General features: G+C 74.2%; 107 protein-coding genes, 1 tRNA gene and 1 pseudogene (2 of these 109 running past the window's edge). 58 read left to right on the forward strand and 51 right to left on the reverse strand.

The window, feature by feature from the left end; translation table 11 throughout:
- The 3 genes in view from AB2U05_RS31110 to AB2U05_RS31120 are tightly spaced (at most 13 nt apart) and all read left to right on the forward strand, a layout consistent with a single transcriptional unit that may run on beyond the window.
- On the forward strand, window positions 1–307 hold the end of the coding sequence (locus AB2U05_RS31110; RefSeq protein ID WP_045709929.1) for an acyl-CoA carboxylase subunit beta. The gene continues 1,292 nt to the left of window position 1, outside the view; the window shows 307 of its 1,599 coding nt (coding positions 1,293–1,599); its start codon lies off the left edge, out of view; the stop codon is at window positions 305–307.
- An 11-nt stretch (window positions 308–318) separates the two neighbouring features.
- Complete coding sequence (locus AB2U05_RS31115; RefSeq protein WP_369184952.1) at window positions 319–2,286, forward strand: biotin carboxylase N-terminal domain-containing protein; 1,968 nt, start codon at window positions 319–321, stop codon at window positions 2,284–2,286.
- A 13-nt stretch (window positions 2,287–2,299) separates the two neighbouring features.
- Window positions 2,300–3,472: an acyl-CoA dehydrogenase family protein gene (locus tag AB2U05_RS31120; protein WP_045691888.1), complete on the forward strand. Its 1,173-nt coding sequence runs from the start codon at window positions 2,300–2,302 to the stop codon at window positions 3,470–3,472.
- A gap of 39 nt (window positions 3,473–3,511) precedes the next feature.
- On the opposite strand, the gene AB2U05_RS31125 is transcribed toward AB2U05_RS31120, so the two are convergent.
- Complete coding sequence (locus AB2U05_RS31125; protein WP_369184953.1) at window positions 3,512–4,222, reverse strand: class F sortase; 711 nt, start codon at window positions 4,220–4,222, stop codon at window positions 3,512–3,514.
- Window positions 4,209–4,913 (reverse strand): hypothetical protein, encoded by a 705-nt coding sequence (locus AB2U05_RS31130; RefSeq protein WP_369184954.1) that lies wholly within the window; start codon window positions 4,911–4,913, stop codon window positions 4,209–4,211. Before AB2U05_RS31130 ends, AB2U05_RS31125 begins: the two co-directional genes overlap by 14 nt.
- A gap of 236 nt (window positions 4,914–5,149) precedes the next feature.
- Between AB2U05_RS31130 and AB2U05_RS31135 the strand changes: the two genes are divergently transcribed.
- The 3 genes from AB2U05_RS31135 to AB2U05_RS31145 all read left to right on the forward strand — a co-directional run bounded on the left by AB2U05_RS31135 (window position 5,150) and on the right by AB2U05_RS31145 (window position 10,074).
- Window positions 5,150–6,751: a 4-coumarate--CoA ligase family protein gene (locus tag AB2U05_RS31135; RefSeq protein ID WP_369184955.1), complete on the forward strand. Its 1,602-nt coding sequence runs from the start codon at window positions 5,150–5,152 to the stop codon at window positions 6,749–6,751.
- Window positions 6,752–6,840: 89 nt separating this feature from the next.
- Complete coding sequence (locus tag AB2U05_RS31140) at window positions 6,841–7,461, forward strand: TetR/AcrR family transcriptional regulator (RefSeq protein ID WP_045691885.1); 621 nt, start codon at window positions 6,841–6,843, stop codon at window positions 7,459–7,461.
- A gap of 147 nt (window positions 7,462–7,608) precedes the next feature.
- Window positions 7,609–10,074 (forward strand): SpoIIE family protein phosphatase, encoded by a 2,466-nt coding sequence (locus AB2U05_RS31145; protein WP_078859486.1) that lies wholly within the window; start codon window positions 7,609–7,611, stop codon window positions 10,072–10,074.
- A gap of 48 nt (window positions 10,075–10,122) precedes the next feature.
- Here the strand turns inward: AB2U05_RS31145 and AB2U05_RS31150 are convergent, their stop codons facing one another.
- The 6 genes from AB2U05_RS31150 to AB2U05_RS31175 all read right to left on the reverse strand — a co-directional run bounded on the left by AB2U05_RS31150 (window position 10,123) and on the right by AB2U05_RS31175 (window position 15,808).
- Window positions 10,123–11,682, reverse strand: a complete 1,560-nt coding sequence (locus AB2U05_RS31150; protein WP_369184956.1) for an MFS transporter — start codon at window positions 11,680–11,682, stop codon at window positions 10,123–10,125.
- Window positions 11,679–12,308, reverse strand: a complete 630-nt coding sequence (locus tag AB2U05_RS31155; protein ID WP_078859485.1) for a TetR/AcrR family transcriptional regulator — start codon at window positions 12,306–12,308, stop codon at window positions 11,679–11,681. Before AB2U05_RS31155 ends, AB2U05_RS31150 begins: the two co-directional genes overlap by 4 nt.
- A gap of 154 nt (window positions 12,309–12,462) precedes the next feature.
- Complete coding sequence (locus tag AB2U05_RS31160) at window positions 12,463–12,855, reverse strand: cell division protein SepF (RefSeq protein WP_052706523.1); 393 nt, start codon at window positions 12,853–12,855, stop codon at window positions 12,463–12,465.
- Window positions 12,856–13,147: 292 nt separating this feature from the next.
- A complete protein-coding gene (locus tag AB2U05_RS31165; RefSeq protein ID WP_369184957.1) occupies window positions 13,148–13,663 on the reverse strand; it encodes a DinB family protein in 516 nt (171 codons plus the stop codon).
- A 75-nt stretch (window positions 13,664–13,738) separates the two neighbouring features.
- A complete protein-coding gene (locus AB2U05_RS31170) occupies window positions 13,739–14,473 on the reverse strand; it encodes a TVP38/TMEM64 family protein (protein WP_369184958.1) in 735 nt (244 codons plus the stop codon).
- 81 nt (window positions 14,474–14,554) lie between these two features.
- A complete protein-coding gene (locus AB2U05_RS31175) occupies window positions 14,555–15,808 on the reverse strand; it encodes an MFS transporter (protein WP_369184959.1) in 1,254 nt (417 codons plus the stop codon).
- 122 nt (window positions 15,809–15,930) lie between these two features.
- Between AB2U05_RS31175 and AB2U05_RS31180 the strand changes: the two genes are divergently transcribed.
- The 15 genes from AB2U05_RS31180 (at window position 15,931) to AB2U05_RS31250 (ending at window position 29,493) form a co-directional block, all read left to right on the forward strand.
- Window positions 15,931–17,124, forward strand: a complete 1,194-nt coding sequence (locus AB2U05_RS31180; protein ID WP_369184960.1) for an ROK family transcriptional regulator — start codon at window positions 15,931–15,933, stop codon at window positions 17,122–17,124.
- 119 nt (window positions 17,125–17,243) lie between these two features.
- The gene (locus tag AB2U05_RS31185; RefSeq protein ID WP_369184961.1) at window positions 17,244–17,660 is read left to right on the forward strand and encodes a molybdopterin-binding protein; all 417 of its coding nucleotides are present in this window, start codon (window positions 17,244–17,246) and stop codon (window positions 17,658–17,660) included.
- 59 nt (window positions 17,661–17,719) lie between these two features.
- Window positions 17,720–18,163 carry a hypothetical protein gene (locus AB2U05_RS31190; protein WP_045691879.1) on the forward strand — a complete coding sequence of 148 codons (444 nt, stop codon included), beginning with the start codon at window positions 17,720–17,722 and terminating at the stop codon, window positions 18,161–18,163.
- Window positions 18,160–18,900, forward strand: coding sequence for a glycerophosphodiester phosphodiesterase family protein (locus tag AB2U05_RS31195; protein WP_045691878.1), 741 nt, complete (start codon window positions 18,160–18,162; stop codon window positions 18,898–18,900). Before AB2U05_RS31190 ends, AB2U05_RS31195 begins: the two co-directional genes overlap by 4 nt.
- A gap of 23 nt (window positions 18,901–18,923) precedes the next feature.
- Complete coding sequence (locus AB2U05_RS31200; protein ID WP_369184962.1) at window positions 18,924–20,003, forward strand: winged helix DNA-binding domain-containing protein; 1,080 nt, start codon at window positions 18,924–18,926, stop codon at window positions 20,001–20,003.
- Between the two features lie 100 nt (window positions 20,004–20,103).
- The gene (locus AB2U05_RS31205) at window positions 20,104–20,988 is read left to right on the forward strand and encodes a virginiamycin B lyase (protein ID WP_369184963.1); all 885 of its coding nucleotides are present in this window, start codon (window positions 20,104–20,106) and stop codon (window positions 20,986–20,988) included.
- Between the two features lie 303 nt (window positions 20,989–21,291).
- Window positions 21,292–23,007, forward strand: a complete 1,716-nt coding sequence (gene ctaD, locus AB2U05_RS31210) for a cytochrome c oxidase subunit I (RefSeq protein ID WP_369186021.1) — start codon at window positions 21,292–21,294, stop codon at window positions 23,005–23,007.
- Between the two features lie 121 nt (window positions 23,008–23,128).
- Window positions 23,129–23,662: a hypothetical protein gene (locus tag AB2U05_RS31215; protein WP_369184964.1), complete on the forward strand. Its 534-nt coding sequence runs from the start codon at window positions 23,129–23,131 to the stop codon at window positions 23,660–23,662.
- Between the two features lie 120 nt (window positions 23,663–23,782).
- Window positions 23,783–24,499 carry a response regulator transcription factor gene (locus AB2U05_RS31220; protein ID WP_045691874.1) on the forward strand — a complete coding sequence of 239 codons (717 nt, stop codon included), beginning with the start codon at window positions 23,783–23,785 and terminating at the stop codon, window positions 24,497–24,499.
- Between the two features lie 92 nt (window positions 24,500–24,591).
- Entirely contained in the window at window positions 24,592–25,080 is a 489-nt protein-coding gene (locus AB2U05_RS31225) for a pyridoxamine 5'-phosphate oxidase family protein (RefSeq protein ID WP_369184965.1), read from the forward strand.
- Complete coding sequence (locus AB2U05_RS31230; RefSeq protein WP_369184966.1) at window positions 25,077–25,808, forward strand: class I SAM-dependent methyltransferase; 732 nt, start codon at window positions 25,077–25,079, stop codon at window positions 25,806–25,808. The genes AB2U05_RS31225 and AB2U05_RS31230 overlap by 4 nt, the downstream gene beginning before the upstream one ends.
- A 105-nt stretch (window positions 25,809–25,913) precedes the next feature.
- A complete protein-coding gene (locus tag AB2U05_RS31235; protein ID WP_369184967.1) occupies window positions 25,914–26,882 on the forward strand; it encodes an ankyrin repeat domain-containing protein in 969 nt (322 codons plus the stop codon).
- Window positions 26,883–26,998: 116 nt separating this feature from the next.
- Window positions 26,999–27,538, forward strand: coding sequence for a GNAT family N-acetyltransferase (locus AB2U05_RS31240; protein WP_369184968.1), 540 nt, complete (start codon window positions 26,999–27,001; stop codon window positions 27,536–27,538).
- Between the two features lie 323 nt (window positions 27,539–27,861).
- Window positions 27,862–28,302: a hypothetical protein gene (locus AB2U05_RS31245; RefSeq protein WP_369184969.1), complete on the forward strand. Its 441-nt coding sequence runs from the start codon at window positions 27,862–27,864 to the stop codon at window positions 28,300–28,302.
- Window positions 28,303–28,623: 321 nt separating this feature from the next.
- On the forward strand, window positions 28,624–29,493 hold the full coding sequence (locus AB2U05_RS31250) for a universal stress protein (protein ID WP_369184970.1): 870 nt from the start codon (window positions 28,624–28,626) through the stop codon (window positions 29,491–29,493).
- Between the two features lie 177 nt (window positions 29,494–29,670).
- On the opposite strand, the gene AB2U05_RS31255 is transcribed toward AB2U05_RS31250, so the two are convergent.
- Window positions 29,671–30,204, reverse strand: coding sequence for a cupin domain-containing protein (locus AB2U05_RS31255; protein ID WP_369184971.1), 534 nt, complete (start codon window positions 30,202–30,204; stop codon window positions 29,671–29,673).
- A 62-nt stretch (window positions 30,205–30,266) separates the two neighbouring features.
- Window positions 30,267–31,184, reverse strand: coding sequence for a LysR family transcriptional regulator (locus AB2U05_RS31260; RefSeq protein ID WP_369184972.1), 918 nt, complete (start codon window positions 31,182–31,184; stop codon window positions 30,267–30,269).
- 65 nt (window positions 31,185–31,249) lie between these two features.
- Between AB2U05_RS31260 and AB2U05_RS31265 the strand changes: the two genes are divergently transcribed.
- Window positions 31,250–32,032: an NAD(P)-dependent oxidoreductase gene (locus tag AB2U05_RS31265; RefSeq protein ID WP_369184973.1), complete on the forward strand. Its 783-nt coding sequence runs from the start codon at window positions 31,250–31,252 to the stop codon at window positions 32,030–32,032.
- A 103-nt stretch (window positions 32,033–32,135) separates the two neighbouring features.
- Here the strand turns inward: AB2U05_RS31265 and AB2U05_RS31270 are convergent, their stop codons facing one another.
- From AB2U05_RS31270 to AB2U05_RS31285, 4 genes are all read right to left on the reverse strand, one after another.
- Window positions 32,136–32,624 (reverse strand): copper chaperone PCu(A)C, encoded by a 489-nt coding sequence (locus AB2U05_RS31270; RefSeq protein WP_052706323.1) that lies wholly within the window; start codon window positions 32,622–32,624, stop codon window positions 32,136–32,138.
- Complete coding sequence (locus AB2U05_RS31275; RefSeq protein WP_369184974.1) at window positions 32,621–34,996, reverse strand: heavy metal translocating P-type ATPase; 2,376 nt, start codon at window positions 34,994–34,996, stop codon at window positions 32,621–32,623. The genes AB2U05_RS31270 and AB2U05_RS31275 overlap by 4 nt, the downstream gene beginning before the upstream one ends.
- Window positions 34,993–35,145 carry a hypothetical protein gene (locus tag AB2U05_RS31280; protein WP_369184975.1) on the reverse strand — a complete coding sequence of 51 codons (153 nt, stop codon included), beginning with the start codon at window positions 35,143–35,145 and terminating at the stop codon, window positions 34,993–34,995. The genes AB2U05_RS31275 and AB2U05_RS31280 overlap by 4 nt, the downstream gene beginning before the upstream one ends.
- A 102-nt stretch (window positions 35,146–35,247) precedes the next feature.
- On the reverse strand, window positions 35,248–35,655 hold the full coding sequence (locus tag AB2U05_RS31285; protein ID WP_045709038.1) for a hypothetical protein: 408 nt from the start codon (window positions 35,653–35,655) through the stop codon (window positions 35,248–35,250).
- A gap of 104 nt (window positions 35,656–35,759) precedes the next feature.
- Here AB2U05_RS31285 and AB2U05_RS31290 point away from each other — a divergent pair, with 104 nt between their 5' ends.
- A complete protein-coding gene (locus AB2U05_RS31290) occupies window positions 35,760–36,011 on the forward strand; it encodes a ribosomal protein L7/L12 (RefSeq protein WP_369184976.1) in 252 nt (83 codons plus the stop codon).
- 7 nt (window positions 36,012–36,018) lie between these two features.
- A complete protein-coding gene (locus AB2U05_RS31295; protein ID WP_078859483.1) occupies window positions 36,019–36,417 on the forward strand; it encodes a GNAT family N-acetyltransferase in 399 nt (132 codons plus the stop codon).
- A gap of 27 nt (window positions 36,418–36,444) precedes the next feature.
- Here the strand turns inward: AB2U05_RS31295 and AB2U05_RS31300 are convergent, their stop codons facing one another.
- From AB2U05_RS31300 to AB2U05_RS31310, 3 genes are all read right to left on the reverse strand, one after another.
- Complete coding sequence (locus tag AB2U05_RS31300; protein ID WP_369184977.1) at window positions 36,445–37,452, reverse strand: hypothetical protein; 1,008 nt, start codon at window positions 37,450–37,452, stop codon at window positions 36,445–36,447.
- Window positions 37,453–37,535: 83 nt separating this feature from the next.
- Window positions 37,536–39,029: an FAD-dependent monooxygenase gene (locus AB2U05_RS31305; RefSeq protein WP_369184978.1), complete on the reverse strand. Its 1,494-nt coding sequence runs from the start codon at window positions 39,027–39,029 to the stop codon at window positions 37,536–37,538.
- Window positions 39,026–39,655, reverse strand: coding sequence for a PadR family transcriptional regulator (locus AB2U05_RS31310; RefSeq protein WP_045691865.1), 630 nt, complete (start codon window positions 39,653–39,655; stop codon window positions 39,026–39,028). Before AB2U05_RS31310 ends, AB2U05_RS31305 begins: the two co-directional genes overlap by 4 nt.
- Before the next feature lie 186 nt (window positions 39,656–39,841).
- Here AB2U05_RS31310 and AB2U05_RS31315 point away from each other — a divergent pair, with 186 nt between their 5' ends.
- The gene (locus tag AB2U05_RS31315) at window positions 39,842–40,621 is read left to right on the forward strand and encodes an MBL fold metallo-hydrolase (protein WP_369184979.1); all 780 of its coding nucleotides are present in this window, start codon (window positions 39,842–39,844) and stop codon (window positions 40,619–40,621) included.
- Between the two features lie 28 nt (window positions 40,622–40,649).
- On the opposite strand, the gene AB2U05_RS31320 is transcribed toward AB2U05_RS31315, so the two are convergent.
- Both AB2U05_RS31320 and AB2U05_RS31325 read right to left on the reverse strand, forming a co-directional pair.
- Entirely contained in the window at window positions 40,650–41,075 is a 426-nt protein-coding gene (locus tag AB2U05_RS31320; protein ID WP_045691864.1) for a PPOX class F420-dependent oxidoreductase, read from the reverse strand.
- A gap of 27 nt (window positions 41,076–41,102) precedes the next feature.
- The gene (locus AB2U05_RS31325) at window positions 41,103–42,332 is read right to left on the reverse strand and encodes a D-alanyl-D-alanine carboxypeptidase family protein (RefSeq protein WP_369186022.1); all 1,230 of its coding nucleotides are present in this window, start codon (window positions 42,330–42,332) and stop codon (window positions 41,103–41,105) included.
- A 254-nt stretch (window positions 42,333–42,586) separates the two neighbouring features.
- Between AB2U05_RS31325 and AB2U05_RS31330 the strand changes: the two genes are divergently transcribed.
- Window positions 42,587–42,784: a hypothetical protein gene (locus AB2U05_RS31330; protein WP_045691863.1), complete on the forward strand. Its 198-nt coding sequence runs from the start codon at window positions 42,587–42,589 to the stop codon at window positions 42,782–42,784.
- Window positions 42,785–42,788: 4 nt separating this feature from the next.
- Here the strand turns inward: AB2U05_RS31330 and AB2U05_RS31335 are convergent, their stop codons facing one another.
- Window positions 42,789–43,511, reverse strand: a complete 723-nt coding sequence (locus tag AB2U05_RS31335) for a TetR/AcrR family transcriptional regulator (RefSeq protein WP_369184980.1) — start codon at window positions 43,509–43,511, stop codon at window positions 42,789–42,791.
- Between the two features lie 578 nt (window positions 43,512–44,089).
- Here AB2U05_RS31335 and AB2U05_RS31340 point away from each other — a divergent pair.
- Both AB2U05_RS31340 and AB2U05_RS31345 read left to right on the forward strand, forming a co-directional pair.
- On the forward strand, window positions 44,090–47,584 hold the full coding sequence (locus tag AB2U05_RS31340; RefSeq protein ID WP_107072816.1) for a S8 family serine peptidase: 3,495 nt from the start codon (window positions 44,090–44,092) through the stop codon (window positions 47,582–47,584).
- A 141-nt stretch (window positions 47,585–47,725) separates the two neighbouring features.
- Window positions 47,726–48,694 (forward strand): alpha/beta fold hydrolase, encoded by a 969-nt coding sequence (locus AB2U05_RS31345; RefSeq protein ID WP_045691860.1) that lies wholly within the window; start codon window positions 47,726–47,728, stop codon window positions 48,692–48,694.
- A gap of 56 nt (window positions 48,695–48,750) precedes the next feature.
- Here AB2U05_RS31345 and AB2U05_RS31350 read toward each other — a convergent pair whose 3' ends face one another.
- On the reverse strand, window positions 48,751–49,035 hold the full coding sequence (locus tag AB2U05_RS31350; protein WP_369184981.1) for a nuclear transport factor 2 family protein: 285 nt from the start codon (window positions 49,033–49,035) through the stop codon (window positions 48,751–48,753).
- Window positions 49,036–49,213: 178 nt separating this feature from the next.
- On the opposite strand from AB2U05_RS31350, the gene AB2U05_RS31355 reads away from it, so the two are divergent.
- Window positions 49,214–49,780, forward strand: coding sequence for a Uma2 family endonuclease (locus AB2U05_RS31355; RefSeq protein ID WP_369184982.1), 567 nt, complete (start codon window positions 49,214–49,216; stop codon window positions 49,778–49,780).
- A gap of 45 nt (window positions 49,781–49,825) precedes the next feature.
- On the opposite strand, the gene AB2U05_RS31360 is transcribed toward AB2U05_RS31355, so the two are convergent.
- The 3 genes from AB2U05_RS31360 to AB2U05_RS31370 form a co-directional block, all read right to left on the reverse strand.
- Window positions 49,826–51,334 (reverse strand): VWA domain-containing protein, encoded by a 1,509-nt coding sequence (locus AB2U05_RS31360; RefSeq protein WP_369184983.1) that lies wholly within the window; start codon window positions 51,332–51,334, stop codon window positions 49,826–49,828.
- Window positions 51,331–52,215, reverse strand: a complete 885-nt coding sequence (locus AB2U05_RS31365; protein ID WP_045709014.1) for a MoxR family ATPase — start codon at window positions 52,213–52,215, stop codon at window positions 51,331–51,333. Before AB2U05_RS31365 ends, AB2U05_RS31360 begins: the two co-directional genes overlap by 4 nt.
- 182 nt (window positions 52,216–52,397) lie before the next feature.
- Window positions 52,398–53,069, reverse strand: a complete 672-nt coding sequence (locus AB2U05_RS31370; RefSeq protein WP_369184984.1) for a Tat pathway signal sequence domain protein — start codon at window positions 53,067–53,069, stop codon at window positions 52,398–52,400.
- A 473-nt stretch (window positions 53,070–53,542) separates the two neighbouring features.
- On the opposite strand from AB2U05_RS31370, the gene AB2U05_RS31375 reads away from it, so the two are divergent.
- From AB2U05_RS31375 to AB2U05_RS31385, 3 genes and pseudogenes are all read left to right on the forward strand, one after another.
- Window positions 53,543–54,310 (forward strand): TetR/AcrR family transcriptional regulator, encoded by a 768-nt coding sequence (locus AB2U05_RS31375; RefSeq protein WP_369184985.1) that lies wholly within the window; start codon window positions 53,543–53,545, stop codon window positions 54,308–54,310.
- A 140-nt stretch (window positions 54,311–54,450) separates the two neighbouring features.
- The gene (locus tag AB2U05_RS31380; protein WP_045691856.1) at window positions 54,451–55,107 is read left to right on the forward strand and encodes a DUF6230 family protein; all 657 of its coding nucleotides are present in this window, start codon (window positions 54,451–54,453) and stop codon (window positions 55,105–55,107) included.
- A gap of 212 nt (window positions 55,108–55,319) precedes the next feature.
- A pseudogene (locus AB2U05_RS31385) lies at window positions 55,320–55,724 on the forward strand (DUF6114 domain-containing protein); the annotation flags it as partial.
- A gap of 108 nt (window positions 55,725–55,832) precedes the next feature.
- On the opposite strand, the gene AB2U05_RS31390 reads toward AB2U05_RS31385, so the two are convergent.
- Window positions 55,833–56,942 carry an NAD(P)-dependent alcohol dehydrogenase gene (locus AB2U05_RS31390; protein ID WP_078859478.1) on the reverse strand — a complete coding sequence of 370 codons (1,110 nt, stop codon included), beginning with the start codon at window positions 56,940–56,942 and terminating at the stop codon, window positions 55,833–55,835.
- A 143-nt stretch (window positions 56,943–57,085) separates the two neighbouring features.
- On the opposite strand from AB2U05_RS31390, the gene AB2U05_RS31395 reads away from it, so the two are divergent.
- A complete protein-coding gene (locus AB2U05_RS31395) occupies window positions 57,086–57,985 on the forward strand; it encodes a helix-turn-helix domain-containing protein (RefSeq protein WP_052707073.1) in 900 nt (299 codons plus the stop codon).
- 122 nt (window positions 57,986–58,107) lie between these two features.
- Window positions 58,108–59,316 carry a globin domain-containing protein gene (locus AB2U05_RS31400; protein WP_369184986.1) on the forward strand — a complete coding sequence of 403 codons (1,209 nt, stop codon included), beginning with the start codon at window positions 58,108–58,110 and terminating at the stop codon, window positions 59,314–59,316.
- A 7-nt stretch (window positions 59,317–59,323) separates the two neighbouring features.
- Here the strand turns inward: AB2U05_RS31400 and AB2U05_RS31405 are convergent, their stop codons facing one another.
- Complete coding sequence (locus AB2U05_RS31405) at window positions 59,324–60,727, reverse strand: selenium-binding protein SBP56-related protein (protein WP_369184987.1); 1,404 nt, start codon at window positions 60,725–60,727, stop codon at window positions 59,324–59,326.
- Window positions 60,728–60,959: 232 nt separating this feature from the next.
- Here AB2U05_RS31405 and AB2U05_RS31410 point away from each other — a divergent pair, with 232 nt between their 5' ends.
- The 7 genes from AB2U05_RS31410 (at window position 60,960) to AB2U05_RS31440 (ending at window position 67,113) form a co-directional block, all read left to right on the forward strand.
- Window positions 60,960–61,937: an alpha/beta hydrolase gene (locus AB2U05_RS31410; RefSeq protein ID WP_052707056.1), complete on the forward strand. Its 978-nt coding sequence runs from the start codon at window positions 60,960–60,962 to the stop codon at window positions 61,935–61,937.
- Window positions 61,938–62,002: 65 nt separating this feature from the next.
- A complete protein-coding gene (locus tag AB2U05_RS31415; protein WP_369186023.1) occupies window positions 62,003–62,809 on the forward strand; it encodes a spermidine synthase in 807 nt (268 codons plus the stop codon).
- 141 nt (window positions 62,810–62,950) lie between these two features.
- Window positions 62,951–63,763 carry a class I SAM-dependent methyltransferase gene (locus AB2U05_RS31420; RefSeq protein WP_369184988.1) on the forward strand — a complete coding sequence of 271 codons (813 nt, stop codon included), beginning with the start codon at window positions 62,951–62,953 and terminating at the stop codon, window positions 63,761–63,763.
- Between the two features lie 205 nt (window positions 63,764–63,968).
- Window positions 63,969–64,622 carry a DedA family protein gene (locus AB2U05_RS31425; protein ID WP_369184989.1) on the forward strand — a complete coding sequence of 218 codons (654 nt, stop codon included), beginning with the start codon at window positions 63,969–63,971 and terminating at the stop codon, window positions 64,620–64,622.
- Window positions 64,623–64,722: 100 nt separating this feature from the next.
- Complete coding sequence (locus tag AB2U05_RS31430) at window positions 64,723–65,448, forward strand: O-methyltransferase (RefSeq protein ID WP_369184990.1); 726 nt, start codon at window positions 64,723–64,725, stop codon at window positions 65,446–65,448.
- Between the two features lie 41 nt (window positions 65,449–65,489).
- Window positions 65,490–66,389, forward strand: a complete 900-nt coding sequence (locus AB2U05_RS31435; protein WP_045691851.1) for a Gfo/Idh/MocA family protein — start codon at window positions 65,490–65,492, stop codon at window positions 66,387–66,389.
- A gap of 79 nt (window positions 66,390–66,468) precedes the next feature.
- On the forward strand, window positions 66,469–67,113 hold the full coding sequence (locus AB2U05_RS31440; protein WP_045691850.1) for a hypothetical protein: 645 nt from the start codon (window positions 66,469–66,471) through the stop codon (window positions 67,111–67,113).
- Between the two features lie 18 nt (window positions 67,114–67,131).
- On the opposite strand, the gene AB2U05_RS31445 is transcribed toward AB2U05_RS31440, so the two are convergent.
- The 7 genes from AB2U05_RS31445 to AB2U05_RS31475 all read right to left on the reverse strand — a co-directional run bounded on the left by AB2U05_RS31445 (window position 67,132) and on the right by AB2U05_RS31475 (window position 73,969).
- The gene (locus AB2U05_RS31445) at window positions 67,132–68,241 is read right to left on the reverse strand and encodes a hypothetical protein (protein ID WP_369184991.1); all 1,110 of its coding nucleotides are present in this window, start codon (window positions 68,239–68,241) and stop codon (window positions 67,132–67,134) included.
- 88 nt (window positions 68,242–68,329) lie between these two features.
- Entirely contained in the window at window positions 68,330–69,538 is a 1,209-nt protein-coding gene (locus AB2U05_RS31450; RefSeq protein ID WP_045709008.1) for an aminotransferase class V-fold PLP-dependent enzyme, read from the reverse strand.
- Between the two features lie 12 nt (window positions 69,539–69,550).
- On the reverse strand, window positions 69,551–70,879 hold the full coding sequence (locus tag AB2U05_RS31455; protein WP_369184992.1) for a pyridoxal-phosphate dependent enzyme: 1,329 nt from the start codon (window positions 70,877–70,879) through the stop codon (window positions 69,551–69,553).
- The gene (locus AB2U05_RS31460) at window positions 70,876–72,363 is read right to left on the reverse strand and encodes a Y4yA family PLP-dependent enzyme (protein WP_369184993.1); all 1,488 of its coding nucleotides are present in this window, start codon (window positions 72,361–72,363) and stop codon (window positions 70,876–70,878) included. The genes AB2U05_RS31455 and AB2U05_RS31460 overlap by 4 nt, the downstream gene beginning before the upstream one ends.
- 182 nt (window positions 72,364–72,545) lie before the next feature.
- Window positions 72,546–72,953, reverse strand: a complete 408-nt coding sequence (locus tag AB2U05_RS31465) for a hypothetical protein (RefSeq protein ID WP_369184994.1) — start codon at window positions 72,951–72,953, stop codon at window positions 72,546–72,548.
- 53 nt (window positions 72,954–73,006) lie between these two features.
- Complete coding sequence (locus AB2U05_RS31470; protein WP_369184995.1) at window positions 73,007–73,303, reverse strand: trans-aconitate 2-methyltransferase; 297 nt, start codon at window positions 73,301–73,303, stop codon at window positions 73,007–73,009.
- 174 nt (window positions 73,304–73,477) lie between these two features.
- Window positions 73,478–73,969 (reverse strand): hypothetical protein, encoded by a 492-nt coding sequence (locus tag AB2U05_RS31475; protein WP_369184996.1) that lies wholly within the window; start codon window positions 73,967–73,969, stop codon window positions 73,478–73,480.
- Window positions 73,970–74,083: 114 nt separating this feature from the next.
- Here AB2U05_RS31475 and AB2U05_RS31480 point away from each other — a divergent pair, with 114 nt between their 5' ends.
- Entirely contained in the window at window positions 74,084–75,340 is a 1,257-nt protein-coding gene (locus AB2U05_RS31480; RefSeq protein WP_244178555.1) for a cytochrome P450, read from the forward strand.
- A 49-nt stretch (window positions 75,341–75,389) separates the two neighbouring features.
- Here AB2U05_RS31480 and argJ read toward each other — a convergent pair whose 3' ends face one another.
- Both argJ and AB2U05_RS31490 read right to left on the reverse strand, forming a co-directional pair.
- Complete coding sequence (argJ, locus tag AB2U05_RS31485) at window positions 75,390–76,544, reverse strand: bifunctional glutamate N-acetyltransferase/amino-acid acetyltransferase ArgJ (protein WP_369184997.1); 1,155 nt, start codon at window positions 76,542–76,544, stop codon at window positions 75,390–75,392.
- A 190-nt stretch (window positions 76,545–76,734) separates the two neighbouring features.
- On the reverse strand, window positions 76,735–82,146 hold the full coding sequence (locus AB2U05_RS31490; protein ID WP_369184998.1) for a glycosyl hydrolase family 18 protein: 5,412 nt from the start codon (window positions 82,144–82,146) through the stop codon (window positions 76,735–76,737).
- Between the two features lie 315 nt (window positions 82,147–82,461).
- Here AB2U05_RS31490 and AB2U05_RS31495 point away from each other — a divergent pair, with 315 nt between their 5' ends.
- Complete coding sequence (locus AB2U05_RS31495; protein WP_369184999.1) at window positions 82,462–84,288, forward strand: serine/threonine protein kinase; 1,827 nt, start codon at window positions 82,462–82,464, stop codon at window positions 84,286–84,288.
- 54 nt (window positions 84,289–84,342) lie between these two features.
- Here AB2U05_RS31495 and AB2U05_RS31500 read toward each other — a convergent pair whose 3' ends face one another.
- Both AB2U05_RS31500 and AB2U05_RS31505 read right to left on the reverse strand, forming a co-directional pair.
- Window positions 84,343–87,525 (reverse strand): BTAD domain-containing putative transcriptional regulator, encoded by a 3,183-nt coding sequence (locus tag AB2U05_RS31500; protein ID WP_369185000.1) that lies wholly within the window; start codon window positions 87,523–87,525, stop codon window positions 84,343–84,345.
- Window positions 87,526–87,802: 277 nt separating this feature from the next.
- Window positions 87,803–89,554 (reverse strand): hypothetical protein, encoded by a 1,752-nt coding sequence (locus AB2U05_RS31505; protein WP_369185001.1) that lies wholly within the window; start codon window positions 89,552–89,554, stop codon window positions 87,803–87,805.
- 207 nt (window positions 89,555–89,761) lie between these two features.
- On the opposite strand from AB2U05_RS31505, the gene AB2U05_RS31510 reads away from it, so the two are divergent.
- Both AB2U05_RS31510 and AB2U05_RS31515 read left to right on the forward strand, forming a co-directional pair.
- The gene (locus AB2U05_RS31510; RefSeq protein ID WP_369185002.1) at window positions 89,762–90,079 is read left to right on the forward strand and encodes an ArsR/SmtB family transcription factor; all 318 of its coding nucleotides are present in this window, start codon (window positions 89,762–89,764) and stop codon (window positions 90,077–90,079) included.
- Window positions 90,076–90,480, forward strand: coding sequence for an SRPBCC domain-containing protein (locus AB2U05_RS31515; protein WP_369185003.1), 405 nt, complete (start codon window positions 90,076–90,078; stop codon window positions 90,478–90,480). The genes AB2U05_RS31510 and AB2U05_RS31515 overlap by 4 nt, the downstream gene beginning before the upstream one ends.
- 24 nt (window positions 90,481–90,504) lie before the next feature.
- Here the strand turns inward: AB2U05_RS31515 and AB2U05_RS31520 are convergent, their stop codons facing one another.
- On the reverse strand, window positions 90,505–90,855 hold the full coding sequence (locus tag AB2U05_RS31520; protein ID WP_369185004.1) for a hypothetical protein: 351 nt from the start codon (window positions 90,853–90,855) through the stop codon (window positions 90,505–90,507).
- Between the two features lie 58 nt (window positions 90,856–90,913).
- Window positions 90,914–91,459: an MOSC domain-containing protein gene (locus AB2U05_RS31525; RefSeq protein WP_369185005.1), complete on the reverse strand. Its 546-nt coding sequence runs from the start codon at window positions 91,457–91,459 to the stop codon at window positions 90,914–90,916.
- Window positions 91,460–91,616: 157 nt separating this feature from the next.
- On the opposite strand from AB2U05_RS31525, the gene AB2U05_RS31530 reads away from it, so the two are divergent.
- Together AB2U05_RS31530 and AB2U05_RS31535 are read left to right on the forward strand one after the other, a co-directional pair.
- Complete coding sequence (locus AB2U05_RS31530) at window positions 91,617–92,594, forward strand: GlxA family transcriptional regulator (RefSeq protein ID WP_369185006.1); 978 nt, start codon at window positions 91,617–91,619, stop codon at window positions 92,592–92,594.
- A 1-nt stretch (window position 92,595) separates the two neighbouring features.
- Window positions 92,596–93,330: an SDR family NAD(P)-dependent oxidoreductase gene (locus tag AB2U05_RS31535; protein ID WP_369185007.1), complete on the forward strand. Its 735-nt coding sequence runs from the start codon at window positions 92,596–92,598 to the stop codon at window positions 93,328–93,330.
- Between the two features lie 18 nt (window positions 93,331–93,348).
- Here AB2U05_RS31535 and AB2U05_RS31540 read toward each other — a convergent pair whose 3' ends face one another.
- Both AB2U05_RS31540 and AB2U05_RS31545 read right to left on the reverse strand, forming a co-directional pair.
- The gene (locus tag AB2U05_RS31540; RefSeq protein ID WP_369185008.1) at window positions 93,349–93,732 is read right to left on the reverse strand and encodes an antibiotic biosynthesis monooxygenase; all 384 of its coding nucleotides are present in this window, start codon (window positions 93,730–93,732) and stop codon (window positions 93,349–93,351) included.
- A 141-nt stretch (window positions 93,733–93,873) separates the two neighbouring features.
- Window positions 93,874–95,316: a hypothetical protein gene (locus AB2U05_RS31545; RefSeq protein WP_369185009.1), complete on the reverse strand. Its 1,443-nt coding sequence runs from the start codon at window positions 95,314–95,316 to the stop codon at window positions 93,874–93,876.
- Between the two features lie 445 nt (window positions 95,317–95,761).
- On the opposite strand from AB2U05_RS31545, the gene AB2U05_RS31550 reads away from it, so the two are divergent.
- Window positions 95,762–96,178, forward strand: a complete 417-nt coding sequence (locus AB2U05_RS31550) for a hypothetical protein (protein WP_369185010.1) — start codon at window positions 95,762–95,764, stop codon at window positions 96,176–96,178.
- Complete coding sequence (locus tag AB2U05_RS31555; protein WP_369185011.1) at window positions 96,175–98,205, forward strand: hypothetical protein; 2,031 nt, start codon at window positions 96,175–96,177, stop codon at window positions 98,203–98,205. Before AB2U05_RS31550 ends, AB2U05_RS31555 begins: the two co-directional genes overlap by 4 nt.
- 10 nt (window positions 98,206–98,215) lie before the next feature.
- On the opposite strand, the gene AB2U05_RS31560 is transcribed toward AB2U05_RS31555, so the two are convergent.
- The 7 genes from AB2U05_RS31560 to AB2U05_RS31590 all read right to left on the reverse strand — a co-directional run bounded on the left by AB2U05_RS31560 (window position 98,216) and on the right by AB2U05_RS31590 (window position 101,939).
- Window positions 98,216–99,331, reverse strand: a complete 1,116-nt coding sequence (locus AB2U05_RS31560; protein ID WP_369185012.1) for a low specificity L-threonine aldolase — start codon at window positions 99,329–99,331, stop codon at window positions 98,216–98,218.
- 132 nt (window positions 99,332–99,463) lie between these two features.
- Window positions 99,464–99,811 (reverse strand): hypothetical protein, encoded by a 348-nt coding sequence (locus AB2U05_RS31565; RefSeq protein ID WP_045691830.1) that lies wholly within the window; start codon window positions 99,809–99,811, stop codon window positions 99,464–99,466.
- 119 nt (window positions 99,812–99,930) lie between these two features.
- Window positions 99,931–100,392, reverse strand: coding sequence for an I66 family serine proteinase inhibitor (locus AB2U05_RS31570; protein ID WP_045691829.1), 462 nt, complete (start codon window positions 100,390–100,392; stop codon window positions 99,931–99,933).
- 103 nt (window positions 100,393–100,495) lie between these two features.
- Window positions 100,496–100,957, reverse strand: coding sequence for an I66 family serine proteinase inhibitor (locus tag AB2U05_RS31575; RefSeq protein ID WP_369185013.1), 462 nt, complete (start codon window positions 100,955–100,957; stop codon window positions 100,496–100,498).
- Between the two features lie 210 nt (window positions 100,958–101,167).
- Entirely contained in the window at window positions 101,168–101,374 is a 207-nt protein-coding gene (locus tag AB2U05_RS31580; RefSeq protein ID WP_369185014.1) for a hypothetical protein, read from the reverse strand.
- A complete protein-coding gene (locus AB2U05_RS31585; protein WP_045712568.1) occupies window positions 101,371–101,571 on the reverse strand; it encodes a hypothetical protein in 201 nt (66 codons plus the stop codon). Before AB2U05_RS31585 ends, AB2U05_RS31580 begins: the two co-directional genes overlap by 4 nt.
- Window positions 101,568–101,939, reverse strand: a complete 372-nt coding sequence (locus AB2U05_RS31590; RefSeq protein WP_369185015.1) for a recombinase family protein — start codon at window positions 101,937–101,939, stop codon at window positions 101,568–101,570. The genes AB2U05_RS31585 and AB2U05_RS31590 overlap by 4 nt, the downstream gene beginning before the upstream one ends.
- 107 nt (window positions 101,940–102,046) lie before the next feature.
- Here AB2U05_RS31590 and AB2U05_RS31595 point away from each other — a divergent pair, with 107 nt between their 5' ends.
- The 4 genes from AB2U05_RS31595 to AB2U05_RS31610 are packed head-to-tail and all read left to right on the forward strand — an operon-like array spanning window position 102,047 to window position 103,573.
- Window positions 102,047–102,871, forward strand: coding sequence for a Scr1 family TA system antitoxin-like transcriptional regulator (locus AB2U05_RS31595; RefSeq protein ID WP_369185016.1), 825 nt, complete (start codon window positions 102,047–102,049; stop codon window positions 102,869–102,871).
- Between the two features lie 3 nt (window positions 102,872–102,874).
- Window positions 102,875–103,084: a DUF397 domain-containing protein gene (locus tag AB2U05_RS31600; protein ID WP_369185017.1), complete on the forward strand. Its 210-nt coding sequence runs from the start codon at window positions 102,875–102,877 to the stop codon at window positions 103,082–103,084.
- A gap of 46 nt (window positions 103,085–103,130) precedes the next feature.
- Entirely contained in the window at window positions 103,131–103,337 is a 207-nt protein-coding gene (locus tag AB2U05_RS31605) for a DUF397 domain-containing protein (RefSeq protein ID WP_078860440.1), read from the forward strand.
- 29 nt (window positions 103,338–103,366) lie between these two features.
- Window positions 103,367–103,573: a DUF397 domain-containing protein gene (locus tag AB2U05_RS31610; RefSeq protein ID WP_369185018.1), complete on the forward strand. Its 207-nt coding sequence runs from the start codon at window positions 103,367–103,369 to the stop codon at window positions 103,571–103,573.
- Between the two features lie 54 nt (window positions 103,574–103,627).
- On the opposite strand, the gene AB2U05_RS31615 is transcribed toward AB2U05_RS31610, so the two are convergent.
- Window positions 103,628–103,792 carry a hypothetical protein gene (locus AB2U05_RS31615; protein WP_167352951.1) on the reverse strand — a complete coding sequence of 55 codons (165 nt, stop codon included), beginning with the start codon at window positions 103,790–103,792 and terminating at the stop codon, window positions 103,628–103,630.
- Window positions 103,793–103,888: 96 nt separating this feature from the next.
- Between AB2U05_RS31615 and AB2U05_RS31620 the strand changes: the two genes are divergently transcribed.
- The 5 genes from AB2U05_RS31620 (at window position 103,889) to AB2U05_RS31640 (ending at window position 108,788) form a co-directional block, all read left to right on the forward strand.
- Entirely contained in the window at window positions 103,889–104,911 is a 1,023-nt protein-coding gene (locus tag AB2U05_RS31620; RefSeq protein ID WP_369185019.1) for a phosphotransferase family protein, read from the forward strand.
- Window positions 104,912–104,914: 3 nt separating this feature from the next.
- Window positions 104,915–106,126, forward strand: coding sequence for an acyl-CoA dehydrogenase family protein (locus tag AB2U05_RS31625; protein WP_045700112.1), 1,212 nt, complete (start codon window positions 104,915–104,917; stop codon window positions 106,124–106,126).
- A 166-nt stretch (window positions 106,127–106,292) separates the two neighbouring features.
- Complete coding sequence (locus AB2U05_RS31630) at window positions 106,293–107,189, forward strand: hypothetical protein (RefSeq protein WP_052707529.1); 897 nt, start codon at window positions 106,293–106,295, stop codon at window positions 107,187–107,189.
- A gap of 141 nt (window positions 107,190–107,330) precedes the next feature.
- Entirely contained in the window at window positions 107,331–108,638 is a 1,308-nt protein-coding gene (locus tag AB2U05_RS31635) for an alpha/beta hydrolase family protein (RefSeq protein WP_369185020.1), read from the forward strand.
- Window positions 108,639–108,714: 76 nt separating this feature from the next.
- A tRNA-Met gene (locus tag AB2U05_RS31640) sits at window positions 108,715–108,788 on the forward strand.
- Between the two features lie 90 nt (window positions 108,789–108,878).
- Here the strand turns inward: AB2U05_RS31640 and AB2U05_RS31645 are convergent.
- Together AB2U05_RS31645 and AB2U05_RS31650 are read right to left on the reverse strand one after the other, a co-directional pair.
- Window positions 108,879–110,090: a serine hydrolase domain-containing protein gene (locus tag AB2U05_RS31645; protein ID WP_369185021.1), complete on the reverse strand. Its 1,212-nt coding sequence runs from the start codon at window positions 110,088–110,090 to the stop codon at window positions 108,879–108,881.
- Between the two features lie 138 nt (window positions 110,091–110,228).
- Window positions 110,229–110,509, reverse strand: the final stretch of a protein-coding gene (locus tag AB2U05_RS31650) for a hypothetical protein (RefSeq protein WP_369185022.1). It continues 283 nt past the right edge of the window; 281 of the gene's 564 nt are visible here — the last part of the coding sequence; its start codon lies beyond the right edge, outside the window; it ends in the stop codon at window positions 110,229–110,231.

Genomic DNA, 110,509 nt, shown 5'->3' on the forward strand with positions numbered 1-110,509 from the left:
CTCCTGGCCGAGCGCCAAGTCCGCCGTGATGGGCCCGCAGCAGCTCGCCGGGGTGCTCTCGATCGTGGCCCGCCAGTCGGCGGCGGCCAAGGGCCGGCCGTACGACGAGGACGCCGACGCGGCGATCCGGGCGATGGTCGAGCAGCAGATCGAGGCCGAGTCGCTGCCGGTGTTCCTGTCCGGCCGGCTCTACGACGACGGCGTGATCGACCCGCGCGACACCCGAACGGTGCTCGGCCTGTGCCTGTCCGCGATCCACAACGCGCCGGTCGAGGGCGCGCGCGGCTACGGCGTCTTCCGGATGTGAGGGACCACCACATGATCACTAACCTGCTGGTCGCCAACCGGGGCGAGATCGCCCGCCGGGTCTTCCGGACCTGCCGCGACCTCGGCATCGCCACCACCGCCGTGCACTCGGACCCGGACGCCGCCGCCCCGCACGTGCGCGAGGCCGACGCCGCCGTCCGGCTGCCCGGCGCCGCGCCCGCCGACACCTACCTGCGGGCCGACCTGATCGTCGCCGCCGCGCTCGCCGCCGGGGCCGACGCCGTCCACCCGGGGTACGGATTCCTGTCCGAGAGCGCCGAGTTCGCCCGCGCCGTGCTGGACGCGGGCCTCACCTGGGTCGGCCCGCCGCCGGAGGCGATCGCCGCGATGGGTTCCAAGACCGCCGCCAAGCGCCTGATGGCCGAGGCCGGGGTGCCCGTCCTCGGCGCGCTGACCGAGCCGACCGAGGCCGACCTGCCGCTGCTGGTCAAGGCGGCGGCGGGCGGCGGCGGGCGCGGCATGCGGGTCGTGCGCACCCTCGCCGAGCTGCCGGAGGCGCTGGCGGCCGCCGGCGCCGAGGCGGCGAGCGCCTTCGGCTCGGCGGAGGTGTTCTGCGAGCGCTACCTGCCGAGCGGCCGGCACGTCGAGGTGCAGCTGCTGGCCGACGCGCACGGCACGGTCTGGGCGGTCGGCGACCGCGACTGCTCGCTGCAGCGGCGCCACCAGAAGGTGGTCGAGGAGGCGCCCGCGCCCGGCCTGTCGCCCGCCGTGCGCGCCGGGCTGCACACGGCGGCCGCCGACGCGGCCAAGGCGATCGGTTACGTCGGCGCCGGCACCGCCGAGTTCCTGCTCGGCGAGGACGGCCGGTTCTGGTTCCTGGAGATGAACACCCGCCTCCAGGTCGAGCACCCGGTCACCGAGGCGGTCACCGGGCTCGACCTGGTCGCGCTCCAACTCGCCGTCGCCGAGGGCGAGCTGCTGCCCGGCCCGACCCCGCCGCCGAGCACCGGCCACGCGATCGAGGCCCGGCTCTACGCGGAGGACCCGGCGAACGGCTGGCGGCCCGCCACCGGCACCCTGCACCGGCTCGAACTCGCCCATCCGTACCAGGAGTTCGGCGGATCCGGTGCGGCAGGGCTGCGGCTGGACGCCGGTGTCGAGGCCGACAGCGTGATCACCCCGCACTACGACCCGATGCTCGCCAAGGTGATCGCCTGGGCGCCGACCCGGGCCGCCGCCGCCCGCCGGCTGGCCGACGCGCTCGCCCGCGCCCGCGTCCACGGCCCGGCCACCAACCGGGAGTTGCTGGTCCGCGCGGTGCGGCACCCGGCCTTCCTGGCCGGCCGTCTGCACACCGGCTTCCTGGCCGAGCACGCCGCCGAGCTCACCGCCCCGGACGGCGCGGGCGCCGAGCGGGCCGCGCTGGCCGCCGCGCTCGCCGACGCCGCCGCCCGGAGCGCCGGGCCGCGGGGCGCCGTCCACCGCGCCCTGCCGTCCGGCTGGCGCAACCTGCCCTCCCAGCCCCAGGTCAAGCGCTACCGCACCGACGCCGGCGCCGAGGTGGAGGCCCGCTACCGGCTCACCCGGGACGGCCTGCGGGCCGAGGCCCACCCCGGCGCCGAGCTGGTCGAGGCCGCCCCCGACCGGGTCGTACTGCGCGAGGACGGCATCCGGCGCACCTACCGGGTCGCCCGCCACGGCGACCGGGTGTACGTCGACACCCCGGCCGGCGGCCTCGCGCTCACCGCCCTGCCCCGCTTCCCCGACCCCACGGAACAGGCCGACCCCGGCGCCCTGCTCGCCCCGATGCCCGGCACCGTGGTGCGCGTCACCGCCGCCGTGGGCGACACCGTCACCGCCGGGCAGCCGCTGCTCGTGCTGGAGGCGATGAAGATGGAGCACCGCGTCGCCGCCCCGGCGGACGGCGTGCTGACCGAACTGCGCGCCGCCCCCGGCCGCCAGGTCGAGCTGGGCGCCCTGCTCGCCGTCGTCAAAACCACAACCTCCGAAGAAGCCTGAGGAAGGACCGCACATGCCCGCCACCGGCAGCCAGCTCCTCGAAACCCCCGAACGCCGCGCCCTGCGCCAGGCCGTGGCCGACCTCGCCCGCCGCTACGGCTCCGACTACTTCCTCGCCAAGTCCCGCGCCGGCGAGCCCGTCGACGAACTGTGGGCGGAGGCCGGCAAGGCCGGATACCTGGGCGTCAACCTGCCCGTCGAGTACGGCGGCGGAGGCGGCGGCATCACCGATCTGGCCATCGTGCTGGAGGAGTTGGGCGCGGCGGGCTGCCCGCTGCTGCTCATGGTGGTCTCCCCGGCGATCTCCGGCACGGTGATAGCCCGCTTCGGCACCGAGGAGCAGAAGCGCCGCTGGCTGCCCGGACTGGCGGACGGCAGCCGCAGGTTCGCGTTCGGCATCACCGAGCCGGACGCCGGCTCCAACTCGCACCGGATCACCACCGTCGCCCGCCGGGACGGCGAGGACTGGCTGCTGACCGGCCGGAAGGTGTTCATCTCGGGCATCGACCAGTGCGACGCCGTGCTGTTCGTGGCCCGCACCGAGGACTCTCGCACGGGCAAGCTCAAGCCCTGCCTGTTCGTCGTCCCGCGTGACACCCCCGGCTTCGAGTACCGGCCGATCCCGATGGAGATCGTCGCCCCCGAGCGGCAGTTCCAGGTGTTCCTGGACGACGTCCGGCTGCCCGCCGACGCCCTGGTCGGCGACGAGAACGCCGGCCTGCTCCAGCTCTTCGCCGGCCTCAACCCCGAGCGGATCCTCACCGCCGCCTTCGCGCTCGGCCTGGCCCGGCACGCCCTCGGCCGGGCCGTCGACTACGCCAAGGAGCGCACCGTCTGGTCCACCCCGATCGGCGCCCACCAGGGCCTGGCGCACCCGCTCGCCCAGTGCGCGGTGGAGATCGAGCTGGCCCGGCTGATGGCCCAGAAGGCCGGGCTGCTCTACGACGCGGGCGAGGACGTCGCCGCCGGGGAGGCCGCCAACATGGCCAAGTACGCGGCGGGCGAGGCCGCCGCCCACGCCGTCGACCAGGCGGTGCAGACCCTCGGCGGCAACGGCCTCACCCAGGAGTACGGGCTGGGTGCGCTGCTGGTCGCCTCCCGGGTGGCCCGGGTCGCGCCGGTCAGCCGCGAGATGGTGCTCAACTACGTCGCCCAGCACACCCTCGGCCTGCCGAAGTCGTACTGACCGACCGAACTGACCGCCGGGCGGAGCTACCGAACCGAGCTACCGGACCGAGCTGAGGTGCGCGAACACCACCGTGTTGGCCTCGTACCCGGTGTGCCGGTCGAACTTCCCGCCGCAGGTGATCAGCCGCAGCTCGGCCCGCGCGGCGGAGCCGTACACCAGGGCGTCCGGGAAGTCCTTCTTCGGGAACACCTGGACGGAGTCCACGGTGAACACCGCGGTGCGCCGGTCCTTGCGGGCCACCTCCACGGTGTCGCCGGGCCGTAGCAGCCCGAGCCGGTAGAACACCGCCGGCCCGCTGCGGTTGTCGGCGTGCCCGACCACGAGCGCGCCGCCGGCGGCCCCGGGCGTTGTGCCGTCCCGGTACCAGCCGACCAGGTTGCGCTGGTCCATCGGCGGGGTGGCCAGCTGGTGGGAGGCGGTCAGCCCGAGGCCGGTGACCGGGGCGTCGACCTTGATCGAGGGGATCCGGATCCGGGTCGGCGCCGAGGCCGGCAGCGGCGGCACCTCGGGTACCGGCGGCGGGGTCGGCGCCGCCGCGGAGGGGACGGCGGCGGGCTTCGCGGCCGGTGCGGGGGCTGACGGCGCGGCGGACGGCGGCGGGGCGGGCAGCGGCGGCCCGTCCCGGCCGCTGGTGCCGTCGCGGACCAGCCAGACGCCGCCCGCCGCCAGGGCCAGCGCGACGACCCCGGCCGTCAACGGGCCGGGGCCGACGCGCGGGGCGCGGGTGGGACGGTCAGGACTCGGCATTGCGCCCGGAGCGGCGGCGCAGCGCGCGCACGGCGATCCCGCCGGCACCGACGATCAGGACGGCGCCGCCGAGCACCTCGGTGGTGTCCGGCCCGGAGGTGCCGCCGCCGCCGGTGCCCACCCCGCCGTGCGGGCCGGTCGGCGAGGCGCTCGGCGAGGCGCCGGGGGAGTGCGAGGGGCTGGGGGAGACGCCCGGCGAGGGCGACGGGGAGGAGGACGGCGACGGCGAGGAGGAGGGCGAGGGTGAGGAGGACGGCGAGGGCGACGGGGAGGGCGACACGCAGGACACGTCGAAGACCTTCTGCTTCGCGTTGCCGTTCTCGCCGACGAACGTCCATTCGAGCTTGTAGTGCCCGTCCGGAAGGGTGAGGTTGCCGGTGTGCCCGGTCCCGTTGGTCAGGGTGATCGATCCGGCGAGCACCTGGGCGGTGCCGGTCGGCGGCTGCTGCTCGATCGTCCAGTTGACCTGCTGGATGGTGTCGAAGTTGAAGGCGTCCAGGTAGAAGACGCAGACCTTGGGCTCGTCGCGGGTGTCGTCGACGGGCGTGGTGCTCTGGTGGATCTTCACGTCGCCGTTGTCGCCCGGCGCGGCGAAGGCCGCCGGGGCGGCGCCGAGGGCGAGGAGGGTCGCCGCGGCGGCGGTGGCGAGCAGACGGCGGGCGGCGGGCAGGGGAGGGGCGAGGGGTCGCACGGCAGGGCGCTCCAGGGGTCGGGGGCCGCACCCGGGGCGGGCGGCCATGGTGCACCACCGTCCTGTCGGGCGCCCCGCGCGGCAACGCGCCACGCACAGTCTCGGCCGGGTTCCCCACAATGGCCCAGCGGCGGCCCCGGGGATCCGTATGCTCCTGAACGCGCCCCGGGCCGGTGGTCGTCCCGACCCTCCGCCGGCTCTCGTTTCAGCTTCAACTTCCGTAGTGGAGGCTTACCTTGGTGTTCCGAAGCGAGTTCCCCGACGTCGAGACGATCGACCTGCCGATCCATCAGGCGGTCCTCGGCGACGCCGCCCGGTACGGCGACCGCCCGGCCCTGGTCGACGGCATCACGGGCGAGCGCACCAGCTACGCACGGCTCGCCGCCGCCGTCGAGCGGATCGCCGCCGGACTGGCCGGGGCCGGGGTGCGCCAGGGCGACGTGCTGGCCCTGTTCAGCCCGAACAGCACCGCCTACCCGATGGCCTTCTACGGCGCCACCCGGGCCGGCGCCACCGTCACCACCGTCTCCTCCCTCGCCACCCCCGGCGAACTCGCCGGCCAGCTCGCCGACGCCGGCACCCGCTGGCTGGTCACCGTCTCCCCGTTCCTGCCGACCGCCCTGCGGGCGGCCGAACTACTGGTCGAACGGGGCCGGCCGCTGGCCGAGGTCATCGTCCTGGACGGCGCCGAGGGCCACCGCTCACTCGCCGACCTGCTGGCCGCCACCGGCCCCGCCCCCGAGGTCGCCATCGACCCCGGCCGGGACATCGCCGTCCTGCCCTACTCCAGCGGCACCACCGGCCTGCCCAAGGGCGTGATGCTCACCCACCGCTCGGTCTCCACCAACCTCGCCCAGTGCGACCCCCTCTTCCGCCCCGAGGAGGGCGAGCGGATGCTCGCCGTGCTGCCCTTCTTCCACATCTACGGCCTCACCGCGCTGATGAACCAGCCGCTGCGCTGCGGCGCCACCGTCGTCGTGCTGCCCCGCTTCGACCTGGAGCAGTTCTGCCGCACCATCGAGGAGCAGCGCGTCCAGGGCCTGGTGATCGCCCCGCCGATCGCCCTCGCCCTGGCCAAGCACCCGGTCGTCGACCGCTACGACCTCTCCTCCGTCGAGTACCTGCTGTGCGCGGCCGCCCCGCTCGACCCGGAGCTCGCCGACGCCTGCGCCCGCCGCCTCGGCCTGCCGCACCTGCTCCAGGGCTACGGCATGACCGAGCTGTCCCCGACCACCCACGTCGTCTGCCCCAAGGAGACCGACCCCTCGCCCGGCTCGGTCGGCCGGATGGTCCCCTCCACCGAACTGCGCGTCGCCGCCCTCGACGGCAGCGACGACGACCTCGGCCCCGGCGAGCGCGGCGAGCTGCTGATCCGCGGCCCGCAGGTGATGAAGGGCTACTTCGGCCGCCCCTCCGACACCGCCGCGATGATCGACGCCGAGGGCTGGCTGCACACCGGCGACGTCGGCTACGTCGACGAGCGCGGCTACCTGTACATCGTCGACCGGGTCAAGGAACTGATCAAGTACAAGGGCTACCAGGTCGCCCCCGCCGAGCTGGAGGCCGTCCTGCTCGCCCACCCGCAGATCGCCGACGCCGCCGTGATCGGCGTCCCGGACGCGGACGGCACCGAGTGCCCCAAGGCCTTCGTGGTGCGCACCCCCGGCAGCTCGCTGACCGAGCAGGAGGTCACCTGGTACGTCGCCGGCCAGGTCGCCCCCTACAAGAAGATCCGTGCCGTGGAGTTCGTCGACGCCGTCCCCAAGTCCGCCGCCGGCAAGATCCTGCGCCGCGAACTGCGCGCCCGGGAGGCCCAGCGCGCCGGGGCGACGACCTGACCACCCCCGCCCCCGGCGGCCGGAGCCCGCGGCCCGTCTGTGAGGATCGACCCGCCGCACCTCGACCGGAACGGGAACCAGCACCAGCCATGACCAGCCACCCCGCCGCCAGAACCCCCCAGCAGGACCGCAGCCGCGCCACCCGGGCCCGGCTGCTCGCGGCGGCCGTCGAGTGCCTGGCCGAACTCGGCTGGCAGGGCTCCACCGTCACCGTGGTCGCCGAGCGGGCCGGCGTCTCCCGGGGCGCCGCCCAGCACCACTTCCCGACCCGCGAGGACCTGTTCACCGCGGCCGTCGAGCACGTCACCGCCGAGCGGCTGGCAGCCGTCCGCGCCCACGCGGGCCGACTGCCGGCCGCCGGCCCCGACCGCACCCTGGCCGTCGTCGACATGATCGTCCGGCTCTACACCGGCCCGCTGTTCCGCGCCGCCCTGCACCTGTGGACGGCCGCCGCCACCGAGGACGCGCTGCGCGAGCGGATCGTCGCCCTGGAGGGCCGCGTCGGCCGGGAGGCCCACCGGGCCGCCGTCGAGTTCCTGGACGCCGACGAGACCCGCCCCGGCGTGCGCGAATCGGTGCAGGCCACCCTCGACCTCGCCCGCGGCCTCGGCCTCGCCAACCTGCTCACCGACGACAGTCATCGACGTTCCGGAGTGATCCGGCAGTGGGCGGGCCTCCTGCAGAGTACGCTGCGCCCGGTACGCCCATGACGCCCGTACACCGTCAGCGGCCGGACAACCCCTGACAAGGGGTCGCCGGGCGGCCGATGTCCGTGCAGTCTGGAGAAGAACCCCGGCCGGCACGGACCGCGAGGCCCACCCGGCCGGGCACGAGCCGAACCGGGGTGCTGCCTGATCATGCACGGACACGACTGGGACGCGACCGACGCCGCCGGCCTCGCACCGAGCGGTGCCCCGGTACGCGCCGAAGGCCATCGACTCGTCCCGCTCGCGACGGCCCTGCTCCAGGGCGACGGACTGATCCTGCACTGGAGCGAGGACGCCGAGGCCCTGCTCGGCTACACCTCCGAGGAGGCCGTCGGCAGCTACGCCGCGCAACTGCTCACCGTCGAGACCGAACGCTCCGCCGTCCTGGGACTCTTCCAACGGATCATGGCCGGCGGCGGCACCTCCTTCGTCTTCCCGGTCCGCCACCGCGACGGCCACACGGTCGAGCTGGAGTTCCGCACCTACCCGATAGCCGGCCCGAACGGCACCCTGCTGCTGCTCGCCACCGCCTCCGACACCCGCGCCCTGCACGCCGTCGAGGCCGACCTGGCCGTCCTCGACGGCATCTTCGGCCGCTCCCCGATCGGCATGGCCGTCTACGACACCGACCTGCGCTACGTCCGGATAAACGAGGCACTGGCCCGGATGAACGGCGTCCCCGCCTCCGCCCACCTGGGCCGCCGGATATCGGCCGTGCTGCCCGGGATCAACACCGGCGAGATCGAGCAGATCCTGCGTCAGGTGCTCAGGAGCGGCAAGCCCGTCGTCGACGCCCGCTCGCACGGCCGCGTCCCCGGCGACCCCCGGCGCGACCGCGCCTGGTCCGCCTCCTACTTCCGGCTGGAGGACTCCACCGGCAAGGTCTTCGGCGTCGCCTCCTCGATCATCGACGTCACCGAGCGCTTCCAGGCCGAGGCCCGCGCCGCCCGCGCGCAGGAACGTCTCGCCACCATCGCCGAGGCCACCGCCCGGATCGGCACCACCCTCGACCTCACCCGCACCGCCGAGGAACTGATCGAGGCGGTCGTCCCCCGGTTCGCCGACTTCGCCACCGTCGACCTGCTGGAGCCGGTGCTGCGCGGCGCCGAGCCCAGCCCGATCCCCACCGACCGGCCGATCACCCTGCGCGCCGTCGCGGTCGGCGAGTCCTACGAGTCCGGCCTCGGAGGCGCCGTCGACGTCGTCGGCGAGGCCTCCGAGTACGCCCCCGAGCGCAGCTACATCCAGTGCCTGCGCAGCGGCCGCCCGCTGCTGCGCTCCCACGTCACCGAGGACGTGCTGCGCGGCCTGGTCTCCAGCGACGACCGGGTCGCCCCCGGCATGGCGGCCGGCATCCACTCGTACATGATGGTGCCGCTGATCGCCCGGGGCATGGTGCTCGGCGGCTCCGAGTTCATCCGCATGCGCAACCCCGAGCCGTTCACCGACGCCGACGTCGCCCTCGCCGAGGAACTCGTCGCCCGCACCGCGCTGGCCCTCGACAACGCCCGCCTCTACCGCCGCGAACGGGAGACCGCCCTCACCCTGCAGCGCAGCCTGCTCCCGCAGGAGATCCACCGCACCCTCGGGCTGGAGATCGCCTACCGCTACCTGCCCAGCAGCGTGACCAGCGAGGTCGGCGGCGACTGGTTCGACGTGGTGCCGCTGTCCTGCGGCCGGGTCGCCCTGGTCGTCGGCGACGTGATGGGCCACGGCATCCGGGCCGCCGCCACCATGGGCCAGCTGCGCACCGTCGCCCGCACCCTGGCCACCCTCGACATGCCGCCCGAGCAGGTGCTCACCCGGCTGGACGAAACGGCCTCCGGAATCGGCGAGGGCCAGTTCGCCACCTGCATCTGCGCGGTCTACGACCCGCTGGACCGCACCGTGCAGGTCGCCTCGGCCGGCCACCTGCCGCCCGTCTGGGTCGGCCCGGACGGCGTCGCCCGGCGGGTCACGGTCCCGCCCGGGGTACCGCTGGGCGTCGGCGGAGTCGCCTTCGAGTCGATCGAGTTCACCATCCCCGAGGGCGGCCTGGTCGCCCTGTACACCGACGGCCTGGTCGAACGGCGCGGCGAGGACCTGGACAAGGGCATCGACCTGCTCGCCGCCACCCTCGCCCAGCCCGGCCGGACCCTGGAGGAGAGCTGCGACGCGGTGCTCTCCGCCCTGGTCACCGACGGCACCGAGGACGACATCGCGATGATCATGGGCCGGGTGCTGCCGCTGCCCGCCGACCGGATCGCCACCCTCCCGCTCACCGGCGGCGGCCGGGTCCCCGGCCAGGCCCGCCGCTTCACCCGCGCCACCCTGGACAGCTGGGGCCTGGGCGCCCTCGCCGACTACGCCGAGCTGCTGGTCAGCGAACTCGTCACGAACGCCCTGCTGCACGCCGACGCGCCGCGCCGGCTGCGGCTGTTCCGCGACCGGGTGCTCACCGTCGAGGTCTCCGACGCGGGCGGCCAGACGCCGCAGCTGCGCCCCTTCGCCGAGCAGGACGAGGGCGGGCGCGGGATGTTCCTGGTCAGTGAGCTGGCCCAGCGCTGGGGCAGCCGGCTCACCCGGGACGGCAAGGTGGTCTGGGCCGAGCTGGAACTGCCCTTCGGCGTGTCCTGAGCACGGCGCGGGCCCCCGCGGTGATCACCGCGGGGGCCCGCGTTCGCGCTAGGCGCGGATCTTCTCGGGCGCCGGAGCGGCGTCCTCGGTCGCCTCGCCCCCGGTGGGCCGGTTCTCGCCGCGCAGCAGCCGCCAGGCCATCGCCGCCGCGCCGAGCAGCAGCAGGGTGGCCAGCAGGCCGGCGCTGTTCATGCCCTGCACGAACACGTCCTTCGCGCTCGCCAGCAGCGGCCCGGCGACCTCGGCCGGCAGCCCCTGCGCCGTCTCGACGGCGGCGCCCAGCGACTCCCCGGCCCGGGCGGCCGAGGCCGGGTCCACCCCGGCCGGGACGGCGAGCCCGCTGGTGTAGATCGAGCCGACCACCGAACCGACCAGCGCGATGCCGAGCGCGGTGCCCAGCTCGTAGGCCGTCTCCGAGACCGCCGAGGCGGCCCCCGCCTTGTCGGCCGGCGCGGCCGTGAGCACCAGGCCGGCGCCGAGGGTGTAGGCGACGCCCTCGGCCGTACCGACCACCAGGAAGGAGGCGGCCAGCACCAGGTAGGCGGTGTCCTGCTGGAGGAAGCCGAGCACGGCCATGCCCAGGCCCATCGCCAGCAGGCAGCCGGCCAGCAGCGCCCGGGCGCCGAAGCGCCGGGCCAGCCGGGCGGTCAGCAGACCGCCGGCCACCGAGCCGACGAAGGCCGGCAGCTCCGCCAGGCCCGCGTGCAGCGGCCCGAAGCCGCGCACCAGCTGCAGGTACTGCGAGCTGACGAAGACCACCCCGGACACGCCGACCAGCGAGATCAGCGAAGCCGTGACGGCGGCGGTGAACCGCCGGTCGGCGAACAGCCGCACGTCCAGCAGCGGGGTCTCCAGCCGCAGCTGGCGGCGGACGAAGACGGTCAGCGCGGCCGCGCCCGCCACGAAGGCGACGGGGACGTCCCAGCGGGCGACGCCGTGCGCCGCGGCCTCCTTGACGGCGTAGACCACGCCGATCACCCCGGCCATCGACAGCGCGACGCTCAGCACGTCCCAGCGGCCCGGCCGCGGGTCCCGCGATTCCGGCAGCAGCCGGGCGCCCAGCACCAGCAGCAGGAGCAGCACCGGGATGTTCAGCAGGAACACCGAGCCCCACCAGAAGTGCTCCAGCAGCGCCCCGCCGACGATCGGCCCGAGCGCGGCGCCGGCCGTGGCCGCGGCGCCCCAGATGCCGATCGCGGTGGCGCGCTCCCGGTCGTCCGGGAAGAGGCCGCGGATCAGCGACAGGGTCGAGGGCATGATCGTCGCCCCGGCCACGCCGAGCAGCGCCCGGGCCAGGATCAGCCAGCCGGCGCTCGGGGCGTAGGCGGCCAGCAGCGAGGCGGCGCCGAACGCGGCGGAGCCGGTGAGCAGCAGCTTCTTGCGGCCGATCCGGTCGCTGAGCGCGCCCATGCTGACCAGCAGGCCGGCCAGGACGAAGGAGTAGGAGTCGCCGATCCAGAGCAGCTGGGTGCCGCTGGGGCGCAGCGTCTCGCTGATGGAGGGGATGGCGAGGGACAGCACGGTCGCGTCGAGGGCGACGACGGTGACGGCCAGGACGAGGACGGCGAGGCCGGTCCAGCGCTGGCGGGTGGTCAGGGCGGTGCTCATGGCGTATCGGTTTCCGGTTTCCGGTCCGGGTCGTTCTGGACGGCGGGGGCGGTGTCGGTGGATTCGGGGGTGCCGGTGGTGTCGGGGCGGCGCAGGGCCCCGCCGAGGAACAGCTCGGCGAGCGAGAAGGCGGCGTCGCGCGGGGCGAGCCGGCCGTCCTGGACGGCCCAGCCGATGCCGGCGACCAGGTCGAAGAAGGCCTCGCTCAGCCAGGCGGCGCTCAGCTCGATCCGGAAGACGCCCTGCTGCTGGCCGCGCAGGAAGAGCGCGTGCAGCCGGGCGATCTGGACTTCCCAGAGGTCGTTCAGCCGGTCGTCGTCGTAGAGCTGGTTCTCGCCGGCCAGGAAGGCGCAGAGCGCGGCGTCCGGGACGGCGGCGTCCACCAGGCGGCGCAGCGCGGCGCGGGCGTCGCCGTCCTCGACGGCGGCGGTGTCCAGGGCGGCGGCGAATCGTCGCAGGCCGAGCATCCCGACCTCCAGGATCAGCGCCTCGCGGCCCGGGAAGAGCCGGTGCAGGGTGGCGCGGCTGATGCCGGCGGCGCGCGCGATCTCGTCCAGGTGGGCGGTCGGGCGGCGGGAGAGCACGCCCACGGCGGCTTCCAGGACGGTGTCGCGATCGGTGGCCATGAGACAAGTGTAAGCCGAATGAGACACGGATGTCTCAGAATAGGTTCGGGGGTCTCAACCGGGCCGTTGCCGTCCGGGTGTGCGGACAGCAAAAACCGGGGACGGCGGGTGCGCCGTCCCCGGTCCGGGGTGCTGCTGGGGCCGTACGGCCCGGTCAGCTCTGGTTGTAGAAGCCGGTGTCGTCCAGCGGGCGGTCGATCACCATCACCTCGACGTCCGCCGGGGTGAGCAGGAACACCCGGCGGGCGATCCGCTCGATGCCGCCCCGGGTGCCGAAGATCAGCCCGGAGGCGAAGTCGACCATGCGCTTGGCCTCGGCCTCGTCCATCTCGGTGAGGTCCATGACCACGGGGGTGCTCGCCCGGATGTGCTCGCCGACCGTCCGCGCGGCCTCGAATCCGGTCGGCCGCAGGGAGACGATCTTCGCGGGCGCGGGGACGGACGGCACCGTCTCCTGATCGACCCACTCGTCGTCGTACACCGCGGCCGGGTAGTTCCCCGAGGGCATCAGCCACCCGTTGTGGTGCTCGTCGCGAAGTGCTCCCATGCCGCGCCTCCCTGCCTCGTCCCGTCCTGGTCCCCCGGGGGTGGGTGTCGTTCTTGACACGTCATCCACTCGTCGGAACTGTCCGAGTATCGCACTGTTCACCGGTCCCGTGCCCGCTCGCGACCTCCGTACGAGTCGTGCCGCGCCGGAACCCCGGGCGAGCCCGGGCACCATCACCGACGCGAAGGCGCACCGTACGGTTGCGCGCGTAGACCATATCGGTCGCGGTCACCGCACAATTGACCTTCTGTCAACAATGCGGAAACGATTTCGCCCCGGTTCGGTCCCGGGCTCAGTCCCCGGTCGAACCGTCCACCAATTCGCGCAGCAGATCCGCGTGTCCGTTGTGCCGGGCGTACTCCTCGATCATGTGGACCATGATCCAGCGGAGCGTCACCTCCTGCCCCCGGCGCGGCCGCTCGGCCACGGTGTCCAGCGGCAGGCCCTCGGCGGCGCTGCGGGCGGCGTCGATCTCGGCGCGCCAGGCGGCGAAGTCGTGGGCGACGTCCGCCGTGTCGACGTTGTTGAAGTCCCCGTCCTCGTCCTCCTCCGTCCAGAAGATGCCCCCGGGCAGCTCGGTGCCGAGCAGGACGCGCTGGAACCAGTGCTGCTCGACCTCGGCCATGTGCCGGACCAGGCCGAGCAGGGAGAGGTTGGACGGCGGGGCGGAGCGCAGGCGCAGCTGGTCGTCGGTCAGGCCCTGGCACTTCAGGGCGAGGGTGCTGCGGTGGAAGTCGAGCCAGGCGGTGAGCATCGTGGCTTCGTCGGCCACCATCGGCGGGTCGATGCGCGGGGCGAGTTCAGTCATATCGGCCATCCTGGCGGGCCCGGGCGGCGGGCGGCCAGCGGATTTCCGCCGGCGGTCACCGCCGGCGGTGACCCGTCAGACCGTGCGCGGCCGGCGGCGGGCCCGGGCGGCCCGCCAGAGCCCCACCAGGCTGCCCAGCACCAGCACCGCCACGCCCCCGGCCGACACCAGGAAGGCCGCCGAACCGGGCCTGCCCGCGCTGGCCGCCGCCGTGACGTACACCGCCGTGGTCGGCACCACGCCGATCGCCGTCGCCGTCAGGAACGGCAGGAAGCCCACCCCGGAGAAGGCCGCGCCGTAGTTGCCCGCCTGGAACGGCATCCCCGGCAGCAGCCGCAGCACCAGCACGCTGCGGAAGCCCTGCTCGGTGAACCGCCGGTCCAGCGCGCCCAGCACCTTGCCGCGCAGGAACGGGCGCATCGCGTCCCGGCCCAGCCAGCGGGCCAGCCCGAACGCCAGCACCGCGCCCAGCGTCGTGCCGAGCACCGCCAGCGCCACGCCCTCCCGGATGCCGAGCAGCAGCCCGGCGGCGGCGTTCAGCGCGGGGCGGGGGACGAAGGCCAGCGTGCCGACCGCGTAGACGGCGGCGAACAGCGGCGCGAACCAGTAGCCGGGCAGCCGGTCCGCGAGGCCGCCGTTCAGCAGTGCGGTCGGGCTCCACAGCAGCAGCGAGCCGGCGGCGGCGCCGAGCAGCAGCACGAGGACGGCGAACCGCCACCACGGCGAGGCGGCCGGGGCGGGCGTCTCGGTAACCGGGGTGTGGCCGTCCTGGTCGGCGTCGGACGGTGCGGCGGCGGTGGTGGCGGGCACCGGCCGAGCCTAACCCGGACGGCGGAGCGGACGGCCGGGCGGGGGAGGGCGAGGGCACCGGGCCCGGTGAGGAGAATCGGCTCATATCGGGCTGAGGTTCTTCCCGGAGGGGTTCTCCGGAGCCGCGCCGGTCGGGACGTCCTTCGTGGAACCCGGTTCGCCGAGGCGCAGCGCGCCGGCGCCCGGCAGGAGGGCGCAGCACAGGACGGTGACCAGGCCGAAGGAGACGGTCAGCGAGGTGGCCTGGGCGAGGGTGCCGATGACGGCGGGGGCGATCAGGCCGGAGGTGTAGGTGACGGTGGCGACGCCCGCGATGGCCTGGCTGGCGTTGGTGCCGATCCGGCCGGCGGCGGCGAAGGCGAGCGGGACGATCACCGCGACGCCGATGCCGATCAGCGCGAAACCGGGGATGGCCAGGGCCGGGCGGTCGGCGGCGACCACGAGCAGGCCGCCGGCGGTGGCGACGGCGCCGCCGAGCCGGGTGGTGCGGACAGCGCCGAGGCGGCGGATCACCGCGTCCCCGGCGAGCCGGCTGGCGGCCATGGTGAGCGAGAAGGCGGTGTACGAGGCGGCGGCGACGGTGGCCGAGGAGCCGGTGACGTCGCGCAGGTAGACGCCGCTCCAGTCCATCGAGGCGCCCTCGGCGAACACCGCGCAGAAGCCGACCAGGCCGATCACCAGTGAACTGCGCGGCGGCAGGGCGAAGCGCGGCGGCGCCTCGGCCTCCTCGGCGGCCCGCAGCTCGGGCAGGAGGCGGCAGACGGGCTGGGCGAGGGCGAGCAGCACGAGCGCGGTGAGGGCGAGTTGGAGCCGGGCGTCGAGGTCGAGGTGGGCGGCGAGGATGCCGAAGCCGGAGGCGAGCAGCCCGCCGGCGCTCCACATGCCGTGCAGTCCGGACATGATCGAGCGGCCGAGGCGCTGCTCGATCTCCACGCCCTGCGCGTTCATCGCGACGTCCGCCATGCCCGCCGTGGCGCCGTACAGCAGCAGGGCGGCGCACAGCACGGGCAGGCCGGGGGCGAGCGCGGGGAGGGCCAGGGCGAGGCACCAGAGCGAGAGGAGCCCGCGGACGGCGGCCCGGCCGCCGTAGCGGTGCACGAACCGCCCGGCCAGCGGCATCGCCAGGGAGGAGCCGATGGCGGGCATGACCAGGGCGAGGCCGAGCAGGCCGGAGGAGAGGTCGAGGCGCTCCTGCAGCCAGGGGATGCGGGTGACGAAGGTGCCGCCGACGGCGCCGTGCACGGCGAAGACGAGCGCGATGCCGGTCCGGGCGCGGCGCGGGTCGGCGAGCGGTTCGTGTGCTGGTGGTGCCGATGGTGCGGTGGGGTGTGCCATCCGGCGTTCCCTCCCGGTCGCGGGCGGACAGGGTCCGCGCGGTGGCGCAGCACACGGGCGGACGGTTCGATAAATTATCAGGAAGGGACCCTGATAGAAACCGTCTGGAAGGATGAGCCGCCATGACCACCGCGCGTACGGCCACGCCGAGCACCGCCCGGGCGATCAACGACCGGCTGGCACTCAACCTGCTCCTGGAGCAGGGCCCCCTGACCGCGACCGAGCTGCGCGGCCTCACCGGCCTGTCCCGGCCCACCGTCGCCGACCTGCTCGACCGCCTCCAGCGCACCGGCCTGGTCGCCGTGGTCGGCGAGCGCGGAGAACAGCGGCGCGGCCCCAACGCCCGGGTCTACGCGCTCGTCGCCTCCCGCGCCCACCTCGGCGCCGTCGACGTCCGCTCCGGCGGCGTCAGCCTGATCGTCGCCGACCTCGCCGGGCGCACCCTCGCCACCGCCGAGGCCCCCGTCGACGGCGGCGGCGGGCCCGGGACGGCCGCCCGGATCGTCGACGTCCTGCGGGAGACCGCGCGCGGCGCCGGCGTCGAGCGGCTGCACACCATCGCGGTCGGCGCCCCCGGGCTGGTCGACCCGGCCACCGGGCGGCTCCACAGCACCGGCGACCTGCCCGGCTGGCACACCGAACTCCTCACCGCACTGCGGGAGTTGCCGGGCGTCGAGGTGATCCTGGAGAACGAGGTCAACCTCGCCGGGCGGGCCGAGTACCGGATCGGCGCCGCCCGCGACCGCGAGACCTTCGTGCTGCTCTGGCTCGGCCACAGCGTCGGCGCCGCCGTCGTCCTGGACGGGCGGCTGCGCCGCGGCTTCTCCGGCGGCACCGGCGAGATCTGCTTCCTGCCCGTCCCCGGCGCCGTCGGCCTGCCCAGCGCCGACAGCTGCGAGGGCGGCTTCCACGGCCTGGTCGGCAGCGCCGCCGTCTGCGCGCTCGCCCGCGCCCACGGCCTGCCCGCCGACCCGGCCGGGGACGCGCCCGCCGCCGAGGCCGCCGTACGCGCCGCACTGGTCGCGTCCGGGCCCGGCGAGCCCGGCGGCGCGTTCCTCGACGAGCTGGCGGAGCGGATCGCGCTCGGCGCCGCCGCCGTCTGCGTCGTCCTCGACCCCGGCTGCGTGGTGCTCGGCGGCGAACTCGGCCGGGCCGGCGGGGACGAGCTGGCCGCACGGGTCGAACGGCGGCTCGCCCTGCTCTCCCCGCTGCGCACCGAAGTGCGGGCCGGTACGGCGGGCGGCGGCGCGGTGCTCGCCGGGGCCGTGCTCACCGCCGGGGACGCCGCCCGGCGGGACCTCTTCGGCGAGCCGTGAGGTCCCTCGCGGGAGGACCCGAGGGCGACCGCGGCGGCTCCGGTGCGGCAGGATGGCCGGGGGCGCGGCGGCACGCTCCCCGCCCCTCCCGCCCCTCGAACCAGCGTCAGGAGTCGCACATGGGCCAGGCCGACCAGCCGGTCAACCCCTACCGGATCGGCGAGGCCGCGGCGCTGCTCGGCGTCAGCGCCGACACGATGCGGCGCTGGGTGGACGCCGGGCGGGTCGCCGCCACCCGCGACGAGCACGGGCACCGGATCGTTCCCGGCGCCGAACTGGCCGCGTTCGCCCGCGAGTTGGCCCGCACCGAGGCCGCCGAGGCGGAGGGCCGGCCGTCCTCGGCACGCAACCGCTTCCCCGGGATCGTCACCGACGTGCTGCTCGGCGACGTGGCCGCGCGGGTGGAGATCCAGGCCGGGCCGTTCCGGGTGGTGTCGCTGATCAGCCGGGAGTCGGCGGAGGAGCTGAATCTGGTGCCCGGCGCGCCCGCCACGGCGGTCATCAAGTCCACCAATGTGATGATCGAGCGGCGCTAGGTCCCCAAGGTCCCGGCCGCCGCGCCGTCAGTGAACGCCGAACGAGAGGCCCGCCCCGGATGCCACCCCCGAAGCTGCCGACCACCCAGGCCGCCGTGCTCGCGATCGAAGCCGTGGCCGCGCGGCACGGCCGCGAGGTCCGCGCCCAGCACGACATCGGCCGCGACCGGACCTTCGCCGGACTGGTCGGCGCGGTCGGGCCCGGCGAGCTGGACGCCGTCCCGCACGAGGCGCTGCTGGAGTTCGGCGGCCGCCCGGCCGTCGGCGTCCGGCTGTTCACCCACGACGAGGCCGTGGTCACCGTCGAGGGCATCCCCTTCGACGTCGCGCGGGACGGCGTCCCCGCGTTCCTCGACGCGGTCTGGAAGGACCTCGTCCAGGTCAAGGTGCGCGCCTTCCCGCCGTCCAGCACCCTGATCGTCACCGTCCCCGGCGAGCCGAGCCACCGCGAGGGCATCGGCGTGCACGACCTCACCCCCTGGCTCGCGGGGAGGATCCGATGACCACGGCCCGAAGCACCACCGGGTGGAAGCCGCTCGCCGTCGCCCACCGCGGCGACCCGTACCGGTACCGCGAGAACACCCTGCCCTCGATCGAGTCCGCCCTCGCCGCCGGCGCCGACGCCGTCGAGGTCGACGTCCAGCTCACCCGCGACCAGGTGCCCGTCCTGCTGCACGACCGCACCCTGGAGCGGCTCTGGGGCGACACCCGTGCCGTCGACCGGGTCACCGCCGAGCAGCTCGACGAGCTGCGCCGGGGCGCACTCGCCGTCCCCACCCTCGCCGAGGCCGTCAAGGCGGTGGCCGCCGCGCACGACCCCCGGGCGGAGCAGCCGGGCCCCCGGCTGCTGATCGACCTCGACGACCCCGGCCCGGCCGCCGCCACCTGGTCCGTCGTCACCGGCCTCGGCGCCGAACGGCAGGTCGCCTTCTGCGGCCCCGCCACCGCCATGCTCGCCGTGCGCGCCCTCAGCCCCACCGCCGACATCGCGCTCACCTGGAAGCAGCCCCGGCTGCCCGGGCGGGCCCTGCTCGACGACCTGCGCCCGCGCTACCTCAACCCGCCGTTCGGCCTGGTCACCGCCGAGTTCGTGCTCGGCGCCGCCGACGCCGGACTCTCCGTCTCCACGTGGACGGCCGACCTGCGGCGCACCATGCGCCGGCTGCGCGACACCGGCGTCGCCGCCATCACCAGCAACCGGATCGGCGTGCTGCGCTCCGTCCTGGACGGCCGGCGGTGAACGCTCCTCCGGGTGGCCAACAGGTGCTGACCACCCGGGCGTTGGGGCGCGCCCTGCTCGCCCGCCAGCACCTGCTGGAGCGCACCGACCGGCCGCCCGCCGAGCTGATCCGCCACCTCGGCGGGCTGCAGGCCCAGGCCGCGCCGCAGCCCCCGTACCTCGGCCTGCTCTCCCGGCTGGACGGCTTCACCCCGGACCGGCTCAGCACGCTCATCGAGCAGCGGGCCGTCGTCCGGATCGCCCTGCAGCGCGGCACCATCCACCTGGTCACCGCCGAGGACTGCCTGACCCTGCGGCCGCTGCTCCAGCCCGTCCTGGACCAGGCGCTGCGCACCACCTACGGCAAGCGGCTGGCCGGCCTCGACCTCGCCGCCCTGGCCGCCGAGGCCCGGAGCCTGGTCGAGGAGCGGCCGCGCACCTTCCAGCAGCTCGGCCCGCTGCTGGCGGCCAGCCGCCCGGACCGCGACCCGGCCGCACTGGCCCAGGCCGCGCGCTGCCTGCTGCCGCTCGTCCAGGTGCCGCCGCGCGGGCTGTGGGGGCGCGGCGGCCCGGCCGCCCACACCACCGCCGAGGCCTGGCTCGGCCGCCCGCTCGACCCCGCGCCCGCGCTGGACGACCTCGTCCTGCGCTACCTCGCCGCGTTCGGCCCGGCCGGCCCGGCCGACCTGAAGAAGTGGTCCGGCCTCAGCGGCCTCGGCCCGGTGCTGGCCCGGCTCGCGCCGCGGCTGCGCACCTTCCGCGACGAACAGGGCCGGCTGCTCCACGACCTGCCGCAGGCACCCCGGCCGGCCGAGGACGTCCCGGCGCCGGTGCGGCTGCTCGCGCCCTTCGACAACCTGCTGCTCTCGCACGCCGACCGGGGCCGGGTGCTGCCGGAGCGGTACCGGGGGCGGGTGATGACGCAGAACGGCATCGTGCTCGGCACGCTGCTGGTCGACGGGCTGGTCGCCGGGACGTGGCGGCTGACGGCGGAGCAGGACGTGGTGGTGCAGCCGTTCGGCCCGCTCGCCCCGGCCGACCGGGAGGGCGCCGAGGCCGAGGCGCGGCGGGTGCTGGCCTTCGCGGGCGGCGAAGGGTCCGTCCGGGTGGAGGCGCCGGCGTAGCGCCCCGGCGTGGAGCCCCGGCCCGGTGCCGGACAACTCGCTGGCGGCGGCGGGGCGGGAATGTGATCATGACCGACGCCACTGCTACGAGGGGACGCGGATGCGACGGGACATGGAACTGATCGACGCGGCGCCGGAGGGTGCCGGGCCGTACGGCATCACCGTGGCGCCCGGCGGGGACGTCTGGTTCACGCTGGTGCACAGCGGCGAGGTCGGACGGCTGACGGCGGACGGCTCGGTGCGGCGGTACGGCCTCGGCGCGCCGGACTGCGGCCCGGCCGTCATCACCGCCGGCCCGGACGGGGCGCTCTGGTTCAGCCGGATGCGCGACCACCGGATCGGGCGGATCACGGCGGCCGGGGAGGCGGGCTCGTTCCCCGTCCGCACCGAGGGCGCCGGGCCGTACGGCATCGCCGCCGGGCCGGACGGCGCGCTCTGGTTCACCGAGCTGGGCGCCGGCCGGGTGGGGCGGATCGGCGTGGACGGCGAGGTCGAGGAGTACCCGCTCCCGCTCGCCGGGGCGTTCCCGTCGATGATCACGGCCGGGCCGGACGGCGCGCTGTGGTGCACGCTCAACCAGGCCGACGCGGTGGCCCGGATCGGCCTCGACGGCGAGGTGGCCGTCCACCGGCTGCCCACCGAGGGCACCGCGCCGGTCGGCATCACCGCGGGCGCGGACGGCGCGCTCTGGTACGTCGGGATCGGCGGCGGGCTGGTCGGGCGGATCACCGTCGACGGGCAGGTCACCGAACACCCGCTGGCCGACCGGGCGGCCAAACCGCACGCGATCGCCGCCGGGCCGGACGGCGCGCTCTGGTTCTCCGAGTGGGGCGCCGGCCGGATCGGGGTGCTCCACCCGGACGGGCGGCTGGACGGGTACCCGATCCCCGGCCCGGGCGCCGAGCCGCACGGCATCGCGGTCGGGGCGGACGGCGTGGTGTACGCGGCGCTGGAGCGAGGTCAGATCCTGCGGCTGGGCGCCTGACGCACCCGGGCCGGCGGGGCCGGGGCTGCGGGCGCGAGGCCCGGGTGGGAGGGCCCGGTGCGGGAGGGCCCGGTGCGGGAGGGCCCGGGCCGGGGTCCGGAAGACGGGCCCAGCGGCCCCGGGGGCCCGGGCCCAACGGCCCTGGGGCGCGGCGGTGGTGCGTTCGGATCATGGAACGCCATCATCCGCACGACGTTCCGAAGGAGTGCGTCCTTGAGCGCCACCCAGGCACAGGGCGACCCCACCCTCCCGCCAACACCCCGGCCGGTCAAGGCGGTTCGGGCCAGGCAGCCCGGCTCGGCCATGGTCAGGTTGTTGACCACCACCGACCACAAGACGATCGGCACCATGTACCTGGTGTCCTCGTTCGCGTTCTTCCTGATCGGCGGCGTCCTCGCCCTGGTCATGCGCGCCGAACTCGCCCGGCCCGGTAACCAGATCCTGTCGAACGAGCAGTTCAACCAGGCCTTCACCATGCACGGCTCGATCATGCTGCTGCTGTTCGCGATGCCGCTGTTCACCGGCTTCGCGAACTGGATCATGCCGCTGCAGATCGGCGCCCCGGACGTGGCCTTCCCACGGCTCAACGCGCTGGCCTACTGGCTGTTCATGGGCGGCTCGCTGATCGCGGCGGCGGGCTTCCTCACCCCGCAGGGCGCCGCCGACTTCGGCTGGTTCCTCTACGCGCCGCTGTCCGACGCCGTCCACTCGCCGGGCATCGGCGCCGACCTGTGGATCATGGGCGTCGCGCTGTCCGGCTTCGGCAGCATCTTCGGCGCGGTCAACTTCATCACCACCATCATCTGCATGCGCGCCCCCGGACTGACCATGTTCCGGATGTCCATCTTCTGCTGGAACGTGCTGCTCACCTCGGTGCTGGTGCTGCTGGTCTTCCCGGTGCTCGCGGCCGCGCTGTTCGCGCTGGAGGCGGACCGCAAGTTCGGTGCCCACGTCTTCGACCCGGCCAACGGCGGGGCGATGCTGTGGCAGCACCTGTTCTGGTTCTTCGGCCACCCCGAGGTGTACATCCTGGCGCTGCCCTTCTTCGGCATCGTGTCGGAGATCATCCCGGTCTTCAGCCGCAAGCCGATGTTCGGCTACTCCGGCCTGATCGCCGCCACCGTCGCCATCGCCGGTCTGTCGGTCACGGTCTGGGCGCACCACATGTACGTCACCGGGCAGGTGCTGCTGCCCTTCTTCTCCTTCATGACCTTCCTGATCGCCGTCCCGACCGGGGTGAAGTTCTTCAACTGGGTCGGCACCATGTGGCGCGGCTCGCTCAGCTTCGAGACGCCGATGCTGTGGACGGTCGGCTTCCTGGTCACCTTCCTCTTCGGCGGCCTCACCGGGGTGCTGCTGGCCGCCCCGCCGATCGACTTCCACGTCTCCGACTCGTACTTCGTCGTCGCGCACTTCCACTACACGCTGTTCGGCACCGTGGTGTACGCGATGTTCGCCGGATTCCACTTCTGGTGGCCCAAGATGACCGGCCGGATGCTCGACGAACGGCTCGGCAGGATCACCTTCTGGACGCTCACCGTGGGCTTCCACGCCACCTTCCTGGTGCAGCACTGGCTCGGCGCGGAAGGGATGCCGCGGCGGTACGCCGACTACCTGGAGTCGGACGGCTTCACCACGCTGAACACGGTGTCGACGATCGGTTCGTTCCTGCTCGGGCTGTCCGTCCTGCCGTTCCTGTACAACGTCTGGAAGACCGCCAAGTACGGCGAGAAGGTCGAACAGGACGACCCGTGGGGCTGGGGCCGCTCGCTGGAGTGGGCCACCTCCTGCCCGCCGCCGCGGCACAACTTCACGTCGCTGCCCCGGATCCGCTCCGAATCCCCGGCGTTCGACCTGCACCACCCCGACATCGCCGCGCGGGACGCCCTGGAGAACACCGGCAGTCCGGCCCCCCACCTGGCGGACGTCGAGCCGGCGAAGTACGACCGGCCGCTCGGCCGGGCGGCGGTCCGGGCCGCCGCGCGGTCGGCGGCGGGCTCGGACGGCTCCCGGCCGTGAGGTGCCGCCCCGCCCGGGCTCGGCCGCGGGTGGGGGCGGTCCTCCGCATTCCATCTCCCCGCCCGCATCCGTCCGTTCGCATCCGTCCGTTCGCATCGCTTCGCCCCGGAAGGCCCGGCCCATGAACCACAGCGTCCTCGCCATCGCCACCGCCGCCCTCACCGCCGGCGGCTGCGTCTGGTACCTGCCCGCCATCGCCGACCTCCAGGCCGGCGCCGACCGGCCCCGCTCCACCCGTACGGCCGCTGCCGCCTGCGTGCTCGGGTGGGCGGCCCTCGCCCTCGCGGGCGGGCTGCTGCTCGCCCTGGGGGACTGGCGGCCCGCCGCCCAGACCGCCCTCGCCGGGCTGGTCGGCGGCGTGGCGCTGTGGCTGCGGGCGCTGCGGGAGCGTCGCGTCGAGCAGCGGGAGGCGGACGAGCGGTGGATCGCCCTGGACGCCGGGCCCGCGCCCCGCCCGCCGCGCAGCGGCCGGTCCTCGGCGGTAGGCCTGGCCGGGTGGCTGGTCGTCGGCGCGGCCGTCGCCTCGCTCGGGGCGGCGGCCGTCCTCCTCTCCGGGGGCGGGACGGCCGGGACGCGGGCCGCGCTGGCGGCGGGCAGCGGGGTGGGGGTGGCGCTGCTGTTCCTGGTGATGGGGCTGAGGAGCGTGCGGCGGTGACGGTCCCGCGGATGTCCTCCCGAATGGGGTCGTTGGGCCCTGGGCCGGGCGGGGGTGGTGGGTGATGATGACCTGGGCCCCGCCGGCCGGGCGCGGGGGTGATGAAGGTGGAGCCGCGTGATGGCGACCAAGGCGGAGGGTGCCGGGGCTTCGGCGCCGGTGCGGGTGTTCCTGCTCGACGACCACGAGGTGGTGCGCCGGGGCGTGCACGACCTGCTGGACGGCGAGCCGGACCTGACGGTGGTCGGCGAGGCCGCGACCGCGGAGCAGGCGCTCGTCCGGGTGCCGGCGCTGCGGCCCGACGTCGCGGTGCTGGACGTCCGGCTGGGGGACGGCGACGGCGTCTCGGTCTGCCGTGAACTGCGCTCGCGGATGCCCGACCTGGCCTGCCTGATGCTCACCTCCTTCGACGACGAGGAGGCGCTGCTGGACGCCGTGATGGCGGGCGCCGCCGGTTACGTGCTCAAGCAGATCAGCGGCACCGACCTGGTCGCCGCCGTCCGCACCGTCGCCTCCGGCCGCTCGATGCTCGACCCGGGCGCCGCGACCCGCCTGCTGAACCGGCTGCGCAGCGACGCCGAACCGGCCCGGCCGGCCACCGCCGGGCCGGCGCTGACCGCGCGCGAGGAGGAGGTGCTGGCGCTGATCGGCGAGGGCCTGACCAACCGGCAGATCGGCGAGCGGCTCTACCTCGCCGAGAAGACGGTGAAGAACCACGTCTCCCGGCTGCTCGCCAAGCTCGGCGTCGAGCGGCGGGTGCAGGCCGCCCTGATCGCCACCGAGCTGCGCCAGGCCGCCGCCGCGACGCCGTCGTCGCTGCGGCGGGGCCGGGTCTGACGGCGGGGCGATCCTGGCGGCGGGCCCGGTGGCGGGCCGGGTGGGACCATCGGCCCTCGCCGCGGCGGCCGGGGGCGGGTGACCATCCCGGTATGAACCGCGATCGCGACCTGTACGAGGAAGAAGACGGCCTGCGGGACCTCGGCCCCGAGCGGGCGCTGGACCTGCTGGGCCGGGCGGCGGTCGGGCGGGTGGTCTACACCATCGGCGCCCTGCCGGCCGTCCTGCCGGTCCCGTTCCGGCTCGTCCCCGGCGGCGTGCTGCTCGCCGCCGGAGCCGACGCCGACCTGGTCCGCGCGGTCGACGGCGCCGTGATCGCCTTCGAGGCCGACGAGGTCGACGCGGCGGACGGCTCCGGCTGGTGCGTCACCGTCCTCGGCCGCGCCCGGGCCCACCCGGCCGATCCTGCCGATGCCGCCGATGCCGCCGATGCGGCCGATCCTGCCGATGCCGCCGATGTCCGGATCCTGATCCGCCCCGAGCTCGTCACCGGGCGGCGGCTTCCGTCGAGCCGGTTGCCCGGCCCGGGCCCGGTCCGGTTCACTGCCGGGGGGAAGCGGGCGGGCGGGGAGGAACCGTGATCGACTACGACGCCGAGGCGCGCGCGTACGATGCCTCGCGCGGCGGGGAGCCCCGGGCCCGGGCCGCCGCCGAAGCCGTCGAACGGCTGCTGCCGCCGCAGGCCCGTACGGTGCTGGACGTCGCCTGCGGCACGGGCATCGTCACCGCTCTGCTGCGCCGCCCGGGCCGTGCCGTCCTCGGCGTCGACCGCTCGCCGGGGATGCTCCGGCTCGCCGGGCAGCGCCTGCCGGGCGCCGTCCTGCGCGGGGACGCCACCCGGCTGCCGGTCCGGGCCGGCAGCGTGGACGCCGTGGTGCTGGTCTGGTCGCTCCACCTGCTCCCGGACGCCGCGCCCGTCCTCGCCGAGGCCCGCCGGGTGCTGCGGCCCGGCGGGGTGCTGGTCACCACCGTCGACAAGAACGACGCGTCGTTCACCGAGCCCGGCGACCTCGCCGAGGCCACGCGGCCGTGGCGGCGCCGGCACGCCCCGCAGGTCACCGACCGGCTCGACCGGGTGACGGCCCAGGCCGCCGCCCTCGGCCTCCGCCCGGCGGGCGCGACCACCTTCCCCGGCCACGGCCAGGGCCGCAGCCCCCGCGCCTGGCGCACGCAGATCGAGCGCGGCCGCATCGGCTGGTGCGCCGACCCGGCCACCGCCGGGGCCGCCCTCAGGGCCCTCGCCGCCCTCCCCGACCAGGACGCCCCGCGCCCCGACCCGCGGTACCGCCTGGCGGCCTTCCGCGCTTGACGGAACGTCACCGGGCGGGCGTTGTCAGACCCGTGTGCCATCGTGTACGGACGAGTGGGGCGCACAGGGTTCCCGCTCTCCGGCGGTGAGGGGTTGGGGGAAGCGATGACGGGCTGGGTCGGTGTCGGCTGGGAGGGCGTGGGCTGGGACGGTTGGCGGGACGTCGGCGGGATCCGGGCGTTGCTCGACGCGGGCGCCGACCCGGAGGGCGCGGGCTGGGGGTGGCGCCCCCTGCACCGGGCGGCGAGGTACGGCTCGCCCGAGGTGGTGGCCGAACTGGCGCGCCGCGTCCCGGACGTGGACGCGGTGGAGGAGGGGGCGACCGCGCTGTGGGAGGCCGTGCTCGCGGACCGGCCGGACAACGCCCGCGCCCTGGTCGCCGCCGGTGCCGACCCCTGGCGGCCCCAGCTCGGCGGCTGGTCGCCGGGCCGGCTCGCCCTGGCCGGTCCGGTGCCCGACCTGTTCCCCGTGCCCCTGGGGCAGCCGGGCCTGACGGCGGCGGAGCGGGCCGCCGCCGAGCGCGGCCACCGACTCGTCGCGGCGCTCGGGGACTTCTACTACGACGGCACGGGGCTCGCCTGCGTCGCCGGCATCGACGCCGCGGAGGCGATCCGCCGGCTGGGCGCGGTGCAGGCGGAGGAGGAGTTCATGGCCGACTACCTCGACGACCCGCTGGCGTTCTCGATGGACGAATGCTTGCTCATCGCGGGCGTCACGACCGTGCCGGGCGGGTGCGTCGTCACCCAGCCCTGGGGCTACACCCCGTTCACCCCGGGGGCGATGGCCCGGCTGACGGCCGGGACCGTCGGCTACGGCCTCTACGCCAATCCCAAGAGCGGCAACCAGGGGAACGTCTTCCGCGACGGCGCCGAGGAGGGCTGGGACCTCCACCCCGGCGGCGGCCCCCACCCCGGCGGCAGCGCGGAGGAGGTCCTGACCGGCTACCTCTACCGGCACCGGGCCGTCGCCGAGGCGTGCGCCTTCGCGGGCCTCGACCCGGCCGACGCCCGCGCCGTCACGGGCCCCGCCGACGTCTGGATACGGCTGCCCGACGTCGACTGGTGGGCGCGCTGACCGGCCCGGCCCGAAGGCGGGCCGCTCCCGCGCCGGGGCAAGCGGCAGGACGCCGCGCCCGTACCCCGGACGAAAACGGATTGCCTCGTGGCCAGAGCTCACGTTTGCTGGGCAGCATGGCTGAACTGCGTACCGATCGTCTCATCCTCCGTCGATGGGAAGACTCCGACCTCGAACCGTGGGCTGCGATGAACGCTGATCCCGAGGTTCGCGAGCACTTGGGCGACCCGCTCACCCGTGAACAGAGCGATGCCTCCGTGGCGCGGTTCCAGGCCGGGTTCGCCCAGCGGGGCTACGGATGGTGGGCGGTCGAAGTGCGGGCCACGGGGGAGTTCATCGGCTTCGCGGGCTTGGACCAGGTGGATGACGGTCTGCCGTTCACCGGGATCGAGATCGGTTGGAGGCTCGCCCGCTCGGCCTGGGGCCACGGCTACGCCACCGAGGCCGCCCTGGCCGGCCTGGCCTTCGGCTTCGAAACGCTCGACCTCCCCGAGATCCTCGCGGTGACGACTGCCACCAACCTCCGCTCCCAGGCAATGATGCGCCGCATCGGCATGACCCGGGACCCGGCTGACGATTTCGACGACCCCACCGCGCCCGAAGGGCCCCTGCGCCCGAACGTGCTGTACCGAATCGCCCGTGGCACGCGGATCTGACGCTCGCGGCTCGGTCGCTTGGTCAGGCTGCGACAGGGGGTGGGCGTCCGCCCCGGCGCAGCCCCTTCTCGCTGCAGGGCCTCGTTGAATCGGCGGATCACATTCCGCACCGTGTCCTCGTCCGCCGGGACCAGCCGGGCCCTGTCCGGTCGGAGCGCTGGCCGGGCTGGCCGGAAAGCGGGTGCCGCAGGGCAGGTCGTCGCTGGTCGCCGGTGAGGGTTCCGTCCATCGGCACTGTCGCGCTCAGGACCTGTTCTGGCGATCATGCGTAGGGCATCTCGGTGGTCCTTCGCCGGGCAGTCGTGGGAGGGGTGGGGAGGCACGTGGACAGGGAGTTGCGGTATGCCGCTGTCGTGGCGCTCGGCGAACTCGGGCGAAGTCACGACTACCGTGACCGCGCGGACGCCGCCCACGGCCTGGCCGGGTTTGCCGAGATGCACGAGGCCTTCGGGCCGCTGCGGACGCTCGTGCTCGACCCGGATGACACCTTCGTGACCAGGGTGACTGCGGAATCGCTGCTTCGGCGACAGGACAGGGTCGGACTGGCGATAGTCGCGTCCGCACTGGCAGAAGCTGACCCGAACCACGGGGATTGGATCCACACCGCAGTAGTCGACGTATTCAGCATCTTCTCCCACGCCCGGGACAATGCGATCCGCTTGTGTGAGGAGCTGTCGCAGGACGCTGACGACCGCGTTGCCCAGGGGGCTCGTCAGCTGCACGACCTCCTGGTTGAGATCGATCCCGTTCTTCGCCCCGCATAGCGCGGCGATTGCTGGCCGGCTGTCGGCCTTCTCCGGGAGCGTGCGCCGGATGCCGTGCCGCCGTTCCCAGGTGCTCGGGGCACCTGGAGCCCCGCAGGTCCGGGTGTCGGCGGGGGGTGGGGGCGTGGCCGGGCCGTAGGCTGCGGCGGGCGGGGCTTTCGTCCCGCGTGCGGGGGCCTTGCGGCTCTGGTGGCGGCGCGGCGGGGGCGCCAGGGTTGGGGGCAGCAGCGGACGGGCCGTCAGGGCGGGCCGGGCCGCGGCGGACCGGGACGGCCGTGGCGTTCGAGACGCGCGGAACACGTGGAACAGGTGGAGGAAGTCATGACGTCGATCGTTGCGGCCGGAGTCGACGGATCGCCGGCGAGCGTCGCCGCCGCCCACTGGGCCGCCGAGGAGGCGCTGCGGCGCGGGGCCGCGCTGCGGCTGCTGCACGCCTGGCCGTGGCTGACCGACGGCGTCGCCTCCTACGCCGAGCCCGACGACCTGCCCGCCGCCGCGCAGCGCCTCCTCGCCGCGGCCGCCGAGGAGGTCCGTGGGCGCCACCCCGGCCTGGACGTGCGGGCCGACGTGGTGCTGGACGCTCCGGTGGACGGCCTGGTCGCGGCCGCGGGCGACAGCGAGCTGCTGGTGCTCGGCTCGCGCGGCCTCGGCGGCTTCGCCGGGCTGCTGCTCGGCTCGGTCGGCATGGCGGTCGCCGGGCGCAGCGCGGCGCCGGTCGTCGTGGTGCGGGAGCCCGGGAGTGACGGCGGTGACGGTGCGAGCGCGGGCGGCGAGGTGGTCGTCGGCGTGGACGCGCACGGCCCCGAGGCGGAGGTGCTCGCCTTCGCCTTCCGCGAGGCCGCCCTGCGCGGTGCCCGGCTCCGGGCCGTGCACGGCTGGGACCTGCCGCCGGTGTTCGGGTACGCGGGCGGCGCCGTGCCGGCGGGCGAGGTCGGCCAGCTGGAGGCGCTGGAGGCCAAGCTGCTGTCGCTGGCCCTGGCCGGGCCGCGCGAGCAGCATCCGGAGGTCGAGGTGGTCGAGGACGTCCGGCTCGGCGCGGCGCGCGGCCTGGTCGAGGCCTCGGCCGGGGCCGCGCTGCTGGTCGTCGGTCGGGGGCACCGCCCGGTGGAGTTCGGGCCGCGGCTCGGGCGGGTCGCGCACGCGGTGCTGCACCACGCCGGGGCGCCGGTCGCGGTCGTACCGCACTGGTGACCGGCCGCACCGGCGGGGAGTGACCAACGGCCCGGGGTGGGCCGGGCCCTGGGCCCGGCCCACCCCGGAGGGGCGCGGCGCTCGGCGTCCTGGAGGAGGCGCCCGCTCCCCGGCACGTCGAGGTGCTGCCGCAGCTGTGCCCGCTCGGAGCCCGGGGCGGCGGCCGGTCAGCTCCGGTCAGCTCCGGTCGGCGAAGGCGGTGCGCCAGGCGGGGCTGTCGACGTAGTGGTTGTCGAAGCGGTCGGCGGAGGTGGCGATCGCGGTCGGGCTGGTTTCGCCGCGCATGACGCTGCCGAGCAGGCGCAGGTAGTCGAAGCGGTCCATGCCGGGGTGCTTCGGGTCGGGGTGCCGGTCGGTGCCGGGGGTGAACAGGAACAGGACGTCGGCTCCGCCGCCCGGGGCGGCCGCGAAGGCGTGCGGGGTGTGCGGGGGGACGGCGAGGAAGTCGCCGGCGTCCAGGACGGTGACCTGCTCGCCGATCAGGACGCGCAGGGAGCCGCTGATGACGAAGAACAGCTCCCAGGCCCGGGTGTGGAAGTGGGCGGGGGCTCCGGCGGCGCCCTCGGTGAAGACGGAGCGGTAGACGGTGAAGCCGCCCTCGGCGGGGGAGGGTTCGGCGAGGAGGGTCATGGTGGCGCTCGGGTCGGCGCAGGTCTCGGCCTCGGTGCGGCGGGCCAGGATCGGGGTGGCGGAGTTCGGCTTCGACGTCATGGGACCAGGCTAGGGTCGGAAAGACCCATGATCATGGGGCAATCGATCATCGTTTTGATGGGTCAATTCGAGGACGGGGTGCCGGCTGCGACCCCCGCCCGCAGGAAGCCCGTGAACGCCGTCACCGCCGGTGGCACCCGCTGCCCCCGCCGCACCGCCGTGTACACGTGCCGGACCGGGGTGTCGTCCGGGTGCAGCGGGACGAGGGCGATGTCCGGGCGGGCGGCGCGGGCGGCCAGGGACGGGATGAGGGTGGTGCCCAACCCGGCGGCGACCAGGCCGAGTTTGGCGGTCCAGTTGGCGACGGCGTACTCGATCCGGGGCTGGAAGCCGCTGCGCACGCAGGACGCGAGCAGGGTGGACTCCGGCTGGCGGCGGGCCGCGATCCACGCCTCGTCGGCGAGCTCGGCCAGGCGCAGGCGCCGGCGCCCGGCCAGTCGGTGGCTGCGGGACAGGGCGACCAGCACCGGGTCCTCGGCCAGCGGTGAGAGGTCGAACTGGCCCGTTTCGTCGATGAGTTCGGCGTCGGCGTGGTAGGTGGCGAGGAGTGCGAGGTCGATCGCGCCGTCGGCCAGCAGGCCGAGCAGGGGTGCGGACAGCCCCTCGGTCAGGCTGATCGCCACCTGCGGGTGGGCGGCGCGGAAGGCGGCCAGTGCGCTGGGAACGAGCGCCACGTTGGCGCTGTCGAAGGCGCCGACCCGCAGCCGTCCGGCCGTCAGTTCGGTGAGGGCGGCCAGGTCCCGCCGGGTGGTGTCCAGGCGCTCCAGCATCGCCTCGGCGTGCGGCAGCAGTGCGCGCCCGTGCTCGGTCAGCCGCACCCCGCGCGCCAGCCGGTCGAACAGCGGCGTGCCCAACTCGGCTTCCAGGGTCGCGATCTGACGGGAGATCGCGGACTGGGTGTAGCCCAGGCGCTCCCCGGCGGCGGTGAAGGAACCCAGGTGGGCGACGGTGCGGAAGACGTCCAGCCAAGCCATGTCCATTCCGCATGGATACCATGCCGGACATTCGCTTGTCGCGTGGCTCGGGCCTGCCTAGCGTGAGGGCCATGAAGAAGATCGCATTTCTCGGGCTGGGCCGCATGGGCCGGCCGATGGCCCGTCGCCTCGCCGCCACCGGCCACGCGCTGACCGTCTGGAACCGCTCCCCGGGCCGGGCCGACGGCCTCACCGAGGCCGCGACCGCGGCCGAGGCCGTGCGGGGCGCCGAACTCGTCATCACCATGCTGTCCGACCCGGCCGCCGTGGCCGAGGTGGCCGGGCAGTTCGTCCCCGCGCTGGCGCCGGGCGCGCTGTGGATCGACATGTCCTCGATCGGCCCGCGTGCGGTCGCCGAGCTGCGCGACGGGCTGCCGGACGGCGTGCGCATGGTGGACGCCCCGGTGCTCGGCAGCGTCGGCCCGGCGGCCACCGGCGGCCTGACCGTCCTCGCCGGCGGCGAGGAGGCCGACCTCGACCGCGCGCAGCCCGTCCTGGAACAGCTCGGCACGGTGCTGCGCTGCGGCGGCCCGGGCACGGGTGCGGCGCTGAAGGTCGTGGTGATCGGCGGCATCGTGGCATCGGTCACCGTGATCGGTGAAGTCCTGTCGGTGGCCGAGGAGTTGGGCGTGCCGCAGGAGCAGGCCCTGCAGGCGCTGTCGACCACGCCGCTGGCCGGGGCGCTCGCCCGGGCGCGCAGCACGGAGTCGGACTTCCCGGTCCGGCTGGCGGCCAAGGACCTCGCCCTGGCGGGCGGCGGGCCGGTGCTGACGGCGGCCCGTGAGGTGCTGCTCGCGGACCCGTCGATCGCCGACCTGGACCTGGCGTCGGTGGTGACCGCGCTGCGGCGGTAGTCGTCCCACGGGGCCCGGATCGCTTGGGGCCCGGACTGCTCGGGGCCCGGATCGCCCGGCTCGGGGGAGCGGACGATCGGGGCCCCGGGCCCGTGGCGTGCCGTCAGCGCGGCCGCGCGCCCGGCGGGAGGACCTGGGCGGACACGCGCAGGGGCGGGCTGTGCCGGAAGGTGAGGGTGAACTCGACCCACTGGCCGGCCGTCAGCGGCGGCGGGTCGGCGATCATCAGGTCGGCGTCCTCCGGGGTGAGGACGAGCTCGCCGCCCGGCGGGACCGGGAGGGCGGGGGTCGGCTCCCAGCGGCCGGCGGCGCCCTGGTGCAGGTGCCGCTTCAGGGTGATGCGGCTGCCGAACTGCCAGTCCGCGGCCACGAGTTCGTCGGGGACGTCGCCCGGGTTGCGGACCGTGAAGAACGCCGCCGTCGCCGGCGCGGCGCCGGCCGTCGGCAGGAGCATCCAGCCCGGGCCGGCGGCCTCCACCGGCCGGGGGCGGCCGGCGCCGCCGACCGCCGTCCAGCCGGTGAGCAGCACGAGGGCGAGGGTGGCCGCGCCGAGTGTGGGGGCGACGACCTTGAGCCGCTGGAGGATCGTCATCGCCGCACCGCCCCGTCCCGTACGGCCGTGCCTGGTACCGTCCCGGCCCGTACCGCTCCGCCCCGTACCGCGCCACGCCGTACCGAGCCACCCCGTACGGCCCCGCCCCGCGCCGGCTGCCAGGTGCGCAGCCGCAGGCTGTTGCCGACCACGAGCAGCGAGCTGAGCGACATCGCGACCGCCGCCAGCATCGGGTTCAGCAGGCCGACCGCCGCGAGCGGGATCAGCACCAGGTTGTAGCCGAACGCCCACAGCAGGTTCGCCCGGATCGTACTGAGGGTGCGCCGCGCCAGCCGGACGGCGTCCACCACCGCCTCGATGTCCCCGCGCACCAGCGTCAGCCCGGCCGCGCCGATCGCCGCGTCGCTGCCGGAGGCGAGCGCCACCCCGAGGTCCGCCCCGGCGAGCGCGACCGCGTCGTTGACGCCGTCGCCGACCACCGCCACCGTCCGCCCGGCGGCCCGCAGTTCGGCCACCACCTCGGCCTTGCGCTGCGGCGAGGCGGCGGCGTGCACCCGCTCGATGCCGAGCTCCGCCGCCACCGCGCGGGCCGCGCCCGGCCCGTCCCCGGTCGCCAGGACCGGCTCCAGGCCGAGGCCGCGCAGCCGGTGCAGCGCCCGCCAACTGCCCGCGCGCACCGTGTCGCCGACCGCGAGGACGGCCGCGCCCCGCCCGTCCAGCTCCACCAGGACGGCGGTGCGGCCCGCGTCCCCGGCCGCCGCCACCGCGCGCGCCAGCTCGGCGGGCAGCGGCCCGGCCGCCGCGTCCGGGCGCACCAGCCGGACGGCCCGGCCCTCGACCGTCCCGGACACCCCGAGCCCGGCGGTGGCCGCGAAGCCCGCCACGGCCGGGAGCTCGCCGCAGCGCTCGCGCGCGGCCGCCGCGACGGCCCGTCCGATCGGGTGCTCGGAGCGGTGCTCGACCGCCCCGGCCAGCCGCAGCACGTCCTCCTCGGTCAGGCCGTCGTCCTCGCTCGGGCCGTCCACGTCGGGCAGGCCGCTCACGTCGACGGCGGTGACGGCGGTGAGCGCCATCCGGCCGGTGGTCAGCGTCCCCGTCTTGTCCAGCACCACGGTGTCCACCCGGCGCAGGCTCTCCAGCACCTCCGGACCGCGCACCAGCACCCCCAGTTCGGCGCCCCGGCCGGTGGCGGCGAGCAGCGCGGTCGGCGTCGCCAGGCCCAGCGCGCACGGGCACGCCACCACCAGCACCGCGACCGCCGCCGTCACCGCCGCCTGCGGGGCCGCGCCCGCGCCCAGCCAGAAGCCCAGCACGCACACCGCGACCGCCAGCACGCACGGCACGAACACCCCGGCCACCGCGTCCGCCAGCCGCTGCGCCCGCGCCTTGCCGGCCTGCGCCTCGGCCACCAGCGCGGTGATCCGCGCCAGCTGGGTGTCGGCGCCGACCGCCGTCGCCCGCACCACCAGCGCGCCGCCGACGTTCACCGTCGCGCCCGCCACCGCAGCCCCCGGGCCCACCTCCACCGGCACGCTCTCGCCGGTCAGCAGGCTCAGGTCGAGCGCCGAACCGCCCTCGACGACCACCCCGTCGGTCGCCACCCGCTCACCCGGACGCACCACGAACTCCTGCCCCGGCAGGAGCAGTTCGACCGGCAGCAGACGCTCGGAGCCGTCCGCCGACCGGACGCACACCTCCTTGGCGCCCAGCTCGGCCAGCGCCCGCAGCGCGGACCCGCCGCTGCGCCGCACCCGGGCCTCCAGCAGCCGCCCGGCGAGGACGAACAGCGGCACGCCGACCGCCGCCTCCAGGTACACGTGCGCGGCGCCGCCGGACGCCGTCAGCGAGAACGGCATCCGCATGCCCGGATCCCCGGCACCGCCGAGGAACAGGGCGTACGCGGACCAGCCGAAGGAGGCCACCACGCCCAGGCTGACCAGGGTGTCCATGGTCGCCGTGGCATGCCGCAGGCCGCGCCAGGCACGGCGGTGGAACCCCGCCGAACCCCAGGTCACCACCGGGACGGCGAGTGCGAAGCAGACCCACTGCCAGGCCGTGAACTGCAGCGACGGCACCATCGACAGCACCAGCACCGGGACGGCCGGCAGCGCGGTGAGCAGCAGCCGCCGACGCTCGTCCGGCTCCTCGGCGGGGAGCGTCAGCGGGGCATCGGCCGGCGCCAACTCGGCGGTGTAGCCCGCCCGTTCGACGGCCGCCACGAGCTCGGCGACCGGCACCCCGGCGGGGTGCAGCACCCGCGCCCGGCCGGTCGCCAGGTTCACCCCGGCGCTCACCCCGTCGATCCGCGCCAGCCGCTTCTCCACCCGGCCCACGCAGGCCGCACAGGTCATCCCGCCGACCGCCAGGTCCGTGCTCACCAGCGCGGGCCCGGGCTCCGCGAGCGCGCTCACTTCATCCCACCCATGTCGTGCCCGCCCATCCCCGGGGACACCCCGCCACCGCCACCCGCCGGCCGCAGGCCCGGCGCCACCGGGCCCACCTGACGGCCCACGGCGTAGGCGGTGCCGAACACCGCGACCAGGAGGAGGGCGAATCCCACCAGCACACTCAACGACTTCGCATTCACGGTCCAGCAGTCGGACGGCGGCGGGGTGTGGTTCCCGTACGGTCGAAAGTCGTTCGTGGGGAGCCCGGCCGGTGGTCAGGGGCGGACACTGCGGGGGCCGGTGACGGCGGCGCCGAGGGCGGTGACGCGGGCCCGCAGCTCGCGGTCGGCGGTGGCCACCAGGCAGCTGCGGTCCGGGTGTTCGGCGCGGGCGGCGTCGACGAGCTGCACGATCCGGTCGTCGCCGCTGCCGCTCGCCTCCACGACCCGGACCTCGGGCAGACCCGCGACGCCCCGGGCGGCGCCCTCGACCACCAGCACCACGTCGAGCGGCCCCGGCAGGTCCGCCAGACCGTGCTCCGCGACGGCCACCAGGGCGTCCCGCAGCCGCTCGGCGGCGCCGCGCCGGTCCCGCCACCAGCCGTCCGGCACCGACCCGACCACGTTCGCGCCGTCCACGACCAGCAGCGGCCGCTCGGCGGCATCCCGTTCCTCGTGCTCCATGGCGGCCAAGCCTGCCACCTGCGGGCCGCGCCGGGCGATTTTCGGTGGAGCGGTCGGCGGGGCGGCGCCTACGCTCCGGGGAGCCGGCGGTCGGAGGAGCGGTCATGGAGGGCGAGTACTTCGCACTGGTCTGCGACGGGGTGCCCATCCTCGTCGTGCTGACCGACACCGGCCCGAACCTGCTGGAAGCGGTGAAGGTGGTCACTCGGCACACCGGGCTCAGCCTGTGGCACAGCAAGCTCTTGCTCGGCGATCTGCCGGCCACGCTCCTGGACGATGTGACGGGGGACCGCGCCGAGCGGCTGATCACGGACCTGCGAACGGTGGGCGCCGCCGCCGAGATCCGGTACCGGTAGCGGTGAAATCCCTTGGCAGGAACGGTGGTTGGAGCGCCGGGAGCTCGGCGGGAACCTCAGCTACGCGATCGTGCAGGACGGCGTGCTGGTCGGCGCCTGCTGCCTCTTCCGCCGCGACGACGAGCGCGACGACATCCGCGAGATCGGCTACTGGCTGCACCCCGCCGCGACCGGCCGGGGCCTGGCGACCAGGGCCTCCCGTGCCCTGGTCGCCGAGGCCTTCCGGATCCCGGGTGTCGGGCACGTCGAGATCAGCCACGACCGCGCGAACCACCGCAGCGGCGCCGTCCCGGCCCGGCTCGGCTTCACCGAGCTCGGCCCCCGCCCCGCCGAGCGGCTCGCCCCGGCCGACACCGGCGAGGACCGGGTCTGGCGCCTCAGCCGCGCGGACGGGACGGTCGACTGACCGGGGGCGGCGCCGAGGCCGCTGACGTCACGCCGCGCCGCCCCCTGCGTAGGCGCGGGCGACGGCGGTGTGGGCGGCCTTGGGGGTGGTGCGGCCGTCCGGCCAGGAGCGGACCAGGCCGTAGCCGACCGTGTCGAGGTCGGCCCGCGGGTCCTCGGAGGCCGGGTAGGCGGGGGTGACGTACGTGAAGACGAAGGCACCGGCGAGCCCTGCGGCGGTGAACAGGTCTATCAGGGAGGTGAGTTCGAGGGCCTGGACCTCCTCGTCGCGGACCAGGCCGGCGCGCGGGCGGCGGGTGCCGTCCGCGCGGTCGACCAGTGTCCAGGCCGAACCGCCGTGCTCGGCCGCGCCGGTGAACGTGGCGCAGCCGAACTCGGTGGCGACCACGGGCTTTTCGTGCTGGTGCAGTGCTTCGAGGTCGGCCCGGAGGGTGGCGGCGTTGCCGGAGTCCCGGTAGGCGTCGACGGCGACGAGGTCGAACGGCGTCCAGTCGATGTCCTCCCAGAGCCCGGCGGCGTAGGTGACGGGGCCGGAGAAGTGTCGGCGCGCGGTGGTGACGGCGGTGGACAGCAGGGCGTTGAGCCGGACCGGCGGCGGGCCGGCCGCGAAGAACTCCGGGGCCCAGCTCATCGGGTCGGCGAGCGCGGCCAGCCGGGTGCCGATGTCGGCGCCGGGGACCAGGCCGGTCAGGAAGAGGCTCCATTCGCAGCCGACGACCAGGGTGACGTCGGCGCCGGAGCGGTGGAGGTCGCCGGCGATCCGGGCCGCCGCCTCGACCGCCGCCAGGGCCGTCGCCTCGTCGGCGTTGGGCAGCATGGGGGAGAGCCAGACGGCGAGGCCCAGCCGGGCGGCCGTCTCGGCGGCGAGCCGCAGCCGGTCGAGGTCGTTGCCGGTGAGGCGGACGGCGGTGCAGTGCAGTTCGCCTGCGATGGCGGCGAGTTCGCGTTCCACGGTGTCCGCGGTGAGGTGCGGTCGGGTGACCGAGCCGTCGACGGTGGGAGTGCCCGTGTCGTAGGTGACGCCCTTGATCTTCACGGGTTCGTTCTACCGCATGGGTGATCGTCCCGGGCCGCGAGGGCCGGGCGGCGTGCGCCGGTGCACGCCGCCCGCCCCCGTGTTCAGGCGGGTGCCCCCGCGCCGTGCCAGTGCCGCAGTGCCTGCTGGAGGCCGTCGAGGTGGCCGTCGAGGTGGTCGTCGTCCGAGGTCCGTACCCAGGTGGTGTGTCCGTCCGGCCGGAGCAGGACGGCCCGGAGCTCGGGGTGGTCGGGGCTGGTCGCGGTGACGACGTCCACCCGGTCCGTCCACCCGGCCGCCGCCTCGCGCAGGGTGCCGTCGTCCGTCAGGTCGAGCAGCACGCCGCGCCCCGGGGCGAGCAGCTCGGTGAGGCGGGTGGGGCCGTCCGCGGTGGTGAGGGGGAGGTCGGGGGTGAGGCGGCCGAGCCAGGGGTGGTCGGTGTCGGGGTGCATGGGGTAGCGGGTGTCGAGTCCGGTGATGGTTTCGGTGAAGGCGCGGTTGCCGTCCGGGTGTCGGGCGACGCGGGTGAGCAGGTCGGTCACGGGCCCGAGGCGGACGTCGGCGTCGGCGTCGGCGAGCAGGGCCAGCGCCTGGGTGCTCGCCAGTACGTGCGCGCCGGCGGGGTGGCGTTCGGCGTGGTAGCTGTCGAGCAGGTGGGCGGGTGCGGTGCCGCGGACGGTGGCGGCGAGTTTCCAGCCGAGGTTGAACACGTCGTCGAGGGCGACGTTGACGCCGATGGCCCCGGACGGCGGGTGGATGTGCGCGGCGTCCCCGGCGAGCACGATCCGGCCGCGCACGTAGGCGGCCGCCTGCCGGGCGGCGTTGCCGAAGCGCGACAGCCAGCGCGGGCTGTGCAGGTGGACGGGCCGGCCGAGCGCGTCGTCGACGGCGCGCTGGAGCAGGTCCAGCGTGACCGGGGTGTCCTGGTCGGCGGGGGGACGCGGGTCGGTGGTGAGGATCCGGACGTAGCCGGGGCGGGGGACGACGAAGACGCTGCCGCCGGGGCCGGTGGTCGGGCCGATCGGCAGCGCGTCCGGGGCGGCGAGTTCGACGTCGCCGAGCAGGGTGAAGCGGGTCGACGCGGTGCCGGGGAAGTCGATGCCGGCCTGTTTGCGGACGGTGCTGCGGCCGCCGTCGCAGCCGACCAGGTAGTCCGCCCGGATGCGGTACTCGGTGCCGTCCGCCGTGCTGACGGTGGCGGTGACCGACGCGGAGTCCTGGGTCAGCGTGCGCAGTTGGTGTCCGCGCCGGAGGTCGGCGCCCAGGGCGAGGGCGTGCGCCTCTAGGACCTCCTCGACCCGGGTCTGTGCGATGCCGAGCGTGTACGGGTGGTCGGTGCGGGTACCGGCGAGGGTGAGGGTGGCCGGCAGGCCGGCGAACGCGGCGTGCGGGACCTGCCAGCCCTCGCTGACCAGCCGTTCGGCGAGGCCGCGCCGGGCCAGCAGGTCCAGGGCGCGGGCGTTGAGGTTGAAGCCCCGGCAGTAGCCGGGCCGTTGCGGGTGGCGTTCGAGCACGACGGTGTCGATGCCGGCGAGGCGGAGCTCGGCGGCGAGTAACAGGCCGGCCGGGCCGGCTCCGACGATCAGCACCTCGGTCATCGGACGGGCTCCTCTCCGGGGGCGGACCAGGTCCAGCCCTGTTCGGTGCGTTCGGCCCGGGGCCAGAACAGGCTGCCGTCGCGGATCTCGGCGACGGTCCGCCGCGTCCAGGCCAGTTCGGCCTCCCAGGCGTGCACGGCGCACTCGGCCTCGATCATGAACAGCCGGGGGACCTGGCCGGAGCCGACCGTGTCGGCCAGCACCGTGTTCGTCTCCTCGATCCGCCGGGCCAGGTGGCCGGCCCGTTCGAGCAGGGCCTCGGCGGCCCGCTCCGGGCCGAGTGCGCCGAGGTAGGACACCGCGGCCATGAACTTGGGGTACTCGGCGACGGGCGTGCGGAGCAGTTCGTCGATCCACCGCACGAACTCGTCCTGGCCGAGCCCGGTCGGCGCGTACACCGTCCGTTCGGGCCGCCGGCCGTCGCGCGCGGTCTCGACCGGCTCGATCCAGCCGTGCCGGACCAGCGACTCGACGGTGTCGTACAGCGACCCTGAGTTGACCTTGAAGCTGCTGTCCTTGTGGCGTTCCCGCAGGGTGGTCGCCATCTCGTAGGGGTGCATCGGCTGTTCCTGCAGCAGGCCGAGGACGGCCAGCGCCAGGGTGTTGGAGATCTTCCGCTTCGCCATGCGTGCTGTGCTCCGATCGACGATCAATATAGTCGGATCCTAGTAGCCGGATCCGACTATACGACACCGATGGCGGGGCCGTGGCGGTCCGGCAAGCCGCGGACACCGCCGAACCGGGGACCCGCCCGGCATGCCCCGCGAGGGCTGACCCGGCGGCAGACCGGCGCTCGGGTGGGCAACGGGGGCATGGAGACACGCATCGACGAGATCGCCGACCGCATCTACCGGGTCTCGACCTTCGTCCCGGAGATCGCCCCGCCCGCCGGGTTCACCTTCAACCAGTTCCTGATCGACGCCGAGGAACCGCTGATCTTCCACACCGGCATGCGGTCGCTGTTCCCCGCCGTCTCGGAGGCGATCGGCACGGTGGTGCCGCTGGAGCGGCTGCGCTGGGTCACCTTCGGGCACGTCGAGGCGGACGAGTGCGGGGCGATGAACGCGTTCCTGGCGGCGGCGCCGCGCGCGCTGGTCGCGCACAACACGCTCGGCTGCTCGGTGTCGCTCAACGACCTCGCCGACCGGCCGCCGGTGCCGATGGACGACGGGGAGCTGCTGGACCTCGGCGGGCGGCAGGTGTGCCGGCGGGTGCGCAACGTCAACACCCCGCACGTGCCGCACGGTTGGGAGGCGCGGGTGCTGTTCGAGGAGGAGACCCGGACGCTGTTCTGCGGGGACCTCTTCACCCACCTCGGCGACGGGCCCGCCGTCACCGGCGACGACCTGGTCGAACCCGCCCTGCGCTCCGAGGAACTGTTCCGGCAGGTCTCCTGCCTGACGGCCGCCACGGCCGCCCTGCGCTCACTCGCCGAGCTGCGCCCGCGCACGCTCGCGGTCATGCACGGCTCGTCGTTCCACGGGGACGGCGCGGCCGCGCTGAACGCGCTCGCGGACGCGATGCTGGAGCGGTTCGGGCCCGAGGCGGAGTTCGCGGCCCGGCCGAGCGTGCTGGCGGGCCCGCACCCGTAGCGGGCCCGCACCCCTGACGGGCCGGCGGTCAGGCCAGGGTGATCCGGATGCCGATCGTGCCGCGGTCGCCGCGGCGCAGCCGGCTGCCGAGCAGGGTGAGCACGCCGAGCAGGCCGTACTTCTGGCGCAGCAGGGTGCGGTAGGCGGCGGTGCGCTCGGGGGTGAGCAGCTCGGCGGTGGCCGGGTACTGCTCGCCGGTCGGGCGGCCCTTGACGTCGCACGGGCCGACCAGCACGTCGGCGCGGTTGCGGATCCGCTTGACCTTCCAGGAGTCGGCGACGGTCCAGATGCCCAGCGCCTCCCCGTCGCGGACCACCCACACGGGGGTCGGCACCGGGGTGCCGTCCTTCTTGTAGGTGGTGACGAGCAGGTAACTGCCCGCGGAGAGCCGGACGATCCGGGCGAGCCGGTCCGAGGCGGCGGGGTCGACGGGGCCGGTGGGGTCGGGGGTCATGCCGGAGAGTCTAGAGGGCGGCTCGGCTCACCGGCGGCGGACGGAGTGCAGCCGGGCGCGCAGGCGGCGGGAGAGCCGGGGGCCGGTGCGGCCGCCGACCGCGGTGGCGCCGATGGCGGTGGTGCTCGAAGGCGCGGCGGCCGCGGCGGCCCGGCGGCGTGCGACCGTACGGGCGGCGGCCCAGAGGGCGAGGGCGCCGGCCAGCGCGGCGCCCGTCCAGACGGCGGGGGTGAGGCCCGGGTCGTTGGACGGGCCGCCGAGCGGCGGCTGGGCCCAGGCCGGCAGGTCGGTGGCGGCCTGCGGGGCGGCGGCGGAGGACGCGCCGCCGGCGGGGGCGGCGGTGTCCTCGGCCAGCTGCCCGACCGGCTGGACCTTCCCGGCGGCCGCGAAGCCCCAGTCCAGCAGGCTGGCCGCCTCGTCGTAGACCTTGCCCTGGGCCTCCGGGTGCATGACCGTCACCAGCAGGGTGCGGCCGTCGCGCTCGGCGGCGCCGGTGAAGGTGGCGCCCGCGTTGGTGGTGTAGCCGTTCTTGACGCCGATCAGGCCGGGGTACTTGCCGAGCAGCCGGTCGGTGTTGGCGATGTCGAAGCTGGTGCGCTGCCCGGTGAGCTTGTCGAGTCCGCCGGGGAAGCGGGCGGTGCGGGTGGAGCAGTAGGAGCGGAAGTCGGCGTTGCGCAGCCCGGCGCGGGCGAACAGGGTGAGGTCGTAGGCGGAGGAGACCTGGCCGTCCATGTCGTAGCCGTCCGGGGTGACGACCTTGGTGTCCCTGGCCTGGAGGGCCTGGGCCCGGGCCTGCATCTCGGTGACGGTGCGCTGGACGCCGCCGTTCATGTGCGCGAGGACGTGCACGGCGTCGTTGCCGGAGCTGAGGAAGACGCCCCGCCAGAGGTCCTCGACCCGGTACGGCAGGTTCTCCTTGACGCCGACGAGGCTGCTGCCGGCGCCGAGGCCGGCCAGTTCGGCGGGGGTGACCTGGTGCTCCAGGGCGCGGTCGAACTTGGGCAGCACGGTGTCGGCGAACAGCATCTTGAGCGTGCTGGCGGGCGGCAGCGGCAGGTGGGCGTCGCGGGCGGCGAGCACCTCGCCGGTGGTGGCGTCGGCGACCAGCCAGGAGCGGCCGGTGAGGGTGGCCGGCAGGGCGGGGGCGCCGGCCAGCGGCGCGATCTGGACGGCCGGGCGGCCGAGCCGTTCGCCGCCGATCGCGGCCCCGGCGTCCTGGGCGACGGCGGCGGGGGCGGCCGGTGGCAGGGCGGTCAGTGGCAGGGTGGTCAGGGCCAGGGCGGTGAGGGCCAGGGCCGAGGCGGCGGCCGCCTGGGCGGTCTGCCGGGTTCGTCTGCGCTGCACATGCTTCGACTGCACACGGCGAACGTAACCGGGCGGCCGCCGGGGCGCCGGGGCTGCTGCTCCGTCCGGTGGGCCGGGCGGCACGGGCTCGGGCCGCGACTTTGGTGGTCCCGGCGCGCGCCGAAAGTCGGATTACCGGACGCCGGTGCCTTCCTAGGCTGACGGACATGAAGACTCTGCTCGGCTACCTCGGTTTCGTGCTGATCCTCGGCGGCGGCACCGGCCTGCTGGCCGACCGGCTCGGGGGGTTCCGGCTGTTCGGCTTCGTCCGCTACCTGGTGCCGGACGGCCACGAGACGGTCGGCTACGCGGCGCTGCTGGCGCTCGGCGTGCTGCTCTCGATTCCCGCCGCCCGGCGGGGCTGATCGCTCAGGAGGCCGCGATGCCGTCCAGCAGGACGGCCAGCCCGGCGCGGAAGGCCTCCCCGGCCTCGTCCCCGTCCTCGTTCCCGGACGCGCCGCCGGGGTCCCGCCGCAGCGCCGTCAGCAGGGGGAAGCGCTCGGCGAACTCCGGTGAGAAGCGGTCGAGTTGGGCGCCACTGGCGTCGGCGGTGGCGGCGGCCGCGCCGCGGACGTACTGCCGGAGGGCGGCGACGGCTCCGCGCAGTCGGGCGGGCGCGAGTGCGGCGGGTGCGAGGGCGCTCAACAGGCTCTCCAGCGCGGCGAGTTCGGCCGGGCCGAGGGCGGGCCGGGCCGGCGGGAGCCGGAGCACCCAGGGGTGGCGCAGGTAACAGGCGTACAGCTGCTCGGCCCAGTCGGTGGCGGCGGCCCGCCAGTCGTCCGACCGCGGTGCGGGGGGCGGGAGTTCGGCGAGTGCGCGGTCGTGCATCAGGGCCAGGAGCTCGTCCTTGCCGGGCACGTAGGTGTAGAGCGCCATCGCCGTGCGGCCGAGGCGTTCGCCGACCGCGCGCATGGAGAAGGCGGCCATGCCCTCGGCGTCGGCGACCGCGATGGCGGCGGAGACGATCGCGTCCACGCTGAGGCCCGGCTTGGGGCCGCTGCGGGCGCCCCGCCCGGCGCGCGACGGTTCGGGCGCGTCCCAGCGCGGGGCGCGTGAGCGGTGGGGGTCGCCCGGCCCGGCGTGGACGGTCATCCGAAGTCTCCTTATGGCGTAAAGCATTCCTGCGGGCACCGCCGTGACGGCAACTCTTTATGGCGTAAGGATATCCGGCCCGTCCGCGCCGCCCGTCCGCGCCGCCCGTCCGCGCCGCCCGCCTCGCCCGTCCGCGCCGCCCGTCCCGCCGGCCCCCCTCCCCACCTCCGCCGGAGCGGCGCTCCGGGGGGAAACCGCGGAGCCCGGTTTTGGATCGGGTCGACGGGGAAGGAATGTCGCGGTGTCGACAAAGAGTCGACCGACTGGCGACATTCCGCCACTGTCGAGAGTCCGCCACTGGCGTTTTCGGGGCGGCATCGCTCGGTTTCGACCGTGACTGACCGGTCCTGATCGGCGAAAAAGGGACACCCCCGGCGCGATTTATACGGTGTATTTTACTTTCTGATGGTCATTTTTACTTTCTGATGGGGATTTCACCCCTTGTCGTGGTCGTGTCGGATGCGCTGGAATGCGACCGCTGTCGGGACGCGCGGTCCGGACCAACCACGCGGCCGATCCGGACTCGCGTACGCTGGGCTGTGCGCAACCTGACGTCTCATCAGACGAAAGGATGTCCATTGATCAGCTGGCGGAAAGCCCAGCTAGCAGCTGCCGTCACGGTCACCTCCGCGTCCATGGTCCTGACCTTCGGGACCTGCGCGAACGCCACCCCCGCCCCCACCCCCTCGAACGCCCCCACGGCGGCCGAGGGCGGGGCGCCGGCGCCGGTGATCGTGATCCTGAAGGACCAGATTGCGGACGCCCCGGCCGACCACGGTCACCTGGGCGCCCGCCAGCAGAAGACGGCCAACGCACAGGCCCCGCTGCTGGACAAGGTCAAGGCCCACGGCGGCACCAACATCAAGAGCTTCGTCGTCGGCAACGCCTTCTCGGCCACCGTCGACCCGGCTCTGCGTGCCTCCCTGCAGGCCGACCCGGCCGTCGCCGCCGTGGTGGCCGACACCCAGGTCAAGGTCGCCCCGGTCGCCGCCTCGACGGCGAAGACGGGCAAGGACGCCGTCGACGCCAAGGCGGCCGGCAACGGTGACGCCAAGGCCGCCGCCCCGGGCAGTGACGGCAGCCAGGGCTCGGAGGAGAACGCGACCAACACGGTCTGCCCCTCCGACCCGAGCAAGCCGCTGCTGGAGCCCGAGGGCCTCTACTCGGTGCGCGCCCAGACCGGCAACGGCCACCCCGGTGTCGAGAACCTGGCCACCGGCAAGGGCGTCAAGGTCGCCTACATCGCGGACGGCCTCGACCCGAACAACCCGGACTTCATCCGGGCCGACGGCTCGCACGCCGTCGTCGACTACCAGGACTTCGCCGGTGACGGCTGGGCCGCGCCCACCGGTGCGGCCGAGGCCTTCGGCGACGCCTCGGCGGTCATCGCCCAGGGCCGCCAGGTCTACGACGTCTCGCAGTTCGTCAACGCCTCGCACCCGCTGCCGGCCGGCTGCAACATCCGGATCAAGGGCCTCGCCCCGGACGCCGACCTGGTCGCGCTGAAGGCCGGCGGCGAGATGATGTCCAACTCGTCGATCCTGCAGTCCATCGACTACGCGGTGCGGGTCGCCCACGTCGACGTGCTGAACGAGTCCTTCGGTGGCAACGTCACCCCGGACAGCGGCGCGCACGACACCATCTCGCTGTTCAACGACCAGGCCGTCAAGGCCGGTGTCACCGTCTCCGTCTCCTCCGGCGACGCGGGCATCAGCGGGACCATCGGCACCCCGGCCACCGACCCGAACGTGATCGCGGTCGGCGCGTCGACGGACAACCAGAACTACCAGCAGACCGGTTACGCGGCCTCCCAGTTCTCCAACAAGAAGTGGAGCAACAGCCGCATCTCCGCGCTGTCCTCGGGTGGCTTCACCCAGGCCGGCCGGACTGTCGACCTGGTCGCGCCGGGTGAGTCGGACTGGGCGCTGTGCACCCCCGACGTCACCAAGTACACCGACTGCACGGGCTACAACGGCAAGCCGTCGGCGATCCAGCCGTTCGGTGGCACCAGCCAGGCCGCCCCGTTCGTCACCGGCGCCGCGGCCCTGGTCATCCAGGCCTACCGCGACACCCACGGCGGCGACTCGCCGTCCCCCGCCCTGGTGAAGAAGTTCCTCACCGGCACCGCCCAGGACCTCGGCGTTCCGGCCGAGGAGCAGGGCGCCGGTCTGCTGAACGTCCGGGCCGCCGTCGAGGCCGCCCGCGGCTACGACGACGGCGACGGCACCGAGGGTGCCAACACCGTGGTCGTCAACACCGGCCAGCTCGACATCGCGGGCGCCCCGGGCTCGACCCACACCGCCGACGTGTCCGTCACCAACACCAGTGACAGCCCGCAGACGGTGAGCGCCGCCACCCGCGCCTTCGTGCCGCTGGCGAGCAACACCCAGACCGTCCAGATGGACACGTCCTCGAAGGACACCTTCAAGTACGCGACCAACGGCTCGGACTGGGTCCAGAAGCAGGTCAAGTTCACCGTCCCGGCCGGCGCCGACCGCCTCGCGGCCTCGATCGCCTGGCACGGTGCGGCCAACCCGGTCGTCAACGGCCCGGTCGTGCGCCTGACGCTGCTCGACCCGTCCGGCAAGTTCGAGACGAACACCCGCCCGCAGGGCGGCGCCACCCCGGCCAACTTCGGCCTGGTGGACGTCCCGCACCCGGTCGCCGGCGAGTGGACCGCCGTCTTCTACACCCCGGCCGGCGCCAAGGGCTTCAACGGCCCCGTCCAGTTCGGCACCTCGACCCAGCGGGCCGTCCCGGCCGGTTCGGTCGGCCCGAACACCGCCGAGCTGCAGCCCGGTGAGACCAAGAACCTGAAGGTCCAGCTCACCACCCCGGCCACCAGCGGCGACTCGAGCGAGGCCGTCACGGTCTCCAGCTCGAACGGCAGCACCACCAGCGTTCCGGTCGTGCTCCGCAGCCTCGTCCCGGTCAAGGACGGCAAGGGCACCTTCACCGGCACCATCACCGGTGGCAACGGCCGCGGCTCCTCGCCGACGCAGAGCTTCACCTACGGCTTCGACGTCCCGAAGGGCCAGAAGGACCTGCGGGTCGGCCTGACCGTCGCCAAGGACGCCAACCTGCTCATGCAGGGCGCGCTGATCAGCCCGAACGGCACCCCGATCGACATCGAGGGCAACGGTCTGTTCGACGACAAGGGCAACCTGACCGGCACCAACCCGGGCGTCTCGGCCACCACCGTCAACCCGGCCGAGGGCCACTGGCGGTTCGTCCTGAACGTGCTCGGCCCGATCAGCGGCCAGCAGCTGTCGCAGGACTTCACCGGCACCATCGCGTTCAACCAGAACCAGGCCACCGCGGCCGGTCTGCCGAACGACGCGAAGACCAAGCTGGCGGCCGGCAAGCCGGTCACCGTCACGGTGAACTACACCAACAACACCGTCGCCACCCAGAAGATCTCGGCGGACGGCCGCCTGGACAACCGGGTCGACGTGCCGCTGGTCCCGCAGGGCGCCTCGGCCTCGGTCACCCTGCCGCTGAGCCTCAGCTCCGCGGTGCCGGGCTTCCTGGTCCCCCCGGGCACCGACCAGCTCAAGGGCGTCGCGGCCTCCTCGACCCCGGCTCAGCTGGAGCTGGCCGCCACCACCTCGTCGCCGGACCTGTTCGGTGACCTGAAGAAGGCGCAGAACGGCTCGACCATCTCGACCGTGACCGACAAGGGCACCGCCGAGCAGCCGATCGTCCCGGGCAACTGGGGCACCTTCGTCCAGCAGATCGGCCCGTTCAGCAACGCGGGCGCGCCGGCCGGCACCGCCACCATCACCGCCACCGCGCACACCCTGGCGTTCGACCCGGCGCTGACCTCCAGCACCGGTGACCCGTACGCCGCCTCGGTGAACGCCACGGCCCCGGCCGCCACCCCGGTGACCGTCCAGCCGGGCGCCAGCGGCTCGCTGCAGGTGACCGTGACCCCGACCGGCCCGAAGGGCAGCACGGTCAAGGGTCTGCTGTACCTGGTGTCCGCCCCGACCTCGGTGGCGACCGCCAACAACAGCCTGAGCACCACCGGTGCGGTGCTCGCGGCGATCCCGTACAGCTACACCGTGAGCTGACGCTTCGTCGGTCTGACCGCAGGAAGCACCAACTGGCCGAGGCCGTCCCGGAGTTCCGGGGCGGCCTCGGTCGCGTTTCAACCGCTCGGGGGTGGGCAGGGACCAGGCATCAGGACATGTCGGCCCAATCGGGGAGCGGATTTGTACGAGGCGATCAAACACAGCGACGTCGAGGTCAACGGCGTCCGGCTGCACGTGGCCGAGCAGGGGGAGGGCCCGCTGGTCCTGCTGCTGCACGGCTTCCCGGAGAGCTGGTACTCCTGGCGCCACCAGTTCGCCCCGCTCGCCGCGGCCGGCTACCGGGTCGTCGCCCCGGACCAGCGCGGTTACGCGCGCAGCGAGCAGCCGGAGAGCGTCGACGCGTACACCCTGCTGCACCTGGTCGGGGACGTCACCGCGCTGATCGGGGCCCTCGGCGAGGAGCGGGCCGTCGTGGTCGGGCACGACTGGGGCGCGCCGGTGGCCTGGACCACCGCGGCGCTGCGGCCCGACCTGGTGCGCGGCGTCGCCGGGCTGAGCGTGCCGCCGGTGCCGGTCGGCGGGCCGCCGCCGCTGCAGACCTACCGGGAGAACTACGGCGAGGGCTTCTACCAGATCTACTTCCAGGAGCCCGGCCGGGCGGACGCCGAGCTCGCCGCCGACGTCAAGGCCAGCCTGCGGCGGATCCTGGCGGGCACCACGCCGGACGGCAAGCCGCGGCCCTGGGTGGTGCCCGAGGGGAAGACCCTCCTGGACACCATCCCGGAGCCGGAGCGGCTGCCCGGCTGGCTGACCGACGCGGACCTCGACGTCTTCGCCGCCGACTACGCCCGGCACGGCGAGCGGGCCTTCACCGGCGGGCTCAACTGGTACCGCAACGTCGACCGCAGCGCCGAACTGCTGGCGCCGTTCATCGGGGTGACGGTCGAGGTGCCGGCGCTGTACATGGCCGGCGAGCAGGACCTGGTGAACGCGATGCTCCCGCCCGGCGCGCTGGAGTACCTGCTCGGCCGACTGCCCCGGCTGCACCGCTCCGTCCGGCTGCCGGACACCGGGCACTGGACGCAGCAGGAGCGGCCGGCGGAGGTCACCGAGGCGCTGCTGGACTTCCTGAAGCACCTCGACTCGTAGGGTAGTTGACGGCTGTCCGGGCGCGGCCCCGCAGCGGGGCCGCGCCCGGTTGCGCGTTACGCGATCGGGGCCGCGAGGGCGGTGCGCAGCGTGAGGGACTCCTGCGGGTTGCCGTAGTCGCGGGAGGAGACGATCAGCCCGTGGACGACCCGGATCACGTTGATGTACGTGAGGGCGAAGGGCTCGCCGGTCGCGGTGATCCGCCCGTGCACCCGGAACTCGGCGATGGCGACTTCGGGGTCGGCGGTCTCGTGCAGGGTGACCTCGTCGACGGTGTGGAAGCTCCACAGGCCTGCCGTCGCCTTCATCCGGGCCCGCATGGTCTCCCGGCCGGTGGTCACGGGTGGAGCCGACCCGAGGCCGCACCTAGTAACGTTACTAGGTGCCCCGGCCGCCGCTTCCACCGCTGCGCGCCGGGGCCGGCCCAGCAAGCCCGCCTTGACGGCCGGACCGCAGCCGACCGATCCCCACCGTCACCGGTCCGTTCCGAGGACCGAGATCCGGACAGGAGAGCAGCAGGTGAGCACGGCACATGCCAGCCCGGGTGACTACAGCCAGGTGCCGAATCCGGAGCAGGCGCTGAAGTACGCGATTCAGCACATCGCGGGCGACCGCGTGGAGATCGTCGAGGGAGTCATCACCCCCGTGTCACCGTCCTGGGCACACGAAACCGCAGTCGACCTGATCCGCGAGCAGATCGGGCCCCGCATGCAGGAGCTCGGCCTGCGCGCCGGCTCCGGAAACCTCGACCTGCCCGGTACGGAGAACTTCTACGTCCCCGACCTCGCCGTCGTACCCGCCGAGCTCGCGAAGACCGAGGGAGCCCTCCTGCCCGACCAGACCGTGCTCGTCGTCGAGGTGACCTCGCCGTCGAACGGCGACACCGACCGGACCTCCAAGCGCCGGCGCTACTCCCAGTTCGGCGCGCCCGTGTACCTCCTGGTCGACCGTCAGGAACGCACGTGCACCCTGTTCTCCCGACCGGGCCGGCTCGGCTACACCCGGGTCGAAGGCCCCCACCCCTTCGGCACGCCGCTGCAGCTCCCGCCGCCGCTGGACCTCGAACTCGACACGGCGGGTTTCTGAGCGGACGGCCCGGTCACGGCTCGTGCCGGCCACTTCTCGATGGAGCTAGACCGGCAGGAGGCGGGTGATCAGGTCGGCGAGGCGGCGGGCGTTGCGGCAGGAGTGCATGTCGACGACGGCCGCGTAGGCGGGGGCGGCGGAGTCTCCGGTGGTCCAGAGTGAGGGTTGCTCGGGGTTGAGCCAGAGGACCCGGCGGGCGCGGGCGGCGATCCGGTGCAGGGCGGGGAGGTTGGGGTCGCGGTGGTTGTTGCGGGCGTCGCCGAGGATCAGGACGGTGGTGCGCGGGCCGACGGCGTCCAGGTGGTCCTCGGCGAAGCCGGCGAGGGCCGAGCCGTAGTCGCTGTTGCCGTGGTAGCCCATCACCCGGGCCTCGGCGAGGATGCGGGCGGCGAGCCGGCCGGGGTCGTCGGCGCCGTCCGCGCGGAGCAGGTCGGTGACCTCGGCGGTGCGGTTGACGAAGGCGAACACCCGGACCTTGCTGAACTGTTCGCTCATCGCCCGGACCAGCAGCATGGTGAAGTCGGCGAAGCCCGCCACCGAGCCGGAGACGTCGCACAGCAGCACCAGCTCCGGCCGGGCCGGGCGGCGCAGCCGGTACGCGGGGCGCAGCGGCACCCCGCCGGTGGCGAGCGAGCGGCGTAGGGTGCGGCGCAGGTCGATGTGGCCGCGGGCGGCGCGGCGGCGCCGGGCGGCCAGGCGGGTGGCCAGCTTGCGGGCCAAGGGGTGGACGGTGCGGCGTAGTTCGGCGATCTGGTCGCGGCCGGCGGCGAGGAAGTCGATCCGGTCGGTGGTGGGGGCGAGGGCGCGTTCGGCGATCCGCTCGGCGCCGCGCAGTTCGGCGACCCGGCGGCGGGCCTCGGTGGCGACCAGGCCGCGGAAGCCCTGGATGCGGCGGCGGATCTCGTCGGCGAGGACGCGGTCGGCGACGTCGGCGTCCTCGGGGGCGCCCTCGGGGCCGCGCTCGCGCAGGGCGGCGAGGATGCGGGCGAGCAGCGTCTCGGGGGAGAGCCGGCCGAGCGCCTGGTGGGCGGACCAGCCGTCCGAGCCGGGGGTGGCGCCGGTGCCGTACCGGCCGAAGGCCTCGATCACCTCGCCGGCCAGCCGGGCCTGGGCGGCGCGGTCGTCGGCGGCGAGCGCGGCGGCGAGGCGTTCGCGCAGGTCGTCGCGGAGCGGGTCGGGCCGGCCGAAGCGGGGCGGCTCCGGGTCCTCCGGCACCGGCGGCGGATCGGCGCGGACGGCCTCGGGGGTGCCGATGCCGAGCGGGAAGAACAGGTCGAAGGAGGCGTCGAAGACGGCCCGTTGGCCGTCCGAGCGGAGCAGGGCGGCGGCCAGGCCGGCGCGCATCTGCTCGCGGTCGTCGAGGCCGAGGACGTCGAGGACGGCGGCGGCGTCCACCGTCTCGGCCGGGCCGATCCGCAGGCCGTGCCCGCGCAGCGCGCGGACCAGGCCGGTGAGCCGGGCGGCGGTGTCCTGCACGGCGGTGTCCTGCACGGCGGTGTCCTGGGCTGCGGTGTCCGCGGGCCCTGGCTCGGTCGGTCGCGGCGCGGTGGTCATGCGAGGGTGAGCTTCCGGGCGGCTTTGCGGACGTCGTCCTGGTGCTTGAGGATCACCCCGAGGGTGTCCCGGACGACGGCGTCGTCCAGGGTGTCCGCGCCGAGGGCGAGCAGGGTGCGGGCCCAGTCGACGGTCTCCGCGACGGACGGCGCCTTGCGCAGCTCCATCGCCCGCAGCGCGCCGACCACCCGGACCAGCGAGGCGGCCAGCGTCTCGTCCAGGCCGGGCACCTGGAGGCGGACGATCCGGCGCTCCAACTCGGCGTCCGGGTAGTCGAGGTGGAGGAAGAGGCAGCGGCGGCGCAGCGCCTCGGAGAGCTCCCGGGTGGCGTTGGAGGTGAGCAGCACGAACGGGCGGCGGCTCGCGGTGATGGTGCCGAGCTCGGGGACGGTCACCTGGAAGTCGCTCAGCAGCTCCAGCAGCAGGGCCTCGACCTCGACGTCGGCCTTGTCCAGCTCGTCGATCAGCAGCACGGTGGGCTCGTCGCCGCGGATGGCGGTGAGCAGCGGCCGGGTGAGCAGGAACTCCTCGCCGAAGATGTCGGTGCGGGCGGCGTCCCAGCCCTCGTCGCGGCCGGCGGTGATCCGCAGCAGCTGCTTGGCGTGGTTCCACTCGTAGAGCGCGCGGGCCTCGTCGATGCCCTCGTAGCACTGCAGCCGGACCAGCCGGGCGGCGCCGATCCGGGCCACGGCCTTGGCGAGTTCGGTCTTGCCGACGCCGGCCGGGCCCTCGACGAGCAGCGGCTTGCCGAGCCGGTCGGCGAGGTAGACGGTGGTGGCGACGGCCGTGGAGGCCAGGTAGCCGACGGCGGCGAGCCGGTCGACGGTGTCCGCCACCGACGTGAAGAACCCCGTGCCGTCGCCGTTGCCGTTCTCGGTCATCCGTCCGCCCCGTTCCGGTCCGCCGTGCCAGTCGGGCGCCACCCTACCGGCCGGTCACTTGCTTGTCTCGGGTCCGCTGCGGCGGGGGTCCGGACGGGCGCGCGGGCCCGGGCGTGGTGGAGCGGCGTACGGCGGGCCGGGGCCCGTCGTACGCCGCTGCGCTGTGTCCGCTGCCCGGCGCGTCAGTTGACGTACAGGACCGGGCTGCCGGCGGCGGAGGTGTCGTGGACCGGGCCGTAGGTGGCGCTGAAGTAGCCGGTGGAGAAGCACAGGCTGGGGCCGGAGACCAGGGCGAACGGCTGGCCCGAGAAGCCGATGCTGTTGCCGGTGTTGGAGGCGGTGCCGGCGATGCCGGTGCTGTTCGCGTAGTTGCAGGTCACGCTGCCCAGGAGGGTGCTGAGCACGACGGTGGTGCCCATCGTGCCGGCCGCGCCGGGGGTGAGCGCGACGGGGAAGCCGGGGCCGTCGCTGACGGTGTTGGTGAACGGCAGGTTGGTGACGGTGATGCTCCGCACGCCCATGACGCCGATGACGTTCGAGGTACAGGAGCCGAAGGTCTGGGAGTTGAGCTGTTCGACGGCGCTGCCCGGGGCGGCCGGGTTGGCCGTCACGGTGGCGGAGAAGGCGGAGGCGGCACACTTGATGCCGCTCGTCCCGGTGGCGCTGTTGTAGAAGGTCGCGTAGGTGCCGGCGGCGAGGTTGGCGGTGAGCGTGTCGCCCACCGCGACGTTCGGGCCGGTCGGGCCGCCGGTGGTGAGGACGGCGGGGGCGTCGGCCTGGGCGGGGGCGACGGCCGCGCCGGTGAGGGCGAGCGCGCCGAGCGCGGCGGTGGCGAGAGTGCGGCGGATGCGCATGAGGGTGCCTCTCTCCGTCCGGAGACGGGTGGGGGAATCCCCGCCGGCGGGTGTGGTGGTGTGCGCGACGGGGGAGGTGCGTGGCATGGCGCACCGGGAGCTGCGACGGGCCGCGGTACGGCGTGGCCGGGCACGACGGCGGGCCCGGCGCCACGGGCCCGATCGTGTGCTGTGGTGGTGCGGCCGCGGGTACGGCGGTGCGGAGGCGGGACGGCGCGGTCGCGGCGGCACCGGGAGGTGCGGAGCCGTCCGCGCCGCTGTGCGGACGCGTGGTGTGAGGGGTGCGCGTCGGCGGCTGCCACCGCCGCGCGCCGCGTCGGCCGTGCTCCCGCTCCCGGGGCGGTCGCCCGGGGTCGTCGGAGCACCTGGGGGTTGTCCGCCCTGGTGGCGACTGCTCCGCCACCGGTTGGAAACCTGCCAGTGTTGTAAACCCGGAGTTCCGTCAATGTCAATACAGGACACAGGAGTTGGCGATGAAAGGAAAACTCCCGAGGGCCGACGTGATCCTGCTGCCGGGCGCCCGGACCGGCCGCGATCCGGCCCGGTCGATCAAGCCCGGCCCGCGCCGGCTGCCGGCCGGGGTGATCGCCGCGACCCAGCGCGAGCGGCTGCTGGACGGGCTGGTGCGCACCGTCGCCGAACGCGGCTACCAGCACGCCACGGTGAGCGACATCTGCCGGGAGGCGGGCGTGACCAGGCCGGTCTTCTACGAGCTGTTCAGCGGCAAGGAGGACGCCTTCCTGGCCGCGCACCGGTACGGCACCGGGGTGGTGCTGCGGCGGATGGCCGCGGCCTTCGCGGCCGAATCCGACTGGTGCGCCGGCATCCGCCAGGCGCTCGGCGCGATGCTCCAACTGCTCGCCGGGACACCGGCCTTCGCCGCCATGGCGGTGGTCGAGATCGATGCGGTCGGCCCGGCCGGGCGGCGTGAGAGGGACCAACTCCTCACCCGCTTCCGGGCGTTCTTCGCCGAGGTGCCGCAACTGCCGGGCGGTGTACCGGTGGAGGAGATGGTGGACGCCGTGGTGGCCGGCGTCTACGGCGCGCTCCACCGCCGGATCGACTCCGGCCGGACTGATCAACTCAACGATCTGCTCCCGGTGTTGAGCCTGTTCTGCCTGGCGCCCTTCCTCGGCCCGGCCGAGGCGGCCCGGCGGCTGGGACTGGCGTCGGGGGGCGGGTCGCCGATCGGTGAAGATCCTTCGTGCACCCGTATTGACCCCGCCGATACCCGGCAGTAGCTTCTCGGATACTCATCGTGCGCCGACCGGACCCGCCCCGCTGCCGAGGGGCGGACGGTCCGGCCGGTGCGCGGGAACGCTGTCCGCGCCAGGTCAACGTGCCAGTGCCTGCCCATCCCATCCACTCCGAGGGAGCACACATGGCCATGTCCGAGGACGCCGCCACGGCGGCGGAGACACCCGAGACGCCGATCACGCCCAGAAGAGGCCGGGTCCGGTTCAAGCGCAGCGCCCTGATGGCCGTACCGGCCGTCGCCCTCGGCGGCGTGCTGATGACGCTCACCGCGCAGGGCGTGCTCGCCGCCCAGTTCTCCATCTCCGGCATGCCGTTCACCATCACCGCGGACAGCCTCGAAGGTGACGGCTTCGCCCAGTACGGCAGCCTGGACTCGATGATCCCGGACAGCCCCAACCAGGGGAACACCGGCGGTCAGGTGCTGGTCGCGGTGTCCGCGATCAAGTCCGCCAAGATCACCAACCTGTGCCAGAGCGTCGACCTCGGCGGCATCAACCTGGTGATCCACGCCGGTGACGGCGGCACCCCGGTCAGCGCCACCAACCTCACCACCGACTCCGACCTGCTGTCCGCCGACGCGGAGTTCACCAACATGGAGATCGGCGGCGACGCCAGCACCTACACCAAGGCCGGGCCGAGCGGGAAGGGCAACCCGGGCGTGTTCGGCCAGCAGGCCGACACCGTCAAGCTGAACCACCTCAAGCAGCACAACTACGCCAGCACCGCGGCCGGCTTCAAGTTCCCCAACCTGCGGCTGAGCTTCAGCTCGCAGGGCTGCTGAGCATGGCGGAGGCCGTACGGGAGCCGGAGCCCGGGGCGGACGACGGCTCGGGCGGCGGCCCGGCCGCGGACGGCGGTTCGGCCAGCGGCTCGGACGGCGGTTCGGGTGCGGTCGGCGGTTCGGACGAGGGCTCGGGCGGGGGGAGCGACGCGGCGGCCAGTGGGACGGCCGCCGCGACCGCGGCTCCCGCCGGCCGGGCGGGAACCGCCGTCCGCCGCGCCGACTGGCGGGGCCGGCGGCCGTTCTGGGGCGGCCTGCTGGTGCTGCTCGGCGGCTCGGAGGTGCTGTTCACCGAGAAGGCCCCGCTGCCCATCGTCCTGCACATCGGGATGCAGGGGCTGGCCGGGTACCTGGTACCCGCGGTGATGGTGATCTGCGGCCTGCTGATCCTCTTCAACCCGGCCCAGCGGCTGTTCTACTCCATCCTCGCCGTGCTCGCCTCGCTGGGCACCTGGGTGACGTCCAACCTCGGCGGCTTCCTGCTCGGGATGCTGCTCGGGGTGGTCGGCGCCAGCCTCACCTTCGGCTGGGTGCCCGACCAGCCGCTGCGCCGCGGGCGGCAGCGCCGGTGGGACCGGCGCGAGCAGCGGCGGGCGGCCAAGGCGGCCGGGGTGTGACACCGTTCCCCGCGCGCCGGTGATGGGAGAGCACCGGCGCGCGGTACGGCGGGTCGTCACGGCGGGCCGTCGCGACAGCCCGCCGTGACGACCCGCCGTGACGTGTCGTCAGATGGTCGCGGCGTCGATCACGAACCGGTACCGGACGTCGCCCTCCTCCAGGCGCCGGAAGGCCTCGTTGATCTGCTCGGCCCGGATCAGTTCGATGTCGGCGGTGATGCCGTGTTCGCCGCAGAAGTCCAGCATCTCCTGGGTCTGCGGCAGCCCGCCGATCTGCGAGCCGGCCAGCGAGCGGCGGGCGCTGAGCAGCGCGCCCGCGTTCAGCCGGACCGGCTCCGCCGGCGCGCCGAGCTGCACCAGAGTGCCGTCGACGCGCAGCAGCCCGAGGTAGGCGGTCAGGTCCAGGTCGGCCGAGACGGTGTTGACGATCAGGTCGAAGGCGCCCGCCAGCTCGGTGAAGGTCGCCGGGTCGGAGGTGGCCCGGTAGTCGTCCGCGCCGAACCGCAGGCCGTCCTCGCGCTTGCGCAGCGACTGGCTGAGCACGGTGACCTCCGCGCCCATGGCGTGCGCCAGCTTCACGCCCAGGTGGCCGAGGCCGCCGAGGCCGACGACCGCGACCTTCGTGCCGGGGCCCGCACCCCAGTGGGCGAGCGGCGAGTACAGGGTGATGCCGGCGCACAGCAGCGGCGCGGCGGCGTCCAGCGGCAGGCTGTCGGGGATGCGCAGCGCGTAGGCCTCGTCCACCACCAGCTCGGCGGAGTAGCCGCCGTAGGTCGGCAGGCCGTCCCGGCCGGTGTTGTTGTACGTGAAGACGGTGCCGCCCTCGCCGGTGCAGTACTGCTGGAGGCCGGCGCGGCAGTTGTCGCAGGTGCGGCAGGAGTCGACGAAGCAGCCGACGCCGACCCGGTCGCCGACCTGCCAGCGCGTCACGCCCGGGCCGACCTCGCCGACCACCCCGGCGATCTCGTGGCCCGGGACCATCGGGAACGTCCCGGCGCCCCAGTCCTCGGCGACCTGGTGCAGGTCGGTGTGGCAGATGCCCGTGTACTTGATGTCGATCACGATGTCGTGCTCGCCGAGGGCGCGGCGCCGGACCGTGGTCTTCACCAGCGGGCCGTTCGGCCGCTCGGCCGCGTAGGCGGGGACGGCGCGCAGGGTGGTGTCGGCGTGCGGGGCGGTGGCGGTGGCGGCGGTGCTGTCGGGCGTCTCGTTCGTCATGGTCCCAAGACTGCGCCCGGGCCGGGGCGCCAACCAGACCAGAGATCGTCCTAGGTTCGCCCAACGTACGACTGCCGAAGGTACGCACGGCAGTGGCACCCTGGCGCACCCTCCGGCGGGCGGCCGCCCGCATACTGCTGGGCATGGACCAGCGCACCGAACTCAGCGAGTTCCTCCGTTCCCGCCGCGCCCGGCTGCGACCCGAGGACGTCGGCCTGCCCGGCACCACCACCCGGCGCCGGGTGCCCGGCCTGCGCCGCGAGGAGCTGGCCCAGCTCGCCGGGGTCAGCACCGCCTACTACACCCGGCTCGAACAGGGCCACGGCGAGAACGTCTCCGCCGCCGTCCTGGACGCCATCGCCCGGGTGCTGCGGCTCAGCCCCGCCGAACGCGAGCACCTGCTGCGGCTCACCCGGCCCGCCCGCCGCGGCGCCGGGCGCCCCGCCGCCCGCCCGCAGCGGGTGCGGCCCGCGCTCCAGCAGCTCCTGGACGCGATGGAGGGCGTGCCCGCGTACGTGCTCGGCCGCCGGATGGACGTCATCGCCTGGAACCGGCTCGGCGCCGCCCTGCTCGGCGACCTCGGCGCGCTGCCGCCCGAGCGGCGCAACATGGCCTGGCTGGTGTTCCTCGACCCGGCCTCCCGCGACCTGTACCTCGACTGGGAGGGCAAGGCCACCGACGTCGTCGGCAGCCTGCGGCTGGACGCCGGACGCGACCCGGACGACCCCCGGCTCGCCTCGCTGATCGGCGAACTCTCCCTCAAGAGCGCCGACTTCCGCCGACTGTGGGCCGCGCACGGCATCCAGGACAAGGGCCACGGCGGCAAGGAGCTGCACCACCCGGTGGTCGGCCGGCTGAGCCTGCGGTACGAGACGTTCACGCCGACCGTGGAGGCCGACCAGCAGCTGGTCACCTACCACGCCGAGCCCGGCACCGCCTCCGCCGAGTCGCTGCGGCTGCTGGCCAGTTGGGCGGCGAGCGAGGTGCGGCCGGAGCCGGCGCCGGAGCCGTCGCCCGAGCCGGAGTCGGCTGCCGGACGGTAGCCGAGCGGTAGCCGGCGCGGCCAGCCGGCGTCCGGGCGGCGGCGGAGGGCCGATGGTCCCGAGTGCGTGCGGGGCCATCGACCCTTCTCGCCCGCGGCGGCGGGCAGTTGACTGGGCGGGACATGGACACCAGCGACACGCTCGAGTACGACCGCCTGATCGCCCGCCACCACGCGATGCGACTGCGGCGTCAACTCCTCGGCCCGACACCGCAGTCCGGGCCGACACCGGCGCCCTCGGACTACCCCGGCGGCGCCGACCAGCGGCTGATCCGGCGCGACCTGCCGCTGGTCGCCCCGCTCGCCGCCCTGATCGACCACCTCTACGCCGAGATGTTCCGCCGCCGCCCGTACCTGCGGCCGCTGTTCCCCGCCTCGATGGAGTTCCAACAGGCCCACCTGGAAAGGACCTTCCAGCACCTCATCGACCACCTCGACCGGCCCGCCGAACTCGACCGGCGGCTGCGCCGGCTCGGCCGCGACCACCGGAAGCTGGGCGTCCGGCCGGTGCACTACGAGGCCTTCGAGGAGGCCCTGTGCGCGGCGATCCGGCACCGGGCGGGCGCGCGGTGGAGCGAGGAGCTGGAGGCCGCCTGGGTGCGGATGATCCGCTTCGCCGTCACCGCGATGGTGGCCGGCGCCGACTCCGCGCTCACCGAACCCCCGTACTGGCACGCGGTGGTGACCGGCCACGAGCGGCGCCGGCCCGACCTCGCCGTGCTGCGGGTGCGCACCGGCGAGCCGTACCCGTACCGGGCCGGGCAGTACGGCACCGTCGAGCACCCGCTGCTCCCGCACACCTGGCGGCAGTACTCGATGGGCTGCGCCCCGCGCGGCGACAACGAGGTGGAGTTCCACGTCCGCCGCACCGGCCCCGGCGGGGTCAGCGCCGCCCTGGTCGAGCACACCGCCGTGGGCGAGCGACTGCGGCTCGGCCCGCCGCGCGGCAGCCTGCTGCCCGACGAGGACAGCCGGGACCTGCTGCTGGTCGCGGGCGGCACCGGCCTGGCCCCGATGAAGGCGATCGTCGAGCAGCAGGCCGCGCACCGCCCGCCCGGCCGCCGGGTGCACCTGTTCGTCGGCGCGCGCGACCGCGGCGACCTGTACGACTGGTCGGCGATCGCCGAACTCGGCCTGCGCAAGCCGTGGTTGACGATCGACCCGGTGACCGCCGGGCAGCTCGCCGAGGCGGTCTCCCGGGCCGGCGACTGGCGGCGGCACCTGGCCTGCGTCAGCGGGCCGGCCGGCATGGTCGCCGCCGTCCGCGCCGGGCTGCTGGCCGCCGGGATGCCGCCCGCGCAGGTGCGGTACGACCAGCCGCTGCGCGGATGAGCGGGGCTCAGCGGTAGCAGTACGAGTCCGAGGAGGCGTCGCCGCCCGCCAGGTGGGTCTGGTGCACCCGCAGGCCCCGGAAGTCGGCGCCGTGCGGGAAGAAGCGCCGGTCGACGACCAGGCCGCCGGCCTGCGGGTCGGCGTCCAGCTTGACCATCCAGGGCTCGATGCCGTCCGGGTAGAACTGGTCGTCCCAGGAGCCGTACAGGGAGTTCGTCAGGTAGAGCCGCCGGCCGTCCCGGCTGATCTCCACCATCTGCGGCGCCCCGCTCAGCGGCCGGTCCGGCTCGGCCGGGTGCGGGGTGCGGTCGACCACCCCGCCCAGGCGGACGGAGGCGGTGCGGCGCGGGTGGAACGGGTCCGACACGTCGAACTGGAACAGCTCGCCGGTGCCCCACGCCGAGACGTACAGCCAGCGGTCGTCCACCGACAGGTTGATGTCGGTGACCAGCGGCGGCACCGCGCCGAACGGCCGCAGCGCGGGCGGCAGGTCCTCGGCCTTGGCCGGCTCCGCCGGGATCTCGATCACCTTGCGCGCCGTGAACGCCGCGCCGTCCCGGTACCAGAGCCACACCGAGGCCGACAGGTCCTCGACGTTCGTCACCACGCCGACGAAGCCCCACTCCGCGTGCGGGTCGTGCGCCGGGCGCAGCTCCAGCACCATCTGGTACTGGTCGCCCAGGTCCACCCGCTGCAGGTGGCGGCCGGTCTGCAGCTCCCAGAAGTGCAGCGCGTGCCCGTACTTGCGGCCCAGCAGCTGCTCCGGCAGCACCCCGTGCTCGACCATCCACGGCGTGCCCCACTCGCTGGTGACGCCGACGCCCGTCCCCAGGTGCCACCACACGTCGTACGCGAAGTTCTGCGACCCGCGCTCCGTCTCCCACGGGCGCAGCACCTCGAAGGTGGTGTGGTCCAGCAGCGCCACCCCGCCCGGCCCGTCGTCGCCGCTGGCGCTGCCCAGGCAGGACAGGAACACGCCGTCCGGCCCGCAGTGCAGGGTGTGCGGGCGCGAGTAGCCGGCTCTGGCGGCCAGCTCGGCCGCCTCCACGGTCTTCACCAGCCGGGGGCGGACCGGGTCGGGGCGGGTGTCCATCACGTGCAGCCGCGAGGAGCGCAGCCCGGGCAGCAGCAGGTAGCGCCGCTCCGGGTTCTCGTGGCAGGCGTGGGCGAGGGCGCTGGAGCAGGCGTTCCAGCCGAAGTGGTGCAACTCGTCGCCCAGCGTGGGCAGTTCGGCGAAGTTCAGGACCGTTCCGTAGCTCTCGGACGCCGGATCGGTGTCGACCGTGAGCAGCGCGTCCGGCCGCCGGCCCGACCGGTCGAAACCGGCGACGTAGGCCAGCTCCTCCGGCGGCGCGGCCATCGCCTCGGCGGCGGACCGGTACAGCGACGGATCGGTGTGCCCCTGCGGCATGCGAACTCCCCAACTCGCCCGTTGTGTGCCGGAAGCGTTCCACAGGACCACCGGCGCACTGCAGGCGCACGCGGGGCGGTGGGGAGGTGCGGCGGAGGCACCGGCGGGTCGCACGGCCCGAACGCCCCGCGGGCACCGCCGCGCGCGGCTCGGCTACCGGCCGGTATGGTCGGGGGCGGAACGGTGGTACCTGCCGTGGGGCAGGCGGAACAGAGGACAGGTGCGGCGGGCGATGGAGTTTCGCGAAGACATCCTGGGTGCCCCCTACGAGGCGGCCGAACTGACGCTGCGGCCCGACGACGAGGGCGCCGTCTGCGCCACCCTCGTCCGGCGGCTCGTCCCCGGCGCCCAGCGGGCCGTGCTCTACATCCACGGCTACAACGACTACTTCTTCCAGACCAACCTCGCCGACCACTACACCGCGCTCGGCTTCTCCTTCTACGCCCTCGACCTGCGCAAGTACGGCCGCTCGCTGCGCCCGCACCAGTCGCCGAACTTCGTCCGCGACCTCGCCGAGTACGACGAGGAGATCGACGAGGCGGTGCGCGTCATCCGCGAGGTCGACGGCCACACCCGGCTGCTCGTCAACGGGCACTCCACCGGCGGGCTGGTCGCCGCGCTGTGGGCCGGGAAGCGCGCGGGGCGCGGGCTCGTCGACGGGCTGTTCCTCAACAGCCCCTTCCTGTCCATGCCGGCCGGCGAGGCCGTGCGCACCTTCGGCGGCCCGGTGGTCACGGCGGTCGGCCGGCTCGCCCCCACCCGGGTGCTGCCCACCGGGCTCAACCCGCACTACACCCACAGCCTGCACAAGGACCACCACGGCGAGTGGGAGTTCGACCTCACCCTCAAGCGCCCCGAGGGCTTCCCGCTGTTCGCCGGCTGGCTCGCCGCCATCCACCAGGGCCACCGGCGGCTGCGGCACGGGCTCGGCATCGACGTGCCGGTGCTGCTGATGGCCTCCACCCGCTCCATCTCCACCACCAAGTGGCACAGCGCCCTGCACCACGCCGACGCCGTGCTGCGCGCCGACGACATCGCCGCCGAGGGCCCGCGGCTCGGCCGGCACGTCACCGTCGTCCGGATCGAGGGCGGCATGCACGACCTGGTCCTCTCCGGCGAGGCCGCCCGCGCCCGCACCTTCGCCGAGCTCGACCGCTGGCTCGCCGCGTACCTGGACGTCGAGACCGCGGCGGCGGGGGAGCGCGCGTGAGTGACGCGCCCGAGCCCGAGCCGGTGCCGGTCGGGCGGCAGACCGACCTCGGCTTCGCCAAGCTCATGCCGGACATCGACCGGGACGGCGGCTGGCTGCTCACCCTCGACGGCACGCCGCAGTCGTACGTCGACCTCGCCGACCCGACGCACCTGGAGTTCGAGTACACCCGGCGGCTCGGCCACCTCGCCGACGCCGTCGCCCCCGCCGGGCAGCCGCTGGACGTCCTCCACCTCGGCGGCGGCGCCCTCACCCTGCCCCGGTACGTCGCGGCCACCCGGCCCGGCTCGCGCCAGCGCGTGGTGGAGGTCGACGGGCCGCTGCTCGAGCTCGTCGCCGAGCGGCTGCCGTGGCAGCGGGAAGGGGCGGACGTCGCCGCGGACATCACCGCGGAGGTCGGGGACGCGCGGGCGGCGCTGGCGGCGGTGCCGGCGGGCTCGCAGGACCTGGTGATCGCGGACGTCTTCCACGGCTCCCGCACGCCGGCCCACCTCACCTCGGTGGAGTTCCTGCGCCTGGCGGCGGCCGCACTGCGGCCCGGCGGCTGCTACGCCGCCAACCTGGCGGACGGCCCGCCGCTCGCCTTCGCCCGCGCCCAGGCGGCGACGGTCCGGGCGGTGTTCCCGCACGTCTGCCTGGTCGCCGAAGCCCCGGTGCTGAGGGGCCGCCGCTACGGCAACATCCTGCTCGCCGGCTCCACCGCGCCCCTGCCGACCGCGGACCTGGCCCGCCTCCTGGCCGGCGACATCTTCCCGGCCCGGCTCACGGACGGCGACGACCTGGCCGCCCTGGTCGGCCGCACCCCACCGGTCACGGACGCCGACGCCACCGATTCCCCACCCCCACCGGACGGCGCCTTCAGCGTCGGCTGACCCGCGGCGCGGACCAGGAAGTCGGCCGGGCCGACTTCCTGTGCGGGGGCCGGGTGGCCGGGGCGGCGCGTCGGGGGTGGGGTGGGTGGGGGGTGGGTGCCAGAATCGGCGGGTTCGGGGCGCGGCGCGAAGGAGTGGGCGATGAGCGGGGTCGAGCGGCCGGAGTTGGGGCCGGTGCCGGAGACGGCGCTGTGGACGCTGTGGCACCGGGCGTTGGAGGCGCGGCGCCCGGACGGTGTGCTGGTGGACCCGAAGGCCGTCGAGCTGGTCGACCGGATCGACTTCCCGTTCGCCGAGCGCTTCGGGAGCGGCGAGCTGGTCGGCCAGTTGCAGGGGCTGCGGGCGGCCTGCTTCGACCGGGAGGTGGCCGACTTCCTGGCCCGCTGCCCGCGCGGCACCGTCGTCAACCTGGGCGACGGGCTGGAGACGCAGGCCTGGCGGGTGGACAACGGCCGGGCGAGCTGGCTGTCGGTGGACCTGCCGGAGGCGGCCGCGCTGCGCCGGCGCCTGCTGCCGCCGGACGAGCGGCGCCGGATCCTCGACTGCTCGGCCACCGACCCGCGCTGGATGGAGGAGGTGGACCCGGCGGACGGCGTGCTGATCACCGCCGAGGGCCTGCTGATGTACCTGCGGCCGCCCGAGGCCCGCGCGCTGATCGGGGCGTGCGCCGAGCGCTTCCCGGGCGGGGCGATGGTGCTGGACACGGTGCCGCGCTGGTTCAGCAGGCGGGCCGTCCAGGGGAAGCTGCGGGACCGGCACTACCTGGCGCCGCCGATGCCGTTCGGCATGGACGCGGACCAGCGCGGCCAGCTCGCCACCGCCCACCCGGCCGTCACGGAGGTGCGCGAGGTGTACCCGGAGGGCGGGCGGGGCCTGGTGCGCGCCCTGCTGCCGTTCGCGCGCCGGGTCAAGCAGCGTCCGTCCGTGGTCGCACTGGGTTTTGCCGAATCTTGAGAAAACGCTGGTCGAGCTGGAACCATGGCACCGGAGCGTTCGTCGTAACGACGGGTAATCGGCCAGGGGGACGGGCCGACCCGGCACGTTAGGCTGCGCTGAGGGGGGAGCGGCCTAGGTGCCGCCATCGGACGACCGCCGGGACCGGCGAGCTGCGCGGCCGCGTGCCGCCGCCGGTCCCGACCTGCCACGGAGGTATCTGGCCTTGCACATCGACGCCTGGATCGAGAGCGTCCCACCGACCGCGGTGTACGCCCTGATCGGTCTGATCATCGGGCTGGAGTCGCTGGGCATTCCGCTTCCCGGCGAGATCGCCCTGGTCACGGCGTCGCTGATGGCCGTCAAGGGCGTGGTGAGCCCGTGGGGGGTCGCCGCGTGCGCGATCGCGGGCGCGATCATCGGCGACTCGATCGGGTACTCGATCGGCCGCAAGGGCGGCAAACCGCTCTTCGAGAAGCTGGGACGGAAGTTCCCCAAGCACTTCGGCCCCTCGCACCTGGCCACCGCCGAGCGCTCCTTCCAGAAGTGGGGCATGTGGGCGGTCTTCTTCGGCCGGTTCATCGCCCTGCTGCGCATCTTCGCCGGGCCGCTCGCGGGCGCGCTGAAGATGCCGTACTGGAAGTTCCTGATCGCCAACGTGCTCGGCGGCGTGGTCTGGGCCGGCGGTACGACGCTGCTGGTCTACAAGGTCGGCAAGAGCATCGAGCCGTGGCTGGCCCGGTTCTCCTATGTCGGCCTGGGCGCGGCGGTCGTGGTCGGTCTGACCTCGGCGTGGGTGATGAAGCGCCGGGCGGCCAAGGCCCACGCCAAGATGGAGGCCGAGGAGGCGGCGGCCGCCCAGGCCGCGGTCGCGGAGTGACGGAGCGTAGCCGGTAGCCCGGGCCGGGCCCCCGGCGCAGTCGGGCCCCCGGAGTAGAGTCGGCGGCGTATCCGCCGATCTTGTCCAGCCGGAGGGCCCGATGTCGCCGCAGTCCGTGCCGCAGCCCGACCAGTCCACCGATCAGTCCGACCAGTCCACCGACCAGTCCACCTGGAACGCGGTGGACGCGTACTTCGCCGAGCAGCTGATCGGGCCCGACCCGGTGCTCGACGCGGCGACCGCCGCCGCCGACGCGGCCGGCCTGCCGCGGATCGCGGTCGCCCCCACCCAGGGCAAGCTGCTGCACCTGCTGGCGCTGACCCAGGGCGCCCGGCGGATCCTGGAGGTCGGCACGCTCGGCGGCTACAGCACCATCTGGCTGGGCCGGGCGCTGCCCGAGGACGGCGCCCTGCTCACCCTGGAGATCGACCCGGCGCACGCCGAGGTCGCCCGGGCCAACCTCGCCCACGCGGGCCTGGAGAAGATCGCCGAGGTCCGGCTCGGCCGCGCCGCGGACACCCTGGCCGAGCTGGTCGAGCAGGGCACCGAGCCCTTCGACCTGGTGTTCATCGACGCCGACAAGCCCAGCAACCCCGAGTACTTCCGCCGGGCCCTGCAGCTGACCCGGCCGGGCTCGCTGATCGTCGTCGACAACGTGGTGCGCGGCGGCCGGGTCGCCGACGCCGACAGCACCGACCCGGCGATCACCGGCACCCGCGCGCTGCACGCGCTGATCGCCGCCGAGCCGAGGGTCAGCGCGACCTCGGTGCAGACGGTCGGCAGCAAGGGCTACGACGGCTTCACGCTGGCCCGCGTGCAGGCCTGAGCCGCCCTCGACACCCGGAACCACCGAGGAACGGAGACGACGTGCGGATCGGACTGCTGGGCACCGGCCCCTGGGCGGAGCGGGTGCACGCGCCCGTCCTCGCCGCGCACCCCGGGCTGGAGTTCGCCGGGGTCTGGGGCCGCCGCCCGGAGGCCGCCGAGGCCCTGGGCGCGGCGCACGGCGTGCCGGCCCACCACGACCTCGACAAGCTGCTCGGCGAGGTCGACGCGGTCTCCATCGCCCTGCCGCCGTCCGTGCAGGCCGGCCTCGCGGTGCGGGCCGCCGAGGCCGGCTGCCACCTGCTGCTGGACAAGCCGGTGGCGCTGACCGTGCCGGACGCGCGGGCGGTGGCCGACGCCGCCCGGCGGCACGGCGTCGCCTCGGTGGTGTTCTTCACCGTGCGCTTCGGCGGGGACCAGATCCCGTGGATCGCCCGGCAGGCCGAGCTGGGCGGCTGGTTCACCGGCCGCTCGGACTGGCTCGGCTCGGTGTTCGCCCCCGGCAGCGGCAGCCCGTACGCGGCCTCGCCGTGGCGGGTGGAGAAGGGCGCGCTGTGGGACGTCGGCCCGCACGCGCTGTCCGTGCTGCTGCCGGTGCTGGGCGACGCCACGCGGGTGACGGCCGTCGCCGGGCCGCTGGACACCGTCCACCTGGTGCTGCGGCACGCCGCCGGGGCCTCCAGCACGCTCGCGCTCAGCCTCACCGCCCCCGTCGCGGGCGGCGGCACCGGCATGGAGATCCGCGGCGAGCACGGTGTCGCCCACCTCCCCGAGCGCGGCGAGGGCCCGATCGCCGCCCTGCACCGCGCGTTGTCCGCCCTGCAGTCGGCCGCCGCCACCGGCGAACCCCACGCCTGCGACGCGGAGTTCGGCCTGCGGGTGGTGGAGATCCTGGCGGGCGCCGAGCGTTCGCTGGCGTCCGGCGGTCCGGTCGAGGTCTGAGCGGCACCGGCCTCGCCGGACGGGATGTCAGCGGCACGGTCTACTGTCCTCCTCACCTACGAGTTGTGAGGAAGACCGGATGGACGACTACGCGTACATGCCCGCCCTGACCACGGCCGCGGCCGACCCGTCCGCGCAGAGCTGGTCGATCGACGGCTGGCGGATCGAGCGCGCCGTGATCCAGGGGACGTCGGAGTACGTCACGATGAACGACCCGCTGGGGCCGGAGAGCTCGGACGTTCCGATGCGTTCCGGTGGCACGCCGGTCTACCTGGTCTTCGGCGAGGACGACCCGGACGAGCCGGTGGCCGCCCTGGTGCACCCGATGGACGGCCTGCCGGTCCGGACGGAGGACTGGGGCGACGGGCTGATGACCCCGTCCGGGCTGGCCGTCCTGCACGCGCACCCCGGCAACGACCACCTGGGGCCGGCCGGCGAGATGGTCCGGCGCACCTGGGCCGTGCTGCACGCGCGCGCCGCGGAAGGCGACGACTGGATGCTGGAGAACTTCCGCGAGCAGCTCAGGAGGGTCCACATCGACCCGACCGACTGGCCGGTGGAGCCGGTCGAGGGCGACTTCACGAACAACTGGCTGTTGATCCCGGACGAGGCCGGCACCGGCACCGTGCTGGGCATCCTGGTCGACCCGGACGGCTCCAGCACGACCACGTGCCTGGACGAGGACGGCGAGCCGGTGGGGACCCTGCTCACCTTCGGCCTCTGACCCACGGTCGGCTTCCGATCAGCCGCCGTCCGGGGCCTGGGTGGTGGGGTCCGGACGGCGGTCGGTGGGGCGGGCCGGGGGGATGACGGGGGCGTGGAAGTCGCGCGGGCCGGTCCACAGGGCGGGCACGGCGTCGCTGCGCCGGGCGAGTTCGTAGGCCACCGACTCGTAGTTGACGCGCCAGCCGTTGAAGTGCCGCCAGCCGTCCTCCACCGGCCGCTCGCGGGGGAAGCCGGCGGCCGTGACCATGGCGACGGCGCCCAGGTACTCGGCGTAGCTGAGGCGGATCGGGGCGGCCGGGTCCGGGTCGGGGTCGAAGTCGATGCGCAGCGAGCGGGCGATGTCGCGCATCGCGGTGAAGCCGGCCCGGATCACCAGCCGGGCCTCGGGCGGGGCCGAGCGCGGGCACAGGGCCAGGTGGAGGGCGGCGGCGTCCATGACGGCGATCAGGCCGACCACCCAGCTGCGGTTGGGCTGGGGGGAGCGGAAGGACAGCAGCACCGGGTAGTTGGAGTGGCTCTCGCCGATGTCGGCGGCCAGCCGCTCCCAGTCGCGGTAGAGCTGGGGGAGGGCCGTGTCGGTGTCGACGAGGGACTGCCGGGCGAGCAGTTCCGGCCCCCAGGCGGGCTCGCCGGCCCGGGACTGGAGCAGGGTGACCTCGGTCTCGCGCCGCTGGTAGGCGCCGTAGAGGGTGGGCAGGTAGGCGATCTGCAGGGCGGTCACCAGCGGTCCGCTGGCGGCGGCCATGAAGTCGATCGCGGACAGCTGCAGCCGCTCGCCGCTGGCGTAGCCGAGGGTGAAGAGGCTGGATCCGGCCTCGCGGATGGCCACCGACCAGCTGAGGTCGGACGTCCCGTGGAGCAGCAGGGTGTAGGCGATCAGCATGCCGCTGAGCCACACCGTGAGCATGCCGAGCAGGACGAGCGGTGCCAGCCAGGTCAGTGCGCGGTCCTGCGCCCGGTAGGTGCCGAACGGCGCCGCGGAGAGCCGCAGGGCGGTCCGCAGCACCACCCAGAGCCGGTTGACCAGCGCCGAGTAGAGCCCGCGCGGGACGACCAGCGTCCTCAGGATGCTGCCGACGACCAGCAGGAGCAGGAGCACCCCGAGCAGGGTGTGGATCAACCTCATGCCGCCATTCTGGCGGTCGACCGGGCCGGGTGCGGCACCGGCCACCGGCCCGGCCGCCCGTCGCCGGTTCGCCGGTGCCGCGGCGGCGTCAGAGCGCGAGCAGGACGGCGAGCAGCCGGTCGACCTCCTCCGGGGTGTTGTAGACGTGCAGGCTGACCCGCACCGAGCTGTCCGCCTCCCCGGCCCGGGCCTGGCAGTGCCCGTCCGCACGCACCATCAGGCCGTGGCTGGCGAGGACGAAGCCGAGGTCGTTGGAGCCGATCGCGCGGTGGCGGAAGGTGACGATGCCTTCGCGCCGCTGGACGGCGGAGTCGGCGGCGAGGCTGAGCTGGCAGCCGAGGACCTGGTACGACGCGGACCGGCGCAGCCCGTCGGTGAGCCGGGCGGCGAGTGCGGTGTTCCATCGGCGGATGCGGTCCGTCCCGGCGGCGTCGAGCCAGTCGAGGGCGGCCTCCAGGCCGGCGATCCCGCAGGTGTTGGGGGTGCCCGCCCAGCCGCCGGGCCGGAACCGCGGGCCCCGGGTGTTGCGGGCCCAGACCGCGCCGGTGCCGGGCAGGGCCATCGCCTTGTGCCCGGAGAAGACCACGAAGTCGACGTCGAGGGCGCCGACGTCCACCGGCAGGTGGCCGACGCTCTGCGCCGCGTCCAGGCAGATCGGCACGTCCGGGCCGACCGCGGCGCGGATGCGGTGGACGTTCATGTCGGCGCCGTACACGTGGTGCACGTGGGTGGCGGCGACGAAGGCGGTGCGCGGGGTGACGAGGCGGGCCAGCGCGGCCGGGTCGTAGTCGTGCGAGGCCGGGTCGTACGGCAGTTCGCGCACGGTGACGCGCACGCCGCGGTCCGCGAGCAGGTCGCGGGCCTCCAGCCAGGGCAGCAGGTTCGCCTGGTGGTCGGCGAACGGGACGACGATCTCGTCGCCGTCCCGCAGGTGCCCGGGCAGCCAGTCCCGGGCCACCGTGCGCAGGCCCTCGGTGGCGCCGCTGGTGAAGTGGACGCCGGAGCGCTCCAGCGGCGCCGGGTCGCCGAGGAACCGGGCGACCCGGGCGCGGGTGCGCTCGACCAGGGCGGTGGTGGCGTTGGCCCAGGTGTACGTCCCGCGCCCGGCGTTGGCGTTGGCGGTGGTCAGGTAGCGCAGGACGGCGTCGAGTACGGCCTGCGGCTTCTGCGAAGTGGCCGCGCTGTCCAGGTAGGCCTGGCCCGGGCTGTTCGCGACGATGGGGAACTGGGCCCGCAACTCCCGGTGCCAGGGGAGGAGTTCGTTGAGCTCGCCGCAGTCTTCGAGGGTGGTGGCCATGGTTGCCTCCGCTCAGTCCCGGACCAGGGGCGCGCCGGCGTCGCGCCAACCGATGATGCCGCCGGCGAGGCTGCGCGCGTCCTGGTGGCCCATCCGGGTGAGCAGCGCCGCGTACCGGACGGACTTCTCGCCGACCGGGCAGGCCAGCAGGACGGGCTGCCGGGGGCCGAACGGCAGGCCGCCGTGCAGGAGTTCGTCGAAGAGCTCGTCGACGATGTTGATCGAGCCCTCGATGTGCAGGGCCGCGTAGGCGAAGGGGCCGCGCAGGTCGACGACCAGCGGGCGCTCCTCGGCGATCCACTTGCGGGCGGCGTCGACGTCCACGGACCTGGCGGCGGCCAGGTCGGCCGGGGTGAGCGAGCCGAGGGAGTTGGGGCGGGCGGGCTGGTTGAACAGCTCGGGCCGGCGCTGGCGGAGGTAGCCGAGGTAGCTCTCCACCCGGTCGCAGACGATGAAGACGGCGGTCCTGCGGTCGGCGGAGTCGGCCAGCCCGGCGTCCACGGTGCGCAGGTGGCGCAGCGCGCCGTGGAAGGCGCCGCCGCCGGTGGGGCCGGCGAGCAGGCCGCAGCGGCGGATCAGGGTGAGCATGCCGTCGATGGCCTGGTCGGCGGTCACCGACTGGAGGGTGTCGTAGGTGCCGGGGTCGAACAGGCCGACCTCGTGGACCTCGTCGATGGTGCGGATGCCGGGGATGAAGTCGGACTTGTCGGCGACCAGGCCGACCACCTCGACGGCCGGGTCGTGGGCGCGCAGCACCGCGGCCACGCCGGTGGAGGAGCCGGCGGTGCCGACGCAGGCGATGAAGTGGTCGGGGGCGCGGCCGTCGAGGTCGCGGACGATCTCCGGCCCGGTGCCGGTGACGTGCGCCTCGACGTTGAGCGGGCTGAAGTACTGGTCGGTGTGGAGGTAGCCGGAGTCCGCCGCGGAGAGCATCCGGTGGATGCGGGTGAGCGGGTCGTCGGTGTCGGTCGGGTCCAGGCACTCGGTGCGGCCGGGCAGTTCCTCGATCTCGGCGCCGAGCAGCAGGAGCAGGTCCTTGACCTCGGGGACCTTCATCCGGTTGGTGACGCTCTTGAACGGCAGTCCGTGCATGCCGGCGATCAGGGCGAGGGCCTTGGCGGTGTTGCCGCTGGAGAGCTCGACGACGGTGTCGCCGCGTTCGACGGCGGCGGGCAGCGCGTCGCGGGTCATGTTCCAGGCGGCGCGGTCCTTGACCGAGCCGAACGGGTTGAGCAGTTCCAGCTTGGCGTACAGGTCGATGTGCCGCAGGCCGGTCACCGCCGGGTCGATCCGGACCAGCGGGGTGTCGCCGATCGCGTCCGTGATGCTGTCGTACCTCATGCCTGTCGCTCCCCCTGTGGTTCGGCGGTCCCCGTCCCGTCGACGGGCCAGTACTGCTCGTCGAGGCGCCAGTGCCAGGCGCCGTCCTGGCGGAAGGCGGCGACCTTGCGGGCGGCGGGCTGCTGGATGGCCCGGCCGGCGGTGAAGTCCATGAGGTAGCCGGCGGTGTTGGCGAAGGCGAGCAGGTCGCCGGGGGCGGGGAGGCGGGGCAGGAAGACCTTCCGGCGGGTGATCAGGTCGGACTCCAGGCAGAGGTTGCCGAGCAGGTAGGCGCCGACCGGCTCTCCCGGCGGGGTGGAGGGGGCGCCGGGCCGGGGGAGGAGCACCGGGTCCATCAGCACCCCGTGCTCCTCCAGGCCGACGTCCCGGGCGTTCATCCCCAGCCGCAGCAGGACGTCGCCGTCCGGGGTGGGCCGGACCTCCAGGACGCGGGCGAGCGTCGCCCCGCACTGGTCGACCAGCGCCCGGCCGGGCTCCACGGCCAGGTCGTACAGGTTCTCCAGCAGCAGGGTGGCGAGCGGGCGCCCGAGCGAGGGCGCCCGGGTGGACAGCAGTTCGTCCAGGTACGTCTCGGCGGCCGTGGCGCGGTGCGCCGGGTACAGGGTGAGCGCGCCGCGCAGGGTGCCGTGCTCGCCGCGCAGCCCGTAGCCGTGCCCGTGCCAGGTGAGCGGGGGCCGGTTGCCGAGGACGGCGTTGGTGAGCTCGGTGGTGTAGCGCTCCCACTGGGCGGCGTGGGCCAGGTAGTTGACGCCGAAGCCGCCGCCGATGTCGATGGTGCGGGGCCGCAGGCCGCGGCGGTGGCACGCGTTCATCGCCCGGATGCAGCCCTCCAGGGCGACGGCCTTCTCGGGGATGCCGGTGGTGTCCAGGTGGTAGGCGAGGCCGGTGAGGTCGACGGCGTCCCGGTGGCGTTCGACGGCGTCGAGCAGGTCGTCGAGTCCGGCGGCCGCGGTGCCGAAGCGGCTGGGGCGGCTCAGCACCCTGGCGCCCGGCGCCTCGAAGCCCGACAGCCGGGGCATGATGCGCACCCGGGGCAGGGTGTGCTTGCGGACGAGCTCGGCGAGTTCGTCGAGTTCGGCGCGGGAGTCGAGGCTGACGGTGACGCCGGTGCGGGCGGCGAGCCACAGGAACTCGCGGTTCTTGGGGCCGGTCGCGATGATCCGCTCGGGGGTGCAGCCGGCGCCGAGGGCGTGCTGGAGTTCGGCGAGCGAGGCGACGTCCAGGCCGGCCTCGGTGGCGGCGAGGCGGCGCACGATCGCGCGGGAGCGGTTCGCCTTGTGGGCGTAGTGGATCGGGCCGCTGAGGTGGTGCTTGCGGTAGACGGCGCGGAAGCGGGCCAGGTTGTCCGCGAGTTGTTCGGGCAGGAGCACGTTGAGCGGCGACCCGAGGGCGTCGACCAGCGGGTGCAGGAAGTCGCCTGCTGCGAGGAGGGACCGGAGCCGGGGCTCCAGCCGTGGTTCGAGGAAGAGAGGTAAGGGCCGCATTGGCGAAAACAGCTCCCCGTCATCGGAAGTCGGCAGGTCGGGCGCCGGGTGCGGGACTCACCGCGCGGGGCGTCGGACACCGAGGCAAACGGTAACTGTTTTCATCTTTTCGCAACAGGACTTTCTGTCACGCGATCGCAAAGTCTGTGCCAATGTGGAGAGTTGGGCTCCGGATGGCGGGATCAGCGCAGCGCCACCAGCACCGCGCTGGTGCCGTACTGCCACACCGGGCCGGCCTGCCGGAAGCCCGCCCGCAGCAGCAGCTCGGCGTGCCGGGCGGCGGACAGGCCGTTCCCGTCGCCGTCGCACGGCGGCACCTGGCGGGCCCGCGCCGCCAGCAGCTCGGCGAACTCGGGGATGCGGGCGGCGGCGGCCCACCACTGCGACCAGTCCTCGGCGGTGCCGGCGCCCCGCCGCTGCGAGCGGCGCCGCTCGACCGCCCGGGCGAGCTCCGCGAGCGGCGGCTCCTCGGGGACGAGGTGGTCGGCGTTGACCAGGACGGCTCCCGGCCGCATCACCTCCGCGAGGTCGCGGTAGATCCCGAGCAGCGTCCGCGGCGGCGGGTAGTGCAGCGCGGTGGACGACACCACGGCGTCCAGCGGGCGGTCCAGGCCGAGCGCGTCGAGCCAGCCGGGGCGGCCGATCAGGGTCTCGACCCAGCGGGCGACCCGGGGTGCCGGGCCCGGCCGAGGGCGAGCAGCAGCGGGTCGATGTCCACGGCCAGCACCTCGGCCTCCGGCAGCCGCGCGGCGATCCGGGCCGACAGCGATCCGGGCCCGCTGCCGAGGTCCGCGACGAGCGGCCGCGGCCGGTGGCCGGCGACCTGCTCGACCACGTCGGCGACCACGGTGAAGCGCTCCTCGCGCTCCACCGCGTACCGCTCCTGCTGGCGCTCCCAGCGCTCGATCCAGGTCTCGGCCAGGGCCGCATCGACCGGCATGTCCACTCCCGCCGTGCTTGCGCGCATTCGAGGGCTCCGCTCGGTGCCAGTGTTTGTCATGTTCACCCTGTCCGCAATGCTCGGCGGGCGGGGAGGCGCGGATGAGCGCGAGTGAAACGATATCCGTTTTCATGTGGAGGCGCACGCCACCCGATGGACGGGCCGCCCGACCGGCTACCCCGCGGCGGGCGGGGCGACGGGCGCGGGGGCGGGGCCGGCCGCGACGGCCACGGAGAGGACGACCGGCAGCTCCTTGTCCTCCTGGCCGACCGCGAGGCCCAGCCAGCGCCCGCCGCCCGGCAGCGGCCACACGTGCAGGACGGTGGCCCGGCCGCTCAGCAGGCCGATCGGCTCGGGCGCCTCCCGGCCCGGCTGCTCCCCGTCGAAGCTCGCCACCAGGTACGACCACAGGTCGACGGTGAACGGCTCGCCCCAGCGAGCCGTCAGGGCCCGCGCGAGGGCGTCGAAGTGGCCCGCCGCCTCCTCGTCCGCCCGCTGCAGCGCCTCGCCGTCCTCGTCGTCCCAGAACTCGCCGCTGACGTACAGGTCCTGGACCCACCAGCCCGGACCGCCGTACCCCGTGGCGTCGCCGGTCTCCGCCGCCGGGTACGGCCGGGCCAGCAGGTCGTCGAGTGCCGCGAGGTGCGCGGCCGGATCGTCGGTCATGGGGGCCACCGTACGGCCCGGATCGGACAGGCGGTCTCGACGGGGGCGGGGGCGTGGGCCATCCTCGTTCCCGGCTGATGCCGTACCAACCCGACCCCGTACGAAGGAGCCGTTGTGGACGACCAGTTGGCGCACCCCGCGGGATGCCCGCGACTCGTGCTGGACCCGACCGGGCGCAACCGGGACGCCGAGAGCGCCGAGCTGTTCGCGCGGGGGCCGGCGACGCCCGTGGACATCCTCGGGGTGCACGCCTGGGCGGTGGCCGACCCGGAGCTGCTGGAGGAGCTGACCAAGGACCCGCGGGTGTCCAAGGACGGCCTCCAGCACTGGCCGGGATTCGAGGAGGCCCTGCGCACCTGGCCGCTGGCGCTGTGGGTCAACGCGCGCAACATGTTCACCGCGCACGGCGCCGAGCACCGGCGGCTGCGCCGGCTCGTCGGGTCCGCGTTCTCCACCCGCCAGGTCAACGCCCTCGGCGAGCGGATCGAGGAGCTGACCGCCGCCCTGCTCGACGGGATCGCGGCCACCCCGCCCGGCACGGCGGTGGACCTGCGCGAGCACCTGGCCTACCCGCTGCCCATCCAGGTGATCGGCCAACTGCTCGGCCTGCCCGAGGAGTTGCGCGACCAGTTCCGCTACTACGTCGACCGGGTCTTCTCCACCGTGCTGAGCCCCGAGGAGGCCGCCGCCAACGCGGCGGCGTTCTACGCGATGCTGGACGAACTGATCGCGCTGAAGCGCGAGCGGCCCGGCGAGGACATGACCTCGCTGCTGATCGCCGCCCGCGACACCGAGGGCGACGGCAGCGCCCTCACCGAGGAGGAGCTGCGGGACACCCTGCTGCTGATCGTCTCGGCCGGCTACGAGACCACCGTCAACCTGATCGACAACGCCGTCGCGCTGCTGCTCACCCACCCCGAGCAGCTCGACCTCGTCCGGACGGGCAAGGCGGGTTGGGACGACGTCGTCGAGGAGGCGCTGCGCCGGGACGCGCCGGTGGCGCACCTGCCGCTGCGCTACGCGGTGGAGGACGTCGAGCTGCCCGGCGGGCTGACGATCCGCCGGGGCGAGGCCATCCTGGCCTCCTACGCCGCCGCCGGGCGGCACCCGGTGCGCTACGGCGAGGACGGCGGCGTCTTCGACGTCACCCGGCCGGTCAAGGACCACCTCGCCTTCGGGCACGGCCCGCACTTCTGCCTCGGCGCGCCGCTGGCCCGCCTGGAGGCGCGTACGGCGCTGCGCGCGCTGTTCGAGCGCTTCCCGCGCCTGGCCCTGCTGCCCGGCGTGGAGCTGGAGCCGGTCGACTCGCTGATCTCCAACGGGCACCGCACGCTGCCGGTGCTGCTCGACGGCGGCCCGGCGGCCGAGTAGCGGCGAGGGGCCCCGCACCCCCCGCGTCCGGTGCGGGGCCCCGCCGCCTTCAGCTGGTGTAGTCCGCGTTGATCTTCACGTAGCCCTCGGTGAGGTCGCAGCCGTAGACGGTGAACGCGCCCTCGGCGAGGCCCAGGTCGATCCGGATGACCACCTCCTCGCCGCCCAGGTACCGGGCGGCCTCGGCGAGCAGGGCGGGGCTCGGCTCCTCCGGGTACATCGGGAGGTCGCCGTACCCGATGCGGACGGCGGCCGGATCGAGGTCGGCGTCGTCCTGGACCTTGCCGATGGCCATGGCGATGCGCCCCCAGTTCGGGTCGCAGCCGTGGACGGACGTCTTGACCAGCGGGGAGTTGACCACCGCCTTGCCGACCCGCTTGGCCTGGGCGGCGTCGCGGGCGCCCGTCACCCGGACCTCGATCAGCTTCGAGGCGCCCTCGCCGTCCGAGGCGATGTCGCGCACGAGCCGCAGCGCGCAGTCGTCCAGGGCCTGCTCGAAGGCGGCCGGGTCGACGGCGCCGGCCAGGCCGTTGGCGAAGATCGCGGCGGTGTCGCTGGTGGACGTGTCGGTGTCGATGCTCAGCGCGTTGAACGTCCGGTCCATCACGCGGCGGAACAGCGCGTCGAGTTCGTCGGCGGGCAGGTCCGCGTCGGTGAAGAAGAACGTCAGCAGGGTGGCCATGTCGGGCTCGATCATGCCGACGCCCTTGGCGATGCCGACGAGCACGGCGTCGCCGCAGCGCACGTGGACCTGCTTGGGGCGGGTGTCCGTGGTCATGATGGCCCTGGCGGCGGCGGTGAAGTCGGCCTCGGGGAACGGCCGGGCCAGGGCGTCGAGCCCGGCGCGGATGCTCGCCATCGGGTACGGGCGGCCGATCACGCCGGTGGAGGCGAGGACGAGTTCGTCCGGCTCGATCCCGGCGATCGCGGCGACCCGGCGGCGGACCTCGGCGGCGTTCTCGGCGCCGGTGCGGCCGGTGGCGACGTTGGCGTTGCGGGCGAGGACGGCCATGCCCCGGCTGCGCCGGAGCGGGGCGCTCTCGCGGCCGAGCAACACGCTGGGGCCGGCGAAGCGGGAGCGGGTGAAGACGGCGGCCGAGCGGCAGGGGGCCTCGGAGACGACGGCGGCGAAGTCGTCGCCGGCGTCCTTGAGACCGAGGTTCGCGGTGACGGAGCGGAAGCCCTGCGGGACCACGGGGTGCATGGCCGATCCTTCCTAGGGGTGGATAGAGTTGCAGAGCATTGAATACATTGCCAATCGACGAGGGGTAAACTCCGTTTCCCGTGGGCCCGGTGACTGCATGACTATGCAGAAGAGCCGGGGGCGGTCCCGTGACCGCCCCCGGCTCGGGGCCCCCTGCCGTGCTGCGGGGCGCTACGGCCTCGCGGCGGGGTCAGCCGGTCGGGCCGAGGCGCGACCAGTTGTCGGAGGGGTCGTCGGTGCTCGGGGTGCCGCGGCCGTCGGCGCCCTTGGTCCACCACCTCGCCTTCCAGTAGTAGCCGTTGTACGACACCACGCTGCGGGTGACGCCGCTCGGGTCACCGGCGACGACGGCGGTGCCGGGGGCGACGCCGCTGTTCTTCGGCTCGGCGACGAAGCCCGCGTACGAGCGCATCGTGAACGCGGCGCCGTCCTTCGGCGGGCCGCCGGTGAAAGCCTTGCCGTCGGCGTCGAGCAGCTGCCACCACTGGCCGTTGCTCCCGTCGCAGTCGCGCACCGAGAGACTGGCCAACTGCTGGTCGGCGCCCAGGCACTGGTCGTGCCCGGCGGTCGAGCTCTTGATCCGGAACCAGCCGGGGCCGCCCTCCTCGACCACGTTCCAGAGCTGGTTCGCGTTGCCGTTCTGCGAATCCACCAGGTGGGCGGTGTTCCAGTCGCCCGGGTGGTCGATCACGTTGGCGCTGACCGTGTCCTGGACCTTCCAGAGGTCACCGGTCTTCCACAGCGCGAACGGCGCCATCGCCGGGTTGTAGGTACGGGCCGCGTCCCACGGCTCGGCCTGGCAGCCCGAGGCGCTGGTGGCGCCCAGGGCGGCCGGGGTGGTGCCCTTGCGGGCGTCCTGCGCGAGCCCGTACTCGGTGCCGTTCACCTTGATCTTGAAGTTCGCCGGGCCGGTGATCGGCAGGTAGTACTTGATCCCGATGTCCCGGACCTTCCCGGCCGGCAGGTCCTCGCAGTACCCGAGCCTGATCGTCACCCGGTGGAAGTCCGCCTTCAGCCCGCCCGCGTTCGGGCCGCTGCGGCCGGGCGCCACCGCACCGGTCATCTCGTGCCAGCCCTCGTCCTTGAGCAGCGGGGGCGTGGAGGTCGGGATGTCGAAGGAGATCTCGGTGCCGGCCGGCAGGGTCTGGCCGGTGTTGTTGGTGATCCGCAGCTTCGGCTGCATCGGCCACAGCTGCTTGTTGTCGGACGGGTAGTCGGCCAGCTCCACCTTGACGTCCAGGGTCTGCTGCGGCAGCGCCTGGTCGCTGCGCACCGCGCCCGGCGCGCCGGAGCCGCGCAGGGTCCGGTCGATGAGCGTGGTCATGTCGTAGCCCATGCCCCACTCGCCGTTGGCGCGCTTGGTGTAGTCCCCGCCGAGCTCCCAGATCATCGCGCCGCCGATCCCGTTGTCGGCGATGTACTGGGCCTTGGCCTTGATCGACTGGTCGTCCTCGGTGGAGATGAACACCTTCTTGGCGTCGTTCCACAGCCAGGTCGACTGGGTGGCCGGGTCGAAGTTCCGCTCGTAGCCGGTGGGCTGCTGAGCCGGGTTCAGCTTGTAGTCCGGCAGGTAGCCGGGCCGGATGCCGTCCTGCAGGTTCTTGGCGTGCCACAGCGGGTTGGACCCGGCGCCGACCTCGTTGCCCATGACGTCGGAGTCGTGCCACAGGTTGTCGATGCCGACCGCGCCGTTGCCGCACTTCTGCGCCGTCCCGGTGCCGGGCTGGCACTTGGACTGGTCGCCCTCGGCCGTCCCCCACAGGCCCTTGGTGCCGCCGGTGACGCCCTGCCAGCCGCGGGTGTAGAACGGCACGCCGATGTTGATCCGGCCGGCCTGCAGCGCGCCCCGGTAGTAGTGGTACGCCCAGTCGGTGTTGAAGTAGCCGGTCTTCTGGTAGTCCTTCGTGTTCGGGTCGGTGTCGTTGTAGATCCCGGCCGCAGCCAGCTCGTTGTCCTGGCCGCTGTCGTACAGCGGCGCCTGCGGGCCGACGTAGCTGTTCCACGAGCCGTGCATGTCGTAGGACATCACGTTGACGAAGTCCTGGTACTGCAGCGCCTGCTGGTTCTCCTCGCCGCGCACCAGGTAGCCGGAGGAGGAGGCCGCCGAGGTGAGCAGGAAGTAGCGGCCGCCGGCCGAGCCGGACTGGTCGAGCTTGGCGCGCAGCGTCTTCATCAGCGCCACGTACCCGGCCTGCAGGCCGGCCCGGCGCGGGTTGGCGACGCCCTGGTCGTTCGGGTTGCCGGCGCCCTGGAGCGAGGCCGGGTACTCGTAGTCGATGTCGACGCCGTCGAAGCCGTACTGGTTGAGGAAGGCGACGACCGAGTCCGCGAAGGTGTTGATGCCGCCCTGGTTGACGCTGCCGTCGGCGTTGGTCGCCATGCTGTAGAAGCCCTGGGTCTGGGCCCAGCCGCCGACCGAGATCAGGGTCTTCACCTGCGGGTGCATCCGCTTGTAGCGGGTCAGCAGGTTGAAGTGGCCCTGGTAGGGCAGCGACGGGTCCATCTCGGCGCCCGCCACGCCCGGCCAGGTCATCTTCGTGGCCTCGTCACCGACGGTGATCCTGTTGTCCGAACCGACCGAGGCGAAGGCGTAGTTGACGTGGCTGACCTTCGACCACGGGATGTTCTTGACCAGGTAGCGGGACTCGCCGTTGGCGCCGGTGCGCCAGCCGGAGAAGTACCCGATCACGCGCTTGTCCCGGCCGCCCAGCCACTCCCGGCCGTTGCCGTCGTACACGTCGCAGTAGCGGGCGCCCGGGCTGGGCGCCATGCCGTCCGGCCGGCAGTCGCCGGAGGCGGCGGGCTTGGCCGTACGGTCGTCCGGGGTGCTGTCGTACGGGTCGCCGGCGTCGGTGGGGGAGCCCACCGGGGACTCGCCGCAGTCGACCTGGACGGCGCGCGAGCCGTCGTTGGCGTCGGTGACCGCCAGGCACTTCTGGGTGGCCTGGTTGCGCAGCCACGTCCCGGCGCGGACCCACTTCTGGTTCGGGTTCGGGCCGCAGCCCCACTGCTGCACGGTGCCCTTGGGGACGTCGACGTCCAGGCACTTGCCGCTGTTGGCGTTGACCACGCGGGACTGGTCGTCCAGGGTCCACTGCTGGTTCCGGCTGCCGCCGCAGCCCCACTGCTGCACCTTGGCGGCGTCGCCCTGGCCGTTGTCGGCACCCAGGTCGACGTCGAGGCACTTGTTGGTCACCATGCTGCGGATCTCGCCGGGGCCGATGCTCCAGTCCCGGTTGTCCTTGCTGCGCCCTCCGGTCTCGCCGCTGGTGGGGGTGAGCGTGACGGACGTGTTGTGGCCGATGATCTGCGAGATCAGCTCGCCGCCCGGGTAGTCCATCATCAGGACGCCGGTGCGCCCGCCGGTGTCGCCGTTCTTGAAGTAGTCCCAGGCCCAGTGGTTGACGCCCCAGGTGCCCCCGGCGCCGCCGGCGACGGCGTTCGGGTAGGCGCCGGCGCTGGCGCCGGACAGGTAGTTGACGTAGAGGGCGGTGTTGTCGGTGTCCGCGCGGGTCTTGGTCAGATGGGCGAGGACCTTGTCCCACTTGGGCTTGATGTCGGCGACGGTGGGGATGTCGTAGTCGTTCTGGACCCGGGCGTCGACCGAGGCCGTGTTCAGGCCCCACTCGTACAGACCGCCGTGCGGGCCGCGGAAGGAGTTCAGCACGATCCGGCCCCGGACCTGGCCGAGCAGCGGGGTGTCCGCCGACTGGCCGCGGGTGACCGAGGGCGCCCAGAAGTACTGCTTGTAGCGGTCGACGTACTTCTGGAACTCGTCGCCCATCAGCTGCTGCGTCTCGGCGCTCGACAGCTCCGTCTTCTGCGGCAGGCGCGGGCCGCAGGGGCGGTGCGCGCCGACGATCCCGCAGTCGTCCGGGAGGTCCGGCCACACGGTCTTGTAGACGGTGTTCTCGGTCTTGAGGTTGAGCAGCACGGTCTCGGTGGGGTGGGCGTCGAGCCACTTGGTCAGCGGGTCGAGGACGCCGAAGCCGAGTGCCGCGTGCTGGCCCATGATGCCGTGCCACAGCCAGAGCTTGTCGTCCGCGCTGTCGCCGTCCGGGTCGACCCGGATGTCGATGGCGCGGATGCCGGCGTTCAACTGGTCGACCAGGGAGGTCTGCTGGTCGGTGTCCCACTCCTGGGTGGTGACGGCGTCACCGCCGTAGTGGGACATCGTCTCGTGCGAGCCGGGGATCGACAGCGACCCGAGCGGGGCGGAGTCGTCGACGTTGTTCATCCACATCGGGTTCGACGTGGTCTGCAGGCTCTCGTAGTACGGCCAGCCGTAGGAGTTGTTCGCGGCCCTGTTGGGGGTGTTGTGCCAGTGGGCGATCCGGTCGTCGCCCGGGCCCAGCGACATGCACCCGAACGACTGCGGCCCGGAGGGCGGTGAACTGGGGTCGGCGATGTCGCGGGCGACGTCGTCGAGGCATTTCTGCTGAGCCCGCTGCCCCATCGAGTTCGGGTGGATGGCTTCCTGCATGGAGCCCCAGTTCGCCTTCTCCTCCCCGGGCTTGAACGGGATCCACCGGACCCATTCGGCGTCGCGTTCCCGGAGGGGGTTCGCCGCCGAGTTGTCCTTGCTGGCCTGACTGTCGTTGGTGTTGCACAACTCGTGCCCCACGAAGAGCCTGCTGAGGTCCAGGAACGTGGCCCGTTGGTCCTCCGCTGCCCTCTGAAGCACCCCGGACAGACCGCTGACGACCGAGTTCCGCGCCCAGTCGATGTCCTTGTTCCTGAACGGGCAGCGACCACTGGTCCAGCGGCTGAGGGTCGTCTCGTAGTACCGCATCTGGCCCGAGGGCGGCAGGACGTTGGGGTAGGACTGGAGAACGAGCTGGTACGAGTCCGGAGCGTAGTTGTGGCTGGACTCCATGGCCTTCCTGATCGCGGCCAGCGCGTTCTCGACCTTGAACTGGGCCTGCGCGATGTCGGTGCGGAAGCGCTTGTTGGTGTCGCCGTCTTCCTGGCTGCAGTACGCGCCGCCGACCGCCGCCCAGGATTTGGCGCAGGCCTGGATGATGTCGGAGAAGTGGATGTCGTTCCCACCGATCGACACCACGATCATCGCGATCCGTCGGCTCTTGTCCGCGGCGATCGCGGCCAGCTGATCGGCCTGCGACACGGGCTCCTTCCAACTCGGGTCCGCCGAGATGATGTTGTCCGTGGTCGCGCCGGAGCAGGCCAGGTTGATCCGTTCCGGATCAGTGCCGTGCGGGCCCCGGACGCCGTTGATCTCCGCCGTCCTGGAACGGTCGCACCTGTTCCCCCCGGGGTCGTAGGAGGTGTCGACGGTGCTGCCGTCCGGCCGGGGGATGTTCTTGTAGACGGCGGTGGAGTTGTCCGTTCCCCACGCGCCCACGTCGTCCGTGAACGCGTTGCCGGCCCAGCGGCCGCCCTCGCCGGAGATGAAGCTGTCGCCCATGGAGATCACCACGGGACGGGCGTCCGCGTTCGGGTCGGCGGCGGCGAGCTGCGCGGGCGCCGCCACGGTCTGGACGGCCGCGGCGAGCAGGGCCGTCGACAGCAGGGTGGCCAGGGTGCGGCGCAGGCCGGGCGGTCTGCGGCGTGATCGTGGTGGTGGTGGTGCGGAGTTGAACACCGGCGTCCCCCTTGTTCGGCGGCTCCCGTTCGGAGCCGGTCGGGGCGCATCGCACCGCAGGGGCGTGTACGGGGCGTAGACGTGGCGTCAACGGCGGCGTTGACGGGGGCGGGGGCGGGGGTGGGAACGACGTGGACGAAGCGTCATTCATGTGACGGCAAGTCAGCGATTATTCGCAGGTGTCATGATCTTCGGAGGGCGCCCCCGGACCGCGGCGCCCCGGACCGAGTGAACCCGGAACGGGGGCGCGCCCGTGGAACCGGGAGGGCCCCCCTCGGATCCACTCCGGTCTTCGGGTTTTATTCAGGGAGAACCATGCAGGACACCGTGCTCGCCGACCGTTACCGGCTGGTGGATTGGCTGGGCGGCGGGTCGATGGGCGACGTGTGGCTCGCCGAGGACGAGGTCCTGGGCCGCCGGGTGGCCGTCAAGGTGGTCAAGCCGGCGCTGTTGGACGAGTCCGGCTTCGCCGAGCGCTTCCACGCCGAGGCCCGCGTCATGGCGCAGCTGCGCCACCCCGGCATCGTCGGCGTGTACGACTACGGGCACAGCGCCGCGGACGGGCGGTCCTCGGTCGGCTACCTGGTGATGGAGCTGATCGACGGGGAACCGCTCAGCGCCGTGCTGGAGCGGCGCGGCACCCTGCCGGTGGCCGAGGCGCTGCGGATGGCGCTCCAGGTGCTGGAGGCGCTGCAGGCCGCGCACCGCTCCGGCGTCGTCCACCGGGACATCAAGCCGGCCAACCTGATGGTCCGCGGCGACCAGGCGGGCGCGGGCCGGACGGTGATCGCGGACTTCGGCATCGCCCGCCCCGGCTGCGACGCCCGGCTGACCGTCCCGGGCATGGTGCTCGGCACGGCCGCCTACCAGGCGCCGGAACAGGCCTCCAGCGGGACGGTCACCGCCTCGGCGGACCTGTACGCGCTCGGCGTCGTCCTCTACGAGTGCCTGGCCGGCCGGCTGCCGTTCGACGGGGAGACCGCGCTGGAGGTGATCCTCAAGCACCTGACCGAGCCCGTGCCGCCGCTGCCCGAGGGCGTGCCGGCGCCGGTGGGGGCGCTGGTCGCGCGGGCGATGGCCAAGGAGCCCGGCGAGCGCTGGCCGGACGCGGCGACGATGGCCGCGGCGGTCCGGGCGGCGCTCGCGCCCGGCGCGGAGGGTTTCGGTGCGGCGAGCTTCGGCGCGGCGAGCGTCGGAGGCGGGCTGGCGTCGACGGCCCCGGACCGGCCCCGGACGCCCGCCCGGCACGCCCGGCGGCCCGGGTACCGGGTGCGCACGCTGGCCGGGGTGACGGCACTGACGCTGCTCTGCGTGGGCGGCGCCGCCGGCGCGACGGTGATCCGGACGGACCGGGACGGCGTCTCGGACGCCGCCGCCGTCGCCCGGCCCTCGGCCGACCTCCTGGCGCCGCCCCTCACCGCGTCGGCGGCGGCCGACCACCCGCTCGCCGGGCAGCCGTCCGCTCCGGCGCCGACGGCGGCGCCGACGGCCGGGGCGGGGGAGAGCCCCACGCCGTCGCCCGAGCCCGTCCCGTCCGGCACCGCGCCCGACCGTCCCGACGCGTCGCCCCAGGCCCCCGCCGCGCCGCTGCCGCCCCCGGCCACCGGGGTCGGCCCGGCACCGGCCCCCGCGCCGAGCTCGGCCGCGCCCGCCCAGCCCACGCCCCGGGAGCAGCCCTCGCCCACGGCCACCGCGACGGCGACGCAGCCCGCGACGCCCACCGCGAAGCCGAAGCCGCAGCCGCCCGCGCAGGCGAAGATCACCAGCCTCGGCGCCGCGCTGGACAACTACTACTCCAAGGACGTGGACGGCAACGGGATCAACACCTACATCGTCAACGGCTCGGAAGCGCAGAACTGGCGGCTGGAGAAGGTCTCCGAGGGCAACTACTACCTGCGCAACGGCTCCACCAACTACCAGCGGGTGCTGGACCTGGACGTGAAGACCGGGAAGGTGCAGATCTGGGCGAACCCGCCGGGCGCGGACAACCAGATCTGGTCCCTGGTGCCGGTCACCGACGGCGCCTACCAGATCGTGAACCACGCCACCAAGGAGTGCCTGACCTCCGCCGGGGTCGGCTACTGGGCCAGCGTGGCGACCTGCACGCCGGGTCGGGAGGGCCAGGTGTGGACGTTCTCCTGACCGTCCGTCCGGTCCGCGCGGCCCGCCCGGCCCGCCGGGGCGCCTGAACGGCCGTCAGGCCGGCAGCCAGGACGGCCACTGCCGGCGGGGCGGGTCGGCGGGCCGGCCGGGGGCGATCAGGGCGCGCAGCCGGTCGGCCTCGGGGGAGCCGATGGCGGCCAGGATGTCGTAGGCCTCCGACCGGCAAGCCCGGGCCGCGTCCAGGTCGGCCTGCGGGCCGGCCTCCGAGTCGGCCGCCGGGTCGGATGTGGGGCCCGCCGCCGGGCCCGCCGCCGGGCCGGACGCCGGGCCTGCCGCCGGGCCGGACGCCGGGTCCTGCGGGCCGACCTGGACGCGGCCCGTGCCACGGTCGGCAAGCGCGTCGCCGAGGGCCGCCAGGGCCAGCCCGCGGCCGCGGCGGTCGCCGTCGAGGGTCAGCACCTCGACCGCCCGCCCGGCCGCCTCCACCGCCTCGTCCGCGCGGCCGACCGCGCGCAGCGACTCGGTGAGCCGCAGCAGCGCGCGGCCCGTGCGGCGCCGGTCGTCCGGCCGTAGCAGGGCGAGGGCGGCGCGGTGGTGGCGCAGGGCCGGCTCGAACTCGCCGCGGTCGTGGGCGATGGTGCCCAGGGAGTCGAGGGCGAGCGCCTGGAGCTCGCGGTCGGCGAGCTGGTGGCAGATCAGCAGGGACTGGTCGACCACCCGGACCGCCGCGTCGAACCGGCCGAGCTCGGTGAACGCCCGGGCCAGGTTGAGCAGTTCGGCGGCCACCGAGCGCCGGTCGCCGAGCCGCTCCCAGACCGCGATCGCCGCCGTGAGGCCGTCCACCGCGTCGCCCGGCCGGCCGACCTGGACGAACAGGGCGGCGAGCGAGGCGTGGGCCAGGGCGAGCAGCGGCCCGGGCAGGTGGTGGACGGTGCACAGGTCGCGGGCCCGGAGCAGTTCGCCGAGGGCCGCGGGCTCGGAGCCGACCTCGGTCAGCAGCCGTCCGAGCACCAGTCGGGCCCGGACCTCGGCCGTCCGGTCGCCCTGCCGCAGGGCGGCCTGGAGCAGCACCTTGGCGGCGTGCCCGAGCGGCCGGGTGGCCTGGCCGGTCTCGCACAACAGGTCGCAGGCGAGCAGGAGTTCGGCCACCAGGTCGAGCCGGCCGGGCTCGGGGAGCGCGGCGTACTGGCCGACCAGGGCGGCGATGCCAGGGAACTCGGCGCGGCCCCGGGCCACCGCGCGGGCGTCCGGGGCGTGGGGCGCCCCGGTGCCGGGCAGAGCCGCGCGGGTGGCGGCCGGGCCGAGGGCCGCGACGGTCTCGGCGTGGAGGCGGACGGCCAGGCGGGTGAGCACGGCGGCCGGGCGGTCGGCGTCCGTCGCCCGCTCGCCGTCCGTCGCCCGCTCGCCGTCCGGCGCCTGCTCGCCGTCCGTCGCCCGCTCGCCGTCCGGCGCCTGCTCGCCGTCCGGCGCCCGCTCGCCGCCCGGCGCCCGCTCGCCGCCCGGCGCGAGCCGCTGGGCGAAGGCGCGCAGCAGGTCGTGGTAGCGGTAGCGGTCCGGCGGCACGGTCTCCAGCATCGAGCAGTCCACCAGCGACTCGGCCAGCTCCTCGGCCTCGTCCTCGGGCAGGCCCAGCACCGCGGCGACCCCGCCCGGCGACAGGTCGGGCACCTCCGGCACCGCCAACAGCCGGAAGGCGCGGGCCTGTTCGGGTGCCAGCTGGTCGTAGCCGAAGCGGAACGCCGACTCGACGGCGAGGTCCCCGGTGCGCAGCACGTCCAGCCGGCGGCGGTTCTCGGACAGCTTGTCGAGCAGCCGGGCCAGCGTCCAGCCCGGCCGGCAGGCGAGCCGGGCGGCGAGGATGCGCACGGCCAGCGGGAGGTGGCCGCAGAGCCGGACGAGCTCCCCGGCGGTGTCCGCCTCGGCGGTCAGCCGCTGCTCGCCGACCACCCGGCCGAGCAGGTCGAGGGCCTCCTCGGGGGCGAAGGCGGGCAGTTCGACGACGTGCGCGTTGGGCAGCGAGCCGAGCCTGGCCCGGCTGGTGACCAGCACGGCGCAGCCGGGCCGGCCGGGCAGCAGCGGCCGGATCTGCTCGGCGTCCCGGGCGTTGTCGAGGACGACCAGCACGCGCCGGCCGGAGAGCAGCGACCGGAACTGCGCGGAGCGTTCGGCGAGCCCGGGGCCCAGCCCGTCCACCGGCACGCCGAGGGAGCGCAGGAAGGCGCCCAGCGCCTCCTCGGGCCGGGTCGGGCGGCCGTCGACGCCGTGCAGGTCGGCGTAGAGCTGGCCGTCCGGGAAGTCCGCGGCGAGCCCGTGCGCGACGTGCACGGCCAGGGCCGTCTTGCCGACGCCGCCCAGGCCCGACACCGTCGCCACCGGCACGGCGCCGGGCGCGAGCAGGGCGGCCCGCAGCTCGGCGGTCTGCGCCTCGCGGCCCGTGAAGTCGGCGAGGTCGGCCGGGACCTGGGTCGGCCGCACCGGCGCCTTGTACGGCGGACGGTTCGCGGCCGCGCCCGGCCGGGCCGGCGCGGACGCCAGCAGGGCGGCGTCGGCGGCCAGGATCCGGCGCTGCAGCTCCCGCAGCCCCGGCCCGGCGGCGACGCCGAGCTCGGCCCGCAGCCGCCCGTCCGTGGTGCGGTACACGCCCAGCGCCTCGGCCTGCCGGCCGGTCCGGTACAGGGCGAGCATCAGCAGCTCGGCGAACCGCTCCCGCAGCGGGAACTCGGCGGCGACGGCCGTCAGTTCGGCGACGGCCTCACCGGACGGGCCGGCCTCGACCTCGGCCTCCAGGCAGGCCTCCAGGACGGTCACCCGGCGCTCGGCCCACTCGCCGCGCTGCCGCTCGGCGTACGGGCCGGGCAGCCCGGACATCGGCTCGCCCTGCCACAGGGCCAGCGCCGAGCGGAGCACGGCGGCGGCCTGGGCGTGCTCCCCGGCCGCGCCCAACTCCCGGGCCTCGCCCAGCAGTTCCTCGCCTCGGTGGGTGTCCAGTTCGCCGGGGTCGACGGTCAGCAGGTAGCCGCCGCCGAGCGAGGTGAGCGCGTCCGGCCCGAGGATGCGGCGCAGGCGGTGGACGTAGGTGCGGATCACCGCGGTCGCCTTGGCGGGCGGCTCCTCGCCCCACAGGTCGTCCACGAGCTGACCGGCCGACACCGGGTGGTTGGCCCTCAGCAGCAGCGACAGCAGCAGGCTCCGCTGCTGCGGCGACCCGAGCACCAGCTCCCCGCCGTCCCGCCACCCCCGCACCGGCCCCAGCACCGCGAACCGCAATCCACCCACCGGCCGTCCCCCTCCGTCCGCAAACCAACCGCCCGGCGCATGATACCGAGCGCATCGCCGCTGGTCAGGCCGTCCGACAGGCTGCTCCCGGCGGACCGGGCGGGAGCCGGCCGCCCGGCGGCGACCGCAACGCCGCGACCTGCGGCGGTACGGCGGCGCGGCGGGTCGCCGAGGCCCGGGGGTGCGACGCGTCGGGAGAAGCTCCTGCTCGCCTCGACACCGTCTTCCGGGGGCACCTGAACTCGTGCGACCGACCGGGGCAGCGGGCGTCGACAGGTCACCGCTCGCGTCCGTTCGGTGTGAGGTGGAGGAGAGGGAGGTGGGTGGTGATTTCAGCTTCAGCGCGCCAGTGAGAAAGGTCCGCGGCGCAGGGATTCGGTGGGGTCGTGGTGAGGAAGCCGTTGGTGTAGTCAATGGCGTTCGGTGCGAAGACTTCTCCTTCGAAAGTCAGCCAGTAGGTGATGAGCCCCATGGCGGCGACCTTGTTCAGGGCGTCGCTGCGGATGGCGTCGGCGCACTCCGGAGTCTCCAGAATGCTGGGTAGGTCATCAACCTCCAGCGGGCCGCTGGTGCAGAAACCGAGGGCCATCGGCCAGACGGCGCATGCCGCGATGAGTTCGGCGGCTGTGGCGAGGTCGGTGGACAGTCCGAGGCGGACGAAGTCGCTTTGGCTGGAGGCGGCCATTGCACAGACGTTGGTGATGATCCGGTCCGTGTCGGCGGCGCGGCCGGCCAGGTGGACCCGGTGCCGGCTGTTTCGACGTAGTCGCGTGTAGGAGGTCTGGACCAGTGAATGCAGGGCCTGGTGCGACGAATCTCTCGTGTCCGGCGCGTTGGGGGCAAGGAAGCGGTCGCGCAGCGGGGTGTCGGAGCGCAGCCTGCGGGCCAGGCGGGTGGTGAAGTTGTGGCGTCCGTCGAGCCAGCTGTACAGGCCGTTGTTGGTCACCATGGTGGCGTACCACATGTTGCCGCTGGCCAGGCATGCTGCCATGCGGCTCTTGATGCGTAACGCGGCCGCGCGCAGGGAGGCACTGTCGAGGCGGACGATGGAGTTGTCGTACTCTCCGCAGTCGGCTTCTTGAATGACGTCCATGAAAGCGTTCATGTACGTCCCGTCCGCCAGGGCGGTGATCTTTGCGGGAGTCGGTGCGAACTGACGGCCTGCCATGTACGACACGCCGTTGATGGCAGCGGCATAGAGGTCGACGGCGCCTAGTCGGGCGGTTTCGCTAAGCATCGCAGTTCCGCCGGTGAGGGGAATTTTCTGGTGAGTGCTGCAGGAGTTGAAGAGGCGATTGGTGGCCTCCGTGAGCTTGTTGACAACCAAATTCGCACACTGGTAGGAAATGATTCCTGGGTCGAGCCCCGAGGCCTGGAGCGTTGCCGATTCCCGTGCGTATGTCGCGTAGTTGTGGCCACCCTCGCTGTCGACCTCCTCATCGAAGATACTCAGTGCTCCGGCCCGCATGTAGCCCTCGTGGTACCCGATGCCCGCGCAGATCATCCCTACGCGCCAGCCGATGAGAGAGTTCGCGGTTGATTCGGCGGCGGTTCTCAGATCGACTTCGCCGCGCAGGACCGAGTAATAGGCGGGTACGGCCACTGGTCGTTTGCGGTCGCCCTCGCTGATGGGTAGGACGTCGGCCATGTGGGCGCGGTATTCCGCGCCACCGCACGCGGCGAGGGTTTTTCCGACGTTCAACAGGAGTGCGATGTCAAGAAAGGTGCGAAGTGGTGCGGAGTCGAGCATCTCCAGATCGGTGAGTGCGACGGTGTGGTTCGCCCGGTGCTGGACAACGGCAAGGTGGCACTCGCTGCACAGGTGATCGACGGGGAGGGCGAGGTGTCCCGCGATGTTTCGGTAGGCGGTTGCGGCGCATCCCGAAGCGCCCGGCGGTGGCGTGGTGCCGTGCAGAGGCGGTGGATCGGCGCAGGCGCCGGCGGCTTCGCTTGGAGTGCTGGTGTTGTAGAGGTGCAACTGCCACAGGAGCTCGCGCAGCCGGGAGTGGGGCTCGGGGTCGAGCATCATTTGGACTCGCATCGCGGACGTCCCCCTGTAGTGATGACTGTGCCGCCCCACTGACTACCCGTCGCACTGATCCAGAACGCAAGCGCTCATCGAGGAACTGCTTCTGGCCTCTTTGGGGCTGCACCTGGCCGCATCGCTCCCCTCGCGATGTGCGGAACGCGTCGGGAGAAGTTGACATGTCGGGGAACTTCGACGCATTGTGGGGGCATGGCGGATGTCGATGTCTTCAGCGCGCTGGCCAATCCCGTGCGGCGCAAGCTGTTGGAGAGTCTCCAGGGCGGGCCGCGGGCCGCGGGGGAGCTGGCCGGTGACTTCGAGCTCAGCAGGCCTGCGGTCTCGGAGCACCTGGCGGTGCTCAAGAGTGCCCGGCTGGTGCGGGAGGAGCCGCGTGGGCGGCATCGGTACTACCACCTGGAGCCCGGCCCGCTCGCCGAGGTCGAGGAGTGGCTCCATCCGTTTGAGCGGTACTGGCGGGCGCGGATGCGTTCGCTGCGCGCGCTCCTGGACGAGGAGGAGAGTTCATGACCGAGAAGGCCGCGATCCACTGCGACGAGTTCCTGCCGTACCCGCCCGCGCGGGTCTGGGAGGCGTTGACCGACCCGGAGCTGCACGCGCGGTGGTGGGCCGCCGGGGACGTGAAGGCCGTGGTCGGCCACTGGTTCACGCTCGACATGGGGCCGTGGGGGCAGCAGCCCTGCGAGGTGATCGAGGTCGAGCCCGAGCGGCTGCTGGCGTACAGCTTCGCCGCGGGCTCGCTCGACACCACCGTGACCTGGCGGCTGGTGCCCGAGGGGCACGGCACCCGGCTGCTGCTGGAGCACACCGGCTTCGACCTGGACACCCCGATGGGCCGTCAGGCGCACCAGGGGATGGGGCAGGGCTGGCCGGCCGTGCTGCGCCGGATCGTGCCCGCCCTCGCGGAGTGACGGCGCGGGGCGTCGGGGGCGCGGTCACTGCGCGGGGACGAGCGCGTCCCCTTCCAGCAGGAAGCGGGCTGCCTCGCCCGGCTGCTCCGGCTGCCAGCCGGCGGCGAGGCCGGACCGGACCAGGTCCGCGGTCAGGGCCGGGGTGACGGGCTCCAGTTGGTACTCCGCGGCGAGCCGCTCGGGCGGGACGGAGAGCAGGAAGCCGTAGTGCAGCCACGGGTCGTCGAACCGGCAGGTGACGGCCAGCACCCGGCCCGGGCGGCCGGGGCGGTCGAGCCAGATGCGCACCGTCACGTGGCCGAGGTCGTGGCGGCGGGCCGCCCAGCGGTAGTCGCGGCCGTCGACGTGGATGCGGCGCGGGGCCCTCGGTGCCATGCGAGGACGGTAGCCCGGCCGGGTGTCGGTCCGCTCGGCCTTTTCCCTGGCGGTGTGGTCAGACCCGTTCCATCGGGCGGTGCGGCTCGGCCGGCAGCTCCACGCGGATCGGGTCGCCCGGGCGGACCACGCCGCCGCGGCGCACCACGCTCATGATCCCGGCCTTGCGTACGACCGCACCGGTCTCCTCGTCCCGGTGGAGGACCTCCTTGAGCAGGCCGGGCTGGAAGGCGTTGATCTGCGGGCAGGGGTTGCGCAGGCCGGTCACCTCGACGACGGCCTCCTCGCCCAGGTGCAGCAGGGTGCCGGTGGGGAGGGCGAGCAGGTCGATGCCGCTGGTGAGGACGTTCTCGCCCAGGTCGCCGGGCCGGACGGGGAAGCCCTTGGCGTCGAGCTCGGCGAACAGCTCCCGGTGGATCAGGTGCACCTGGCGCAGGTTGGGCACGGTCGGGTCCTTGGCGACCCGGGAGCGGTGCTTGACGGTCACCCCCGCGTGCACGTCCCCCTCGACGCCGAGGCCGGCGAGCAGGGTGATGCTCTCGCAGGTCGGTTTGGTGAAGGTGTACTCGGCGCTGCGGCTGACCGAGGTGACCGTTCCGTGCATGGGGATCCTCCACAACAGGTGCGATGATCGGATGATCGCCTTTGATCGCCTCGGAGCCTACGGGAGTTCGGTGCAGCGCCCCGCCCGGGGCGCGGTGGCGCGATCCGTGGGGTGCCCGTCGTTGACGCCGTTCGCGCAGGTCAGGCAGCCTGCTGTCATGCGTCGGGTGGTGTTCGTGGTGTTCGAGGGGTTTCAGGCGGTCGACCTGGTGGGCCCGCATGCGGTGTTCCACTACGCCCAGCAGGCGGCCGGCGGCTACGACTGCCGGGTGGTGGCGCCGCAGGCCGGCCCGGTCCGCTCCTCCAGCGGCCTGCCGATGCTGGCCGAGCACGGCATCGGCGACCTCGCCCCCGAAGGGCTGGACACCCTCGTCGTGGTCGGCGGCGCGGGCGTGGCCGAGGCGCGCCGCGACCCCGGGCTCGTCGCCTGGATCGCCGCCGCGGCGGCCGGTGCCCGGCGGGTCGCCTCGGTGTGCAGCGGCGCGCTCCTGCTCGCCGCCACCGGGGCCCTCGCCGGGCGGCGGGTCACCACGCACTGGGCCAGGGCGCGGCAACTCGCCGAGGAGCACCCCGAGTTGACGGTCGACTGCGACCCGATCTTCCTCCGGGACGGCCGGGTGTGGACCTCGGCCGGGGTCAGCGCCGGCATGGACCTCGCGCTCGCCCTGGTCGAGGACGACCACGGCCCGGAGCTCGCGCTCGCCGCCGCGCGCGAGATGGTGCTGTACCTGCGGCGCCCGGGCAACCAGTCGCAGTTCAGCGTGCCGCTGTGGTCGGCGCAGCCGGCCAGCGACCCGGTGCGCACCGCCGTCCGGGCCGTCCAGGACGAGCCCGGCGCCCGGCACACCGTCGCCTCCCTGGCCGACCGGGCCGGCCTCAGCCCGCGTCACCTGCAACGCCGCTTCACCGCCGAACTCGGCATGGGGCCAGCCGCCTACGTCGAGCGCGTCCGGGTGGAGGCGGCCCGGCGGGCGCTCACCGAGGCCGACGAGCCGGTCGCCGCCCTCGCCCGCCGCCTCGGCTTCGGCACCGCCGAGACCCTGCGGCGCACCTTCCACCGCCGCGTCGGCATCGCCCCCGGCGAGTACCGCGAGCGCTTCGGCGCGGCGAACACCCGTACAGATCTGGAGGATTGACGTGGAAACGCAGCACCTGGTCACGGTGGTCACGGGCGGCAGCCGCGGGATCGGCGCGGCGATCTGCCGGCGCCTCGCCGCGGAGGGGCACGACATCGCGCTCGGCTACCACTCCGACGCCGAGGCGGCCGAGTCGGTCGCCGAGTCGGTCCGGCAGTCCGGCCGCAGGTGCGTCACCGTCCGCGCGGACACCGCCGAGGAGACGGACGTCGACGGCCTCTTCGACCGCGCCGCCGAACTCGGGCCGGTCACCGGTCTGGTGAACAACGCCGGGACGGGCGGCCCGGTCGGCCCGCTGGCGGACGCGGACCCGGCCGGCATCCGCCGGGCGCTCGACGTCAACGTCCTCGGCTACCTACTGTGCGCCCGGCGCGCCGTCCGGGAGATGGCCGGCAGCGGCGGCGGCGCGATCGTCAACATCTCCTCGGCCGCCGCCACGCTCGGCAGCCCGGGGCAGTACGTCCACTACGCCGCCGCCAAGGCCGCCGTGGACGCGCTGACGGTGGGCCTGTCCAAGGAGGTCGCCGCCCAGGGCATCCGGGTCAACTGCGTCGCCCCCGGCACCATTTGGACGGACTTCCACCAGGACCCGGAGCGCCCCCGCAAGGTCGCCTCCGCCATCCCGATGGGCCGCGCCGGGCAGCCCGAGGAGATCGCCGCAGCCGTCTCCTGGCTGCTCTCCGCCGACGCCTCGTACGCGACGGGGGCGATCCTCCGGGTGGCCGGGGGGATGTAGGCCGCCGAGCGGTGCCGGCTACGCGCCCGCCGGGCGGGTGAAGGCGTGGGCGCGCTCGACCCTGGCGACGTGCAGCGCGTACGAGGCGTACCACTGCTCGCGGCCGTCCGCGCGGGCCAGGGTGTGCTCGGCGTCCTCGCGCCAGGCGGCGATCGACTCCTCGTCGCGCCAGTAGGACACGGTGATCCCGAGGCCGTCCGCGCCGCGGGCGGAGTCGATCCCGAGGAACCCCGGCCGGGCGGTGGCCAGTTCCATCATCCGCTCGTTGCGGGCCGCGTAGCCGTGGTCGCCCTCCGTCCGGACGGCGGTGAACACCACGGCGTAGTAGGGCGGTTCGGGCAGCGAGGCGGGACAGGCGGGCGAGGCGGGCGACGGGGGAGAGGCGGGCGCGGCGTCGGTCACGAAGGTCCTCCGGCGGGCTGGCGGGCTGGCGGGCAGTACCTCCCCGAACGATCCCGCGCGCCCGCCCGTCCTGACAACCCCGCCTCCGGAGCCGTCCCGGAGCCGTCCCGGCCGGTCCCGGGACGGCTCCGCGGTCCGCGGTCAGCCGCGGGTCACCCGCAGCACCCCGGTCTCGGTGCCCTGGTAGAGCGTCCCGTCCGCCCCGGTGGTGCCGGTCATCTGCAGCGGGTTGTAGAGCAGCCCGAGGCCGATCCAGGAGCTGGAGAGCTGGGCGCCGGTGGCGGGATCGACGGTGGCGTAGGAGTAGGACGCGAAGGTCTGCGCGCCCACGGAGCCGGTCGGGCCGCTGACGGTGACGGTGTAGATCTTCCCGTCCGCGAGCGAGAGCCGCGGCAGCGCGGCCGACTTGACGTCGCTGTTCCAGACCGGGTGGCAGCCGTTGCCGTCGGCGTCCAGGTCGACGCGGCTGAGGCCGCCGTCGAACCCGGCCGAGGCCGGCACGCTGGCGGGGGCGCCGGCCGGGAGGGCGGGGTACGGGTAGCCGTAGGTGTTGGTGACGAAGACGCTGCGGCCGGAGGCGATGACGGCGTCCTCGGTCCCGCTCGCCGGGTACTGGGTGAGCACGGGCGTGGTGCAGACGGGGGTCGGGCCGCCCGCCACCCGGTAGACGAGCAGGTTCTCGTGCGGCGCGGCGTTGTCGGTGATGGTGACGTACTCCGTGCCGGTGCCGGGCCCGAAGAAGCTGGGAGTCGCGCCGGTTCCCCAGCTCAACTGGCCGGGCTTGCGGCCGGGACCGCGGTCGTAGGGGGCGCGCCATTCGACGGTCGGGGTGCCGTCCGGCGCCTCGGCGAGCAGGTAGAGCGCGTGATCGGTGGCGACGGCGGTGTGGCCGGGGACGGTGGAGATGCTGTTCTGCACGCCCTCTCCGGTGCTGATGGTCCGCACCGAGCCGGTGGAGGTGTCGGCCGTGCCGATGACTCCGCTCGCGGTGGCGAACCACACCCGGCCGTCCCAGCCGGGGCTGAGGCCGACGATGCTGTCCCCGGACGGGATCGACGCGACGAGCGGCGTCGACTGGTCGACCGTCAACGTCCAGCCGGCGGCGGTGGGGTGGTGGCCGATGCGCAGGAGGTTGGCGTCGCCGTCCACGACGACCAGGGCGTCGGTGTTGTCGAGGTAGGCGTAGACCCCGCCGAACAGGCTGCCCTTGGGCAGTTCCAGCGCGGCGAGGTCGGCGCCGGTGGCGGGGTCGAGCAGGTGCACGGTCGGGGTCCGCCCGAAGATCGTGGTGCAGAGGGCCACCGGACGGCGGTCGCTGCCGATCACCACGGTCGGGCAGGCCGAGGCGAGGGCCGTGCGGCTCCGGTGGACGGTGCCGCTGCCCGGTCCGGCATAGGGCGTGGTGTCGCTGGAGGCGCTGTCCCCGTGCATCGTCGCGGTGCCGTTCGCGGCGGTGGCGGGGTTCTGCGGCGGCAGCGGCCCGAAGTCGCCGCTCGCGCTGCGGGCGGCGGTGGCGGGCAGGCAGAGCGCCGTCACGGTGGCGAGGATCAGGGCACGGAGGGCACGTGTGGTGCGCACAGGCATGAAGGGTCCCGTTCCAGGGGTCGAGGGGAGGGGGAGCCCAGCGGCCGGTCGCCGTCCTCCGCGGGCGCGCGGGAACGGGGGCCGCTCGGCTTGGATCCGGAGCGGCCGGCCCCGCGCGACGGACGAGGTGTCGGCGGAGTGCGGGCCGCGTCAGCCGACGCGGCGACAGCCTGTGGTGGTGGCGAGGCCATGGTCGACATGGCGGCGGCTCACGAGCAGGGTCATGCCGGGGACTTTAGCCGAGCCCGCGGCCGGGCACGAGCGCCTGACCACTCCGTGGACCGCTCCGGCCCGCCATCGGCACCCGGCGGCCGGGGCGGTCCGGCTGCCGATCAGTTTCCTTCCGTCAACATCCCTACTGGTACGGCGAGTTCATGACTCGCGAGCGGTGGGTAACCTCCTGAGGTGCACCCGACACGGACGTGCCGCTGCCCCTGGGAGAGCCATGCTGGAACTGGACGCGCTGCTCGGTCAGGTCGTGCCCGCCGTGAGCGCCGCGGTGGGCGCCTACGGCGCGGGAGTGCTCACCAGGGCGGAGGACGAGGCCGCCGACGCGACCGTACGGCTCGGGCAGCGGCTGCTGAACCGGATCCTGCGCCGGAGCCCGCGGCCCGAGCCCGTGGTGGCCGCCGTGACCGACCTCGCGGAGGCCGCCGAGGACCCGGACACGGTGGTCGTGCTGCGCCGCCAGCTGCGGCGAGTGCTCACCGAAGACCCCGGGCTGGCCGCCGAGTTGGCGGCGCTGCTGCCGGCCGCCGGCCCGAGCGTGCAGGCCTCCGGCGAGCGGAGCATCGCGGTGGGCGGCGCGAACAGCGGCATCGTCTCCAGCGGCGACAACGCCGTGAACGTCCAGCGCCGGTGAGGACGCCCGAGGGGAGACAGCCCGAGGGGGACCGGCCCGAGGGGGACCGGCCCGGTCACCGGCCGATCGTCAGCCACGGCGACAACCAGGGCGTCATCAGCTCCGGCGACCACGCGATGAACGTCGTCTACATCGACAACCGCTTCACCGGCACGCCCGGCCTGCTGGAGCTCCCCCTCCGCCGACTCGACGTCCTGAAGCCCCCGTTGCGGCGCCCGCTGTTCGGCCGGGAGGAGCTGGTCCGGCAGGTCACCGACCAGCTCCGCAGCGGCCGGAGCGTGCAGCTGTACGGCGTGCCGGGCGTCGGCAGGCAGGCGATCGCGCTGGAGGTGACCGGCCGCCTGGGCGCGCACGGCCGGCGCGGCGCGGTGCTGCTGCCGCAGGCCGGCCCGGCCGACACCCTGGCCGCCGTCTACGACCGGCTGGCGCGGCAGGTCTTCGGCAAGGAGTTCCTGCGCGGCGTCGAGGAGGACCTGCTGCGCGCCGCCGTCGCCAAGGTGTCCGCCCACTTCACCCTCGTCGACTGCGCGTTGAGCGGAGCGGAGCTCGCCCGGCTGCAGCAGACGTTCCCGCGCTGCACCTTCCTGCTCACCTCGCCGTACCGCACCCTGACGAACAGCCCCGACACGGTCCACCACGTCCAGCCGCTGGGCCGGGCCGCCGCCGCCGAGCTGCTCGGCGCCGAACTCGGCCTCCCGCTCGGCCCGGTGGGGCTGCAGAACCTGCAGTTCGACCAGGCCTACCGGATGGCCGAGGGCCGGCCGCAGCGCCTGCTCCAGTACGCCGCGTTCATCCGCGGCTCCGACGACTGGCGCGCCCGGGCGGCCGAAGCGCCCTTCGACCGCCCCGGCCCGGTCGACCCCGGGCAGGTCAGCCCCCTTCAGCAGGCCGAGATCCTGGCGGTGGCCCTGAGCGAACCGGCCCGGCAGGTCCTGGTCGCTCTCGCCACCTTCGGATCGCCGCTGCACGTCGCCTGGTTCGCGGCCGTCACCGGCAACCCGTACACCACGGCCTGCGGCGCGGAACTGTACGACCGGCGCCTCGTCACCCTCCACGGTGACGGGTACGAGTACCGGATCACCGCGGACGCGGACGCCGCCGTCCGGGCCCAGGGGTGGCCGCCCACCCCGGCGACCACCGCCGCCGAGGGCATCCTCGCCCTGCTCGCCCGTGCCGCCGGGCCCGGGCTGCCCCCGCCCGACCCACAGCTGCTGCTCGCCGTCGCGCACGGGCTCGACGCGGCCGGCAAACGGGCGGAGGCCTCCCGGTTCGTCCGCGCCACCACCCCGCTCGCCCTGCGCGCCGGCCACCGGCGCGCGGCGGTCCAGCTGTACGCCCTCGGGCGGGTGGCGGCCTCCCAGGCCGGGCTGACCGAGGACCTGGACTTCTACCTGCGGACCGGCGAGCAGACCCGCCGGCTCCTGGACGGCGACCGGATCGCGGCGGCCGCCGCCCTGGCCTTCCTCGCCTCCACCGCCGGGCAGGCCGCCGTGACGGCCGTGACGGCCGCGACCGGCGCCGGGCAGGCGGCCTCGGCCGGGCAGATCGGCCGGCACGTCGGCCGGATCGGCCGCAAGCTGCTGCATCTCGCGCAGGCGAAGCCGGCCGTCGCGGTGGTGACGGCGGTCGCGGTGGCCGGGGGCGCGACGACGGTGGCGGTGGTGGCGGCCAGCAGCCCCGGCAGCCCGGCGGGATGCTCCACGGCGTACCACTCGCTCGATGGCCGGAACCCGAACGGCGTGATGACACCCCAGGAACTCGCGGCCCACTACCGGCGGGCCGCCACGGGCCTGGGCGACGCGGCCGCCGAGGCCACCGATCCCCACGTGAAGTCGGTGCTGCAGAACCGGGCCGACGAACTGAGCACCCAGGCCGACGCCCAGGAACGCGCGGGCAACAGGCTCGCCAGCGACGGCACCGACTACGACGAGAACCCGACCGCGGTCGGCCTACTTGCCGGAATCGAAGCGTATCGAAGCGACCTCGCCAGCCTGCAGGTGATCCTCCCGGTGTGCCCCGACGAGTGAACGGACCGCCTCACCGCCCGTGCGCGGCCGCCAGGTCCAGGAAGCGGAGGCCGGTGCGGGTGACCTCCTCCGGGGTCCAATCGAGCGCCGACGCGCCCAGGCGGACCTCGGCCATCGCCAGCCCCGGGGCGGCGTCGGCCCAGGGGCCGATGAACCATGTGCCGTCCTGCTCGGCGAGGGTCACGACGGCCGCGTTCAGCGCCTCGGCCGGGTGCGGGAGCCAGAGCTGGAAGTCGTGGGTCGGCGGCGCGACCGGGTTGATCCGGGCGCCCGGGAGGGCGGCCAGGGCGGGCACGAGGGTGGCGGCGTGCTCGGTGAAGCCCGGGATGCGGGGCAGGACGGTGTCCAGGCCGTGCAGCGCGGCCAGGGCGGCGGGCCACTGCTGGAACACCGTGCCGCCCATCCGGTGGCGCCAGGCGCGGGCGTAGGCGGCCAGTTCCGCGGTGCCGGCCAGCGCGGCGCCGCTGATGCCGCCGAGGTCCTTGTAGAAGGAGACGTAGACACTGTCGGCGAGCGCCGCGATCTCGGCCAGGGAGCGGCCGAAGTGGGTGGTGGTGTTCCACAGCCGGGCGCCGTCGAAGTGCACCCGGGCGCCGAGGGCGCGGGCGGCGCCGGTCAGCTCGACGAGTTCGTCCCAGCTCGGCAGCAGGAACCCGGCGTCGCGCAGCGGGAGTTCGACGGTCAGGGTGCCCAGCGGCTCGCCCAGGGCGGCCAGTTCGGCGGGGGTGGGCTGGCGGTGCTCGGTGGTGGGCCAGAGCGCGCGCAGGCCGGTGAGCTGGTGGTAGGCCTGCCGCTCGTGCTGCTCCAGGTGGCACAGCGGGTGCATGGCGACGGTCCGGTGCCCGGTCAGCTCGGCGCCGTAGCGCAGGGCGACCTGCTGGGCCATGGTGCCGGTGGGGAAGAAGACGGCGTCCTCGGTGCCGAGCAACTCGGCGGTGCGCTGCTCCAGTTCGCGGACGGGCCCGTCGGTGGCGTAGAAGTCCGGCAGCTCGTCGAGCCCGTCCGCGCCGACGATGGCGTCGAGCCGGTCGCGCATGGTGAGGAGGGGGCCGTCCGAGAGGAAGCGCTTGCTGGCGCGGCGGGCGGCGCGGCGGCGCTGGGCGGGGGTGAGGTCGTCATGGGTCACCCGGCGATTGTGCGGGCAACCGGTCGGCCGGGCCAGGGATTTTCGTCGCCGGGGCGCCCGGGCCGGGCCGCCTCGCGGGCGGTCACCGGCCCGGACCGGCCGGTCGGCTGCCTCGGCCGTGCCGGCGCGGGATCACCGGGTCAGCAGCTCCGGTGCCCGGTGGGCCACCGTGGCCTCGGCCTCGCGCCGGGCCCACGGGGTCAGCCGGGACAGGAGGTCGTGGTCGACGGCGCCGCGGTGGACCCAGATCCCCGCGATCGACTCGGCGCACAGGGCGACGAAGGTCTCGTCCGGCTGGGTCGGATCACAGGCGAACTCGGCCAGGGCCGCCACCACCGCGTCGGAGGGGAACTCCTCCAGGTCCGAGGCCGCGTCGTACCGCTCGTGCCACTGGACGTCGTCGGGCGTGCCGCGCAGGATCCCGATCATCAGGGCTTCCTGCTCACCGGGCGCGTACTCGCGCCGGACCTTCTGGCACACGCGCTCCAGGCGCGGCTTCCGTCCCCGTCGCGAGAAGATCTTCAACGCCGTTTCCCCCTGCTCCTGTCGATGCCGCCGACCCTATCGTCGGCAAGACCGCTGAGCTGGAGGAAGGGGGCTCAGCTCCCGACGGGCACGGCGACGACGAAGGCGTCGCGGTCGTCGGTGTCCGAGAAGACGGCCTTGGGCAACAGGGACTTGTCCTCGGCCAGCCGGCGGCCGACCAGCCCGTCGTCGGCCGCGGACCGGACGGTGAAGGCGCCTTCGGGGCCCTCGCCGTAGAGGGGCTTGAGTCGGAAGACCTCCTCCGTGGGGAAGGTCGGCGGGAGCGAGTCGAGGGCGATCAGCGGGCGGATCTCGATCTGCTCCCGCGCGCCGGGCTTGGGGTTCACCCACCCCGAGGACTCGTTCTCGGTGGAGATGACGAAGGCGTCGGGGCCGTTGAGCTTGGCGGGCTGGATCCGCCAGATCACGGCCAGCCGCTGGTCGTGTTCGCCGAGCAGCGCGACGAGCTTGTCGTCGACGACACTGAGCGGCGCCCCGCCGATGTAGAGCTTGAAGAGCCCGTTCAACTGGTCCATGGTGCTTGTCTCCTTGGTCGGATCGCGGCGGCACGGGCGCGTCGGTGTTCGTGCCGGTGCGTGCGTGGTCGGTGGCTTCAGGTGGTGGAGGGGGGTGGGCCGCTCAGGTCTCGACGGCCACGGCGACCACGAACGCGTCGCGGTCATCGGTGTTCGCGTAGACGGCCTTGGGTCTCGCCAAGGTGTCCTCGATCTTGTTGCGGCCGACCAGCCCGTCGTCGGCCGCGGACCGCAGGGTGAAGGCGCCCTTCGGGCCGTCGTAGAGGGGCTTGGCCAGGAAGACCTCGTCGGTGGGGAAGGTCGGCGGGAACGTCTCGAAGGTGACCAGCGGGCGGATCTCGATCTGCTTCTGCTCGCCGGGCTTGGCGTTGACCCACCCCGATGCCTCGTCCTCGGTGGAGATGACGACGGCGTTGCGGCCGGCGAGCTCGGCGGGCTGGATCTTCCAGATCACGGGGTTCGGGTTGTCGGGGCCACCGCCGACCAGCGCGACGAGCTTGTCGTCGATGACGCTGAGCGGCGCCCCGCCGATGAACAGCTGGTAGAGACCGTTCAACTGGTCCATGGTGCTTGTCTCCTTGGTCGGATCGCGGCGGCACGGGTGCGTGGGTGTTCGTGCCGGTACGTGAGCGGTCGGTGACGTCAGGCTAGGGCGGGGTGGGAGGGGCCGCCCGCTCGGTGCGACCCGGGGGCGGCCGGGACGGCCGGTGGGGCGGGCCGTTCGCAGTGGTCCGGCGCGCGGACCACTCGAACGGGGCGTCGTCCGGATGGAGCCCTAGGCGGGGGTGCGGAGGAGGTGGAGGGTGAGGAGGTGGGCCTGGGCGGCGGCGAGGGTGTAGAAGCGGCGGATGCGGTGGGTGGAGCCGGGGGCGCGGAGGTAGTCGTGGCGGGTGCGGTCCCAGATGCCCCAGCACTCCAGGAGGAGGAAGTGGGGGCTGCGGGCGTCGATGAGGCGGGTTTCGTAGCGGGGGCGGGGGTTCACGGGGTGGGCTGCTCGTTCTTGTGGACCCAGGCCTGGGCGTGGGCGTAGGAGTAGAAGCGGAGTGGTTCGGGGCGCGGCGGGAGGGCCTTGACGAGGTCCCCGGTGCGGTGGTCGCGGACGACCCAGACGGAGAAGGAGACGCCGGCCGGCGGGTCGGCGGGGATGATCCCGTAGCGGCTGCGGCCGGGGGCGGTCATCGGGTGGCCACCTGGACGAAGCCGCCGGCCTTCTCGACCTGCCGGGAGAACTCGTCGAACTCCCCGACGATCGGGGAGATGACGGACCTGGCGGGGACGAGGATCGCGTCGGCGTCGCGGCTCCGGACGCGGTGGAGCGCGGCCTGGAGCATGGGCCGGCGCTCGGGCGCGGTGGTGTGGATGGAGTCGTCGACCACGATCAGGGAGACGTTCCAGCGGAACGCGAGCGCGTAGGACTCGCAGCTGCGCATCTCGCGCTCGGGGAAGGTGGAGCCGTTCCTGGCCAGGTAGATGACCACCTGGAGGCGATCGGTGACGACCTCAACTCGGGGGGCGTGCAGGGACTCAGGGGGCGTGGGGATGTGCACGGTTCGCTCCTCTCCGTAGTAATGCGACTACCGGCGGTGCACACTCTCGACTAAGCTGGGAAGCCGTTCAACTTGTCTACGGCTCAAGTGGAATTGGAAGTGAAGCCGTGAACCGCAAGGAACTTGACCCGACGTCATCTCCCCGCGAATCCTTCGGCGCGCTGCTCCGCAGCTCGCGCGAGGCGTTGGGCTGGACCCAGCAGAAGCTGGCCGAGGTGATGGGGTACTCGGACAGCTACATCTCCGCCGTCGAAACCGGACGCAAATCCACCAGCCGGGACTTCGTCAGGGCGGCCGACAAGGCGCTCGGGACGGGGCACACGCTGGAGATCATGTGGGTCGGGATGCGGAAGAAGGGGTTCCTGGAGGGCTTCCCGGAGCACGCTGCGCAGGAGGCCCGTGCGTCGGAGATCAGGGTCTACGAACCGGTTCTCGTCCCTGGGCTGCTCCAGACCAAGGCCTACGCCTCAGCGATCGAAGCGGCGGCAGTGGATCGCGGTAACAGCACGCCGGATCAGGCCGACGAGCGAGTGAGGTTTCTGCTCGCGCGGCAGCGGCTGCTCAAGCGAGCCGAGCCGCCGGTCATCCATGCGGTGATAGACGAGGGTGTGCTCCGTCGTCCGGTGGGCGGCGCCGCAACGATGCGTGCGCAGCTCGATCACCTTGCCGAGATGGCGTCCAGGCCTTACGTGGTCTTCCAGGTGGCGCCGTACTCCTCGGCCGAGCCCATGCCTTTCCGTTCCGTCGTCACCTTGTTGACGTTTGTGGACCGTTCTGTCGTCGGCTACACCGAATCGGCGGATCAGGGCTATGTCGTGCGGGAAGACAAGACTGTCAGGGAGTGGGAAAGGGCCTACGATCGGTTGCGGGTGGAAGCGCTGACCAGAGCTGCATCCCTCGCCCTGATTCGCAAGGCCCGAAAGGAACTTTGACCCATGACCCGCCCTGATCTATCCCGCGCTTCCTGGTTCAAGTCGTCGTACTCCGGCAACGGCGGTACCTGTGTGGAGGTCTCGGCGGACTTCCCCGGTGTCGCGCCCGTCCGTGACTCGAAGGACCCGGAAGGGCCCGCTCTCGTCTTCTCGGCCGAGGCGTGGCGATCGTTCGTCGCCGCGACGGCCGCCGGGGAGTTCGGCGGTAGCTGACCCCAGGTACCCGCCGCTATTCGCGCAAGAAGGAAGGAACTCAACGATGGTCCTTGATCTGGCTGGCGCTCGGTGGGTGAAGAGTCGCCACAGCAGTAATGGCGGCACTTGCGTCGAGGTGGCGCCGGGCTTCCCCGGTGTGATGCCTGTTCGTGATTCGAAGGATCCCGAGGGGCCGGTGCTGGTGTTCCGGGCTGAGGCTTGGCGGTCTTTCGTCGCCGCGACCGCTGCCGGTGACTTCGGCAGCTTCTGACCTCGGGGGTTGCCGGAAGGAGCTCCATGATGACCGTTGACCTGGTCGGTGCTCGGTGGGTGAGGAGCCGCCATAGTGGTAACGGCGGCTCTTGCGTCGAGGTGGCGCCGGACTTCGCCGGCGTGATGCCCGTCCGTGACTCGAAGGACCCTGAGGGGCCGGTCCTCGTCTTCCCTGCTGCGGCTTGGCGATCCTTCGTCGCCGCAGCTGCCGCCGGGGAGTTCGGCGACCTCTGACCTTCCGCATGTCGGCGGCCGGATAGCTTCCTGCTATCCGGCCGCCGATCGTTTTCACCTCTTGCCGAACCTCAGGTAGAACGCCGTGAACACCAACACGATGCCGACGTTCACCAGCAGCCGTTCCCAGAGCCTGTCCCTGAAGAACAGCACGTCCACGCCGACGATCACCGCCACCAGCGCGACCACGTAGACCGCGACCACCGCCTGTCTTCCCATCCCTCCTTTCTACTCCGCCCTTGGGCCATTGACAGCCGGCCTCGCTCGGATCAATGCTAAGCAAGCGCTTAGTCACGTACCCAGAGGAGCCGCTCGATGATCGAGAACCATCCGCCCGGCCTGGACCTCCCGAAACTCCGCGCTCACCTGGACCGGGAGCTGCCCGGGGGCGTCGACGGCGAGCTGCGGGCGGAGCTCATCGAGGGCGGCCGCTCGAACCTCACGTACGTCCTCACGGACGGCCTCTCGCGCTGGGTCCTGCGCCGACCGCCCCTCGGGCACGTCCTGGCCACTGCGCACGACATGGGGCGCGAATATCGAGTGATGACCGCGCTCCACGGCAGCGATGTCCCCGTCCCGCGCACCCTCCTCCTCGACCCCGACTCCGACACCCTCGGCGCGCCCTGGTACCTCATGGAGTTCGTCGCCGGGACCGCCCACCGCGACGTCGCCCCCCTCGCCGCCCTGGGCGCCGAGCGCGTCCACGCCCTCGGCGGCCGGCTCGTCGAAACCCTCGCCGCCCTCCACCGGATCGACCCCGCCGCAGTCGGCCTCGCCGACTTCGGCCACCCGGACGGCTACCTGGAACGCCAGCTGCGCCGCTGGTCCAAGCAGCTCGCCGCCTCCCGCAGCCGCGACCTTCCCGACGTCGACCGCCTGCACGCCCTCCTCGCCGAGCGTCTCCCCGCCTCGCCCGCCCCCGCGCTCGTCCACGGCGACTACCGCCTCGACAACGTCCTCGTCGACGACCACGACGCCCTCGCCGCCGTCCTCGACTGGGAGATGTCCACCCTCGGCGACCCGCTCACCGACATCGGCCTCCTGGTGATGTACACCGAACTCGCCGGCGTCGGCGGCGGCATCATCCCCTCCGCCGCCACCGCCCCCGGCTTCCCCAGGCCGGACGAACTCGTCGCCCGGTACGCCGAGTTGACCGGCCGCGACGCCAAGGACCTCGACTGGTACGTGGCCTTCGCGTCCTTCAAGCTCGCCGTCGTCGCCGAGGGCATCCACTTCCGCTTCCAGCAGGGCCGCACCCTCGGCGCGGGCTTCGACCGCGCCGGCGAGATGGCCCCGATCCTCGCCCGGCACGGCCTGCGCACCCTCAAGGAGAACTGACCGATGGACTTCGCCTACGACGCCCGGACGAACGAACTCCGGGACCGGCTCCTCACCTTCATGGACGAGCACGTCTACCCCGCCGAACCGGTCTTCGCCGACCAGCTCGCCGACCCGGCCCGCACCCCCTGGACCGCCCCGCCGATCGTCGCCGAGCTGAAGACCGAAGCCCGCAAGCAGGGCCTCTGGAACCTCTTCATCCCCGGCTCCCACGGCGCCGGCCTGACCAACCTCCAGTACGCCCCACTTGCCGAAATCACCGGCCGCAGCCCCAAGTTGGCCCCGATCGCGCTCAACTGCGCGGCCCCCGACACCGGCAACATGGAACTCCTCGCCGACTTCGGCACCCCCGAGCAGCACGAGCGCTGGCTGCGCCCCCTCCTGGACGGGGAGATCCGCTCCGGCTTCGCCATGACCGAGCCCGAGGTCGCCTCCTCGGACGCCACCAACATCGAGACCCGGATCGAGCGGGACGGCGACGAGTACGTCGTCAACGGCCGCAAGTTCTACATCACCGGCGCGATGAACCCGGACTGCAAGATCTTCGTCGTGATGGGCAAGACCGACCCGTCCGCCGAGCGGCACCGCCAGCAGAGCATGATCCTCGTCCCGCGCGACACCCCGGGCGTCACCGCGAAGCGCGGCATGACCGTCTTCGGCTACGACGACAACGACCACGGCGGGCACGCGGAGCTGGTGTTCGAGAACGTCCGGGTGCCGGTCGGCAACCTGATCGGCGAGGAGGGCTCCGGCTTCGCCATCGCCCAGGCCCGCCTCGGCCCCGGCCGGATCCACCACTGCATGCGCGCGGTCGGCATCGCCGAGCGGGCGCTGGAGCTGATGTGCCGCCGGGTGAACGCCCGCGTCGCGTTCGGCCGTCCGCTCTCCGAGCAGGGCGTCGTCCAGGACTGGGTGGCCGAATCCCGCATCCGCATCGAGCAGTTGCGCCTGCTGGGCCTCAAGACCGCCTGGCTGATGGACACCGTCGGCAACAAGGGCGCCCACACCGAGATCCAGGCGATCAAGATCGCGGCCCCGCTCACCGTCGAGTGGATCCTCGACAAGGCCGTCCAGGCGCACGGCGGCGCCGGGCTCGGCCAGGACACCCCGCTCGCCGAACTGTGGGCGGGCATGCGCAGCCTGCGCCTGGCGGACGGCCCGGACGAGGCGCACAAGCGCTCGCTCGCCCGCCGCGAGCTGCGCCGCCACGCGTAGGGCAGCGGGCGGGTGCCCCCGGCCGGTGATCCGCCGCCGGGGGCGCCCGCTCTCCGAGTGACCGGGCCGCGTGGCAACCCGGTTGTTCCGACCGGACTGGCGAAGGGTGTGTGGCACCCGCTCCCAGCGGAGTCCGCGACGAACCACAGAATCGGGGTCACCACCCATGGCCAATCAGCGTCCCGCCGTCGTCAGCAACCAGGACGGCCGCCTGCAGGTGTTCGTGAACACGGACGGGACCGTGTCGACCGACGCGCAGACCGCCCCGAGCAACGGCTGGTCCGGCTGGCAGAACATCGGCGGGAACATCAACCGCGACCCGCTGGTCAGTGATCCGGCGGCCGTCCTGAAGCCGGACGGCAACCTGTACGTCTTCGCCATCGGCAGCAAGGCCGACCTGCGGACGACCAACACGACCTCGCCCGGCGGCGGCTGGTCCGGCTGGCAGTCCCTCGGCGGCGGCCCGTCCGGAGGCCTGTACGTCCACGCCAACCCCTGCGCGGTGGCACGCCCGGACGGGGGCGTGCAGGTCTTCGCGCAGGGGGTCGACGGCAGTGTGGACACCATCTGGGTGACGGCCGAAGGGGAGTGGACCGGATGGCAGTCCCTCGGCAGTCCGCTGGCCGGCAGCCCGGCGGCCGCCCGGAACCAGGACGGCCTGCTGCAGGCCTTCGTCCTCGGCGCGAACTCCGCCGACATGCAGACCTGCTACCAGTTTCCGCCGAGCTCGCCCCACGCGGTCGGCGGCTGGACCCCGCTGCACTCGCTCGGCGGTGACTTCCCGATCGGCTGCGCGGGGGCCGCGGTCAACCAGGACGGCCGCCTGGAGGCGTTCTCGATCGGCCGCAGCAACGACCTCCAGCACGCCTGGCAGACCGCGCCCAACGACCCCGACAGCTGGACCGGCTTCGCCAGCCTGGGCGGCGGACTGGTCGGCGATCCCGGGATCGGCCGGAACGCGGACGGCCGGCTCGAAGCCTTCGGCCTCGTCCTCCACTCCGCCATCCACCACATCTGGCAGGTCTCGCCGGGCAGCTCCTGGTCCTCCTGGTCCACCCTCTAGACGACCGGGAGGTCCGCGGCCCGGCCGGGTGTCATACCGGGGTATGCCCCGGGGAGTTGGCTCCCCGGTATGACGGCCGCCACCCCGCCCCACGCGTAGTGTCCGTCGTGCCGGATCAAGGACGACGAGGGGACGACGGCGATGAGCAGGCGGGGACGGGCGGTGGCGGCGGTGGTGCTGGCGGCGGCGACGGCGATGGTGACGCTGGGGACGGCGCCCGGCGCGACGGCGGCCCCGGTGGTCGTGGCAGCCGCGGCGGACGGCGTGACGGCGGACGGCGTGAGCGCCCGGGCGACGGCCGCGCTGCCGCGCCCCACCGGGCCGTACCCGGTCGGCACCACCGCCGTGCACCTGACCGACCAGAACCGGGTCGACCCGTGGAAGCCCGACCGGCAGCGCGAGCTGATGATCAGCATCTGGTACCCGGCCGCCCGCCCCGTCACCGGCGCCGACCGCGCCGCCTACATGGCGCCCGCCGCCGCCGAGCACTTCGACGGCGACGGGAACGCCGGTGTGATGAACTACGGCTTCGCGCCCGGCCGCACCGACTGGGCCGCCGTCCGCACCCACGCCCGCGTCGACGCCTCCGCATCGCCCGGCGGCCGGCGCCCGGTCGTGCTGTACTCGCCCGGCCTCGGCGACCCGCGCACCTGGGGCACCGCGCTGGTCGAGGACCTGGCCTCCCGCGGGTACGTCGTCGTCACCGTCGACCACACCTGGGAGGCCTCCGAAGTCGCCTTCCCGAACGGCGAGTTGGCCGCCTCGGTGCTCCCCGGCATGCTCGGGCCGGACCTGGACGTGGGCGCGCTGCTGCGCAAGTCGATGGCCACCCGGGTCGACGACACCAGGTTCGTGCTCGACGAGCTGGAGCACCTCAAGCACTCCCGCGGCCTGCCGACCGGCCTCGGCGCCGCCCTCGACCTCGACCGGATCGGCATGGTCGGCCACTCCGCCGGCGGCTTCACCGCCCTGCAGGCCATGCACGACGACCGGCGGATCGCCGCCGCCGTGGACCTGGACGGGCAGCTGCACTTCCCCGGCCGGGACGGACGCACCGGCACGTACCTGTCCGGCGTCGCCCAGGACGGCCTGGACCGCCCGTTCCTGCTGATGGGCACCCGCAGCGACGACTCCGGCAGCTACCACGCGCAGCCCGGCTGGGACGCCCTGTGGCAGCACAGCACCGGCTGGCGCGCCGACGTCACCCTCGACGGCTCCCGGCACGGCTCGTACACCGACGCCGAATCCCTGCTCCCGCAGCTCGCCCGCCAGGGCGCGATCACCCCGGACCAGCTGCGCGCCGACACCGGGGACGTCGACCCCGGGCGGGCGGTGCTCGCCACCCGCACGTACGTCGCCAGCTTCCTCGACCGCTGGCTGCGCGGGCACGACGACCACCTGCTGGACGGGCCCTCGGCGCGGTTCCCCGAGGTGGTGTACGAGCGCTGAGCGGGGGCGGGGCCTGCCGCCTGCGGCAATGGATTTCCCCTGCGTCGCCCTGATGGCGTACAGTCGGGTTCACCGACGCGGGGTGGAGCAGCTCGGTAGCTCGCTGGGCTCATAACCCAGAGGTCGCAGGTTCAAATCCTGTCCCCGCTACTACGAAGGCCGGGCCGACGCACACTGTGCGTCGGCCCGGCCCTTTTTGCTCGGCCTTTTGCTCGGCCTTTGGTCGGCCCGAGCGCCGGGTCACCGGGTGCCGGGGGCTCCCGCGCACAGCGCGTGGTCGATCAGGGCGCTCGCCGCCTTCTCCTGGTCCTTGATGTGGTCCAGGGTGTCGCCGCGCGCCTCGGACATGGAGACGACGGCGCTGCGCCGACCGTCCTCGGTGACGCCGTTGAGGGTGATGAAGCCGCCGTCCCCGCCCTCGTGGCCCCAGTAGTCGCCCCCGCAGGTCAGGCCGCGCTTGACCAGGCCGAGCCCGTACCCGGCGTCGCCCCACAGCTCCTTGAGCGCCGGGCTCACCGCGACGGTGTGCTTCATCTCGGCCAACTGGCGTGCCGGGAGCAGGCGGCCGCCGAGGAGCGCGCGGAGGAAGAGGTTCTCGTCCCGCGTGGTGGTGACCCAGGCGAGGTTCTCGTGGTCCACCGGGACCTGGTCGGTGACGTCCAGGCGGGCGTCCGGGCCGAAGTCGGGGCCGTAGTACTGGTACGCCCGGGCGTGCGGCCGGGGCAGGGTGGGGGAGGTGCCCGTCCACCTGGTCCGGTCGAGGCCGAGCGGGCGGACGATGCGGTCCTGGACCTCCCGGTGGGCGGGGCGGCCGGTGGCCTTCTGGATGATCAGGTCGAGCAGGACGTAGCCGGTGTTGGAGTACGTCCACGTCCCGGCGGCCGGGTGGGCCATCGCGAAGCCCACCAACTGCTCGGGCTCGTAGACGTCGTGGCGCTTCGCGTAGTACGACGCCGGCGAGTCGTACCCGGGCAGGCCGTCGTCGGTGATGCCGCTGGTGTGCTGGAGCAGGTCGCGGATGCGGACGTCCCGGCCGTCCTTGCCGTTGCCCTTGCCGTCGGTGTGCACCAGGCCCGGCAGCCAGTGCTCGACCGTGTCGTCCAGGGACAGCCGGCCCTCCGCCTCCAGCTGGAGCACGACGGTCGCGACCAGCGCCTTGGACGTGCTGGCCATCCGGAAGTAGCCGTCGGGATCGACCGGGCGGCCGGTGGTCAGGTCGGCGGTGCCGCTGGTGGCGACCGCCTGCCGTCCGTCCGGGCCGATCGCGCGGGCCTGCACGCCGCTGATGCCGAGGTCGTGGATCGCCTCGGTGTCCCGGCGTAGTTGCTGTGCGGCGGAGGCGGAGGCGGAGGCGGAGGCGGATTCGGCGGGCTGGGCGACGGCGGTGGTCGCGGTCGTACCGAGGAGCGCGGCGGTGACGGCCGCTGTGGCGAGGTGCTTGCGCAAGATCATGGTCCGGACGCTAACGAGTCCGGCCCGGCCCGGCGGGGCGATCGGGGCGCTGATCAGGGATGGAACAGGGTTGTCCCCCAGGGGAGTTGGGGGACAACCCCGAGGCGGGGTCAGGGGGGTGGGCTCAGCTCGCCGGCGTCAGCTCGCCGGCGTCAGGTCGGCGGACGGCTCGCGGACGATCCAGAAGCGGGACTCGCGGTAGGCGGCGGCGTGAGGGTCGTCGGGCGCGACGCGGAACGGGGCGTACGGGCAGAGCAGCCGGCCGCCGTGCCGCTTCTCCTCGGCGGCCAGCCAGCGGGACTGCCAGAGCATCGCGGCCGCGAGGCCCGCCAGGAACATGCCCGCCGGCACCCCGGTCGCGGCGCCGATCCCGATGCCGATCGCCAGGACCAGTAGCAGCGGCACGGTGAGGGTGCGGG

Source organism: Streptomyces sp. Y1 (assembly GCF_041053115.1).
Classification (GTDB): Bacteria; Actinomycetota; Actinomycetes; order Streptomycetales; family Streptomycetaceae; genus Kitasatospora; species Kitasatospora rubellomurina.

Bases quoted from the DNA above. Each gene is read 5' to 3' on its own strand.
- AB2U05_RS31115 (WP_369184952.1), top strand. From the start codon at position 319: ATGATCACTAACCTGCTGGTCGCCAACCGGGGCGAGATCGCCCGCCGG.
- AB2U05_RS31120 (WP_045691888.1), top strand. From the start codon at position 2,300: ATGCCCGCCACCGGCAGCCAGCTCCTCGAAACCCCCGAACGCCGCGCC.
- AB2U05_RS31125 (WP_369184953.1), bottom strand. From the start codon at position 4,222: ATGCCGAGTCCTGACCGTCCCACCCGCGCCCCGCGCGTCGGCCCCGGC.
- AB2U05_RS31140 (WP_045691885.1), top strand. From the start codon at position 6,841: ATGACCAGCCACCCCGCCGCCAGAACCCCCCAGCAGGACCGCAGCCGC.
- AB2U05_RS31145 (WP_078859486.1), top strand. From the start codon at position 7,609: ATGCACGGACACGACTGGGACGCGACCGACGCCGCCGGCCTCGCACCG.
- AB2U05_RS31150 (WP_369184956.1), bottom strand. From the start codon at position 11,682: ATGAGCACCGCCCTGACCACCCGCCAGCGCTGGACCGGCCTCGCCGTC.
- AB2U05_RS31155 (WP_078859485.1), bottom strand. From the start codon at position 12,308: ATGGCCACCGATCGCGACACCGTCCTGGAAGCCGCCGTGGGCGTGCTC.
- AB2U05_RS31160 (WP_052706523.1), bottom strand. From the start codon at position 12,855: ATGGGAGCACTTCGCGACGAGCACCACAACGGGTGGCTGATGCCCTCG.
- AB2U05_RS31165 (WP_369184957.1), bottom strand. From the start codon at position 13,663: ATGACTGAACTCGCCCCGCGCATCGACCCGCCGATGGTGGCCGACGAA.
- AB2U05_RS31175 (WP_369184959.1), bottom strand. From the start codon at position 15,808: ATGGCACACCCCACCGCACCATCGGCACCACCAGCACACGAACCGCTC.
- AB2U05_RS31180 (WP_369184960.1), top strand. From the start codon at position 15,931: ATGACCACCGCGCGTACGGCCACGCCGAGCACCGCCCGGGCGATCAAC.
- AB2U05_RS31185 (WP_369184961.1), top strand. From the start codon at position 17,244: ATGGGCCAGGCCGACCAGCCGGTCAACCCCTACCGGATCGGCGAGGCC.
- AB2U05_RS31190 (WP_045691879.1), top strand. From the start codon at position 17,720: ATGCCACCCCCGAAGCTGCCGACCACCCAGGCCGCCGTGCTCGCGATC.
- AB2U05_RS31195 (WP_045691878.1), top strand. From the start codon at position 18,160: ATGACCACGGCCCGAAGCACCACCGGGTGGAAGCCGCTCGCCGTCGCC.
- AB2U05_RS31205 (WP_369184963.1), top strand. From the start codon at position 20,104: ATGCGACGGGACATGGAACTGATCGACGCGGCGCCGGAGGGTGCCGGG.
- ctaD (WP_369186021.1), top strand. From the start codon at position 21,292: ATGGTCAGGTTGTTGACCACCACCGACCACAAGACGATCGGCACCATG.
- AB2U05_RS31215 (WP_369184964.1), top strand. From the start codon at position 23,129: ATGAACCACAGCGTCCTCGCCATCGCCACCGCCGCCCTCACCGCCGGC.
- AB2U05_RS31220 (WP_045691874.1), top strand. From the start codon at position 23,783: ATGGCGACCAAGGCGGAGGGTGCCGGGGCTTCGGCGCCGGTGCGGGTG.
- AB2U05_RS31225 (WP_369184965.1), top strand. From the start codon at position 24,592: ATGAACCGCGATCGCGACCTGTACGAGGAAGAAGACGGCCTGCGGGAC.
- AB2U05_RS31235 (WP_369184967.1), top strand. From the start codon at position 25,914: ATGACGGGCTGGGTCGGTGTCGGCTGGGAGGGCGTGGGCTGGGACGGT.
- AB2U05_RS31240 (WP_369184968.1), top strand. From the start codon at position 26,999: ATGGCTGAACTGCGTACCGATCGTCTCATCCTCCGTCGATGGGAAGAC.
- AB2U05_RS31250 (WP_369184970.1), top strand. From the start codon at position 28,624: ATGACGTCGATCGTTGCGGCCGGAGTCGACGGATCGCCGGCGAGCGTC.
- AB2U05_RS31255 (WP_369184971.1), bottom strand. From the start codon at position 30,204: ATGACGTCGAAGCCGAACTCCGCCACCCCGATCCTGGCCCGCCGCACC.
- AB2U05_RS31260 (WP_369184972.1), bottom strand. From the start codon at position 31,184: ATGGACATGGCTTGGCTGGACGTCTTCCGCACCGTCGCCCACCTGGGT.
- AB2U05_RS31265 (WP_369184973.1), top strand. From the start codon at position 31,250: ATGAAGAAGATCGCATTTCTCGGGCTGGGCCGCATGGGCCGGCCGATG.
- AB2U05_RS31270 (WP_052706323.1), bottom strand. From the start codon at position 32,624: ATGACGATCCTCCAGCGGCTCAAGGTCGTCGCCCCCACACTCGGCGCG.
- AB2U05_RS31285 (WP_045709038.1), bottom strand. From the start codon at position 35,655: ATGGAGCACGAGGAACGGGATGCCGCCGAGCGGCCGCTGCTGGTCGTG.
- AB2U05_RS31290 (WP_369184976.1), top strand. From the start codon at position 35,760: ATGGAGGGCGAGTACTTCGCACTGGTCTGCGACGGGGTGCCCATCCTC.
- AB2U05_RS31305 (WP_369184978.1), bottom strand. From the start codon at position 39,029: ATGACCGAGGTGCTGATCGTCGGAGCCGGCCCGGCCGGCCTGTTACTC.
- AB2U05_RS31310 (WP_045691865.1), bottom strand. From the start codon at position 39,655: ATGGCGAAGCGGAAGATCTCCAACACCCTGGCGCTGGCCGTCCTCGGC.
- AB2U05_RS31315 (WP_369184979.1), top strand. From the start codon at position 39,842: ATGGAGACACGCATCGACGAGATCGCCGACCGCATCTACCGGGTCTCG.
- AB2U05_RS31320 (WP_045691864.1), bottom strand. From the start codon at position 41,075: ATGACCCCCGACCCCACCGGCCCCGTCGACCCCGCCGCCTCGGACCGG.
- AB2U05_RS31330 (WP_045691863.1), top strand. From the start codon at position 42,587: ATGAAGACTCTGCTCGGCTACCTCGGTTTCGTGCTGATCCTCGGCGGC.
- AB2U05_RS31335 (WP_369184980.1), bottom strand. From the start codon at position 43,511: ATGACCGTCCACGCCGGGCCGGGCGACCCCCACCGCTCACGCGCCCCG.
- AB2U05_RS31360 (WP_369184983.1), bottom strand. From the start codon at position 51,334: ATGACCACCGCGCCGCGACCGACCGAGCCAGGGCCCGCGGACACCGCA.
- AB2U05_RS31365 (WP_045709014.1), bottom strand. From the start codon at position 52,215: ATGACCGAGAACGGCAACGGCGACGGCACGGGGTTCTTCACGTCGGTG.
- AB2U05_RS31370 (WP_369184984.1), bottom strand. From the start codon at position 53,069: ATGCGCATCCGCCGCACTCTCGCCACCGCCGCGCTCGGCGCGCTCGCC.
- AB2U05_RS31375 (WP_369184985.1), top strand. From the start codon at position 53,543: ATGAAAGGAAAACTCCCGAGGGCCGACGTGATCCTGCTGCCGGGCGCC.
- AB2U05_RS31380 (WP_045691856.1), top strand. From the start codon at position 54,451: ATGGCCATGTCCGAGGACGCCGCCACGGCGGCGGAGACACCCGAGACG.
- AB2U05_RS31390 (WP_078859478.1), bottom strand. From the start codon at position 56,942: ATGACGAACGAGACGCCCGACAGCACCGCCGCCACCGCCACCGCCCCG.
- AB2U05_RS31395 (WP_052707073.1), top strand. From the start codon at position 57,086: ATGGACCAGCGCACCGAACTCAGCGAGTTCCTCCGTTCCCGCCGCGCC.
- AB2U05_RS31400 (WP_369184986.1), top strand. From the start codon at position 58,108: ATGGACACCAGCGACACGCTCGAGTACGACCGCCTGATCGCCCGCCAC.
- AB2U05_RS31405 (WP_369184987.1), bottom strand. From the start codon at position 60,727: ATGCCGCAGGGGCACACCGATCCGTCGCTGTACCGGTCCGCCGCCGAG.
- AB2U05_RS31410 (WP_052707056.1), top strand. From the start codon at position 60,960: ATGGAGTTTCGCGAAGACATCCTGGGTGCCCCCTACGAGGCGGCCGAA.
- AB2U05_RS31415 (WP_369186023.1), top strand. From the start codon at position 62,003: ATGCCGGACATCGACCGGGACGGCGGCTGGCTGCTCACCCTCGACGGC.
- AB2U05_RS31420 (WP_369184988.1), top strand. From the start codon at position 62,951: ATGAGCGGGGTCGAGCGGCCGGAGTTGGGGCCGGTGCCGGAGACGGCG.
- AB2U05_RS31430 (WP_369184990.1), top strand. From the start codon at position 64,723: ATGTCGCCGCAGTCCGTGCCGCAGCCCGACCAGTCCACCGATCAGTCC.
- AB2U05_RS31440 (WP_045691850.1), top strand. From the start codon at position 66,469: ATGGACGACTACGCGTACATGCCCGCCCTGACCACGGCCGCGGCCGAC.
- AB2U05_RS31445 (WP_369184991.1), bottom strand. From the start codon at position 68,241: ATGAGGTTGATCCACACCCTGCTCGGGGTGCTCCTGCTCCTGCTGGTC.
- AB2U05_RS31450 (WP_045709008.1), bottom strand. From the start codon at position 69,538: ATGGCCACCACCCTCGAAGACTGCGGCGAGCTCAACGAACTCCTCCCC.
- AB2U05_RS31455 (WP_369184992.1), bottom strand. From the start codon at position 70,879: ATGAGGTACGACAGCATCACGGACGCGATCGGCGACACCCCGCTGGTC.
- AB2U05_RS31460 (WP_369184993.1), bottom strand. From the start codon at position 72,363: ATGCGGCCCTTACCTCTCTTCCTCGAACCACGGCTGGAGCCCCGGCTC.
- AB2U05_RS31470 (WP_369184995.1), bottom strand. From the start codon at position 73,303: ATGCCGGTCGATGCGGCCCTGGCCGAGACCTGGATCGAGCGCTGGGAG.
- AB2U05_RS31475 (WP_369184996.1), bottom strand. From the start codon at position 73,969: ATGACCGACGATCCGGCCGCGCACCTCGCGGCACTCGACGACCTGCTG.
- argJ (WP_369184997.1), bottom strand. From the start codon at position 76,544: ATGCACCCCGTGGTCCCGCAGGGCTTCCGCTCCGTCACCGCGAACCTC.
- AB2U05_RS31495 (WP_369184999.1), top strand. From the start codon at position 82,462: ATGCAGGACACCGTGCTCGCCGACCGTTACCGGCTGGTGGATTGGCTG.
- AB2U05_RS31505 (WP_369185001.1), bottom strand. From the start codon at position 89,554: ATGATGCTCGACCCCGAGCCCCACTCCCGGCTGCGCGAGCTCCTGTGG.
- AB2U05_RS31510 (WP_369185002.1), top strand. From the start codon at position 89,762: ATGGCGGATGTCGATGTCTTCAGCGCGCTGGCCAATCCCGTGCGGCGC.
- AB2U05_RS31515 (WP_369185003.1), top strand. From the start codon at position 90,076: ATGACCGAGAAGGCCGCGATCCACTGCGACGAGTTCCTGCCGTACCCG.
- AB2U05_RS31520 (WP_369185004.1), bottom strand. From the start codon at position 90,855: ATGGCACCGAGGGCCCCGCGCCGCATCCACGTCGACGGCCGCGACTAC.
- AB2U05_RS31525 (WP_369185005.1), bottom strand. From the start codon at position 91,459: ATGCACGGAACGGTCACCTCGGTCAGCCGCAGCGCCGAGTACACCTTC.
- AB2U05_RS31530 (WP_369185006.1), top strand. From the start codon at position 91,617: ATGCGTCGGGTGGTGTTCGTGGTGTTCGAGGGGTTTCAGGCGGTCGAC.
- AB2U05_RS31545 (WP_369185009.1), bottom strand. From the start codon at position 95,316: ATGCCTGTGCGCACCACACGTGCCCTCCGTGCCCTGATCCTCGCCACC.
- AB2U05_RS31550 (WP_369185010.1), top strand. From the start codon at position 95,762: ATGCTGGAACTGGACGCGCTGCTCGGTCAGGTCGTGCCCGCCGTGAGC.
- AB2U05_RS31570 (WP_045691829.1), bottom strand. From the start codon at position 100,392: ATGGACCAGTTGAACGGGCTCTTCAAGCTCTACATCGGCGGGGCGCCG.
- AB2U05_RS31575 (WP_369185013.1), bottom strand. From the start codon at position 100,957: ATGGACCAGTTGAACGGTCTCTACCAGCTGTTCATCGGCGGGGCGCCG.
- AB2U05_RS31585 (WP_045712568.1), bottom strand. From the start codon at position 101,571: ATGACCGCCCCCGGCCGCAGCCGCTACGGGATCATCCCCGCCGACCCG.
- AB2U05_RS31600 (WP_369185017.1), top strand. From the start codon at position 102,875: ATGACCCGCCCTGATCTATCCCGCGCTTCCTGGTTCAAGTCGTCGTAC.
- AB2U05_RS31605 (WP_078860440.1), top strand. From the start codon at position 103,131: ATGGTCCTTGATCTGGCTGGCGCTCGGTGGGTGAAGAGTCGCCACAGC.
- AB2U05_RS31610 (WP_369185018.1), top strand. From the start codon at position 103,367: ATGACCGTTGACCTGGTCGGTGCTCGGTGGGTGAGGAGCCGCCATAGT.
- AB2U05_RS31615 (WP_167352951.1), bottom strand. From the start codon at position 103,792: ATGGGAAGACAGGCGGTGGTCGCGGTCTACGTGGTCGCGCTGGTGGCG.
- AB2U05_RS31620 (WP_369185019.1), top strand. From the start codon at position 103,889: ATGATCGAGAACCATCCGCCCGGCCTGGACCTCCCGAAACTCCGCGCT.
- AB2U05_RS31625 (WP_045700112.1), top strand. From the start codon at position 104,915: ATGGACTTCGCCTACGACGCCCGGACGAACGAACTCCGGGACCGGCTC.
- AB2U05_RS31630 (WP_052707529.1), top strand. From the start codon at position 106,293: ATGGCCAATCAGCGTCCCGCCGTCGTCAGCAACCAGGACGGCCGCCTG.
- AB2U05_RS31635 (WP_369185020.1), top strand. From the start codon at position 107,331: ATGAGCAGGCGGGGACGGGCGGTGGCGGCGGTGGTGCTGGCGGCGGCG.
- AB2U05_RS31645 (WP_369185021.1), bottom strand. From the start codon at position 110,090: ATGATCTTGCGCAAGCACCTCGCCACAGCGGCCGTCACCGCCGCGCTC.